Genomic DNA, 86,814 nt, shown 5'->3' on the forward strand with positions numbered 1-86,814 from the left:
AATATATTTATTATTACAATAACCAACGTATTAAAGGAAGATTGATCGGCATGAGCCCACTTCAATACCGACTTCATACCGATCTAATCGTTGCCTAATAAAACTCCAACTATTGGGGGTCACACCATTTCCGCGGGCGGCTGGAGAGCCTCCTTCGTGCTAACGCACTTCTAAGTCTCGCCTAGGCCTTTCCTCCCGCAGGAGTCTGCGCATATTTCCTCCGCTGGTTGAGTGCATTGTTCATCATGTTAAAGTCTATTGAGGTTTTTCGGTTCCAGAATGAGGCATTTTAGTAATTACAATTGGGTCATCTAAATTCACGTTTGGAATTTGTTGAGGTTCACTTTTACTTGGCATAGATTGAACATTTTCAGCCTCTGGAGGTAATGGTTCATCAACTGATTTTCTGTTCATACTGTTCTTTAACTGCAACGGATTTCCCTTCAGTTTGTTCTTTATCCTGTGATTCTTGTGCGTTGTTACAACCTAACAAAGCAACACTTAATGCTAAAGTTAAGAATATGATAGGTGATTTTTTCATTTATAACACCCCCTTAGCTTATTTTATAATATAAACGAATTGGTACCAACAATTGTTTCAATTATTGCCCTTCTTTTTCATGTTTATGAATTCATACTAACCATCTTAGTGGTTTTCATTCCCTACACTATCGGGTATAATAAAACTATAATCAGCGCGTAAAATAAAAGAGACCACTAGTGCGGTAACACTAGCGGCCATGTACAACAGCCCTTCAAGGGGGCGGCTCACAGAGTGGAAAAATAACTACCCAAACGCTTGCCAGCTTTTATGGGTGGTTATTTTTTATGACTTAATTGAATCGCAACCATCAATGTTCCAAAGGAAATCATCAGAACCAACGATTCAAATAGTGTCATTAGGCATCACCCCCTTCCGTCATGGAAGTCAGGGAGTGAGCCGCCACCCATGAAAGCCTTGCTGTACAGGATAATTATAGCAAAAAACACCGTTCAATAATAGAACATACCTTCTCTTCTCTTTTTTTCACTTACGCCTGCTTGTTTAGATGATCCCTCTTATCCATCATCGGTTTCACTTTCCATTTTTTATGTTCCGAAGGCTTTGAACGATTGCTTGCTCCATCCAAGGGATTTTTATTGCAAGAAACAATCAGGGCAAATGAAAAAAGCCGAATCCCCCGTGTTTCAGTGGTGGATTCGGCTTACAGGCCGTTTAGGAAAAGGCCTGAATGTTCATGGTGGTTTCTGCAGGTTTTGTTTCCACCATCACTTCCCCATTTCGGATGGAGTAGAGGACAGGTGCTTGAATGCGTACCGCTTCGTACTCGGACTCGGCATCAATGACAATCAGGTTTGCCTTATTTCCTTCTTTTACCCCATAGCCTTCCTTCATTCCCAAGGCCTTGGCTCCATTGGTTGTTATCAGATGGAGGGCATTCACGATATGATCATAATCGGTCATATGGCAGGCATGCAATCCAACGTCCACGACAGGCATCAAATTGCCGTCGCCAAGCGGGTACCAGGGGTCCACAATCGAATCCAGGCCGAAGCATACATTTATTTCCTCACTTAATAGCTGTTTCACTCGTGTCAGGCCGCGGCGGATTGGGTAATTGTCGAATCTTCCTTGGAGATGCAAATTGGCTTTTGGTAGGGCGACGAAATGGATGCCGGCTTTTTTCAGGGTTTGGAACAGCTTGTACGTATATGCATTGCTATACGACGCCATGGCGGTGGTGTGGCTTGCGGTGACACGATCACCCATCCCCAATTTCAATGATTCCGCTGCGAGCACTTCCAAATACCTTGATTGGTCATCATCTATTTCATCGCAATGGATATCGACGAGTTTATCATATTTGTTGGCGAGCTCAAGCGCCTTGTGTACCGAACGGACGCCATCCTCACGGGTGGGTTCATAATGCGGGATGCCGCCAACGACATCGGCTCCCATTTCCAGCGCTTTAATTAACAATTCTTCGCCATCCGGCTTCGTATACAGGCCTTCTTGTGGCAGGGCAACAAGCTGCAAGTCCATCCAAGGCTTGATTTCCTCTTTTACTTCCAGCAATGCCTCCAACCCTTTTAATGTCGGATCACTTACATCTACATGGGTGCGCACATGCTGGATGCCGTGTTTCAACTGCATCTGTATCGCCTGCAATGCGCGTTTTTTAATATCCTCTTTTGTTTCGTTCATCATCTGCTTGCGCTCCGACCAAATTTCAATGCCCTCAAAGACAGAACCCGATTGATTCCATCTAGGTGTTCCGGCGGTAAGCACATAGTCTAGATGGATATGCGGTTCCACATAAGGAGGAAGCACGATTTTTCCATTTAGATCGATGACATTCTCATCATTTTTCTCAGTTATGTCCTCGGCTGCTGGTGTGATCGTCTGTATTTGTCCTGCTTGGATGTCGATATTCCAGCTGCCTTCTTGGCCATAGAGCTTTGCATTTTTCAACATCATTTCTAACCAACTCCTTCATTTCAACGGTATATAAATTAAGCGGCCTGACAATTCCCATTCCAATTTTACCATATACTATTCGGCAAAATGGATGTAACGATTCACGTTTGTTCCGGTAGTGAAAAATCTGGATAATCAATGCAAAGGTCCCTTTATAATGGAACAAACCATTTACCTTTTTTCTTCTAAGTATTCTTTGTATGCTAATTCAGCCTTATCTTCTTCAGGTGTTACATTTGAAATTCTTTTATGTATATCATTCAATAAGTACAATCCTCTAAACATACAACCTACTACCACTCCAAACGCAGCAATACCACCAACAAGCGGTCCCATCATTAAAAAGAGGTATCCTAATACACCGCTTAAAATTATGGATAAAAGTAAATACATAGAGTCACCCCCTTCAATTTATTATGTTGACTTACTTTTTAGAGTGCCATTCGCATGGAAAATACGGGCTGCCACTTCGGCAACCCGTATTTATACTGCTCAAGCCCTTCTTCCACTACTGTTTATTGATGACAATCGATAGTTTATAATTGGCATGCTTGTTCAAGTCCATCAGGAATTCGTCCAGCCGTTCATTTGAAGGAAACATGCATTCAAGCAGATAACAGCCATCTCCACTGATTTTATAGTTTCTCCGTATTTGGTTCTCCTGGATTTTAATAAAAGAGAGAAATGGCTGGTGATTGGTGCTTTGGATCATGACGGTGATAAAAGCATGAATATGGCATCCCAGCTTGCTATGGTCCACCTTGATGCTGTACCCCTCGATCACTCCACGTTCCTCTAACTTTGCCACTCTGTCTGCAGCGGCTTGTCCGGTCAAATGTACCTTCTCCCCTAGTTTCTTCATGGTGATCCGGCTGTTTTTGGACAACTCATCCAATATGTGCATATCTGTTGTATCCAGCATCGTTATTAAATCCTTTCATATATCAAGTCAAAAGGCAGGAAGACTTGATTGTATCTATGTATTTCAAGATACCGACAGTATAAACTATATAGGTAGTCAAGAAAAGGAGTGAAGATGATATGGATATACAACAAATAAGAAATGCGACGTTGGTTGTTGAATATGCAGGCAAAAAGTTTTTGGTCGATCCCATGCTGGCAGAAAAAGGGACATATCCTCCTTTTCCGAATTCACCGAGACAAGATCAAAACAATCCTTTGGTTAGTCTGCCCACAAGCATCGACGATATTATGAAGGGGATAAATGCTGTTATCGTTACCCATCTGCATTACGATCATTGGGATGAAGCTGCCAAAGAGGCATTGCCGAAAGAGGTTAAAATCTTCTCCCAAAATGAAGAGGATGCAACGGAAATCCGGGGCGCCGGCTTTCAAGATGTAGAAGTTCTGCAAGAGGATACAGTCTTTGAAGGCATCCAGTTGATCAAAACAAAAGGCGAGCACGGAAGAGGGGAAATCCTAAAATTGGCTGGTGAGGTCTGTGGGGTTGTCTTCAAGCATGCTGAGGAGAAAACATTATATATAGCAGGAGATACAGTGTGGTATGATGCGGTGCAGGAAACAATCAATACCCACAAGCCGGAAGTCATCGTCGTCAACGCCGGAGATAATCAATTCTTTGAGGGCGGTTCTCTAGTTATGAATGAAGACGATGTCTATGAAGTGGTGAAGGCTGCCCCTGATGCAAAAGTTATTGCTGTCCATATGGAAGCCGTCAACCATTGGAATCTATCAAAAGGCGAATTGAAAAGCTTCCTTGATGAAAATGGGATTGCTGCTAATGTGCTGGTTCCAGAGGATGGGGAGTCCTACTCTATGTAAAATGGGGAATAGATTTTAACGCCTTACTTCAGGATGTAGAGCATCGCAGTGGTGTCCGCTATGGATATCCTGCGATGTTTTTATGGTTAAAGAAGATTTTGCTATTCGATTTGGGAATTGTGAATTTCTATGTGAATCTCTTGGGATTTAATATACACTTATATGTAGAGACAATGTATCTAAAGCGGAGGAAGATGCATCAACTATCAAGTGATTCGTATGTTAATCAGGGGGGAGCAAATGGAACAAAAGAGTGAAACAGTCGTGTCGGTTTCCATGCTTAAACTGAATGTCTGGGTATTAGCTGCATCGATCGTATTGCTAGTTGGTGTAGGATTGTTACATGTTCTCTTGTTTGGGGAAGCCTCATTGACGGTGACATTTTCTGGCCTATTACTGTTTTTTATTGCGATGATGGTGATCGTCTGCCTCCACGAAGTGATCCATTTGGTCGGTTTCCGTTATATTGGCGGGGTATCCCGGCAGGAACTGGCCTGGGGTTTCAATTGGAAAATGGGTGTCGTATATGCTCACGCCAAAAAGCCGATTACGGTGGAGCAAATGCAGAAAGTGCTGTTGCTCCCGCTTGTGCCAACGGGTCTTTTGCCAATGGTACTGGGAGTGGCGCTGGATCATTTTTCCCTGTCTATTCTGGGTGTGCTTCTGACGGCGGGCTGTTTTGGTGACTTTGTCCTATACCGGAAACTGTCAAAATTCCCAGGTCACGCCACGGTATTGGATCATCCTTCCAAGCCAGAGTTTACCGTGTATGAGTAAGATGGTGAGATGATTAACTATGAAAATATGTTTGGAAGCACCTTGTAGAGTGGGCGTGCAGAATGCCTGCCCTACAGGGTGCTTTTTTGTTGTTAGGAACTACAAGCTAAAGGGGATAAGGGACTATTTACCCGGGAATGGTCCTATCTGGACAGGAATAGGGGAGGACATGATTCGACAAGAACGGTCTTGAATAGGAAGGGAGGGCTATCCGACAAAATTCTACATAACAGGAACGCTGGGGGATACCATGGAGGCTGTTTTCGTAGCATAATAAGCATTGTAAGAGAGAAACAAAAGCAACAAAGGACAGGGAGGAAAGGCCTGGAACTTAGGAATAGTGGTAGAAGATGAACTGTCGTCCGTTGCATTTATTTAAATCATATTTATCATAAAACTACATTTCCAAGGAGGAAATTCATTTGAATAAATTTGTTAAGAAGTTTGCAGTTGGTACATTAGCGGTAGGTTTGGCAGCAGGGGCATTCGCTCCATCGGCATTGGCAGCAACTGATGATGTTGGATCAACCATCACTGGGGGAGACTTGAGCCTTACAGCTCCAGTCATCAATGACTTTAACGCAGTTACTTTGGATGGTAAGATCCAGAGTGCTACCGCCACTATTGATCCATTCAGTGTGGTAGATGCAAGGGGTTCAGGTGCTGGATGGAACGTCATGGTGTCAGCTGGACAGCTCTCCCAGGTGGATTCGACCGGGAACGTTATCTACTCATTACCTGGAAACAGTATGACTATTTCTAGCCCTACCGTAACAGCTCAAGCAGGCGCTTCTGCAGCCGAGGGTCTAATAAAAGGATCTGGAACGATCGATAATACTACCGGGGTAAAACTTATCTCTGCTGGTACGGATCAAGGAATGGGAACATATGATATTTCGAATTCCGCGCTTGATATCAATCTCCAACCGAAGGACGCCAAGGCAGGTACGTATACTTCCACCGTCACCGTCAATCTGACAACTGGACCTTAAGGATAAAAGATAAAGTAAATACGGAAAGGCCGATTCTCTATAGGGAGTCGGCCTTTTTGTTTGGAATAAATAGGAAAAGGGAATAGACGAGGTAGAGGAAAACAGGACTTGAACTGCGGAAAGGAATGAAATGGGATGCGATTTAGTTTGGCATTTTTTTGTGGAATGCTTCTTTTGTTATGGCCAATGACCACACAGGCAGATGAAAGCCCGCTAGAGATTCAACCGGTGCCTGCCGACAATCAGAATGATGAGGTGAGCGGGTACTTTGATCTATCCGTCGAGCCGGGACAGCAGCAAACCATCGAGCTGCAAGTCACCAATAATACGCAAGAGGGACTTATACTTAAAGGGGAAACAGTGAATGCCTATACACATCCATCCGGTGGTATGCTGTATGGCTCAAACATTGACTCAGAAAGGGCACTTCTCCTCGAGGATGCCGTCCGTTTAGCGGATTATATGGAAGTTGAAGAGGAGATTTCGGTTCCTCCCGAGTCTTCGGTGAATGTGCCGGTGGATATTACCGTTCCGGAAGTGGAACAAGGAACTCTTCTAGGCGCTGTCAACTTGACAACAGAGCCGACTACCCAGATGGAGGAAGCGGCTGAAGAGGATGCTGCTAATTTCATCCTGAATACAGAAACCACCTACAGTGTGGCAGTACAGCTAAACCTCCCGGGTGAAGTGCCCACTGATTTCTCCCTTGGCGAAGCGGGATTCATCAGTAATACAGCAGAGATTTATATAGAAATGACCAACCAGGCCCAGATGATCCAGGAAAACATCAAAGGTACTTATACGGTCAGTGATGAAACGGGAACTGAGTTGTTCAGCGGGGATATTCCAACATTTAAAATGGCACCGAATTCCGCCATCCAATATGGCATACCATGGGAGCATGAGAGCCTGGAGGATGGCGAGTACACCCTGACCGTCAGCGGAACGGCAGGGACAGAGCAGTTTGCTGCAACAGAAACCTTTACCATAGCAAACGATGATGTCCAGGCATATGCGGAAAGAAACATGCCTGAAGTCAACACCCCGAGCAGCCAAGGAATCCCTGTTTGGGCATGGGTTCTAGGCGCGGTTGTCTTTGGTGTATTGATGCTGTTTGCCGGCAGGAAGATGGCCGGAGGGAAGAGTGAGTAGGTTTTATCGATGATTTTTTAAACATCATCCTTTCCAGTTAGTGGGGAGGATGATGTTTTTTTGCAAAAGGTTGGTGGGCCGTCAGCTACCCTTGTTCACTTCTGTTGTGATACCCTATATCTCAGGAGGGATTCGGATGATCTATATCGGTCTGACAGGGTGGGGCGACCACTATTCCCTGTATCCAGCCCAGATAAAGCCCAAAGATAAATTATCTGAATACAGCAGCCACTTTCCGGTAGTGGAGGTGGATGCATCATTTTATGCGGTACAGCCGGAGCGGAACGCGGCCAAGTGGGCAGCGGACACGCCGGGGAATTTCCGGTTTGTGGTCAAGGCCTATCAAGGGATGACTGGACATGAGCGCAAGGAGATTCCGTTTGAGTCGAAGAAGGAGATGTTCGAGGCTTTCAAGCAATCACTGAGGCCCTATCAGCAAGCAGGGAAATTGGCGATGGTCCTGTTCCAGTTCCCGCCGTGGTTCGACTGTCGGAAGGAGAATGTGACCTACCTGAGATATTGCAAGCAGATGATGGGGGATATCCCGGTGGCCTTGGAGTTCCGGCATCAGTCCTGGTTCCATCGCAGGTATCGCGAAAGCACGCTCAGCTTTATGAAAGAAGAGGGCTGGATTCACGCCATCGCCGATGAACCGCAGAACGGCGACGGTTCGATTCCGATCGTGCCGGAAGTGACCCATCCTGACGTGACCCTGGTCCGGATGCACGGAAGGAATTATCATGGATGGGTCAAGCCGAACAGCAAGGACACCAATTGGCGTGAAGTCCGCTATCTATATAACTATAATGAACAAGAGCTGCTGGAATGGAAACATCGAATCGAGGAACTGTCCAAGTTCAGCAAGGATGTGGTCGTCCTGTTCAACAATAATTCCGGCGGGGATGCGGCAGACAATGCGAAACAGTTTCAGAAGCTGCTTGGTATTGAGTATGAGGGGTTGTCATCAAAGCAGCTGGGGTTGTTTTAATTGGTAAATAAAAACGAAGCCTAATTTCTTATTGGATCAACTGGGAAATTAGGCTTTCATCATTTCGAAATGGTACTGTTTGCTTAAGGCTCTTACGAGAGGGTGTGGCTCATACTTTATGAATCAAAAATGGTCGTTATCATGGTGTTTTTCAGATGCCATCGCTTCTGCCTTTGTCCGGTGAATGGTCCCGAATGGATGCTCTGGCGGGGCATAGATGGTATAAAGTTTGAGCGGCTTATTTCCGGTATTCGTCAGATTATGCCAAACACCGGCGGGCACCATGATCGCATAGTCATCATACACTCTTCTTTGGAATGTCAGGTTATCTTTTCTCTCACCCATCTGAACCATTCCCTGCCCCTCCTCAATACGCAGGAACTGGTCGACATCGGGGTGGATTTCTAAGCCGATGTCCTCTCCGACACCGATGCTCATCACGGTAACTTGCAAGTTCTTTCCAGTCCACAAGGCGGTCCGAAAGGTATTGTTCTGTTTTGCGGCGTCCTCAATATTTATAACATATGGCTGGGATCCATAATCCTTGAGGTCCATCGTTCCTTTGTATGGTCTGCCATCATGTTGTGTCGGGATATTCCAAGGTGCAGGCTGCCTTTCATAGTAGGGCATCGGAACGGGTACGTATTGCGGATATGGATACCTATAATAGTACATGTTGACTCATCTCCTTCACTGAGTTATAAACATCCTATGTTGTTCACCCAGAAAATGTAACTTCCTTCACGAATGGACAATCGTTCCGTTGAGACCCATGCAGCATTTCTTATCATCCTACCCACTGCCACAAGCAGCGGCATCTCTGCTTTTTTTGGGGCCGATCAGGGTGGCCACCATGCCAACCAGTCCATAAAGGATAAACGAAACAACATAGCCCCAGATTCCGATAAGCAATCCTGCGAATAATGAACCTATTACTTGTCCAACTGCCAACAGTAGAAAGGGGATGCCGATACCGAGGGATGCGTTCGTGATAAATACCCGGATACCCCATACAAGAAGGACGCCGGTTAAAAATATATAGGAACTGCCAAAAATTGCGGCCGATAGGTAAGACATGAACCAGTTCTCTGGTGCAACGGCCAGGATAATGGAAGATGAGGCAATCGCCAAACTCCCCAGCTTATAGGACAAAGACAGTCCTCTTTTCTCAACCAGAGAGCCCGAAAAACCACCCAGCACCCCAAACAGCCCGATGACGACCCAAAACCCGGAAAGCTGCCAATCACTGTAATTTCCAGTCACTTCAATAAAAGATCTGGAAAATGTCCAAAAGGCCGCGGTGGAGATTCCCAATGTGAGAGAGGCAACACTCAAAGGGATTGATCCTTTAACTCCTCGTATAGAGAGGGCCCCTTTTTCAAACCTCAACTCCGAACGCGAGCCCGTTCGGACTTTTGGTATCGCTCGGAAATTCCATATCAAGATTAGTAAAGTAAATGCGGCATAAATTAAATACGTCAGTCGCCATTCATCTGCTAAAAAGATCGCGCCTATTCCGGACAAGGCGATGCCAAAACTCGTTCCAGAATTGATCCAGGTGTTCGCTTTTCCTTGCCTACCCTCGGTGATCCACAGTGATATTGCAGCACCATATGGAGGAGATGCCAGGCCTGTGCTGCCACCGGCCAATATTACTCCGAGCGCCAGCACCCATACATTTGGAGTCGCTGCCATCAACAGCATTCCAATAAAGGCCAACAGTCCAGCTAAAAGGATCATTCTTCTTGGACCTTGCCTCGTCGTCATTACCGTTGAGTAGATGATCGTAAAGCAATAGGTTAGATAGAACAACGAAGAAATCAGCCCCGACACGAACTCGGATATGTCCAGCGATTCCTTTATTCCAGGGAGCAGCAATCCGAAACTGAATCTCGCCAATCCATAAGTGGCAGCAATCATGGTAACCCCGGGCAACACTAACCTTGAAAATTTCATGGTATCCTCCCTCACATTTTTATATAGAACGACCTTTCTATTTCAGGGGTAAAAAAATTACGATGTATGTTGGACAAGCGTCCTCGCCATCGCAATAGAATGTTCTGTTGCTTTCTCTGCACCAATCAATGTCGTCATCGAAGTAGTGCCTTCAAGCAGCAGTGTAAATTGATTAGCTAAATCTTTTTCGTTTTCCTTCTCTTTCCTCTGCGCCAATTGCTGGAAATACTTCAGCAATTTGGATTTGTGGCTTCTCGCAATATTTTCAATCTCATTATCGGTCCCCGCATAATCCTCAATCGCCCGTAAAAACATATCCCCTTTGTAGGAATGCTCTTTCAGCCAGCGCCCATGTGCCTCCACAGCAAGGATGAAAGGGGAATCTGAATCCATCTCCACATGGGAATCCAAATAAGACCAATAGCGCTCTTCCCGCTGCTTAAGCACTTCCTCCACCAATTTATCCTTGGAAGAAAAATGATTATACAGCGTCATTGTCGCAACATTCGCCTCGCTGATGATCTGCTTCAAACCAACGCCACGAAAGCCGTGCTCATAAAATAATCGCTCAGCTACTTCTAGTAATGTATCTCTTTTTACTGATTGACTCATATAGTTCACACTTTCTTTAGTTAGATAGAACGACCTTTATAGTTGCATGGTATCATTCCGGTGGTTTATGCGTCAATTGTTTGGATGGTGGGGAGGTGGGAGATGTGTGAGCTAGGAATGTGCGGCCCGAGTGGAGGAGTGCGTGGCCCGAGTGGGTGGTGCTGTCGCCCGAGTGTTCCAGCTCTTCCTCTAAATCCACACAAAACAACCGCTCTACCATCAGTAGAGCGGTTGTTTCCATCTGTATTAAACAGTTACATTATCTTTCTTTTCGGCTGGTGCTTGTCTGATTAGGTAATCAAACGCGCCGAGAGCGGCGGTTGCACCGGAGCCCATGGAGATGATGATTTGTTTGTAGGCACTGTCGGTGCAGTCACCAGCAGCATAGATGCCTGGTACGTTGGTTGCACCTTTCTTGTCTACAATGATCTCGCCTGTTTTGGTTTGTTCGATGTTGTTACCGAGCCATTCGGTATTTGGTACGAGACCGATTTGGACGAAGACACCTTGCAGTTCGATGTGCTTCATTTCATCTGTTTCACGGTCTTTGTAGTTGATACCTTTCACGGTGTCATCACCGATGATTTCCGTTGTTTGGGCGCTCGTGATGACTGTTGTGTTCGACAGGCTGTTCAGGCGTTCCTGCAGGATGGAATCAGCTTTCAACTCTGGTGCGAATTCGAGAACGGTCACATGTTTCACGACCCCTGCCAGATCAATGGCAGCTTCGATTCCTGAGTTTCCGCCGCCGATAACAGCTACGTGTTTGCCTTCAAACAATGGAGCATCACAATGCGGGCAGTACGCGACCCCTTTGTTTTTGAACTCTTCTTCGCCAGGGACGCCGATATTGCGCCAGCGGGCACCTGTAGAAAGGATGGCTGTTTTACTCTTGAGAACAGCACCATTCTCCAACTCAAGCTCCACGTAGTCATCTTTTCTTTCGATGTTCTTGGCACGCTGCAGATTCATTACATCTACATTGTACTCATTCACGTGTGCTTCCAGGCTGGCTCCAAGTTTAGGGCCTTCCGTTTCTTTGACACTGATAAAGTTCTCGATGGCTGATGTGTCCATGACCTGTCCGCCAATGCGTTCAGATACCATGCCTGTGCGGATGCCTTTACGTGCTGCATAAATCGCTGCACTGGCACCAGCAGGACCTCCGCCCACAACAAGCACATCATACGGATCTTTATCTTCAAATTCGGATGCATCCGGGCCGCTGCCGAGCTTGGCAAGAATTTCGCCAAGTTCCATACGCCCGCCGCCGAACTCTTCACCATTGAGATAAACAGTTGGTACGGCCATCACGTTTTTGCTTTCAACCTCGTCCTTGAATGCGCCGCCTTCGATCATGGTGTGCGTGATGTTAGGGTTCAGCACACTCATGATGTTCAGTGCCTGGACAACAACAGGGCAGTTGTGGCAGCTCAGGCTGACATAGGTTTCAAAGTGATATTCGCCATCAATTTTTGCGATTTGGTCAAGTAGTTTCTGATCCTCTTTAGGGGCACGCCCGCTCACTTGGAGCAGTGCCAATACTAGTGAGGTAAATTCATGACCTAATGGCACACCAGCAAAGGTGATTCCAGTATCCTCACCTGGGCGGTTCACACTGAAGCTTGGAGTTCTTTCCAAGTCAGCATGTTCCACTTTGATTCTGGAAGACATGGTTGCCAGTTCATCGACCAGCTCGGCCATCTCTTTGGATACATCACCAGAGCCTGTGCTGATTTTCAGCAAAACATCGCCTTCCAAGAGCTCAAGGTACTGCTCTAATTGTGATTTGATTTCTGCATCTAACATGAATTATCGCTCTCCTTAGATTTTGCCTACTAGATCAAGGCTAGGTTTAAGGGTTTCTTCCCCTTCTTTCCATTTAGCCGGGCAAACTTCACCTGGATTGTTGCGTACATATTGTGCTGCTTTGATTTTATCGATAAGAGTAGTTGCGTCACGGCCGATTCCTTCTGCATTGATTTCTACAGCCTGGATGACGCCGTCTGGATCGATGATGAATGTACCGCGGTCTGCACGGCCTTCTTCTTCAACCAGTACGTCGAAGTTGCGGGAAATCTGGTGGGAAGGATCTCCAATCATAGTATAAGTGATTTTGCTGATTGCATCGGAATGATCATGCCATGCTTTATGTGTGAAGTGAGTGTCAGTTGATACGGAATATACTTCCACACCCAGCTCCTGCAGTTTTGGATATTCGTTTTGAAGATCTTCTAGCTCAGTCGGGCAAACGAAAGTGAAGTCTGCAGGGTAGAAGCAAACAACGCTCCAGTGACCTTTGAAATCTTGCTCTGTTACCTCGATGAAATCTTCGCCTTCTTTGTATGCTTGTGCCTTAAACGGTTCTACTTCTTTTCCAATTAATGCCATTTTGACATCCTCCTATTTATAATTATTATAATCTTATTGTTGTACAAAATAACTAAAATGTCAACAAAAGCGACACCGATATTTTTAAATCATGTCATATCATCAGTATTTACGTCGAAAACTAGGTTATGAATGGAAAAATTGTTAATTTGCCGGGATGCATCTGGCATATCCATTCGGAAAAGAAAAACTGATAATAGAAGGAATATTCCTATGCTTCCCTATATATTGAAAGCCTAAACAAAAGAAAAAAACTAGTTTTCCCGGGGACAGGAAAACCAGTTTTAGATTTGCGTGGATAAGTTCGTATGTCCCTTACAAGGACTCTGCCCGTTCTTCGGCGGGAACGGCTTCCGCTTTTTTTGCTTTGTCCAATTTAAGCTTGGAAGAGAAGTGTTCATTCTCAATTAGCAAGGAAACAAGCAGCCCTCCGATAATCGCCCACAATGGCGCGCTGACATTGAAAAAGCTGATGCCGGACATTCCGATAATCAAGGCGAAGAATGCCCCCATCTGAAATTGTTCATCCGAAAAAGCGGTTCTCAAAGAATTAATGAGCACGCCCAGCATGGCAAGTCCGGCAATCACAGTGACAATCACACTTGGCATGGCAATCACGAAAGGCACAATGACGGAAGCGAATACGCCGTAGATTACGAAGATGACTCCGTTGGTGAATGCGGCTGCATATCGGGTTTCTTTTTCCCCCACTTCTTCCGCAGAGTTGATCGCCGTGGATGGGCCTGCGATATTAATGGAATGGCCGCCGAAGAATGCGGCAATGATGCCGACCGTCGACCCTGAAATGGCCATCGCATTATTTGGTGGCTTGTACCCCTGTGCCATCAGCACTCCCGTTGCCTGGGCATTTTCCGAGGAAATGATGAGCAATGCCAGCGGGATGCCGATCGAGACCATGGCTTCAATGCTGAATGACGGCATAATGATCTGCGGCAGTGTCAGTGACTCCGGCAGATTCTGGAACTGGAAGGCGTTGGTCATAAATGCCAAGCTAACTGCGGCGACCAAAGCCGTCAAAACAGGCGGCACTTTTTTGAGGAATCGGGATGACAACAGGAATGCCACGATGGCCGATCCTGCTAGTAAAGGTGAAACTGTAATAGAGGTGATCATATCGATGGCAAAATGGATCATCACCCCGACAATCATCCCCATGATGAGCGGGGTGGGCATCCACTTCATCACTTTATCAATGAAACCGGATGCTCCGAGAAGGATAACCAGGATATGGGCGATGATATAGGCACCAATCGCTTCGTTCAGCGAAAAATGTGTCAGCGACCCGGCAACAAGCACCGCCCCGGCGATGCTGTGCGCCCCAGTAATAGGCTGACGGTATTTTAGCACTAAGTATATACCCAGCAAACCGCTGAAAAAATAAACGGCGAACAGCCAGCTGATGGTTTCTGCATACGTCAGCCCGCCGCTTGTCGCTCCGCCGATAATGATCAAGGCAGGGCCTGTACATCCAAAAATACCTCCGACCGTGCCGGCACTCATTGTATTGATATTGAGTGTCCGGCGTAAATCCTTAAAGTTCTTGCCAAACTCAAAATGCTTTCCTTCCATAGCGGCAGCTGCCTCCTCACCTGATTCTGTTAATGAAGGGTGTCAAATCTAGGCGGTTTCGCATCTCTAACTTTATAAAATGATACAGTTTATTATACAGAAAACTGTTTACTATTCAATATTTTCCGAAATATCTAGGGGTAATTACCTAAATTAATGGTGATATAGTTGGAATGTGGAGGGTGGAAACTATTAAGGTAGGGGGAGGGGGCTGGAGATGATGAATGCTTTTATTCTTATTAGTCTAGTACTAACTATTCTTATCTTTATTATATTTGGTGTTCAGTTTGCGCTTTTTCTTGTAAAGAAGGATTCATATCCAAAAAAGAGCTTCCTTATGTTGACCACCGGCTTATTGATCAGTATAGGCCTGATTGGATATAAGAATTTTTTCTTTACCTTTGATGGTTTAAAGGGAGAATTTTTTCAAGGGCCGCTGCCTTCCCCGACTGAAAAATATACGGCCAACGCCTACTATGAAACATATGGGGGAGCGGCCGGCGGTGTCAATGTGTGGGTGGACATCAGCTTTGAGGAGAGGGATGGTGCCAGTCAGACAATTTACTTCAGTGACGCAAAAAGCGGCTTTTCTATGGAATGGAAAGATGAAGATACACTGGAAATAACCAACGAAGAACCCGGGTTTCCAAGTACCAATCGAAGTATGGAATTAGATGTAGAGAAAGAGATATACCATGACAGCGGTTTGGCGTGCGGGAGTTGGCTGATGATGGGGGAGTATGAGGCCTGTTATCAAAATTAATGGACGGCCTGCTTCGATTAACAGGCTATCTGAGATATCTCCTGTGAAAAAGATTTTTTGACTATGTGGCGGCAGCATACGGCTCTAAATTATTTAGGAGGTGAGTGTTCCTTGGAATGCGGAAAGCACCGCCATGAAATTTTTGCTGACATAGACTATTTGTCACGTGGAATAGAGAAACCATTTTGACAAAGGCCGACTTATGCTCCTCCTTTACATGGTGAAGCGTTGTAATAGAAATAATGCCTCAGATTGTATTCATAGGTGCAAACTACGGTTGAAACCGAGTGAGGAGTATTGAAAGGCGGCTACATAAACATAGGTGATTTTTATTAAACAAAACATTTAGTTAAAAGATCGACGAAAGAAAAAAGAACCCTTCATCTTAAGTTGGATAAAACCATATGATTGATATAGTCTAAGAGCTTATAATAGTCTTCGAGGGAAAGTTTGAGTTATTTTAAACTTCATGTACCTATTAAGTTGATTTTAAATATAAATATAGACAATAATGAGGGGGTTATTTTTATGTCAAAAATTGATTCTATGCAAACTATTGACAGAGCTATGCTAATATTGCAGTCATTTTCTACAGATGTTAAAGAGTTATCGTTAGCTGAATTGCATCGTCGATTAGGGGTTTCTAAATCAAGCCTTCAACGTATTTTAAATTCATTGGTTGGCTATGGGATTTTAGAGAAAGATGAAGTAAAGAAAACGTATAAACTAGGAATAGGGTTGTACTTTCTCGGACAGCTTGTGGAGAAAGATTCCCAACTCTTAACCATATCCAAACGGTATATGGAACAATTACGTGACAAATTGAGCGAAGCCGTTTCATTAAATATCATTTCCCAAAGTGAGAGAAAATGTATTGGGTATGTGGAGGGAAAACATGAACTGACCACTATCTCTTATGTAGGGCAAACCTCCCCTTTATATGCTGGAGCCTCAGCAAAATTATTGCTGGCTTATTTACCCTTAGAAGAAAGGAATAGATTATTAGATCAGATAGAGTTTAATCCGATATCAAAACGAACTATTCTCGACACAGAAAAGTTAAGGGGAGAGTTAGAAAAGATTATACAAGATGGCTATTCTATAAGTGAGGAGGAAAGAGTGGAGGGAGCAATAGCCATTAGTGCTCCTATATGCAATCCTTTCAATGAGGTGATTGCAGCAATCACTATTAGTGCGCCTACCGTTCGGTTAAATAGGGAAAAGGTTGATTACTATATTACTCATTTAAAGGAGACAGCAGCTACTATATCCCTTAACTTGACAAATGTTGAAAATCAATAGTCACCCCATCCAGACATTCGCCCTTACATTATTACTGCTCAATCATACTTAAATTGAGAATAAACTGTCTATATAAAATAATCAGAAAAGTTCCTTGATTTTTTTGCTACCGTCAGTTAAAATTTGAATTACGTACCGATAAATGGTACCTTATACCATTTATCGGTATAAGGTACTTGCTGAGCAGAAACTTAAAAAGGAGGAAAGTAGCATGAAGAGCTGGGGAATTATTGTGGGGTTGTTATTTTTGATTGGGGTATTGGTTGGGTGCAATGCAGCAAGTTCGGGAGGAAATGAAAGCGTTAACAATGGAGGGGAGGGAACATATAAACTGGTAGTAAACAATTGGCAGTCATCGGCTCATCATTATGCCTATAATGTTTGGGATCCCTGGAAAGAACTTGTTGAGGAAAAAACGGATGGGCGTGTAACTGTAGAAATACATCATGGGGGTTCCTTAGGGAAATCCTCTTCGGTATATCAAGATGTTAGTGGCGGTTTATATGATGTCAGCCTAGCTGTAGCAAATTACTTTTACGATACAGAGTTTTTCCCTTATACGATTGGTAATTTACCATTTGCGTTTGAAGGCTCAGCAGAAGCAGTTGATATTTTAACAGAGTTTGGAGAGAAGTATGCAAATGAAGAACTGGAAGAAAGCGTTATTGTTATGCCACCCACCGCAACAGACGGCTATGATCTCTTTTCGACTCAGCCAATCAAGGCAGTTGAAGATCTGAAAGGATTGAAAATACGAGTGAATGGCAAAAGTGAAAACGCTTTCGTAAAAGCTCTAGGCGGTGTTCCCGTTTCTTTATCTACCGAGGATGCCTACGAAGGGCTTGATAAAGGTATGATTGATACAACTTTTTATACACCTATTGGTGCAGTCGGGACTGGGTATTACGAGCCAGCGCCATATATTACGGAACTAGCAATATCTGTTACTCCCATGATACCTATAATGAATAAAGATTTCTACGAAGGGCTACCAGAGGATCTTCAGCAAATGTTTAGTGATGAATTAAATCCTGCTCTGGCTAGACTGTTTACGGAAAGTTACGAAACAGAACTAGAGGCTGCCCATAAGGAATTAAAGGAAGCCGTCTCTGGTCGAGGGGAATTTATTAACCTAGAGGATTCAGAGATTAATGAGTTTAGAGAATTAGGTCAACCTGCATGGGAAGTCTGGGTGGAAGATGCAAATAGTAAAGGTTACGACGGCGAGCAAATGATCAATGATTTATTTAATATGTTGGAAGATGCAGGTTATCCAGTACCGTTTTAGTAAATGAACTGGGAGCCTCTACCCAGAGTCACAGAGGTAGAAGCTTGTCCAAAATAAAGGGGTGAGTTGTCCAATGATTTTCTTAGCAAAGGTGATTAACACCTTGTCGAATTTACTCCGATCTATAGCACTGCTAACTATGGCTTTTATGATGTTTTTTATTACTGCAGCTGTTTTCAGCAGATTACTATTTACTCCTATTATAGGAGATGTGGAGGTAATCCAGCTAGGTATGGTGGTTCTTATTATGTGCGGATTGGCATACACTCATCAGGTGAATGGGCATATCAGCATAGAATTTATTGTAAAAAAATTCCCTAACAAAGCACAGTATTTAATTAACATTTTGGCACAACTATTAACTTTAATTGCAACTCTTGTTGTTACTTTTATTTATATAGAAGTAGCATTTAACCATAAAAATCATATGCATTTAAGTACAGGCCTACTTGAGATCCCTTATTACCCTTTCGATTTTATTATCGTGTTGGGTTTCTTGATGTGGGGATTAGAAGCGCTACTAAAACTTATTTATTCTATTATGGAGTTATTTACGTCAAAAACAATAGATGGATAGGAGAGGAGGTCGGATCTATTGCCTATTGAAATGATAGGGTTGCTTGGGGTCATCTTAATGTTCCTTTTGATGTTTTTAGGAATCCCAATTGCTATTTCTATGGTTGTTCCCGCCTTACTGGGAATTCTTTATCTGAAAGATTTTAATACACTGTCCACTGCAGTTGAAACGATTATTTGGGATCATAGCTTTAGCTATACTCTCAGTACGATTCCAATGTTCGTACTTATGGGTGAATTACTATATATCTGCGGTATAAGCACTGAGTTGTTCAACACGTTTCGTCTTTGGCTAAGCAAACTAAGAGGCGGACTAGGAATGGCTACTATTGGTTCATCTGCTATTTTTGCAGCGGCTTCCGGTTCAAGTCTAGCTAATACCGCAACAATGGGCGTGATTGCTTCCAAAGAAATGCTCAGTGCTGGCTACGATAAATCTCTTACGGGGGGATCCATCGCTGCTGGTGGGACATTAGGAGTATTAATTCCGCCAAGCACACTATTCATTGTGTATGGGATGATGACCGAACAATCTATAGGTCAATTGCTTGTCGCAGGAATTATTCCAGGCATTCTTCTTATGGTGCTTTATATGCTTACTGTGTATATAGTAGTTGTGATGAAACCAGGGATGGCCCCTTTTGAAAACACGAAGGTCACCTGGAAGGCTAGATTCTCTTCACTTAAATCTACGGTATGGATCATTCTGTTGTTTCTCGTTGTAATCGGCGGTATGTATCTAGGTTGGTTTAACCCAACGGAGGCGGCTGGCATAGGGGCTTTTGCGACTTTTACAATTGCTTTATTAAGAAGAAAATTAACCGTTCCCTCTTTCATCCACGCTATGTCATCTACTTTAAAAACAACAGGATTTTTATTCGCGATAATAATAATGGCGTTCATTCTTAATTACTTTTTGACAATTACGAGGGTGCCAATCATGTTGGCTAATTTTTTAAATGGGTTGACTTTACCGGACTTCGCCTTATTTGGAATTATCATATTAATGTATGTCCTGTTAGGAGCTGTTATGGATGGCTTAGCTATGGTTGTAGTCACACTACCTATTATACTCCCACTGATAAACATGATGCAATTGGACCTAATTTGGTTTGGAGTGATAATTGTATTAGTAATGGAAATGGGGATGATAACTCCTCCAGTAGGAATGAATTGTTTTGTTCTTAGAGGATCTGCTCCTAGCTTATCGTTGGGAAATATATTTAAAGGAACCTCGTTGTTTATTATTCCAATTATAATCGTTATCGGTATCCTTTATCTCTTTCCGGAAATAGCTTTATTTTTACCGGAAAATATGTATTAGATTGTTCGATATAAACTGAGGGGAATTATCTTATGATGAACGGATAGTGGAAAACGGAGTGTTATTTTATTGATATGGAATTTAATAAATAATGTTACGCTATGTCATCTGATTGCTATGAGGGCGGACAAAAGGAAAAATCTAAACTATGTTTACTAGAATATAAATAGTATTGGGGGATTGTTTACCTTGTTAACTAAAACGAATGATTTAAGTTCTATGCTTTCTCCAAAATCTATAGCGGTAATTGGAGCCTCCGGAGATAAAAGGAAGATTGGATATAAGCTCGTATCCAACCTAAAAGAAATAGGCTACGAAGGAAAAGTCTATCTAGTTAACCCAAGATATGAACAAATAGAAGAATATCCTTGTTACCAGAATATCACAGACCTGCCATTAAACATTGATTTAGTTTTAGTATCCGTAAGTTCAGCTAAAGTGATGGAAGTTTTAGAACAACTCAACGAAAGACAGGTTAGAAGTATAATTATTTTAAGTTCGGGATACGCAGAGACAGGAGAAGCTGGGGCTAAGCTGGAAAGTGAAATTTCCAAGTTTTCTTTAGAAAAAAGTATACCAATTTGCGGTCCTAATACAATAGGGGTGGCCAACTTTAAAGAAAGGTTTATTGCTTCCTTTTCAAGCCTAAAGCCGGCAGCAGATGACTCAATAGCATTTGTTACCCAGAGCGGTGCATTAGGTACCCTTTCTTATACCTTGTCTAAGGAGATAGGAATTGGATTCCATTATTTCGTATCATCTGGAAATGAAGCGGGTACTGACTTTTTTGACTATATTCATTATTTAGCAGGACGACAGGATGTTAAAGTAATTGGAGGTTATTTAGAGGGTGCTCGAGATTTTAATAAGATGGATCATGCGATAAAAGCATGTCATGAAAATAAAAAGCCATTAGTTTTGATGAAAGTGGGAAATTCTAAAAAAGGAGCGGAGGCAGCCACTTCTCATACTGCGTCTATTGCGGGAAATGCTGAGATATATGAAAACTATTTAGAACTTAATAATATAGTACGAGTTTCAGATGAGGAGGAACTGACGGATACATTAGCAGTTTTTACTAAAACTGTGAACCCTGAAAAACTAGGAGGAGTAGCATTAGTAACTCAGTCAGGAGGGGCAGGAATAATTATGACAGACCGGTGCGAAGAGAGAAAGATCGCTGTTTCTGAATTAGCAAATAGTACAAAAATGAAGCTGAATCAGGTTCTCCCAAGTTTTGCTTCGGTTAAAAATCCCGTTGATATGACTGCGCAGGTAGCTCAATCTCCGGAGATGATCATCGATACAGTGGAGATCACTCTTCAGGATGAAAATGTGGATTCGTTGGTCCTATATCTCCAAATGACAGATGAAAAGTTCCTGACAATACTACCCAGGTTATCTGATATTGCAAAAAGTTCAAATAAGAGGTTAATATTTTGCTGGTCAGGAATCTCTGAAGAAACTAAAGAAAAAGTCCTTAAGCACAGAGATATCTGTTGGATACCTAACCCAACCAGGGCGATTAATGCGCTTTCCAATGTGAGAAAATATTATAGGAATAATAGAGGTATAGAGTATGGAAAAAAGGAGAAAACAAGAATAACGGATGAAAAACACTTAAAAATAAATGGGACATTAAATGAATGGGAAAGTAAACAACTTTTAAAGGAATATGGGGTTACGGTTCCCAAAGGAAAAATGATCACTAGTATAAGAGATCTGGAAAATGAGCAATGGACCTTTCCCCTAGTGATGAAAGCTGTCTCTTCCAAAATTGAGCATAAAAGTGATTATGGGTTGGTAGAGCTTAATATTAATTCTCATGAAAAGGCTAGCCGTGCCTATAAGAGGATTATGGAAAATAAGAAAGCCTGTCATCCTACTAGAGAATTGGATGGCATTTTAGTTGAAGAAATGGCACCAGTAGGAACTGAGGTAATTGTAGGGGCATTAAATGACGAAACATTTGGCCCAAGCATTATGCTCGGAATGGGCGGGGTTTTTGTTGAATTGATGAAAGATGTAGTTATTCACCCGGCCCCTTTGAACCATTACCAGGCATTGAAAATGATTAAATCTCTTAAAAATTATCAAGTTTTAGAGGGAGTGAGAAACAAAAGCAGGGTTGATATAGAAGTATTGGCCGAGGTCATCGTTAGGATATCCGAAATGATTATCGATCTAGGTGATAGTATTACCGAGTTGGATATTAATCCAATAATTGTTCATGAAAAGGGGAAGGGAGTTACAGCAGTAGATGCTCTTATCATAGGTAAATAAAATATGGGAAAATTGAGGTCGGTTGATGAGGTATTCTTGATGTTGCATTTAAATTTGAATTTCAGAAACAACAGTGAATATTCATCGAATCACTGTTAACATTATGTAAATAACTAATGGCCTGCTGACAAAAACAGGCCATTAGTTAATTACCTTCTACTTAGGATGCTTTCCTCATGCCCTTCATGATCAGGCTGACGATGAAGATGAGGATGATCGCACCAATCAATGCCGGGATAATCGCAAACCCGCCGATAACTGGGCCAAAGTCACCCATCAGGGAAGACCCGATCCATGCGCCGATGAACCCGGCAATGATGTTGCCGATGATTCCGCCTGGTACATCCTTTCCAACAATGAGGCTAGCTAACCAACCCAGAATACCACCTACGATTAAACTCCAAATAAAACTCATAATATCTAAATACCTCCTATAAAAAGCTTTTTTCTTAACGGTGTATTAATTACATAGCCTAAATTGGAGATTTTTAAACAGGAAAGAGGAAGGGAGGCAATCGGGGGTAACGGGGAGTAGGGACTCAAGCGGCGGGATGCGCACTCGGGCGCCACCAGCTCCCATTCGGGCCGCGTACCTTCTCACTCGGGCGCCACCACCTTCCACTCGTGCCGCGCCCCCTCTGACTCGGGCGCCAGCACCTCCCAGTCGGGCCGCGCACCCTTTCACTCGGGCGCCAGCACCTCCCACTCGTGCCGCGCACCCTTTCACTCGGGCGCCAGCACCTCCCAGTCGGGCCTCATACCCCCACTCACAAAACACTACTATTCCCTCTCTTCCACCCATAAGGCCACCTGCAGAATCAGTGCGTCTTCAAAGCATCTTGGGTCATATCCTGTTTCTTCCATGATCTTATTGATGCGGTAGATCAGTGTATTTCTATGTACATATAGACTTTCGGCCGTCTTTTGGATGTTGAGGTTCTGTTCAAAGAAACTTTTCAGAGTGCTCCTCTTCGTCTGGTCAAGGTTTTGGAGGACGCGGCTGGAAAAGCGGTCGGCCATGACGGGTTCGAGCTGGTGGATCAGTGCTTTGACTTCCATCTGCGTGAAAGGGATGATCTCTTTGTCGGCATTGCTCAGCCTCAGTGCCAGGTCACAGTCGAGATAGGATTGGTGAAAGCCTTCGATTGCTGGAAAGGGCAGGCTGTAGGACAGCCGGAATGGCACGTTCAAGTCATGCATGGTCTCTTGAATGGATGTTATCATCTTTCCCGCCTGCTCGCTGGCAAAATCAGTGATTCCGATAAACAGGCGGTGGATGTTGGTAAAGCCGATCAGGCATTTGCGGGTGCCCAGGTTGTTTTCCAGCCGCTCGACCAGTACCCGGCTGGAAACCGTCCAGTCGGAAATCTCGATTAGGATGCCCAAGAACGGGGGTGTCAATTGGAAATCGAGTCTGCCGAGGCCGCGTTCGATGTCACTGTAGGACGGCTCCTTACTGAGAAGCTGTTCGATGACCATGTCTGTTGTCCGCTGCTTCCATTCCAGCTGGGAGGCGATGTCCTCCTGCCTGATCATCAATTCGGTCGTCATTTTGACCAATGCCCCGATGTCTTCCATTTCCGCCGGGTCACCGGTGATGCCGATGACGCCGATGATTTCATTTTTAAAAAGGATCGGCAAATTGATCCCGGGCTGGGCCCCTTCCCAGGTGCCGCTGTCATCCGGATGGATCAATAGCGGTTCGCCGCTCTCTAGGACGTGGAGTGCTCCTTCATGTAAGGAGTCCATCCGGGATTTGTCTTTGGTGGCGATGATTCTGCCGCCGACGTCCATAATATTGACGTTTCGATGGATCCGCCTGGAGGTTTCTCTCACGATTGCCCTCGCAATTTTCCTTGTTAACATGTCTTGAGCCAGCTCCTTTGTATGGTATGACTAAATTTCAATTGGTTTACCCTGATAATTTTATATGGTATAGCCATAGCCAAGTTTCGTCAACTTTCATATAATTGACACATCGACAAAATGAAAACGTTTACGGGAGGTGGATGATTTGAAAATTGTAATTGCGCCTGATTCCTTCAAGGGCAGTTTGTCGGCAGTAGAAGCGGCTGATGCGATAGCTAAGGGAATCCGCAAAGCGCTTCCGGATGCCGAGGCCATTTGCTTGCCAGTAGCGGATGGAGGCGAGGGAACGATGGAAACGCTCGTGACCGCAACCGGCGGTGAGGTGCGGAAGGTGCTTGCGACCGGACCGCTCGGCAATGGGGTCGAAGCGGAATACGGTGTGCTCGGGGATGGGAAGACATGTGTGATTGAGATGGCCACGGCTTCTGGACTCGCACGGATACCGGAGGGAAAACTCTCCCCATTAAAGGCGACGACTTATGGAACCGGGGAACTGATCAAGCATGCGCTTGATGCCGGCTACACCTCTTTCATCCTGGCCATCGGCGGATCTGCGACCAATGATGCCGGAGCGGGCATGCTTCAAGCCCTTGGAGCAAAACTCCTGGATAAAGAGGGGAAAGATATCGGCTTTGGCGGCGGCCAGCTGGATAGGGTGGCGAAAATTGATCTGGATCGATTTGACAAGCGCATTGCGAAAAGCAGCTTCCTGATTGCTTCGGATGTACAGAATCCACTGGTCGGACAGGAAGGGGCTTCCCATATATTTGGCCCGCAAAAAGGGGCGGGGGAAAGAGAGGTCCTCCTGCTGGACCGCAATCTCACCCATTGGGCAGATGTAGTGGAGAAGACGGTAGGCATCAGACTGCATGACCAGCCAGGGGCGGGTGCTGCCGGTGGAATCGGCGGTGCGTTCCAGGCATTTTTCCCTGGGGAAATGAAGCGGGGAATCGATGTGGTGCTGGAATACAGCGGGTTGAGAGATTATCTGGTAGATGCCGACTTGGTCATCACTGGCGAAGGGAAAGTCGATCATCAGACTTCATCTGGCAAGACGCCGCTCGGGGTAGCGCAGGCGGCATATGAACAGGATGTGCCAACGATCATCATCGCAGGTTCCATCGGGGATGGGGTGGAGGTCCTTTATGAATACGGGGTGCTGAGCATCCACAGCCTCATGAAGGAGCCGCTGCCACTGGAAGAAGTTATGGAAAAAGCTAGTGAACTGCTTGAGTTCAGTGCAGAACAGGTGGCACGTACACACTTCTATCATATCAAACAAGGGGGTCCTTCCTATGCGGATTAAAGATACGATTGAAAAAGTCCCGGGCGGGCTGATGGTCATCCCGCTCCTGTTGGGGGCAACATTGAATACGATTGACCAAATGCATATTCCGGCGGTGATGAAAGGGCTGGAATTCCTGGGGGCTCCCCAGACCGAAGAGGGGTATTACGAGTTTCTGAGAATTGGGGGATTCTCACAGGAACTTTTCAAAGATAGTGCCCTTGTACTTATTGCCCTATTTCTCTTCTGTGTGGGCAGCCAGATGAATTTGAAGGTAGGGGGAAAGGCGCTGAAAAAAGGCGCACTGATTACGACCTCGAAATACCTGACAGGGCTTGCCGTCGGGATGGCATTCGGATTTTTCTTTGATCCGATGAGCGGGCTGTTCGGACTGTCCACCCTGGCAATCATTGCCGGGATGACGAACAGCAACAGCGGCATGTACGCAGCACTCACAGGGCAGTATGGCAACCGTTCCGATGTCGGTGGGCTGTCCATTCTTGCGATCAACGACGGCCCGTTCCTGACACTCCTAGCTTTGGGGATTTTAGGAACCGCTTTCCCGGCGATTTCGTTTATCGCTGTCCTGCTGCCGCTGGGAATCGGCATGCTTTTAGGCAACCTGGATCCGAAAATCCGGGAATTCCTGAAGCCTGGTGAATCACTCACCATTCCATTCTTCGCATTCTCGCTAGGCGCGGGGATGAACCTGGCAAACTTCTTCAATCCAGACGTGCTTGCCGGTGGGTTGACACTTGCTGCCCTGACGTTCTTCCTGACAGGGATTGCTGGTGTCGTAGCATTCCGGCTGTTCCGTGAAAAAAGTGTCATTGCGCCCGTTGCCGAGGCTTCGACAGCAGGTAATGCCGCAGCTACACCGGCAGCCGTTGCCGCTGCAGCTGCGACTGCCGCAAGTTCTGGAGCGATGACGGCAGCGGAGTATGAAGCGATTCAGGCTATTGTGCCGATCGCGACGGCCCAGATTTCGATTTCCACCATCACCACAGCCCTGCTTTGTCCGGTGGGTGTCATTCTGATCGACCGCTATCAGCGCAAGCGGGGAATTGATGCAACCAAGGATGAAGTGGATGTAAAAGAAGTGCCGGGTCAAGGTGCGAAAGAAGCAGCGGCCAATTAATGTATCCGCTTACCCTTTGCTTTTAGCGTAGGGTAAGCTTCTTGTCATTCCATACAAAACAACGAGAGCGGAGGGTTTTACTATGCAAACCGAATTACTATATGGAAAAGAAAATCTGCCCCTGAACCTGCCGGATGACACACTTGTCATCGAGCCGAAGAATCTGCCGAAGATGGAGGATGAAAAAGAAGCCATCCGGAGGGCACTGAGAAATCCGATCGGGCATGTCGAGCCGCTGAAGGAAGCGGTGAAATCGACCGATACCGTCTCCATCGTCATCAGCGACATCACCAGGCCGACGCCGAACCATATCATGGTGCCATTATTGATTAAGGAGCTTGATCATGTACCGCTGGAGAACTTTGTCATCATCAACGGCACCGGCACACACCGCGACCAGACACGCGAGGAGTTTGTCCAAATGCTCGGGTCCTGGGTGGTGGACAATGTACGGATCATCAATAACCAATGCCATGATAAGGATTCCCTCGTCAATTTAGGCAAAAGCAGCTTCGGCTGTGATGTGTATTTGAACAAGGAGTATGTGGAATCCGATTTCCGCATCGTTACCGGCTTCATCGAGCCCCATTTCTTTGCCGGATTTTCCGGCGGGCCGAAGGGAATCATGCCAGGCATTGCCGGCATTGAAACAATCATGACCTTCCATAATGCCCGCATGATCGGCGACCCGCTCTCCACCTGGGGAAATATGGTCAATAACCCGGTTCAGGACATGACACGCGAGATCAATGGCATGTGCAAGCCTGACTTTATGCTGAATGTCAGCCTGAACCGCGAAAAGGAGATCACCAATGTGTTCGCCGGTGAGCTGTATGAGGCGCATGACAAGGGATGTGAATTTGTCCGAGAGCACGCGATGTTCCGCTGTGACGAGCGGTTCGATGTCGTGATCACCTCCAACTCCGGCTATCCGCTCGACCAGAATCTGTATCAAGCTGTGAAGGGCATGAGTGCGGCACATAAAATCGTCAAGGAAGGCGGTTCGATCATCGTCGCTTCCGAATGCTCGGACGGCCTGCCGAACCATGGGAACTATGCCAAGATATTCGAAATGGCCGAAACCCCGCAGGAGCTGCTGGACCTCATCAATGATCCGGAATTCAAGATGTTCGACCAGTGGCAGGTACAGAAGCAGGCGGTCATCCAGGTCTGGGCCGATGTCTATGTATATTCCAAGCTGAGCGAGGAACAGGTGCGCAACACCATGCTTAAGCCGAGCAGCAATATTGAAAAGACATTGGAAGAACTGAAGCAGAAATACGGGGAGGATATGCGTGTCGCTGTCATGCCGCTCGGCCCGCTGACTATTCCATTTGTGGAAGAGAGTGTCGGAGCGATTTAGAGTTTAGGGTTGATCCATTGCTTTATACGGAGTGGGGTATTATAATGGATGGATATATTTCAACCAAGCACAGGAGTGACTCCCATGAGCCAACCATCCGAAAAGAACCAGTTATACACTTGTTCCTCCTGCACCACCCAGCCAACTGAGGAGTCAGCAGGCGGCATTAGAAAGTGGCTGCCGAAAATTTGTATCGGCCATGTGGCGATGGCAGCCGGGATGATCTATATTTTGGCATCACAAATCATGATGATGTAGAACATCGATGTTTCTTATAAAAACAGCCTCTACCATGTACATCTTTTTCCTGATAATATGGTAGGGGCTGTTTTAGTTGTGCATAATGAAGGTTGATAGATACATATTCGGAGTTTAGAGCATGAATGGTGTTTTTATATAACATAAACATCGGCTACTACCGAAATTTCCATCTCCTTAAGCGCCGATACAAACTTTTACTAACTAAATTGTATGAAAAGTTCCTCCAATTTATAGCCAGTTTTGACAATTGATATCTCTGTTAGAGAAGATTAGTATTTATCTTAAGATATAAAGTTAAAATATGACTTTCTATCAGAAACGCAAGAGTAGGAAGAGAAAGGAAAAATCCGTGATGTTGAATAGTTTGCTAAGGGTATAAGATTTGATAATCCATACACATTCAAAATGGTTCAGGAATTTATGAATAATATAGTTCTTATTGCTGGAAATGAAATCGCTTACATTATGACGCGTATAATGGACAAACATAGAATTATTTTGGAAGGAGCCGCTGCAACAGGCATTGCAACATCTTTAGGAAAGAGAATCTCCAATCGAGAGGGTAAAATCGCTGTCATAATAAGCGGGCATAATGTTGGGCTTTCAATATTGTTAAAGTTAATTCGAAATTATTCTTTTACTAGTAAAGGGTGAGATTATGTCACGTGGCAACCGTATGGAGAATGTTAGAACTGAAAGGGATTTCTTAGGATCGAAGGAAGTGCCAAAGGAAGCATTGTATGGGATCCAAACATTACGTGCCGTTGAAAACTTCCCAATAACAGGTTATCGAATTCATGAAGGTTTAATTAGAGCATTTGCAATGGTTAAGAAGGCAGCAGCTTTAGCAAATATGGATGTGAAACGCTTATCCATTGGTTTGGGGGACCCAATCGTTAAGGCGGCGGATGAGATTATTGGCGGGAAATGGCATGAATTTTTTATGGTCGATCCGATTCAAGGTGGTGCTGGTACGTCCATTAACATGAATATGAACGAAGTTATTGCAAATCGAGCTTTAGAAATAATGGGCAAAGAAAAAGGGGACTATACACAGCTAAGTCCAAACACACATGTAAATATGTCACAATCAACCAATGATGTTTTTCCAACTGCTATCCATATTTCCGTCCTTCATCTATTAGAAAAACTATTACTGACAATGCAAGAAATGCATACAGTTTTTATAAAAAAAGCCCATCAATTTGACCATGTCATAAAAATGGGAAGAACCCATCTCCAAGATGCTGTCCCTATTCGGCTTGGTCAGGAATTTGAAGCATATAGCCGTGTTGTAGAACGTGACATTATACGCATTAGACAATCCAGGCAGCATTTATATGAAGTAAATATGGGGGCAACTGCAGTAGGGACGGGCTTAAATGCCGATCCCCTCTATATTAAACAAGTAGTCAAACACGTATCCCATATTAGTGGATTGCCGCTTAAAGGAGCTGAACACCTCGTTGATGCCACACAAAACACGGATGCATATACAGAAGTTTCAGCTGCTTTAAAAGTATGTATGATGAATATGTCCAAAATAGCGAATGACATTCGTTTCATGTCATCAGGTCCACGAGCTGGTTTAAGTGAGCTCATTTTGCCAGCCCGTCAACCAGGTTCTTCCATCATGCCAGGTAAAGTAAACCCTGTTATTCCTGAAATGATCAATCAGGTTGCATTTCAAGTAATAGGGAATGATCATACGATCTGTTTAGCTTCGGAAGCTGGGCAGCTGGAATTAAATGTAATGGAACCTGTATTAGTATTTAACTTACTTCAATCTATCAGTATTATGGACAATGCCTTCCGAGTTTTTACGACTTACTGTCTGGAAGGCATTGAGGCAAATGAAAATCGATTGAAGCACTATGTGGAACAAAGCGTGGGAATTATTACGGCAGTAAACCCGCATATCGGTTATGAAACGGCAGCCCAAATTGCAAGGGAAGCGATTATAAACGGTACATCCGTTCGAGAACTATGCTTGCTGTATGGTTTATTATCAACAGAAGAACTTGATCTTATATTAAATCCTTATGAAATGACAGAACCAGGCATATCTGGAGCGGCCTTTTTAATCGGGAATAACTAATTATATTGAACTCCCACTAATACCGGCAAAAAACATAAAGAATTGTATTAATAAATTATTTTTTCAGAAGAGTATAATTTCATTGTAGACGTTATTCATATAATATGTTTTTCTATTAGTAGAAGAGTTTTATGAGAGAGGAATTTTCTGTAATTATTCTGCTGTAGATGAGCGATGGCCATCAGCTTAAGGGGCCTTGTATTTTTGTTCTTTAGTCTTAGGCAGTCCGAGGGGGGGCAACATGAGTTTAACCATTCAAAATATATTAGATTACGAGATTATGCAAAACGCTAGAACGGTAGCTGGAAAAGACTTTGTTAACGAAAGGACTGTGCAATGGATTTCCGTAATGGAAAGGCCGGTTGAAAACTTCGTTCGACGAAATGAGGTAGTATTAACGACTGCAATTGGATGTAATAATGATTTGCAAACGTTCAAAGCCTTTGTACAAGATGTTATCAATTCTGAAGCATCGGCACTTATGATTGCGCTAGGAAGGTATATATTTGATATCCCTAATGAAATCATTGAATTAGCCGACAAGCATCAATTCGTGCTAATTGAACTCCCGTGGGAAATCCGATTTTCCAGTATTACTGAGAAGGTTATGAAAGAGCTAAACGATCTTCAACACAAAGAACGGGAAAAGTCTGAGAAGGTTCAACAGAAACTGTTACAATTAATTCTTAAAGAAACAGACCTCCATCGCATATCAAAATTTATTCAAAATCAGATTGACAGCCCTGTTATTATAACGGACCGTTCAGGTAACATCCTTGATGAGGTCGGTTACAAAGATGATTTTATAATGGATTGGAAGAACTCTGTTTTACAAGGAATTCTTCCAACCCAAGAAAAGGATTCACCTTTAACACGTGATCCCATGTTTCAAAAGTTTCAAGTGATAGAAGTTGAAGACCAGGTGATGCTGCAAATGCCGGTACTGCAAGTATTAGGTGATCCTCAAGGCTATATATTTGTACAGATGGCACCTAACACTTCTATAGAGAAATATTTAACACAGTTTCGTGTAAACGTTTTAGAACACGCTTCCACTACTATCGCTCTTTGGCTTTCGAGAAAAAATGCAATTGAAGAGACGAAAATGCGACTTCGCAGTGACTTTGTACAAGAGCTTGCTAAAGGAGAATTTGCTTCTTTTGACCAGGCGAATGCAAGAGCGAAATTACTTGGGTACGATATAAGGCTCCCATACGTTTGCATTGTTGGTTATCCTGAAAACTTGCAGGTGTTATTTCAAAAAACAAATAGTGTTGATTATTCTTTTAATCACTGGGTTGAAAATATGATTAGGTACATTGAAGAAGAAGTTTTCTATGCTGCACAATCCCTTACAAAAGAAGTTCTAATGACATATCATGAGGAATATTTGCTGATTTTCTTAGAGCATCCGAGTAAAACCGTGGTGGAAAACAACAATAATTTTTTAGATCTTGTGGAACGCCGATTAAGAAACTTGCTTCCAGAGGTTGTCATATCTTGGGGAATCGGGGATCACCGTGATGAATTGGAAGGGCTGTCTGAAAGTTATTACCATGCAAAAATTGCCTTACAGATTGGAAGACGAAAAAAGGGAATTGGATATCGGATGTTGTATGACAATACACGTGTTGACAGGGTACTTTTAAATTTGTCACAAAACGAGGACATGAAAGAAGTGATTATTTCTACTATCGATCCTCTTGTTCGATATGATAAGCAGCGGAATATGGATTTAATCGGAACTTTTATTGCATACAACCAAAATCACGGAAATGTAAGTAAAACAGCAAGATCCTTGGTTTTGCACCGACAATCTTTGTTGTATCGGCTTAGAAAGATTGAATCTTTAACAGGACTTTCCCTCATTGATCCTGATGATTTGTTTTTATTGGATTTAAGCATAAAAATTTGGAAATTAATGTAAGTTGAATTTGTGTGATATAAGCTAACCATTTTGGAGAGAGAAGTAATGAAGCAGGCGTAGTTTTAACATCAAATGTTGCAGGAGCACCTGGCCAATTGACGATAAACGAAATGGAAAATAGACCTTACAATGATCAAGGATTATTGTAAGGTCTATTTAAATTTTTAGAAGGATTTTTTTCTTGTGTGAGGTTAATGAAAGACTCTCTCTCTCGTCAACCCATTGAGTAGTTGGGCTGATAGGAGAGATTTTGCAAAACGGCATCAGATATCCCCCGAGTAGGGTACTTGATACGCAACGTTAAGTTTGTCTACTCCCCCCATCCTTTTACTCACTTATACACTTTTATATTTTTAATTATTTTGACTACAAGTTTATTAGAATCTTCATACATTTTTGCAGATGATACTTTTATCGCTCCACTCTATAATGAAAGCATAGATTAACCATTTTAGAAAACAGCCAGGAGGGATTATCCATGACATTTGGTACAGCAGAGTATAAAGAGAGAATTCGTAAAACAAAAGAAAGAATGGCAATAAAAGGGATCGACGTATTGCTTATTACAGATCCGGCTAATATGAACTATCTTTCTGGTTATGATGGCTGGTCATTTTATGTCCATCAAATGTTAGTGATTATTATTGACGAAGATCAACCAATTTGGATTGGAAGGCTTATGGATGCAAACGGAGTAAAAGCAACTTCCTGGCTTTATCATGAAAACATTATACCTTATCCAGAGGATTATATTCATTCAGATACAAAACATCCAATGGACTTTGTTGCTGATATTCTAAAACAAATAGGTCAGGATAAACGTTCAATCGGTGTTGAAATGGAAAACTATTACTTTACGGCAAAATGCTACCAACAATTGGAAAAGGGATTGCCTAACGCAAAATTTCAGGATGCAACTTTATTAGTAAACTGGGTTCGACTCATCAAATCAAATATGGAAATTGAATATATGAAACATGCAGCTTTGTTTGTTGAGAAAGCTATGATGTCTGGGATTGAATTAATTGATGCAGGTGTTCGTGAATGTGATGCAGCAGCAAAAATATTGCATACACAAGTTGCAGGAACAGCAGAATACGGTGGTGATTATCCTGCCATTATGCCGTTGCTTCCATCTGGCGAGAAAACATCAACACCACATTTAACCTGGACAGATGGGCGTTATAAAAATGGAGATACCGTCATATTAGAATTGGCGGGATGTTATAAACGCTACCATTCACCACTCGCTAGAACACTTAATATAGGTAAACCATCCGACAAAATTAAAGCGCTTTCAAATATCGTGGTTGAAGGTTTGAACGCTTGTCTGGAAATGATTAGGCCAGGTATTGCCTGTGAAGAAATTGAAGAAACGTGGAGAAAGACAATCTCAAAAAGCGGTATCGTTAAAGAATCCCGAATTGGATATGCGATGGGTCTTAACTACCCACCTGACTGGGGTGAGCATACAGTAAGTATACGCAAAGGGGAGAAAACCATTCTTCAACCAAATATGACATTCCATCTCATTCCAGGTATTTGGTTGGATAACTATGGATTTGAAGCAAGTGAATCGTTAAGAGTGACCGAAACTGGCTGCGAAACGTTCGCTAAACTTCCAAGAGAATTATTTATCAAGGATACAGTTCCAACCACAAATCTATTAATCAATACGATTAAAGGAGGTGAAGAAGACTGTTTATCTTTACCGAGCTAGAGCTTAAATCCTATATAAAGGTAAATCGTGAAGCAATTGCGGTTGTCGAAGAAGGATTTACGAAACTAGCAAACGATGAAGTGGAAATGCCGCCAATCATGCGTGTCGATGTCCATGATCAAAATGGTGAGGTAGATGTAAAAACAGCCTATATTACAGGTGCAGACATGTTTGCACTCAAGGTTTCTTCCGGATTTTTTAATAATTTTAAACTCGGATTGCCTAGCGGAAACGGGTTAATGATCCTGATCAGTACAAAAACAGGAACACCGGAGGCGCTTCTTCTGGATCATGGTTATTTAACGGAAGTTAGAACTGCTGCAGCTGGAGCGATTGCTTCGAAGTACTTGTCACGAGAAACCATTAGAACGGTCGGTGTAATTGGAGCAGGCAGTCAAGCAAGATTCCAGGTAAGAGCTTTAAAATTAGTTCGCAATTTTAAAAAAATCTTCGTGTATGCTCGTTCACCGGAACAGGCTCAAAAATATGCTGAAGACATGCATGCAGAACTCGGAGTTGACGTTCACGTGGCGGAAAGTGCGGAACAAGCTGTGCGATCCAGTGACTTAATTATTACGACAACACCTGCAAAAGAGCCGATTATTAAAGCGGAATGGCTGCATCCAGGCCTTCATATTACCGCAATGGGGTCTGACGCAGAAGATAAACAAGAACTAGAGGTGGATGTGCTTGCACGGGCAGATAGGCTTGTATGCGATACGACAGCACAGTGTGCCCGGCTTGGAGAATTGCACCATGCTCTAGAGCAAGGATTGCTAAATGAATCTCAAGTTGTTGAGCTAGGCCAATTAACATCTAAACGATTGATAGGCAGAGAGCATGATCAACAAATTACCATTGCTGATTTAACAGGAACAGGAGTTCAAGATACGGCTATTGCGCTTTTTGCTTTCAACGAAATGACCAAACGGGGTTTAGGATTAAAAATTGAAAATAATACAGAATTAAAAATCTAAGAGGAGTGATTATATGACAAACGAAAACATTCAAGCAGGTACGAAAGCAGTATGGGCAGGGGAAAAAGAATATTTGGTTCATGGGGCAACTCAAGTACCTGTTGTTCTTAGCGTAGCATACAACTACGATGATATGGATGAATGGTATGATGTAGCAACTGGAAAGAAAAAAGGGCATATTTACGGGAGAAACACAAATCCAACTGTTCAGTCATTTGAAGATAAAGTGAAGATTCTTGAAGATGCAGAAGCAGCAACGAGTTTTTCCACAGGAATGGCTGCAATCAGCAATACATTAGCAACATTTTTATTGCCTGGTGATCGAATTGTTTCTATTAAAGATACGTACGGAGGAACGAACAAAATTTTTACAGAGTTTCTTCCACGTCAGCAAATTGAAGTCGTACTTTGTGAGACAGGCAATCACGAGGCAATCGAAGCTGAAGTTGCAAAAGGCTGTAAAATCCTTTACTTGGAAACACCGACAAATCCAACAGTAAAAATTACGGACATTGAGCGCATGGCAAAGGCCGGCCATGATGCGGGAGCCCTTGTAATTGTTGATAATACATTCGGTACCCCAATCAATCAAAATCCGCTTTCATTTGGAGTAGACCTGGTTATCCATAGTGCAACAAAATTCTTAGGTGGCCACGCAGATGCTTTGGGTGGGGTTGTGTGTGGTGCCCATGAGCTTGTCGAGAAAATCTATCATTACCGTGAAATTAATGGGGCAACAATGGACCCAATGGCGGCATACTTGACTTTACGCGGCATGAAAACCCTTCACCTTCGTGTACGCCAGCAGTGTTCAAATGCCATGACACTGGCCAAATACTTACAAACGAAGGATATGGTAGAAGCCGTTTACTATCCTGGCCTTGAAGAACATCCTAATCATGATATTGCCAAAAAGCAAATGAAAGACTTTGGCGGGATGCTAAGCTTCGCGGTAAAAGGCGGAGTAGATACAGTTAGAAATTTGCTTCCAAAATTACAATTGGCCAACAGAGCAGCCAATCTGGGTGCAGTTGAAACAACTGTAGGACCTGCCCGTACGACAAGCCATGTGGAATGTACACCAGAGGAACGTGCAGCAATGGGAATTCCTGAAGGACTAATTCGAGTGTCTTGTGGAATTGAAGATATTGACGATTTAATTGCTGATTTTGAACAAGCATTTAACCATGTAATGAGTGCGTTAAAAGTTTAATAGTACGAGTTTTTTAATGAGGTGAGTGTGGTATGTCGAATGACCATCCGATCGTTGAGCAGGCAAACAGTCTGCTTAACGAACTGATCAAATGGCGTCGTACGTTTCATCAACATCCCGAGCTCAGTTTTCGGGAGTTCGGGACCTCTCAATTTGTTGTTGAAACGCTGCAAAAGATGGAAGGAATGAACATTGAAAGAGGAATTGGCGTTGAAACAAGTGTAGTAGGTACACTAACTTCCGGTGAAGGTCCGACAATCGCTATTAGAGCTGATATGGATGCACTGCCAATTACAGAAGAAAATACGGCAAGTTATTCTTCCAAAAACAATGGTGTCATGCATGCATGTGGGCATGATGCACATACAGCGGTTTTACTCGGTACTGCTTCGATACTAGCAAATCTATTTAAAAAGAATGAAGTTAAAGGAACAGTTAAATTTATTTTTCAACCGGCCGAGGAAAGTACCGATCAACATGGACTTTCCGGCTCTCCTTACATGTTGCAGGCTGGCGCTTACGACAATGCAGATGCAGCAATTGCATTGCATGTTTGTCCGTGGCTTCCTGTTGGCCATTTTCAAATGAATGATGGATATAGTATGGCAAATGTCGATGTGTTTGAAGCGAAGATTTTTGGGACAGGTGGCCATGGAGCCTATCCGGAACTTGGAACAGATCCAATCTGGATGCTTGGACCTGTAATGCAAGCACTGCATGGGATTATTGCCAGAAAAGTGTCTGCTCTAGATGCTGGAGTGATAAGTATTGGTCAAATCCATGCAGGAACAGCTAGTAATATTATTCCAACAGAGGTTTCATTACAGGGCACGATTCGCAGTTATACATCTGAAACTCGGGACTTATTAGCATTAGAATTAATGAAAGCGTTTTCGATTGCAGAAAATTTAGGTGGGAACTTCTCATTGAATGTCCAGAAGGGAGAACCAGCATTAAATAATAGTGCCATCATTAATGATTTGATTACCGGGGCTATTTCTGACACTTATCCTGAACTTCAGATAATAAATCGCCCATTTGGGTTAGGCGGAGAAGATTTCGGCTATGTCACCCAAAAGCTTCCAGGTTCTATGTTTTTTCTGGGATGTGCACAAATAGACGGAGTACAAAGAGATTTACACACCCCGAACTTTGATATGGACGAGAGCTCATTGCCGATTGGGACAGCAATACTTGTCCAGACAGCTATTAAGTTTCTAAACGGTGAGGTAATCTTACCTCATAACTAAAATTGGGAGGTGCTAATATATGGCACATAAATTGGCATTTATTGGATTTGGCGTGGTCGGTCAAGGATTAGCTGAAATTTTAAGAGATAAAAAAGAAGAGTTGCTGCAGGGCGAGGGATTTGAAGCGGAAATTGTGGCCATTTCTGATTTAATGAAGGGTTCCATCTATCATCCGAATGGCCTTGATATCGATACGGCTTTAAAAGTATTAAAAGAAACTGGCAATCTAGAAAATTATCCGTATACTGCAGGGCTTGTCACGGGATGGGATAGCCTCCAAACAATTCGTGAAACAAATGCAGATACAATTATTGAAGTTTCTTACACTGATGTGAAAACAGGTCAACCAGCTATTGATCATTGTAAAGCTGCATTTGAGAATGGAAAAAATGTTGTCATGACAAATAAAGGTCCTGTAGCGCTGGCATATAAAGAATTGGCTGAACTGGCTGATAAGCACGGAGTTCATTGGGGATTTGAAGGCACAGTGATGAGCGGGACTCCTGCATTAAGGATGCCAATCGCAACATTGGCAGGAAATGACATAACAGAAATACGCGGAATTTTAAACGGCACAACGAACTACATCCTTACAAAAATGGAGATAGAGGGTGTGTCTTACACGGAAGCATTAAAAGAAGCACAAGAGCTTGGCTATGCTGAAGCAGACCCTGCAAGTGATGTGGAAGGATATGATGCAAGATATAAAATTGTCATTTTATCCAACTATATTATGAACGCTCCACTTTTAGTAGATGAGGTATCATGCCAGGGAATTACGAAGATAACCCTAGAAGATATTGAAGAAGCAAAAGCAGAAGGAAAGCGTTGGAAGCTATTAGCAAAAGCATCTAAAAATGGCGATAAGGTAATTGCATCGATTGCTCCGGAAAAAGTCGATCTGACGGATCCTCTTGCTTCAATAAGTGGGGCTACAAACGCGATTACGTATGAATGTGATCTTTTAGGAACAGTAACTTTAAGTGGAGCAGGTGCTGGGAAGGTTGAAACAGGCTTCTCACTTCTAATCGATTTAATAAACATTAATCGTCAAAAACAATTAGTAAAAAAATGAGCGAAAGGTGGTAATGGTATGCCAACTCAACTAACTGGCCAAAAGATGTTTCTTGCAGGGAAATGGGTGAAATCTGATCGAACAATTGAGGTTCGTGATCCTCAAGATAACAGTATTATCGATATAGTACCTGCTGCTTCAGCAGAAGATATGATGAATTGCATTGAAGAAGCGAAGGATGGAGCAAAAATTGCAGCATCAATGCCTGTTCATGAACGGATGCGAATTGTTCATGCGGCTGCTGATTATATCGAAAATCATGCGGAAAAGTATGCTCGGACAATTGCTAGAGAAGGCAGCAAAACCATTCGCGAAGCCACAATAGAAGTGGCCAGATGTATCCAAACACTCCGGATAAGTGCAGAAGAAGCAAGACGAATTCACGGTGAGACGATTCCATTTGACCAAATGCCAGGAAGTGAAAATCGGGTTGGATATTTTTATCGCTTTCCCATTGGGATTATTGGAGCAATAACACCTTTTAATGACCCATTAAACCTTGTAGCACACAAGGTAGGGCCGGCAATTGCATCTGGAAATGCAATTATCGTAAAACCTGCAACGGTTACGCCGCTTAGTGCACTTTTGCTTGCCGAAGCCTTCGCTGAAGCTGGACTTCCATCGAAAGTGTTATCCGTAATCACTGGCTATGGAAGCGAGATTGGAGATGTCCTTGTCACACATCCCGCCATTCGAATGATTTCGTTTACAGGAGGCCTTGAGGCAGGAGAAGAAATTTCGCGAAAAGCTGGCTTGAAAAAGATCAGTATGGAGCTTGGTTCCAATTCACCTGTAATCGTCTTGGAAGATGCCGATATAGAAGCTGCAGTTGAATCGACAGTCTCCGGATCTTTTTGGGCAGCTGGCCAAAACTGTCTAGGTGTTCAGCGTATTTATGTTCAAGAAAGCATTTTGGAAGCATTTCAAGAGAAATTCGTTAAAACCACAAAGGAATACAACATTGGCGATAAACAATCAGAGCTAACAGATATGGGACCACTTATTACTGAAAAAGAAGCAGTGCGTGTTGAAAGAATGGTCAATGAAGCAATCGAAAAAGGTGCTGTTCTATTAACAGGTGGCAAACGTAATGGAGCATTTTATTCTCCAACCGTTTTAACCGATGTTCCTGAAAACTGTACGATTGCAAAAGAGGAAATCTTTGGTCCAGTTGTCCTTCTTTATTCAGTTTCTGATCTTGATACAGCGATTCGGAAATCAAATGATGTGGATTATGGCTTACAAGCAGGAGTCTTTACGAATGATTTAGGAAAAGCTCACAAAGCAATTGCTAAGATGGACGTGGGTGGGATTATGATTAACGATAGTAGCGATTACCGTATTGATGCAATGCCATTCGGAGGCACGAAAAATTCCGGACTAGGACGTGAAGGTATCAAATTTGCAATTGAAGAAATGACAGAACAGAAAGTCGTTTGTTTTAAATTATCTAATTGATAATCTACTTTGAGAAATAGTTGAAAGGGAAAATGCTGCGAATGCATGCTTCCCTTTCAACTATTTAACACCAGAAAATTCACTTATTAATTATCACACCCTGTATGTGGCAACTACAGGAATTGAAATAGATCCTTTTTAGGAAAAAAGTGATAAAGGATGGTTTATTTGAGAAAAAAAGATTATCCTAATACGGTTTTTAAAGTTTCGGCCATAATTGTTGCTCTTTTTGCGATTTGGGGTGTCATTTCACCCGAGAGTATGACAAGAAATGCTTCTGCTGTTGCAGGCTTTATTAATCATTCATTCGGCTGGTTTTACTTGGCGTCTGTTGCATGTTTTGTAGTCTTTTGTTTATACCTTGCATTCAGTAAATACGGAAACATTAAACTCGGACAGGAAGATGAGAAACCGGAATTTTCTTTTTTTGCTTGGATCAGTATGTTATTTGCAGCTGGATTTGGAGCAGGTGTAGTCTTTTGGGGGGTTGCAGAGCCACTTACCCATTTTGCTAATCCGCCAATTGATAGTATTGAACCTAAATCCGCAGAAGCTGCACGAGTTGCAATGAATTACTCCTTTTTCAACTGGGGATTGCATCAATGGTCTGTTTTTACAATTGTTGGCTTAGCGTTAGCTTATTTTCAATTTCGCAAAAAAAGCAAGTTGCTTGTAAGTGAGACACTCGACGGAGTTTTAAAGAAAAAGGGACGCAGTAAGATTAAGACATTAGTTAACATTCTTGCTGTCATTGCTACAGTTACAGGGGTTGCTACGTCATTGGGTATGGGAGTTTTACAAATAAATGGTGGACTAAATCATGTTTTCTCCTTACCTGACAATGTATGGATGCATGTAGGAATCGTCGGCGTTATGTTTATGCTTTATACGTTATCGGCGATTACCGGGGTAAAAAAGGGAATTAAAATTTTAAGCAATATAAACTTAGTTTTAGTTATTGGATTTATGATATTCTTCCTATTTAAGGGACCGACTGTTTTTATTTTAGAAAGTTTTGTACTTGCAATAGGGGATTATTTAAATAATTTTGTAGAAATGAGTTTTTATCTTACACCATATACTGGTGATCCATGGGTACATGATTGGACTGTATTTTATTGGGCGTGGGTTATTTCCTGGTCCCCTTTTGTTGGCTCATTTGTTGCTCGCATATCAAAAGGAAGAACAATTCGAGAATTTATTATTGGAGTTTTAATCATTCCTCCTGTCATTGCATTTATGTGGATGGCTATTCTCGGAGGAACTGGATTATATCTGGATTTATTCCAAAATACAGCTCTTTCGGATGCAGTTTCCCAAGATGTAGCAAGAGCTATATTTGTATTATTGCAAGAATCTCCGTTTTATGGATTATTGTCTGTGCTAATGCTTGTTTTAATTATGATATTTTTAGTTACATCCGCCGATTCCACAATTTATGTACTTGGAATTATGTCATCGGATGGAAATGAAAATCCTTCAAACGGTTTGAAAATCATCTGGGGAGTACTAATCGCTGCGATTACCGCTGTATTAATTGTGAGCAGTGGATTAGGAGGATTGCAATCGGTCGCATTAATTACTGCGCTTCCATTTACAGTAATTATGATCTTGATTAGTATATCGCTATTTAAAAATTTACACCGTGAGAAAAAAGCTAGTAAAACAGAAGAGAATCTTCCTCCATTGCAAAAAAAGGCGCAATAGTACCAAAACAACTAATTGGCATTTTGAAAAAGAATACTGTAAACAAAGACAACAGTTACTACTTTGTTTACAGTATTCTTTTGTTATTAAATGAAGAGGAAATGTTCTCATCATGAAATAGAAAAAACATGAGGAGATCTAAACGAGCAGTATTTCCACCTGTTCACTTACTATTTCATGTCATAGGGATCTCATCCATCCCACTGATCAGACCAACAACGTATCCATCCCTAAATAATTCAAGGCCTCAATTAACATCATAAACATTGAATTTCCGGATAAGCTGTTTGTGGAAGTGGAAAGCGCCCTGACTATCTAGCAACTAAAAAGACGAAGCGTCCGCAGGGTAGTTGCGGATGCTTCGTCTTTATTGTTGAGAATCATCGTCTTCGTCATCTGTTTCTTTTTCCCCGGGACTGATCACTTCGATTTGCATATTGTTTCCATCCGTTTCAGGCGGCGTTTCTTCCACTTTATCAGCTTCTGGGCTGTCTGAAAGGAAGAAAGCCAATGCCACTGTAAGTGCAAACAGTGAAACCACCATGAGTCTTCGCAGTTTTCCCATATCTCACAACTTCCCTTTTTTTCCATGTAATATAATTGTAACAATCAAAAGGAGTAGTGTAAATATTATAAACGTCACGAATTTTGCGGCTTACTCTATAATACCCGATAGGCCCGGCGAAATGTTTGATTGGTTCATCTAAGCCCAGGTCCATACCGTTGAAGGGGACAGACGGCCCATTAATAAGCTGTAGCACACACGATCATTCTATCAGGATAAAAATAATCTGTACTTCCTTGCGATCAAGGGTGTACAGATTTTTTATTACTGCGTAAAATTTGAAGTGTTGTTTGATTCGAATAAAGCATCGCCATGAGGAGGTTGCGTATGAAAAAATGGTCTATATTCTTAGTATTCATCCTAGTAATCCTCTTGATTTCAATCAAGGCCTATCTGGATACCACTGAGTTTAAAGTGAACAGGGTACAGTTTCACAGTGATAAACTTCCAGAGAACGTGGAATTTACCGTTTTGCAGATCAGTGATCTACATAATAAGGTGTTTGGCCATGATAATCAAGAATTGATCGAAACGGTGAACCAGTCGAATGCCGACATAGTTGTTATGACAGGGGACATCATCGATAGGAAGACAGATGATTTCCAAGATGTTTTCACGTTGGTCGAGGGAATTACGGACAGTGGACAGGATGTGTTCTTTGTGACCGGCAATCATGAACAGGATCATGACAATATGGAGGAATTCTTAGACGGCCTGCGGGAGCGGAATGTCACGGTGCTGGACAACCGAAACACACAGGTCAGGGTGGAAGGTGTGACAGTCAATCTGGCTGGTGTCGCCGATTCTTCCACAGACCATGAAGATATCGAGCGGGCTTTTGCCGGCCTCCAGCCAGAATCATATACCATCCTGCTATCACATTCACCAGGGATAATGGGAAAATATCGGAATATCCCCGCCGACCTCATTTTGAGCGGGCATACACATGGCGGCCAGGTGAGATTGCCGTTTATTGGTCCAATAGTTGCGCCGGAGCAGGGGCTCTTCCCGGAGTTCGATCAAGGGGTGTTTGAAACGGGCCGCAACCAATACCTGTATATTGACAGCGGGCTCGGGACGAGTGTAGCTCCCATCCGATTTCTGAATAAAAGCCAATTGAGTTTAATTACGATAACCGGCAGTGATTAATTCAACGTGGACTTTTTCGGAAGAACATCTTGTTAGAGAAAGTGAAATAGAAACGGTAGACTGGGTGTGGAGAGTGACAAAGGAACTTCGCTTAAAAATAGAAAACAGGTGAGAAAATGGCACAAAATCAAGCAATGAATGGAAAAATTAAGCAGGATAATTATAAGATATTCGCTCTATTAAGCAATTATTTGAACAATGCACCGGACTTTATCGACGAAGAAGAAGTGGAGGATATCGCAGAGAGCGGTGTGTCTAAGGAATATGCTTTTTCTGTGATATTGGCTGCCGCTTTCGGTTTGGATGTGGTGGACAATAAAGCGGACAGGGACCTGTTCAACAACTATTTCCAGCAGATGATCCACCAGCTGGATGCAGATGAATATTCCAGCAATCCATACTACAGGAATATTAATATACCGACATGGAAAACCGGCAATAGCGAACTACGGTATGAGAAATACAAGCCGTACGAAGGGTTTGTCTGCGATGATATCATCCAGACGAAAGAGGGGCGGCAGATTCCGCAGGTTGGGTTTTTTGACAGGGAATTCAGCTTTCCCGCCATCCTGGAGAATGGGCGGATCTGGATGACGATCACACCGAATGAGATAGAAACGATGAAGGAGCCCGTCGACCAAGCGTTTGGCCATGTGCTTACCTATGGACTCGGGCTCGGGTATTATGCCTATATGGTTTCCGAGAAAGATAAGGTGGAAAGTGTGACGGTGGTGGAAAGCAACCAGCATGTCATTGATTTATTCAAAAAGCATATTCTGCCGCAATTTGCTTATAGAGAAAAGGTGGAGATCATCCAAGCCGACGCCTTCGACTATGCAGAGAAACAGATGGCGGAGGGCAGCTATGATTTTGTCTTCACTGATTTGTGGCATGATGTCTCGGATGGGATCGATATGTATTTGAGGATGAAAGAATATGAAAAGTTGAACCCTGATATGGCGTTCTCTTATTGGATCGAGAAGTCTATATTATGTTATTTGTGATGGGTGTTTAGAAAGGGGCTTCCGGACTCTTGTTTAGTGGAATTGCAAGTTTTGCACAGCATCATGGAGCTTGGGGGAGAAACAATAGACAAGTTATGAGGGATTACCAGCTTACCATGTAAATAAAAGAGTCTGTGTCTATAATATTAAACTTCATAGCGGAAAGAGCGGACGAAGCACTAAACCAGCGGAGGAAATATACGTAGACTCCTGCGGGAGGAAAGGCCTAGGCGAGACAACGCAGTGCGTAGCACAAGGTGGCTCACCAGCCGCCCGCGGAAAGCGAAGTATATTTCCGCAGCGATTTTTTCCGCTCCATGAGGTTTCCGGTTTTCCGAAGTTTAAGGTTCTTTTCATGTACGATCCTTGTCTTCTATATCAGATTTGTTTGCGAAATACTCGCCGATACGTGATTCATTGATCCCTTTCATTACTGCCGCTGCCACCACCAGATATAGAATATATAAAGTGAATACATAAAAAATGAGTGATACTAAAGCTCCCATGTTGTTCCCTCCCAACTTATATAAGTTTCTGATTTCCAATTTACCATAAACTTCCACATCTATTAAAAAGGGGCACAAATCAAGTAGATGATTTGTACCCCTCTCTTCTTTTCTATTACTACTAGCTTCCTGCAGGTACAGCCTCTTCAGATAGTACGCTGTTCAGCTTGCGGTAATTGGTGGATACCGAGCTGAGCGAGACGTTGTATTCCTCGGCAATCTGCTTCTGGGAAGCGGGCTGCTTGAGGTATTTTTTCTGGACGAGGTAGTCCATGGCGGCTGCATAGGACTCCAGCTTTTTGAGCGTCGGAGCCTCTATTCGGCAATACTCATGCCATAGGCTGATCCCTTTTAGAATCACTTCGTCGTCCATGTCCTTTTCGACCATCTGGTCTGTAAACTGCTGGGCCACTTCCTCATGGGTAGGCTTGGACCATTCAAAACGGTTGATGCCAACATCGAGCGCCTCCGCTAGGAAGTCAGGGAAGTGATCCATCAGGCCGCCGGTTTTGCTGGAATAATCGGTCAGGAGCTGTTCCAGTGCATCGCGGTCCGGGCGGTACAGCTTGATGATCGTATGAAGGAAGTTATAATAGCTTCCCAACGGAACAAGTGTCCCGACCAGTAGAGTACCTTCGACATATTCATCCGGACTGATCGGTGCCTGGTATGTCTGTCCATCCCGGATATCCCGGATGGTGGCCCATGAGCCGTCCTGCAGGTTTGTCTCCAGCACTTCGTAGACCGATGGTGCGATCTCTGGCCAGACGTCCAACTTATCCTTGGCTGCCGGCGAGGTGCCAGCTGCATGCTGTCGGTAGAATTCCTGGTAGATTGTTTGGTTGTTTTTCAGTAGAGGAGCATGAAGGATGACCCACTGAACAAGCCCGGCATCATAGAGATCTGCAGTCCCTTCATCCATGTTGTCCGGTTTATATTGGTCGATCTCATGTTGGATGGCCTTCTGATGCTTATTCGTGGAAATAGATAGAAGTTCCTCGTGGATTCGATTCAATTCAGCATCCAGTTTCTTCAGTCTGTCGGCCTCTTTTGCCTGTGGGGACCCACAGCATTTTTTGTGTTTTTTACCGCTCCCGCATGGGCAGGGCTTATTTCTTTCAATCTTGCTCATTGTACAGGCACCCCTTGCTTATGTAATTGCCCTTTTAATTATGAAGGAAATTAGTAGATTACTCAAGTGAAGACTTTTTTCATGGGGGATGGAGCGGAATTAGAGTTTAGGATGTCCTATTATATATTGGTATTTTTATAGAGGAGTTGTCGCTCGTCGCCCGGGTTGAAGAGTTGAGGCCCGAGTGGGAGGCGGTGGCGCCCGAGTAGGAGGTGCTGGGGCCTGAGTAGAGTGGTTGAGGCCCGAGTAGGAGTGGTTGGAGCCCGAGTGTATATCATCTAGTATTTTATGACATTTTTTACCAAAAGTCACTAATATTATGACCATCACTGTAGTACGATAGGATCGCGTCCTTTTAGACTTAGAGTGCGGACTTATTTTTTATTCTTAAACTTACGAATGGATAGGCGGTTATACTATGAAAGTGATTTATTTAAGCAAGGTGCCGGTGCTGAGGAATGTCATGGACATGCTCGAGGAGCAGAGGGATGTGAATGTGCTGGTTGCCTTGGAATATACGGGCGATGCTGTCGAGGAGCTTCTCCAGGAGGCGCCAGATGTGGTGGTATGGGATACGAAAGATATTCCCCGTGTGGAAGTGCTGGTGATGATCAATGGTTTAAAGGAGCGGAATTCTGGTATTTCTGTGATCTTGCTGACTTCACCGCTTAGCGAAGATGAATTTCTTTATCATTTGACGATCAAAGCTGATGGGCTGATTTCGCGGGAGGAGAATCCGGCGGAGGAGGCGGTCAAGGCGCTTAAGGCCGTCCGGGAAGGTGGATTCGTCATGCCTAAACGGAATCTGAAAGAATTCGTTCAGCAGCTGAAGGAGCTGGAGAACGCCGAGCAACGGTGAATTCAGGGCGGGGAGGAGCAGCACGGGTAGTTTCTAAAAGTCATATTCTGTCCGTGCGCCTTTTCTGGTTCTTGTTAATCTTCCGCTCATGGAAGATAACATCCTCAAGTTCCCAGAGGAGTAATTACCGCCTAAAATGCCATACCACTTCAAATTAGGATTTTTTTCCTCTGTTTCCAATCCCCTTCGCTCCAACTCTAGCTTTTACTTTCCCCTACTTTATGTAAATTTATGCACCATTTCTCTCCGTAAGAGCGCCTATTTTACAATTACTTTCTTGCCTTCTCTGAGGGAGGTTCTTTGGAATATGGCAGTTGAAGAATTGTATTTCCTGGAGAATAGGCAGGAGGTTATTTTCTCATAGCTACGGATGGGCAGGATTTTGTCGAAGTTTTTTCCTGTTTTATACCTTGCACTTTGTTCAAAAATAACTATACAAATGTTATAATCTACGGAGGGACTGTAATAATAAGGTACAGTTCTTATTAAATAAAGGATGTAATCATATGCAAAATAGGACCATGGAATCCGTGATAGCAAGTTCTACGGGGAAGCTTTTGCGTGACCATTTCGGTAAGGGCCCGGAAGCACTTTATGTGACGGTGGCCAAGCCGTTCATTACTATTTATTTGCGCAATTTCCTTGCCCCTATGGAAAAAGTGCTGCTGGATATAGAAAATGAAGTGAAAGTTCAGGACACACGTGATGTATTGATGGAAAAAATAATTCCGGAAATGAATACGATTCTTTCTGCGGAAACCGGGGAGAAGATGGCCCATATTTATTATGACTGGTCTTTCCCCAATCAAAGCGGATTGATTTTTGCAGAGATGGAGACAGAGGAACCGGTGACTGAGGAGGATTATGACTATCCAGCCAGGTCCATGGTTCATCAGGAAATCGACCGGATTACCAGGGAAGCACAAAAGCCGCCACATGCATTAAGATCGTATATGCTGAATTCCCGTACATTATTCACCAAACGTGAGGATATTCTTGTCATGATCGAGCAGGAGCTGATCAATTCCGGATTCGAGGAGGAACTTCGCCTGACTAAGCGTAGGCTGGAAAAGAGGCTCCTAAATATCGGTTTTCTGGAAGCCGAGCTCGGACAGAAAATCGAGGATGTATTTGTGGATTGGAATTTTGAAGAGGATACAGGCTATATGATATTCATACTCAAATAAAAATAGACAGCCTTTGGCAGGAATAACCGGACAATAGTGCCGGCTTATAAGCCGAAAAGAGTGACACTCTTTTCGGCTTTTTTATTTGATAGGAAAAAAGTACCAGGAACGTACAACAGGGGATTAGATACGAGCGAGGTGATTATTTGTATAAAATCATCGCACAAGCAGGAAATCAGGCAGAGATCTACCTGGCCATTGAAGGAGAGATGCTCCGTTTCGAAACATATGAAGAGGCAGAACAGTTTCTGGAGCAGGCACAGGATGAAATGTCTCTCCCGAAAAGCTATCAATTGACGATTGTAAAGGAGTAGGGCTGAGGTGGGAAATCCCAGCCCGGCCTCCCAACACAATGGAGATGCCATTTTTTGCGAAAAGGCGGATGGTTGTCAGCAAGTAGAGCCATGACCTCAGGCAGCGCCTAGACGGAGGGAGAGCATGATGGCTGCTTTATGCAACAGTAGCATCAGGGTGCCCGCAAACAGCTGGTCCCAGCGGGTGTTGAAAGGCGGTGGGAGCAGATTCAATGTTCCGACTGATTCCGGCAGGCACAGGTAGGCAGTCAGCTCGGACAGGTATGGGTTGGATGTTTCGTCGATCACCGCAAGGAAGATGAACATCAGGCATGCCGGCATTAAGACGATGCTGCTTAGCCATGCATATTTTTTCAAGTGCTCCTTGCTGAAGCGCTGTGCGGGGGTAGGAGATACGATCGGCAGCCACATGCTGATGGCTAACACCAGAAGCAGGACCGAATAAGCATGCTGCAGGCCGGTGTGCTGGGTGATTGCCGACAACACTGGCGGCATATGATACAACAGGAAAAATAAGGAAAATAGTAATAAGGCAGGCTTTGGCGGCAGGATGAGTCTCTTTAGCACCGGAGTGGATAAAATTTTTTCAAACAGGGATGCCGGGGTCCCAGCCAGCATCAATGGCAGTATGATGAAATAGAGGAGGCTCATCTGAATCATATGCAGGCTGAAGGGTAGGTGGTTGGTGGCTGCCTGTCAACACATAGAAAAGACAGAGTGAGGAATAGAACAAAAGCGGCTACTTGTTGGATGGTTGGTGAGAGGGAAGATTCCTTTGAAAATAATAATAAGCGAAAGCAATTACGACGGTTACGGCCAACAGCGGGGTATTCCAAACCACCAGTTCGGGAAGAAAGAGTTCGAACAGCATGTTATCCTCCTTCTTTCTTGGTGTGTTTCTGAAACAGTCCGATTCTGAAGTTTATACAGGTAAGTTGAAGGGTAGAATAAGAATGTAAAATGGTATCGGTAAGAGGCTCGCCCCAAATAAAGGTATACGACTGCGTGACACAATCCCTAAGCTTGCTTTTTCCCTCATTCGACAATAATCCACAAATTGCTCACATCTTATCCACAACTATCCACAGACATATCCACAAAAAACCGGGCCTGAGCCCGGTTTTCCACATTTCTTTCCTTTATCCAGTTAAGTTATAAACAACCCTAGAATCAATGCAACTCCTAGGCCGACGAGCCCGATGAGCGTTTCCATGACGGTCCAGGTTTTCAAGGTGTCTTTTACGTCGAGCCCGAAGAATCGGTTGACGAGCCAGAAGCCGGAGTCATTCACGTGTGACAGTACGGTGGCACCGGCTGCGATGGAGATGACGATGAGTCCCAGTGCCGGGCCTTCCATTCCGGTAATTTCGATGACCGGAGAGATGAGGCCGGCTGCAGTCACCATCGATACCGTGGCGGATCCTTGTGCCACGCGGACGACGGCTGCTATCAGGAATGCCAGCAGAATCGGCGGCAGCGGTGAGCCTGCCATCATTTCACCGAGGACGTCACCGACGCCGGAGTCGATCAGCACCTGCTTGAACACCCCACCGGCACCGGTTATAAGAATGATGATACCGGCCGGTTCCAGTGCTTTGGTGGCGATATCCTGAACTTCCTGCCTGCTGTATCCCCGTTTTGTTCCGAGGAATGTGAATGTCAGCAGGGTGGCAATGGTCAGCGCGACAATCGGGTTACCAATGAAGGTGGTGATTTCCCGGACTGTGTGACCTTCAGCGAACACTACTGTGGATAAGGTGTTGATAAGAATCAGCACAAGCGGAACTAGAATGATGGTGGCGATCATGCCGAAGCCCGGCAGATCTTTTTCATATTCTTTGTCCTCAAAATTCATGTAGTCCGGTACGGTCGCATGGATGCGCTTGGCAATGTAGCGGCCGAACAGCGGTCCAGCGATGATCATGGACGGAATACCTGCAATTATACCGAAGAGAATGACCCATCCGAGTTCGGCGCCAATCAGGTTGGCAACGGCAATCGGCCCCGGGGTCGGCGGTATGTAGCTGTGTGTGACGGCAAGTCCGGCAAGGAGCGGAATTCCGAAGTACAGCAGGGATTTCCCGGTTTTCTTGGCAAGTCCATACACAATCGGCACAAGGATAATGAAACCGACATCAAAAAATACCGGAATGGCGACTAGGAAACCAGCAATACCCAGTGCCCACTGGGAGCGGTCCTCGCCGAATTTCTGCAGCAGGGTTTGTGCCAAGCGTTCGACCCCGCCGGAGACTTCCAGCATTTTCCCGAACATGGCGCCAAGTCCGACGACGATGGCGACGAAGCCAAGTGTGCCTCCCATTCCGTTTTCTACGGTTTCTATTACTTCATCCAGCGGCATGCCCGCGGCGATACCGACTAGTAGACTGACAATCATTAGTGATACAAACGCGTGCAGCTTGGTACGGATTACTAGATATAATAGCCCAAAAATCCCAGCTACAGCGATAAGAATTAGCATAGTAGATGACATGTAGCCCTTCCCCCTCTGTTATTGTCTAAATCTGTCAGATGTTGATAAAATTTCTGCAAAACTTATAATACATGAAAATTATTTCCTTTGCAATCGGTTTCAAGAAAAATATTTTTCTTTACATAGCTTTATAAAAAATATTTTCCTTTTATCCGTTTTCATATTATGATAGAAAAGCAGAAAAAACGGAAGGGGAGAGCACATGGACATCAAGGAAAACAAGCATTGTCTGATCCGTATCCGCTCCAATTATCCATCGTTCACCCAAACGGAACGTCGGGTGGCCGATTATATCATGGAGCACCCGCAGCGGGTTGTAAATGGAAGCATTAATGAAGTGGCGGACGACATCGGCATCGCGGTTTCCACGGTGTTCCGCTTTTGCAAGACCATCGGCTTCAAAGGCTACCAGGCCATGAAAATTGTCCTCGCCACTGAAATTAACGGCCCGGAAAACGGCCGGCAGGAATCCATTGCGGAAACGGACAATGAAGCAAAAGTGACAGAAAAAATTTTCCGTGAAAATATGAAAACATTGGAAGAGACACTCGGGGTCCTGGATATGGAAGCGGTTCGCGCGGCAGTGGAATTGCTGACCGGCGCGAGAAAGGTGGAGTTCTTCGGGTTCGGCGGCTCCAATTTAATTGCAATGGAAGCCTATCTCAAATTGATCCGTACCGGCATCCCGGTCTATGCCCAGTCCGACTCCCATATGCAGGTAGTCTCTGCCTCTCAGATGACCGACTCGGATGTCGCCGTGCTTATCTCACACTCCGGCGCCACCCGCGATATCCTCGATGTCCTGGATACATTGAAAGACCAGCAGGTGAAAACCATCGCCATCACCAACTTCTCCAAATCCCCGCTCAGCGGGCGCGCGGATGTCGTGCTCACCACCGTCGCCCGGGAGACTGACTACCGGCCGGAAGCCATGTCCTCTCGCCTCGCCCAGCTCAGTATCCTCGACGCCCTGTACGTGAACGTGCTCGTCGCACAAAAGGAGAAAGGGAAGACTGCCCTCGGCAAGGTGCGGAAAGCGATCGCCGGCAAGCGGATATAGGATGGACATATGATGGCGTAGTGGCAGGGCGCGGCACCAGCAACTCGCGCTGCGCCCCGCCGTACTCGGGCCGCAACACTCTCAACTCGGTCGCCATCCCGCCGCACTCGGGCCATGCCACCCCCAACTCGGGCCCCAGCCTCCAAACCTAAACTCGAATCAGACATTGTGGACATGCTGAGGCTGGCGGGAAGCTGTCCACATGGCCTGGGGAGCTGGGGCTTGATGCGACACAGGATCCTGAGCTAGTCCAGGAATTTGCGAGATTGCTGCCAAGGAATGGCGGGCTACCGGCATGCACAAGATTTACGGCTATATGGCTGATGTGTTGACCGAGCCGCGCTGGACCCGTACGGACGGGACATTTAGTGAGAAGGCAGAGCTTGCAGCCGACATGACCCGCTCGATTGTGGAAGGGTTCCAGGGGGAAGAGCTGGATGAAAATAGCGTGTCCCTGACCATTAAGCACTTTGCGGCGGCCCGCGTCTGAATGGTACCGATCCGCATCATGACTGGGGAAAAACGAATGTCTATCCGACCGGGGCAGCCTATATGACTATCATCCGTCGCCATTTGAAGCCGTCATAGAGGCTGGTACGACATCGATCATGCCGTACTATGGTAATGCCGGTGAATGACGGAAGTGCCACGCAGCTGCCTAAGCGTGCTCCAAGCGGAACTGGACGAATTAACGGAAGTTTGGAAGTAAATAGGATGAAGGAAGCGGAGATGCTGCTACGGCGGTGTCTCCGCTTTTTTGCCCAGGGAAATGATAGGGTTGCCGTGATAGCTGGTGGATAGTCACGGCCAATCTAAAGTGCTTAAGCGAACTCATAACTACCGAAAACCACAGAAGCCGTGCTTCCATGGGAGGGGGGCCTCATGAAAAGCACGGCTTCTATGGCTAATATGGATTCTAAGCTATCCTGCTTTATGTCTGGTGGAGCTGACGACCCGGTATTTCCCATGGGCGACGACGGTATTGGGATAGCTACTGACTTTTTCCCAGTTATGCATGACGGAAGACAGGTCCACAATCACGCTGTTTTTGCATTTGGACGGCAGCACCTTCCCCCGCAAAAGTATTCCTTCCCTAATGAACTCTACCATATCTCCGGGTGTTGCCTTTTTCTCATCTGGGTGAAACATAAGTCATCCTCCTTTAGGAAATTGGAAAAAGATGTGTTTTCTCGCTGTTATTCTGAAATAGCTTCGCAAATGCCTCTTTCTTCAGGTAGTAATCCCTTCCGGCTACTATATCTTCCTTCATTGTCTCCAGCTCCTGTACCAGCTGGTTCATTTTTTCCGCCTGCTCCTTCTGCTGCTGCTCCAATCTTTCCAGCAGCTTTTCTTGGCTCGCGACATTGGAGACGGTGATGCCGAGCGTCTGCATCACGGTCAGCATGCTCCCTTTATAGTTTCCCTGATCTAAATGCGATTTTATTTTATTGATGGATGTATCGGTTGTGACAGGAAAACATTTATTATCCAGCATTTCTGTGATCTGGTCATTTGAATAATTCTGCTCCTTGCATGCCTTGATGAAGTTCAGGATATCAATCGCCTCCAATTGGTAGTAGGTGGCATCAGACTGTTTCGATGTCGGTACATATTGCTTGAATTCCATGATCCAGCGCACTCCCGTATCCAAGGGAATGCCAACGATATGGCATAGGCCATTGATACTCAGCAATTCCAATGCATTTCACCGTCTTTCTATCTGGTATTTGCTTCATTGGATTTCCCTCAGTTTTAATCATATAAGCCGACCGTGGTATAAATTCGTGAAAAGTGTGGTAAAAGTAAGGGATTTCTATTAAGGAATGTTTACAGGTGGGGGTGGTTGAGGCTTGGGTGAGCGGTGGCTGCCGCCCGAGTGAGAGGTGGTGGGGCCCGAGTGGGAGTGGCTGCCGCCCGAGTGAGCAGTTGCGACGCCCGAGTAGGAGCCCAATAGTCCGGAATGGCAGTGCCGGGGCTTGTGGATCACTATCGGGCCATCCACAAGCCGGCATGGTCGCTGAAGTATTTTGTCATAGACTATCGTATTGTGCTTATAGAATATGGTAAAATGGGTTTTATTATTTAAAAGTTAGGGAATAGAAGGAGTTTATCATGGAACCAAGAGCGAGAAGAAGGAAGTCGAGAAAACTGTGGCTTAAAATCCCTTTGGCCATCCTATTACTAGTTGGACTGGGAATCGGCGGGTATGCCTATTCTGTTTATACCAATGCGAAGAAAACGGTGGATGAGGAGATGAATGCTCCGGTCGAGTCGATTGACCGGACAATAACCGAAAAGAAAATGGAAAGTACCGAACCGCTGAATATTCTGCTGCTTGGTGTGGATGAACGGGAGGGAGACAGCGGCCGATCGGATGCGGTGATGGTGCTTTCGCTTGATCCCAAAAATGATGCCATGCAGCTGGTCAGCATCCCGCGCGACACGCTCACTATGATCAGCGGGGAAGGGTTTGAGGATAAGATCAACCATGCCTATGCGTACGGTGGAGCGGATATGTCCGTTGCTACGGTGGAGGAATTCCTCGATATTGAACTCGATTATTATGTCGAAATGAATATGATCGGGCTGATCGAGCTGGTGGATGAACTTGGCACTATAACGGTCGACAATGAGGTCGCCTGGAATGATGGCCGCTACCAGTTTGAAGAGGGACCGACTGAAATGGACGGAGATAAAACGATGGCTTATGTCCAAATGAGGAAGCAGGATCCAAATGGGGACTTTGGCCGGCAGGAACGGCAACGCAAAGTAATAGAAGGCATTATCGATGAAGGGGTAACCGCCGCTTCGGTGACGAAGATCAACAGCACCATCGATATCCTTGGTGATAACATGACGACCAATCTGGAATTTGATGATATGAAAAAACTGATGAATGACTACATGGATACACGGAAGAACTTCTCCAGCTATCAGATGGCAGGCGACGGAACCATGATTGATGGCATCTACTACTTGATTGTACCGGAGGAGGAAATCCAGAAGGTTCATAACCTGGTCGATAAAAAGGAAATATAACAGGAAAAGCTGCCGGATGGCAGCTTTTTGTCATGTATGGAGCAATGGCAAGCGCAAATGGCTCCATCCGGCACAGATCGTACTTCACCGGCTAGGCGCTTGTGCTTTCTATTGGTTAGTAATAGTAGTAATACCCGCCGAGCGCTGCACCGAGAAGCATTCCGAAAATAGCCGCCGCGACCCCGGCAATCATCATAATCGTCCCATGCTGTTCATTCGTTTTCTTCGTCAAATATCCCATAATTACGGTAATCGCGCCGAATATGATAGGAATGAAAATCAAGGAAACCACACAGCAAATCCAGCCGATGATCATATACGTATTGGCACTGCCTGTGTCCGTCTCCGTTGGCTCTTGTTTCAACGCCGACGCGGTACTGTCAGACTCAGCCGTTGACAACTCCGTGCCACATTTGGAACAGAACCTGCTCTGTTCATGCACATCCGCCCCGCATTGCGGACAAAATCTCATATTGATGCCCCCTCCTGATGTAATTTCATCCTTTATCACTATATGCGGTGGCTGAGGGGAAAATTGTTTTTTATTTATGGAGAAAGGGTTAATAATGAGTTTTGGCTCCAGGGCGGGAAGGAGTGCTGGCTCAGGTGGAGTAGGCTGGGGCCCGAGTGCGGTAGGTCGAGGCCTGAGTGGAGGAGGTTGCGGTCCGAGCGGAAGAGGCTGAGGCCCGAGTGGAAGAGGCTGAGGCCCGAGTGAAGGAGGTCGAGGCCCGAGTGAAGGAGGTCGAGGCCCGAGTGGAGGAGGCTGCCGCCCGAGTACAGCAGTCCCGAGCCCGAGTGAAGCAAGCTGCATCCCAAGCCTTCCAGATTTAGGCTAAAAAATAACAATCCTAAAAATAGTGAAAAAATGGTAGAATAGGTACAGCCTTTTGATATCGGTGTTACAAAAGGCATACATAAACTAAATGGATATGGAAATGGGGGATTATAGATGAGCGAAGCGTTACATGGGCTTTGGAAGGACTGGCGGCTGCATTTGCTGGTGCTTGTCACGGTGCTCGTTACGGAAACAGTTGGCACGTTCAGCTTTTCCATCGGCCCGGGGGTAGTCATGCTCCTGCCGATGCTGTACGCCCTGATCATCGGGCTGATACTATATTTTACACCACTGGTGAAGGAGCGGCAGTCGCGGAATGCGGAGCCGATTATTGTGCTGGGGGTGTCATTGCTGCTGGCGAAGATCGGTGTCACGATCGGACCGTCACTTCCGGAGATAATTGCCGCCGGCCCGGCACTTCTCTTGCAGGAGCTGGGGAATTTGGGAACGATCTTCTTGGCATTGCCGCTGGCCGTCTGGCTTGGGCTGAAGCGGGAATCGATCGGAATGACGCACTCCGTTGCCAGGGAGCCGAATGTCGGGCTGATCATGGATAAATTCGGCATCAACTCGCCGGAAGGACGCGGTGTGATGGCGGTGTATATTTTCGGGACGGTGTTCGGTGCGGTATTCATGGGAATTCTCGCGGGACTGCTCGGTACGGTTACACCGATCCATCCGTACTCGTTTGCGATGGCTTCGGGGATCGGCAGTGGAAGCATGATGGCAGCGGCAAGCGGATCGCTGATTGCCGCTTATCCGGACATGGAGACGCAAATTGCTGCTTTTGCCGGTGCGAGCAACTTGCTGTCATTATCAACCGGGCTGTATGTCAGCATCTTTATTGCCCTGCCGCTCACGGAAAAGCTGTACCGGGCGATGAGCGCAAAAAATGACAAGAAAGCAGCAGGAGGAAAGTAAGATGCTATTAAAAAACATACAGGAATGGACATTGCTCTTAATTATATTTGGTTTCACTTCCCTGTTTGCCAATTGGGCGGGGTATGACATCATGCCATGGACGGCGCTGCCCGGTATGGCCGTCCTGGTTTTGATCTGCCTGGCGGGATTCATCCTGCATGACATTATTCCCATCAATTTTCCAAGCGTGGCCTATATCGCCATCATCGGGGTGATCGTGTCCATGCCTTGGATGCCGGGAGCAGACTATGTCGTCGCATGGACTAACCAGGTGGAGCTGCTGGCACTGACGACGCCAATCCTTGCCTATGCCGGTATTGCCATCGGCCGCTCCTGGGCGGATTTCCGCAGGCTGGGATGGAGGACATTGATCGTAGCAAGCCTGGTGCTGCTGGGATCTTTCCTCGGGTCAGCCCTGATTGCCGAGATTGTGTTGCGCTGGCAGGGAATCATTTAATAGAAACAGGGCTCCTAAGTGTAACGGGTTCTGTTATAGGAAAGAAAACAACAAAAACGGGAGTACAATTCGCCTAGCGTTTCGTACTCCTATTTTTTATGCCGACACTTATAGGTTTTTAATACATAAATTTATTTATAGCTTGAAATTATGGTATTAAAACGAGTGTTAAAGTATTTAGAGAGAAGCAAAACAGGAATATTCAACTAACACGGCAGTTATTTTCAATAAGAAACAATCTAACAGGAAGGGATGATAGTGAATTCTAAGCCATTAAATAGAGTTTGGTTACCATCTGCATTGATCGGAATTTTCTTATATATAATAGTACAGACTTCAAATACCACGTCTTTGCTCTTAATTCTTTTACCAATTGGCATTGTATTATCTCTTATAGGGATTGCAACATCGATTCTTGTAATACAAGGAATTCTGATAATTAACCTTTAAACTTTGCTCAACTTTCTAGTGCTTAACAGGAAAAAGGGTAGCGTCCTATCTTGGTGAAAAGTGGCATATACGAAAGAAAGGGGGAGGTATGGTTGCCTAAAGCTAAAATTAGCCCGTTGATACTTGTAGCGTTATTTATGAGTTCAATTGCCATGGTTTTATATGCTTATAGAAGCTATTCCAACCAAGAAATAAGCCACGGGATTATATTTACATTGTTATTTATTTTTTTCTTTGGATTAGTAATTTGGGGCATTATTAGAAACAAAAGGCTTAACCATAAATAGAAATTAATGTAGTCTTACTTGTTTAATAAACAGGGGCTATAATGTAAAAGAAAAGCCTAGAGCCATAAAAATTGCTCTAAGCTTTGTGCTTATTATTCTCTACGGGCTGTGAATTATTTATCTCTACATTATCGAAATAGTACATCTATAAGAGAAGGCTTTACATCTTTATGAGACTTCCATACCCTTGGCAAACCGAGCAAGCGGGTTTGTAACTTTCCCAAATTCGGAAGCATGGGGGCGGTCATCTCCATCTTCATAACCATAATCAACCATACGGTTGCGGTTTAAAGTAAGTTTGGTTAGTTCTGGTTTGAAAAAATCAAACAGTTCAAAACGATCTTTCAAATGAGGGCGACTTTCCTGATATTGTTGGATGGCACCCGCAAGATACTTCCAAAATTTATATTCAGTTACTATTTCATTTCGGTCAAGGATGTTAGCCAGATATCTGAGATGACATACAAACAGCCCCGTGAAGATAAATTGAGTGAGTCCTTCAGGCGGCTCACTCCTCAGTACATCTTTCAATTCTTGGGAAAGAGCGGATAACTCTTCAAAAGGCTGATCACTGATATTTACGTCATCAACAAAATCTTTGACTGCCAACCGGTGCGGCTTGAAGTCCTTCATAACCAATATTGTATTTTGTCCGTGGGGAGAAAATACCGTGCCATATTGATATAAATAGTGTAGCAGTGGGTCCATAACTACACGGAAAAAATCGTTCAGCCAATCCTCTGGAGCTATCCCAGAAGCTTCAATTAAGCTTAAGACAAATGGCTTGCCATCGTTATCTTCATGTAATAATGCAGCGAGGCTGATTGCTCTTTCCCCATTATCTAGATACGTGTAGATACTCTCCCTCCAAATGACACCAAGCATCTCCAGGTACTGATATGGAGAATTGCCAAGCTTGGGGTAGATGGTGTGGTCTACATTAATACTTGCTATTTCTCCCGGGAGGATTACCCGGCAATTTTCTTTTAAAAAGGCATCTTTTTCATAAATTCCTTTGATGAACTCCGTGATTTTTGGGGCAATCAGCGTACGCTCCGCCGGCAAGCCGCGATAGACGAGGGTATTCAATATACTCATCGGAACCTTCACATGATGTTTTCCCTTATGGCTTTGGTTGACAAAGGTCCGGATCGACTGTTGCGGGAGGTAGCTGTCTTCCCCCTCTCCTAATGGAATGATCATCTGTTTGGATAAATCATCAGCGAATTGCTGGATAATCACATTGTTCCACTGCCACTCGTGGACAGGAAGGTAGAAATATTCCTGTTCATTCACATCCCGTTCTTGCAGCACTTTTTCAAACTGTTTCTTTTCACCAATTGAAAGCTCTTCTTGGATAAGCTTTTGATAAGTGGTATCTTCCGTTGATTGGAAGGAAGCACGATCCTTATGAATGGCGATCCAGAATAACTTGGTTTCCTTTTGCATTTCTGGTGCGTAATTAATATAATCATCATAACCGAAGCCGATTCTTCCTTTATTATAAGTGATCCATGGGTGCCCGCTCATGTGTCCCTCTAATAATGCATAATCTTCTTTAACTAGCTCATCGGAAGATTTCGCAGCTTTCCCAAGCAGATGCATATCAGCCACAAGTGTATTATTCAATTCTTTAATTAAATGACCGGCTGTCTCAGAAGTCATCCTGATGAACTGCTGAATATCCAGTAAAAACTGAATAGCATTGTCAACACTTTTCTTCACGCCATCCTCTTGGACATAAATGGAATCCTTCTTTACTTTCAACCCTTCAAAGAAATCCCTTTTTGCGAAGAACTTGTACTGTTTACGAGTAGTAATTAATAGCTGATATTCATCCCAATGCTCATAATTTTCAGTAACTTCCGGTTCAATCATATCTTCATACGTATATTCTTCCAGCATTTTTGCAATCAATTGCTGATTCGCTTTTTCCCAATTATCCCTATTGAAGTATTTCTCAATATGATATGAAATCAAATAAGATCCCTTCTTTCCTTTATGATTGATGTACCGATGACCTTACAGGTTGCTTTTGCCCATCAAACGATTGAAATATATTGATGGGTTTGACAGGATATATTTCTCTGCCAGCCAAGGCATTAATGATTACAGCATTCCGATGGGCACCAAGCCCAAGGTCGGGAGCCCCGACTCCGTGTGTATGAATTTCACCGTTTTGAATGTAAATACTATTGTTTTTGCTGCCATTCATTTTAAGTCGGTAATCCTCCAGTACCTCGAAGCGCCCTTGCCTATCCCAGGCAATACGGCCATAGAGTGGTGAGAGGAAGTCCGGTATCTTTGGTTTATAGCCTGTACCTAAAACAATTAAGTCCGTATCATCCGTAAAATTCTCTTCGCTAACTTGCTGTACTCCATGCAGTCTCCATCTGTTGCCGATGGGCTCGATGGACTCGATCGCTGACATGGCCTGTAAATGGATATCGGGTTCCTCGCTACCTATACTTCTTTGATAGAGAAGCTCATATATGTCAGAGATGGTGTCTGAACTGATTCCTTTATACAACAAATCCTGCTCACGTAAGAGCTTATCTTTTTTCTCTTGGGGCAGGTGATAGAAAAAGGAAGTATAATCCGGTGAGAAATGCTCTAATCCCAGCTTCGAATACTCCATCGGGAAAAATCCTTTGGACCGGGTATACCACTTTAACGAATAACCATAACTGTGCTGCTCTTCCAATAAATCCAGGAACACCTCAGCAGCACTTTGTCCGGAGCCAATGACTGCTATACTCTCAACCTCCTTGCACTTTCCTTTCTTATACAAATAGTCGGCTGTATGAAAAATGTTTTCACCTAAAGCACTCTGAAGCTGGGCCGGTATTGCGGGAACTGTTCCTATTCCCATTACGATATGTTCAGCGAGATAAACGCTTTGCTTGCGGGTTTGGACATCTTCCACTACCACCTCATACAAACTCTGTCCATCTATATCCCGTAAATCCACTTGTTTCACATTCTTATGGAATTGGCAATTGGTCAATTGTTCTGTTACCCATTGACAATAATGGTTGAATTCTTTTCTCGGAATATGGAAATCTTCTCTGAAGTAAAAGCGATAGAGTCTATTTTGATTCTGCAAGTAATTCAAGAAACTGTATTTACTCGTAACATCGGCCATACTTACAAGATCGGCTAAGAAAGGGACCTGAAGGGTAGTGCCTTCAATCATCATCCCAGGATGCCAGTCAAATTGCGGTTTCTTTTCAAAGAACATAGCGTCTATTTCCGTTACCCCTTCGGCAAGTGCTGCAAAGCCAAGGTTAAATGGACCGAGTCCGATTCCAATCACATTATAAACGTTAGGCTTCTTCATAGAATCCGGCATGAGACCACCTCTTTTCAAAAGTCTCCCGGTGGCAAAACATCAATAGTGCTGTTTTATCTGGGAGTTCTATAGGTTTTATCGCTTCAAATCCACATCTTTTAAAGATATGGATCATCTTTTCATTTCGTATATCCGGTTCCGCAATCACTTTTTTCGTATCGGGCTGAATGAATTGAAATCTTACCATGGCCCTTAACAGTGGAAGGGAATAGCCTTTACCTAGGTATTGCGGGTCCCCGATCAACAGATGGATACCTTGATCAAAGGAATCAGCATCATACCTTTTTTCTACAATATCTCCCTTCACCCAATAAGCTTCCCAATAGCTCATGGGATGACCGTCAATCTCTCCGATATATAATGTTTGGTGTTGATCAGCCAGTGCGTCTTCCAAATGTTTGCTGAACTTTAGGAACGGCAGGTCCAGCTGCCAATAAGGGATCACGTGCGGTTGATGCATCCAGTGAAATACATTCCTCAAATCCTTATCGTAGTCCAATGTACGGAAGGAAATATCTTTTTCAATCTCATTGTCAAAGGTGACGAAATCATGGTTCATAAGAAACTCCCACCTTTTTTGCTATAGGATTTGCCACTGTCGTATAAACAGATTGTGTTTCTAGTGAGCCGACAAGCTCGTCCATATCATGGAATCGAGTGAGCAAGTTTGCCTTACAAGGCAGTTTTTCATTTTCTAATAGACTGTCTAGTAATGGCTTAGAATCGGTGGCTTGTTTTTGATGTTCCTCTAACCGTTCGCGCAGCAGCTGGATCAAATATTCTTCGGAAACTAACCCGCTGGTTCCAAATCCATTGATAACACCGAACAAATGGTTAAAGACGAAATAATAACGAAGCCTTTCCTCTGCAACACTCTCTGAACAGATGGTATCGCTCTTTTCATTAAGGCCGGGGATCAGATTCTTCAGGTAATCAGCTTTCTTTTCCCTAAAGTAATACCCTTGGTTATCCCGGTAGTAGAAACGCTCAGGATATCCATCTTTCAATTGAACAATTGAATTTTGCTGGTGTGCCTCCAGGGCAATGCCATAATTGTCATAAAGCCATAGAATCGGATCAAGCGTGATGGAAAGATAGCGTTCGAACCACGCTTTGCTCACCTGCTGAACCGATTTTCCTTCTTGTTCAGCCAGGCCGTCAATAATACTATAAAGTCGTGACTGCTCCCCATAAGGGTGGTCTTGTCCCAGTCCGGCTGCTAATATTACATTGGTATCATCGTGATAAAACGGATTCTCCCGCAGGATGCAATCGAGTCGAACGTCTTCTTCCCCTGGAATCTCTACACTAATATAAGCGGGGTCTGATATGACATGGAATTTAGGAAACTGTTGTTTCAAATCATCACCCAAAGGGGTCTGCAGTAGTCGTGAAACCTCCACGCCCCTGTCCAGCTCCTTCTGCTGGTTCATTCGAAGGGAGTTCGTAATTTTTATCGGGACAGAAAATTTGTACATATATTTGGACTGTGGAATATATACCGTTCGAAAAGAGGAGGTAGCAGTAAACATAGGTCCCATCGGTCCATAATATTTTAATGTCTCCTCGTCCAGCATGCGCTGTACGGATGCTTTTTTTAGAAGTTCTCTTGCCTGCAAGGGATGGGCAGGAATCCAGGCTCCTTCACCGTCATTCTTCATTACCTCTTCGTCCACGTGTTCTTTGATTATTTCTTGAGTGGATGTCGTCAGGGAAGAGTCTTGCTTTACATAAGCATCTGCAGCCCAGAAATAATGTAATTGGAACTCTCCCTTCATTTCAGGTGCAAACCAATCATCTTCCTCTTGGGTGATGCCTTGTTTGCTTTTAGGTGTAGGGTGAAGTAAATGGCCGAAAATCAAGGATTGCTCTGTTTCAATAAAATTGAATTCACGGCTGCTCAAGTGGTCCGACTCACTTAATCTATGTTCTAGGTATCTCTTTATGTTTTTACTGCTCAGAATCACCCGCATGATTAGTTCATCCTCAGCACCTTCCTGCTTATTTTCCAGTGCTAATTCTTTGGTGATCAGGGAAGCTAAGGTGACATAATCGATAGGCGTTGTTTCATTTCCTGTGTGATAATAAATAGGAAAAGCGAATAAATGCCTTCCCGTTTCAGACCAGTACTTTACATCGATGATCAGATCGATTCCCTGATTAGATAACGGACAGGAAATGGTCCTTGCTGAACCTTCAGCAGTTTCTTCCTTGAAATTCCCTGTCTCTCTCAAATAGCAATTCAAAAAGCTCTGCATTGTAGCATTCTCAGCAATTTCTTTTAAATTCTTCACACGGTAGACCTCCAATTCTCCAGTTCCGATTCTCCAAACTCTTGGATATCAGCTAAAACTTCCTTCAAATCCTCAAGCTTCGTCCGCGGATTTAGAAGGGTAAACTTTAGACAAACTTCACCTTTTACTGTGGTTTTAGCGAGAACAGCTTTGCCTGTATACAGTAAATGCTTCTGGATATTCCAGTTCAGCTGGTTCAAATCTATAGTTGCCGGTACAGTCGGCTCAAAACGGAAAACAATAGTATTCAACTCAGGATCGTTATTGATAATCTTCATGTTCTCCATCGCGTCGATATGGCAGGCAGCAGAACTTGCCAAAGAAAGCGTATGATCGATCATGTCGCCATATTGTTTCGTACCTGTCATTCTCAGGGAGAAAAACAACTTCAAGGCATCAAATCGTCTCGTTGTTTGTGTAGACTTATTGACTAGGTTAACAATGCCTTTTTCCTCATCATCTACAGGGTTTAAATAGTCGGCATGATGTTGCAGATAACGAAATTCCGTTTTGTTTTTTAGGAGGAACGCACCACAGCTAATTGGCTGATAGAATAATTTGTGGAAATCGACGGTAATGGAATTTGCTTTCTCGATCCCTCTCAATTTACCTTTATGCTGGTGGCTCAGGATTAAAGCACCTCCGAAGGCTGCATCGACATGAAGCCATAGACCATGCTTTTTTGCTATCGCTGCCATTTCAGGAAGAGGGTCGATACTACCGAAGTCAGTCGTGCCGCATGTCGCCACCAGGGCAAATGGCAACAATTGCTCCTCTTCCAATTCCTCCAGTTTCCTGTTTAAATCATCGATGCAAAGTTGATGGTTCTTATCTGTACGGATGGGTAATACACATTCTTCTCCCAGTCCTAGTTGGGAAGCGGATTGTTTGATAGTGAAATGTGCATCTTCGGAACATAGTATCCTCAGACGCTGAAAGTCCTCGGGAAGACCATGTTTCTGTACATCGACTCCCAATCTCTTTTCACAAAAAGAATCACGTGCAATTAGTAAGCCGGTGTAATTGGACTGCGTTCCTCCGCTGGTAAAAACTCCATCCGCTTCAGAATCAAAGCCGAAGCCATGAATCAGCCACTCTATGACTTCTTGTTCCAGATAAGTTGCCGCCGGGCTCTGATCCCAAGAGTCCATGGATGGATTGAAAGCATTGATGACCATTTCAGCCGCCATTGCAGCCACAAGCGGCGGACAGTGCAGGTGAGCGACAGATTTTTGATGAGCAATATGGATATTGCTTTGCAAAAGGGGTTCGTCTATATCTTCCAGTAAGCTTTCAATCGGCTCTCCTCCGTAACTGAGAACAGGTATTTTGTTCAACTTCTGGTGTAAGGTAGCAGGTGTGCTTCCTGAATAGGGATGTTCCAGCTTGTGCATTACTTCCACAAGCTTTCCTGTTACTTGCTGTACAATATGTTGATAACTTCTGGTACTCTCTCCATGAAGAAAAAGGTGGTCAAACTCTCTGCTTGGTTGATTTAATGCTGTATTCTCAATTGACTCTGCCCTATAGGTGAAATTCAAATCTATCCTTCCTTTCCAAACTCATGATTATTATCGGTTTGTTCCTCTGCCGTACACCTCCTTAAATGAAAATCATTATCAATTAAGTGCATACACACATACTATTTGAGAATGATAATCATTGTCAATGGTAATTGAGAACTATTATCAATTACACCTATTTCATTCTCAAGGTAGGTATTTTTCAGGGGGAATTACCCAATAATTAGCAAGTTAACGAAAAAAAGGCATCTCTGTGGGGGCAAGAATTCAGGGGGATGGGAAGAAAGTAAGGGTACCGATAAGATGGTGCTAATAATAATTCTTGCTTCCTTTACTATAATCATTGGAGGGAAGATTGCTTTAAGCAAGAACTGTTCAACTATCGAGTGCAGAGTTGAATAAGGGAATCAGAATCTGATTGTCTTTTTTTTCTAATAATGTTAGGAATATTATGTTAATGTTAAATAAAAGACTGTTGAGCTAATATCGGGCTCTTATCGTAAATAGGAAACAATTTAACAGGGAGGGATGATAGTGAATTTTAAACCATTGAATATGATTTGATTACCATCTACATTTATCGAAATTTTCTTATGTATAATAATACCAGCACTTCAAATACCTACGTCTCTGCTTTTAATTCTTTTACCAATTGGTATTGTATTATCTCTTATAGGGATTGCAATCTTTAAACTTCTCAACTTTCTGAGTACTTATCTTAATATGGATATTCAACTTTATGGTTAGCCATAAATAAAGGCAAGTATTCTAAAACAGGGATGGGATGATAAGAACAAAAGATTCAAATTATCTTAATAATACGAGAGGTTTGGAAGATGTTAATGGGAGGTACCGATAGAACACGGAAGAAGTCGGGTCATCTGTTTCCTAGTAAAGTTCTAGCTTCTTTATTTTAGCGCATACTAAACACAACACAAATACAGCAGGAGGAAATACATTATGCAATTAAATACAACACCAAGCTGCTTCAGCGAATACGATGTGCTAAAGAGGGTTATTTTGTGCCAGCCTCAGTATATGACTATCCGGCAGGTAATTAATGAAACCCAAAAGAAATTCGTTAAAGAGGGATTGCATATTGAACGTGCATTAGAAGAGCATCGTGAGTTTGTTCAGAAACTAAATGAGTATGGTGTTGAAACCATATTGCTCCCTTACCATAAGAAGTATCCAGAACAAGTTTTTACCCGGGATATCGGCTTTACCCTTGGCGAAACCATCTTTGTTGCTCAAATGGCACATGATGTCCGAATTGGCGAAGAAAATGTTTTGAAAGTTTGGCTGGAAGATGAGGAAATTTCCTATTACAACTTAATTGGCAATAAGATCGAAGGTGGCGACGTCATCATTGATAGAGATACAATCTATATTGGGTTAAGTAATCGGACAAATGAAGCAGCGGTTGATCATTTAAGAAAGTTATTGGGTTATCAATTTGATGTGAAGGCCATTTCTTTTACGGAAAAATATTTACACTTGGATTGTGTGTTTAATGTTTTATCCCCAGAGGTAGCTCTTATTTATCCAGATGCCCTTACAAAAGAAGATCTCGAGCTTCTTTCCTCACGATATGATCTTATTGAAGTTACCGAAGAAGAACAATTTACTTTAGGCACCAATGTATTAAATATCGGTAATAAAACAATATTTAGCCTCCCGGTTAATGAAAAGGTAAATCAAAAGATGCGGGATAAGGGATTTGAAGTTATTGAAATAGATTATTCCGAAATCATAAAATCTGGGGGATCTTTCCGGTGCAGTACATTGCCTGTATTACGGGAAGAAGAATCAGGAAGGTGATTTTCTTTCAGGCAATAGTGTATAGCTGACAACAATCAAGGTTCACAAACTCCATAATCATTAACATTCCTTCCAAAATATCCTCTTTTATTGAGGGAGGGGAATTTTCGATGAGCAATTCAAAGTATAGATTAATTTTTAATATAGTGTTTATACTTATTTTTTTGGTTTTGTTTATAATCACCTATTCTGCTACCTACTCTTTCTATTTCATAATCATCTCTCTTATCGGTGTTTTTCATACTATTGCCCTGTTGGTAAAAAAGAAAAGTGAAAAAACTAGGTGGTCTATATTTGCAATTTTATTCGTAGCCTTCTTTTTGACTGTTTTGTTAATAGGCCTCTGGTCTAAATAAGATGCCTTGCCACTAGGCGCGAGTTAATATGTATTAGATTAAAAAGATAGCCCGGCTTGTTCATTTTAAGTTGAAAATCTACTATTCTATTGTTGAAACTTTTAGATGTTTAGTTCGTAACAAGGCTATAGCATTAAAAATATATATTAGATAGGAGTGTTAGAACTGAAATTATTTAATACATTGGCAGAAGCGGTACAGCTCGAACTCTTTGATAACGTAGAAGATGCAAATAAGTGGCTTAAATCCAACCCTAAGAAACAAGTGATGGATATCAAATTAAGTTCATCTAGTGACAAAATTCTAGTGATTTATAAAGACGTCTAAAATCGCTGTTAAAAGGAGTGTTGGTGCATTGGAAGAGAATAAAGGATATAGAAGTTTCACATTAATATTCCACTCATTCATACTCGTTTTTTCCATAGGTTTAATTCTCGCTTCTGGTGCAGGTTGGAATGAGATGGATCGATCATTGCTTTACTTAATGTTAGGGATTGTTTTTGCAGCCCAAAGCATATTTGGATTATATAAAAATTTCCGGTATAGATTGTCACAGGACAAGCATTGAGCATACTTTCCAAGATTAGGTAACCATATAGTTTATTATTAGCATTTTTCTCTCCCGAAACTGAACCCGTTATGCCAAGTGGGCGTTATTCCTTCTTTGCGGTAAAAGGATTTACTTCTATCATAATAGTTGGGGCTCATTCACATGCAAAACAAAAAGGAGCGGATGAAATGGCATCCAGAAGGAGAGATTCCATGTCCAATACGGAAAAGTACCTCCGTGAGATAACGATCGGGGAGCGTGAAACCCATGATGCGACCATCACTCTTTTGGAATATATCCAAACTGGCCTGTACAGTTCGAACGGGAAGCGGAGCGGATACGTGCGGCGCTCGGCAGTATGGCCAGGCAGATCGAACATGTCGGGTCCACCTCTGTTCCGGGGTTGTGTGCCAAGCCGATCATCGATATCCTGCTGATGGTCACGGATGCCGCCGATGAATCGACCTATGTGGGGGCCTTGGAAAAAGCAGGGTACGCGTTAAGAATTCGGGAACCCGATTGGTTTGAACATCGAATGTTTCAGGAATCTAAACCGGATGTCCATTTGCATGTATTCAGTCAAGGGACATCAGAGGCCGGCCGGATGCTGTGCTTCCGTGATTGGCTAAGGAGTAATCAGGCGGATCGGGAAAAGTATGCACATGAAAAGCGGGAGCTGGCGCGCCGTAAATGGCGGCATATACAGGACTATGCCGATGCCAAAAGCTCGGTCGTACAGGAAATAATGAACCGGGCAGGAGCGGATGAGCAGTGATCCAGGGAGGAACAGCCATGCGGAACGTCAGCTTGATCTGTTAAAAGGGGCCGGCTATCCTGTTTACTCCGGTCTGCAAAAAAACAGTCTGATTTTCGCATCTTTACGAAAACCAGACTTATCCAGCTCTTATTCGTGCTGCAATTTTACTTCTTTAGCCTCGGGTGTTGCACGATATACTACAAATGATAAGATGACCGCGATGATGGAAATAGCGAACGCGATGAAATAGACCAGCTCTACTCCGGCTACCATTGCATCATTCATGGTTGCGGGATTGCCAGGATTACTTGATTGACTCAAATAATGTTTTTCTCTGGCATTCATGATGCTGATGAATACCGAGACACCAATGGCACCGGAAACCGGCTGTAATGTCGCCATTACCGACGTCCCGTGGGGGTACAGCTGTTTTGGCAGCTGATTCAACCCGTTGGTTTCTGCGGGCATCATGATCGCGGAAACCGTGAGCATCAACAGAATATACCCCGCGATGATCATCCATGGCTCTGTGTTCTCATTGAGCCGGCTCATCATAAACATCGTTGCACTTAACACGATCGAAGCAGGGATCATCAGCACTCTCGGGCCGAATTTGTCAAAAAGATGCCCCATCACCGGTGACATGATTCCATTCAAAATACTTCCCGGGAGAAGGAGAAGGCCGGCCGTTGCGGCAGATAATGCCAATGGGCCCTGCATGAAAACAGGCAAAATGATTTCAGAAGAAAACATCGTCATCATGATGATCAGGAACATCAGTATTCCATGCGTATACATGGGATATTTAAAAACCCTCAGGTCGATGACAGGGTCCTCTAGCTTGAACTGCCTCCATGAAAATAAAGCAATCCCGACTACCCCAACAATAATAAAACTGTACACGTCAGGGCTCAGGAATCCGGCTTCCCCTTCCCCTGCTGAACTGAACCCATAAACGAGTGAACCGAAACCGATCGTGGAATAAACCAGCGATATGACATCGACTTTCGGCTTGGTTACTTCCGAGACATTTAGTAGATATTTATACGCAAAGGCCAATGAAAACAGCGCGAATGGTATAACGAAAATAAACAGGAAGCGCCAGCCAAAGTATTCTACAATAATTCCTGACAGGGTAGGGCCGATAGCGGGAGCAAACATAATGACCAGTCCAACCAGCCCCATCACCTTTCCTCGCCTATGCGGCGGAAATACAAGCAGAAAAACGTTGAAGATGATCGGCATCAATAATCCGGTCCCAACCGCCTGGATAATCCTCCCGGTCAACAGAACCGGAAAAGTTGGTGCTGCCGCGCAGATGGCGGTTCCAATGGTAAATGTAATCATCGTTCCTAGAAATAACTGCCTCGTCGTAAACCATTGCAGCAACAAAGCAGAGGCAGGAATGACAATCCCCATGACCAGCATGAACCCGGTCGCCATCCATTGGACCGTCGTAATGGAAACATTAAATTCTTGCATCAAGGTAGTCAATGCAATATTAAGCAATGTCTCATTCAAGATGGCAAAGAACGCACCGATAATCAATGACATCATGACTGGCATCACTTTAAAGGCAGGGTCGTCTGCCAAATACTCGTATGTCGTACCATTTTCCTTCATATTCAAGGCTCCTTCATGTATGTGGTTTGCACGTTTCGGACCTGCCTCGACCAGGAAGGCATCTGCTGAGGAAGCTCAGCAAAGGGGAGGTGCATTTTCGCGCCTCTTTATTATATAACGGGAAGGAGGCGGCGGGTAGCCGGAATTTGTTGAAAATTAATTTTCTTTTCGTCGTGCGTGTGGAGCCGGACCTACCTATATCTGTTGGTCACAAAGAGCGACTTTCCCCTGCATCCCGGCATGTCCAAGGCATAAAAAAGATGCGGAACGCCCAACGTTCCGCATCTGATATGTTCAGCTACAAGTTTTCAAAAGGCTGCGCTTATCCGCTGGGGAATTTCTGCTTCCGCAGCATGTCGGCAATTCCTTCATAATACGTTTTGCTGAAGAAGGAGGCCACAAACTCTGTCCAGTTTCCGGCCCGGCTGTTGCTTGACCTTTCCTCCAGATAACGGGAATATACTTTATTATATTCCTCCAAGAGTGGGCCGAGTTCCTGATTGTAGCCTTCTTCATGGTACACGGCTTTCTTCGGGAGACGCGGTTTCTGTCCGGGATCTTCCCCGGGATGGCCTATGCACAGGCCGGAGATTGGCACCACATATTCCGGCAGCTCCAGCATGTCGATGACCTGCAGGGCATTTCTGCGGATGCCGCCGATGGCCACGGTGCCGAGGCCGTACGATTCAGCCGCAGCCACAGCTGTGCCGAGGGCGATGCCGACATCAGTCGCCCCAACGATCAGCGAATCGATTTCTTCGGTTGTTTTCAATGATTTCCCTTCTATTTCACTAGCCAGATGTGTCCGATAAAAATCCGCACAGAAGACCAGGAATACAGGAGCTTCTTCGATATGTTTCTGGTTTCCGCAAAGCTCTGCCAATTTCTGTTTACGCTCTGGATCTTTCACAGCAATAATGGAATACTGCTGCCCATTGATCCAGTTGGGTGCCGCCTGCACCGACTCGATAATCTGATCAAGCTGTTCCTCATCCACCGGCTTATCCTGATACGAACGGAATGAGCGGTGGGATTGCAGTGATTTCGTTACTTCATTGACCATAATTCATATTCCTCCTATGTACGAAACAGTATATCAGAATTTTTTAAGCTATGAAAAGAAGGATGTCCATATGCAGAAGCGGCAGGGGTGAAACTGCAACATCCGGCACTCCATTGTATAAAATGGCAGTAGAGCTGGCAACAGATTCAGCTACCACCGGAAGACTTTCCACTTTTTTGCATTCGACAGAAACAACAAAACTTCAACAAGCTTTTAAATAACTGGAAATTGTCGTATAATAGTAAATAATTAACTTTATTACTAATTAAAATACACGACGATATGTTTTGGAATGAGACAGGGAAGATGAGTGACCGGGCGCCCCTCTGCTTGGTGTGACGCCTGCATTTTTTCTGTAAAAATCTTAGGGGGAAAAGGTTGGTTATTATGAGCAACAGACAAACTGAGACAGACGTGATTTTAATCGGCGCCGGGATCATGAGTGCTACATTGGGGACCATTTTGAAAGAGTTGGCACCGGAATATAATATTAGGGTGTTCGAGAAACTTGCAAAACCGGGAGAAGAAAGCTCCAATGTGTGGAATAATGCCGGGACAGGGCATGCGGCATTATGCGAGCTCAATTACACGACGGAGAAGCCGGATGGGTCGATGGACATCAGCAAAGCAGTCAAAATCAATGAACAGTTCCAATTGTCGGCACAATTCTGGTCTTATCTAGTAAACCGTAATCTATTGGATAACCCACAAGACTTCATCATGCCGCTGCCTCATATGAGTATGGTGCAGGGCGAAGAAAACATCAAATTTTTAAAGAAGCGGTATGAAGCAATGGCTGAAAATCCTTTATTCCAGGGAATGGAATTCTCCGATGATCCGGAGAAGCTAAAGGAATGGATGCCGCTGATTATGAAAGATCGGGGACAGGATGAACCGATTGCTGCAACTAAAATCAATAGTGGAACCGATGTCAATTTCGGTGCGCTGACACATAAGATGTTCAATAATCTGGGAGATATGGGACTGGATATCAACTACAAGCACCGGGTGGAAGACATCCAACGCACCGAAGACGGCACATGGGAAGTGAAGGTCCATGACATCGAGAATGAAAAACTAGAATACCATACTGCTAAATTCGTCTTTATCGGTGCAGGCGGCGGAAGCCTGCATCTGCTGCAGAAGACCGGCATTCCAGAGGCGAAAAATATCGGAGGCTTCCCGGTAAGCGGAGTGTTTATGGTCTGCAACAATCCGGAGGTCATCGAGCAGCATCATGCCAAAGTGTATGGAAAAGCGAAGGTCGGCGCTCCGCCGATGTCAGTGCCGCATCTGGATACAAGGTTCATTGCAGGAGAGAAGTCCCTGCTGTTCGGGCCATTTGCAGGATTTTCACCGAAGTTCTTAAAGACCGGATCCATGCTCGACCTGGTGACATCCGTCAAATCGGATAACCTGTTGACCATGATCGGGGCAGGTGTGAAAAACGCTTCCCTTACGAAGTACTTGATTGAACAGGTCATCGCTTCCAAAGAAAAGCGGATGGAAGAGCTGCGTGAATTCATTCCGTACGCCAAAAGCGAGGACTGGGACATCGTGACGGCCGGCCAGCGGGTCCAAGTCATCAAGGACACGGAAGAAGGCGGCAAGGGTACCCTGCAATTCGGTACCGAAGTGGTCAGCTCTGCCGACGGCTCAGTAGCGGCCCTATTGGGTGCTTCACCGGGCGCTTCCACGGCCGTTTCCGTCATGCTTGAAGTGCTCGCTAAATGCTACCCGCAGCATATGGAAGAGTGGGAGCCGAAAATCAAAGAAATGATTCCTTCCTACGGCAAGTCACTAGTGGAGAATCCAGAGCTTCACCAGGAAATCCATGCCGTCACAGCAGAGACCTTGGGACTGAGCAATGTCGATAGCGAAAGGGAGAAAGTTTCCAGTTAACTCTGGCTGCTTTTGCCATCAAGGAGAAAATTATAGAACTTGCGAATAAGAGGTGCCAATCATATCAGGATTGGTACCTCTTTTCGTTTGGAATCCAGGTTGTGACAGTCAGCCGATTTAAGGAAAAACAGCCAGAATGAGAGTGGGCAACAATAAGTAATTAAATAAAAACAATAACTTATTATTGTAAAACAATAAAAAGTATAATAGAATCAAAGGGAAAATAAATTAGTGAGGTGCTTTTTATGAAACGAGGTTCCACCCTCTTTTTGAAGATGGCTGTGATTCTAATGGGGATTCCAGTTCTTGCCATAGGTGTATATGGGTTGCTTTTTCTAGCCAATAATCCAGTGAACCCAACCTATGCCTATATCCTATATCCTATTATCATAGGCATATATGTAACGATCATTCCATTCTATTTTGGTTTGTATCAGGCTTTCAAACTATTGACTTATATTGACAAAAATGAAGCTTTCTCCGAATTATCGGTTCATGCTTTAAAGAAAATTAAATATTGTGCTGTGGCAATCAGTGCGGTGTATGTTGCGGTTCTGCCTTTTGTTTACATCGTGGCAGAACTGGATGATGCACCAGGACTAATCTTTATGGGAATGATCCCTATTCTTGCTTCGATGGTTATAGCTGTCTTTGCTGCTGTTCTGGAGAAGTTGGTAATTAATGCGATTGATATAAAATCAGAAAATGAATTAACGGTCTGAGGTGAACAACATGGCGATTATCATCAATGTTGATGTCATGCTGGCTAAACGGAAAATGAGTGTGACGGAATTGTCGGAGCGGGTTGGCATTACCATGGCGAATCTTTCCATATTGAAAAATAGAAAGGCAAAAGCAGTTCGATTTTCAACTTTGGAGGCGATTTGCAAGGCTTTAGATTGCCAGCCGGGAGACATTTTGGAATATAGAAGTGATGAAGAAACTCAAGAATAGAAATGATGTTTAGTGGAGGGAGTCGCTGCGAAATTATGCTTAGCTTTTCCACGGCCGGATGGTGAGCCATCTTGCGCTTACGCACTGCGCTGTCTCGTCTAGGCCTTTCCTGCCATAGGAGTCTGCGTATGTTTCTCCGGCTGGTTTAGGGCATTATTTGCTTTTTAATTTTATGAGTTAGCAATGTCCAGCTCTTAATTCTGCTATTTTTGTGGACAAGGGATGTACCAGCATCCCTTTTATCTTATCGAGGAAAATTTTGAATTTTTATGAAGATGTCTTGTAGTACGAGGTAGGGACTTTTATAATAGAACTATCTTCTTAAGGAACGCGGATGGAATGGCCCTCTGATGAGTTGATCAACAGAGTATTTTAGGGCGGGCTTTATAAGCCATAAGCTGGATAATTACATAAAACGATTTTCGGCCAAACCGACTGCAGCAAATCGGAGCGGGAAGAGCTATACGGATAAATGAGATGGTCCATGTCTATTTTCCATGAGCAGGAAAGCGGACCAGTCGAATGAATTGGGATGATACCGCTTCGATCTGATGGGAGAAGGGGAGGAAGAACCTATTACGAATCGAATAATTGATGTTCTGGGGGAGTCGGGATGATGAGAAGAATCTTTGTTATAAGTATCGTTTCACTGACTGCAGTACTGGCTGTCACGTACATTTTCATACAAGAAGAGCCTGTTACCTTAGCTGAAGAAAAATCAGCATATAAGCAAAACGGAGAATTTATTTTGCGTATAAAAGTGGAAGGGGCGGAACCAGACATCATTGTCCATCAATCTCTGCAATATATCGGGGAAGAACCAGTTGAAATCAAACATCGTACCCCACTTGTTTCTGTTTCACTTTTTCATAGAAATCATGATTATACTGGAAGTTTCATGTCGAGGAAAATGGAGAAAGGGGATATCCATCACCAAGATGCAGTAGCCATCACAGTGGATGAAAAAGGAAAACAAAACTTATACATTCAAGCAAGATTCCGCGCAGACGGGGATGAGATGGAAATCGATCATGTGGAGGAATTGATGTTTAACTGATATCATAGGGAACACATATCAGGCTAGGCAGAAGGTGGGAAAAATAATGGAGAAATATCGAATCGATAAAAGCAAGGGGCTGGAGTTCGGCATATATACCCTCGGTGACCACTTGCCAAATCCGGCAACAGGTGAACGGATTTCTGCGGGGGAGCGGATCCGTGAAATCATCGAATATGCGAAGCTGGCCGATCAGGCAGGCATCGATTTTTTCAGTGTAGGTGAGAGCCATCAGGAATACTTCGCCACACAGGCACACTCGGTAGTGCTGTCCGCCATTGCCCAGGTGACGGAGAACATCAAAATTGCCAGCTCCTCAACCATCATCAGTACCTCTGATCCTGTCCGTGTCTATGAGGATTTTGCGACACTCGATTTAATCTCCGATGGCCGGGCGGAAATTGTTGCCGGCCGGGCATCAAGAGTCGGACTATTTGAACTCTTGGGCTATGACCTTCGTAATTATGAGGAGTTATATGAGGAGAAATTTGAATTGTTGCGGCAGATCAATGAAGAGGAAGTGGTCAACTGGAGCGGTGAATTTCGCGCTCCATTACGAAATGCCAAGGTCCTTCCACGGCCGAAGAATGGCAGCCTCCCAATATGGCGTGCAGTGGGCGGAACACCGGCAAGTGCGATCAAAGCGGGATATGCCGGTGTGCCGATGTTCATGGCGCATTTAGGCGGGCCGGCTTCCGTATTCAAGCGGACCGTTGATGCCTACCGGGAAGCTGCCGAACGTGGAGGTCATGATCCAGAAGAACTGCCGATTTCGACTGCCGGATTTTTCTATACGGCCGATACCTCCCAGCAGGCACTGAGAGAGATGTACCCTCATATTAATGAAGGGATGAAGAAAACAAATGGCCAAGGCTTTGCGAAGCAGCTATTTGCCCAAGGTGCAGATCCGCATAGCATCATCAATGTAGGCAGCCCGCAGGAAATTATTGAAAAGATCCTCTATCAGCATGAAATGTTTGGGCACCAACGCTATATCGGCCAAATCGATTTCGGCGGTATGCCATTTGAGCAGCTACAGAAAAATATTGAACTGATCGGCACAGAAATTTTACCGGCAATCAGAAAATATACAGCTGAGAAATAGGTTGGCGGTAGCGGAGACATTTGCCTGTAATATAGTACGAAAGGAAAAATCCTTCCCATGTTTGGGGAGGATTTTTTGAATGGGTATAATCGGCGGCACTGATGGTAAATCAGCAGGAGCGTGAATTAATCGCCAGCACACGCGGGAAATCAGCGGGAGCACGAATTAATCGGCAGCACACGCAGGAAATCAGCGGGAGCACGAATTAATCGCAGCACACGCGGGAAATCGGCGGGAACACGAATTAATCAGCAGTGCAAACGAGAAATCGTCCACAGCAGGAATAACCAAGTGTAAATTTTTTTACATTTATCCTCTGGAATACCCGCTTATTACCTCTACTCCATCCATCATCCTATTCACAAACCTTTTACATATCTTAAAACTGGATTAATACTGCTCTCATGCTCCTTTTTTATAATGGAAGAGAACCAAGAGAAAGGGAGGAGAGGCCGTGGATTTGCATATACATTCGATCTACTCCGACGGGCAGTGGACACCGGAACAAATCATCCAAACGGCGAAGGAAGAACAAGTGACGGTTATTTCCATCACAGACCATGATGCAATTGAGGGTTACAAGCGAGGCAAACCATTGGCTGCAAAGGAAGGGATCCATCTTATTCCGGGGATTGAACTAAATACAGATGGTGAGCTGGGTGAATTACATATTCTTGGCTACTTGTTTGACCCGGATCGTCCAAAGCTGACCGCACATGTCGCCTGGAGACAGGAAGAAAGAGTGAAGTGGGGACGAGAAATCATCGAAAACCTCTGTAAACTCGACTATCCGATCACATTGGAAGCCTGCTTGGACCGCGCTGGAGAAGGGGTGCTGGTTCGGACACATATTGCAGAGGAATTGGCGGCGGCCGGCTATTTCGAGACGGCTGGCGAAGCCTATGACACCTTATTGAAAAAAGGGAAACCGGCTTATGCCGAACGAGCTGCATTTTCAGCGGCAGATGCCATTCAACTCATACATGATGCAGGAGGGCTTGCCTTCCTGGCACATCCTGGGGCATATGAGTTTGAGGTGCCATTGGAAGAGTTGGTTGCACATGGCTTAGACGGCATAGAGGTCTACCATTCCAAACATACCGAGCAGGATATTCGAAAGTGGAAGGAATCCGCGGAAAGCTGCCAGCTGCTTATTTCCGGAGGCAGCGACTTCCATGGCCCTACTTCACGGAATCCGTACCCGATTGGAAGTGTCGGAATTGGCAGAGAAGTGACCGTAGCAGATTGGGGAAGGAGGATGTTGACACTATGAGCCTGCTGTTTGCTTCTACATTAGCATGGTCTTACCCACTTGGGACGGTGCTGGAGATCGCTGCAGAAGAACAGATGGATGGAGTGGAGATTTGGGCAGAACATGTATGGAGATTCAATGAAACGCCAGCGGAGATTCATCAAAAGCTGGAACAACTTGATTTGACGGCCACACTGCATGCTGCTAGCTGGGATCTCAACCTTTGTGCGCTGAATGAAGGGATCCGCAGGCAGTCGATTCAAGAAGTGAAGAACTCTATTGACTTGGCCGAACAGCTGGGTGCAGACAATGTAACCTTCCATCCGGGGAGGCTATCACTGCCTGGGATCGCTTATTCCCTGCATGAAGATCTATTGGCCTTGTCCTTGGAAGCGATCACGGATTATGCCTTGGAAAGGGACATCGTTGTTTCGCTGGAAATCATGGAAGAGAAGCCAAAGGAATTTGTCACAGAAGCCCACCTCATGAACAGGATTATCGAAGGTTTTCCGCCTTATCTGCAGACGACATTTGATGTGGCCCATGTGCCGATCCATCTGGACAGCCGGGAAGTGTTCGAGGAAATGAACCAGGTGGGAAAAATCCATATCAGTGATGCAACGAAACAAACCCTTCACCTGCCATTGGGAGAAGGTACCATCGGCAAAGATACATTGACCTATTTTTTGCAGAACAAATATGTTCCAGTCGTTTTGGAAGGGCTGGACCGCAGCAAGGATTTGATCTGGCTGCGGAAAAATTTACAGTATATCCGTGAAAATATCCCATTTTTTCAAAGGAGGACAAAGATTGAACATCTTAGTTACGAATGATGACGGAATATTTGCCCCGGGTGTCTCGCTGTTGGTGGAAGTGCTGCAGCATTTTGGGGATGTCTATATTGTCTGTCCGGATAAGGAGCAGAGTGCCGTCAGCCATTCCATTACATTAAGAAGACCATTGAAAGCTAGGGCTGTGCATATATTCCCAGGTGCCAAAGGGGCATGGGCAGTGAATGGCACCCCTGCCGATTGCGTGAAGCTGGGCATGGATGTCCTGTTGGATGAACAGCCGGATATCGTGTTTTCCGGTTTGAATGCCGGTCCTAATGTCGGGAGAGATTTTTACTATTCCGGGACACTGGCAGCTGCTGCGGAAGCATCCCTTTATGGGGTGCATGCCGTTGCGATGTCATTGAATGCTTTTCAGGAAAGTGAAATAAAAGAATCGCACGTCCGGCCGCTTATTTATGATGTAGTGCGTACCATCATCCAGCATAAACTCCCGAAAGGAATGTTTCTTAATATCAACTTTCCCAATCTGCCGAAACATCGGTGCCGGGGCATTGCGGTTCTCCCACTCGAGATGGGTATAACCAGGTACCGGTATGCTGGCTTCCATGACCCGCATGGCAATGCTTTCCACTGGTTGAAGGATAATTGGGCGAGTATGGAGGACGGAATGGAAGACAGTGATTTTTCCAAATTGAAGCAAGGCTATATTACGGTATCGCCGGTGGAATTCCGCCAGGTGCAGACAAGAAAGAGGGAACTGGTGGAAAAAATGTTCCAAGAAGCACCAATCATACAGGAGGAGGAAACGACCCATGCGTAAATCGCTTATTGGCATCATGGTTCTGTTAGTAGGATTGATCCTTGCCGCATGCGGCAGCAATGAAGAGGAGGCAAGTGCAGGGGAAGAGGTAGATGGAGTGGAAGGGACAGTCCATTTCTATACGTCCCAGCCTGATGAAGATGCTCAGGCATTAGTGAGTGCCTTCCAGGAGAAATATCCGGACGTGGACATAGAAATTTTTCGCTCAGGTACGGAGGAAGTAGTATCTAAGATTCAAGCGGAGAAAGAAGCAGGCGATATTCAGGCAGATGTTCTGTTGGTAGCGGATGCTGTCACCTTTGAAAATTTCAAGGAAGAGGATATGCTTCTGTCCTATGAATCTCCGGAAGCAAAGGCAATTGATGATTCCTTTGTCGACCCGGATGGTACATATACAGGAACCAAGGTAATGGCTACCGGCCTCATCGTCAATACCAATGAAGTGGACGAGCTTCCTGACAGCTGGGATATATTGACGGATGAAGCTGCCAAGGGCAATGCCATCATGCCAAGCCCGCTCTATTCTGGGGCAGCGGCTTACAATCTCGGTGTGATTACTAGACAGAATGACATGGGCTGGGAATTCTATGAAAACTTGAAGGCCAATGAAATTATGATCACCCAGGGAAATGGCGCGGTGCTGGAGGGTGTGGCCATGGGCGAACGGAGCTATGGCATGATCGTCGACTATCTTGCGGCCCGTGCGAAAAGTGAAGGCTCACCTGTTGAACTCGTCTACCCTTCGGAAGGGGTGCCGGTCATCACCGAACCGGTGGGCATTATGAAAAATACGGACAATGAAGAAGCATCCAAGGCATTTGTCGATTTCATCTTGTCGGAGGAAGGGCAGGAGCTTGCATCCGAACTTGGCTATACGCCGATACGTGAAGGAATCGACGCACCGAAAGGCCTGAAGACATTGGAAGAGATTGACGTATTGGAAGCTGATACAGCTGAATTGCTGGAGGGAAGAGAGACCGACAAAAATCAATTCGGAGAGATTTTTGGACAGGAATAGAGGATTGATCATGAATGATGGCAAGGGAGAGACAATTAAATGATAACGAATCAACCGTTACCAAGGAGGAGAGGGAGGACATTGCCTCCTGTCTCCCTTCCTTTCCATAAAAATAATGTATATGCCTGGCTTGGCCTCCTGATCGTCTTCCTTCTGTTCATGCTGCCGGTGGTGCGGCTTGTATGGCTGAGTTTTGTGGAGGAAGGAGCATTTACCTTCGCACATTATACCGAGGTGCTCAAAGAGAGGGCAACATGGCGGACGATCCAAAATACCGTGCTGATCGTGTTCGGTTCCACATCGCTTGCCCTGGTGCTCGGAACCATGATGGCGTGGATCATCGCTTATGTCCATGTCAGTGGGAAGAAGATCATGCAGCTATTCATTTTTCTTCCGTTTATTATCCCATCTTACATAACTACCTTGGCATGGACACAGTTTTTCAGCGGATCGGGCCCGGTATCAGCTATCTTTCAACAGCTTCCCGGTCAGTTGGAAGCGCCGAATCTATATAGTATGGGCGGCATCATTTTCATGTTGGGATTGTCGCATTATCCATTGGTCTATTTGTTCACGGTGAATGTGTTCCGTAAAATCCCCCGTGACCTGGAAGATGCTGCGGCGACCTCGGGAGCTTCAAAGAAGCAGGTATGGAGGAAGCTGGTGCTGCCTTTGGCCCTTCCCGGCATTGCCAGCGGCGGGCTGCTCGCATTTTTATCCAATTTGGACAACTTTGGCATTCCTGCCTTTTTAGGCACTCCGGCAAATATCCGGGTTCTCAGCACCTATATTTATGAACAGGCAATTAGGTTCGGCCCCACCGCTTTTGCAAAAGCCGCAGTGCTGTCCGTCATCCTGGGTGTCATTGCACTTGCCGGGACCCTGGTTCAATGGCTGCTTCTGCGGAAAAGTAAAGTGACAGATACAGTCATCAGTGATGCGGAACCGCGTTTCTTCCTGACTCCGTTCCGTAAAAAGTTGCTCGAGATATCCATTTGGACATTTTTGCTGCTGATAAGTCTCGTGCCATTTATAACGATGGCCGCCCTATCCTTTATCCAAGCATATGGCGTTCCATTTACGCTCGAGAATTTATCGCTCAAAAACTATGAATATGTATTTTTCACCGATTCGAAAGCAATGTCAGCCCTATCCAACAGTCTACAGCTGGCTTTCGTCACCATGGTGATCTGTTTGATTGCGGGTACGGCGTTTGCTTATCTGCGCTATAAAAATACAGGCTGGATGGCAAAAGCGGCAGAGTTGTTCATCACGATTCCTTATGCTCTCCCTGGAACGGTCTTTGCTCTATCGATGATTTTCATGTGGATGCAGCCGATCCCGGGCTGGAATCCGGGCATCTACGGATCGATTTGGATTTTGTTCATCGCCTATGTGACAAGGTTCTTGATTCTTCAAGTACGGGGAAGCTACACGGCATTCATGCAGGTGGACCCTTCGATGGAGGAAGCGGCCAGGACGTCCGGGGCAAAAGGCTGGGCCAAATGGCGAAGCATTCTGCTGCCGCTGTTATTTCCCGGGCTGGTCGGCGGGGCGCTGCTTGTGTTCTTGATGGTGCTGACAGAGCTGACCGTTTCCAGCCTGTTATGGTCTTCCGGGACAGAAACCGTCGGGGTGGTCATTTTTAATTATGAACAAGCCGGTTATTCCACCTATTCCACGGCATTCTCAAGTGCCCTGGTGCTGGGCATTTTGCTTGGTGGATTATTATTCCTGCTGTTCAGCAAAGTCTGGGAAAGAAAGGTGCTGAAAGACAAATGATCAATATTCAACAGGTGACAAAGAAATATGGAGATTTTACGGCACTTGAGGGAATTGATGTCGCCATTGACAGTGGAGAATTCGTCGCCATTCTCGGCCCGTCCGGCTGTGGGAAAACCACCCTGCTGAAATTGCTGGCCGGGTTCATGAAGCCGACAGCTGGACAGATAGAGATGGACGGTTCTGTGGTCGGGTCCCGTCACCAGCTGATCCCGCCGGAAAAGAGGAATATCGGCATGGTGTTCCAATCTTTCGCCCTCTGGCCCCATATGACAGTCGCAGAACATGTCGAATTCTCCCTGCGCTATCACACGAACAGCAAAAGGCTGGCGAAAAAGAACCGGATTGCCAGGATTAACGATGTACTAACGATGGTGGGGCTGGAGCAATTGGCACAGCGTTATCCTTCCGAGCTGTCGGGAGGCCAGAAGCAGAGGGTATCCCTGGCCCGGGCAATCGCCGCTCTGCCGAACGTACTCTTGATGGATGAACCGCTCAGTGCCTTGGATGTTGAATTGCGGATGGAGATGCGGAAGGAAATCCAATCCATTCACCGCCGGACAAATGCCTCCGTTGTATTTGTCACCCATGACCAAGGAGAGGCACTGGCAATGGCTGACAAAATCATCGTGATGAATAAAGGGAAGGTCGAGCAAATCGCCTCCCCGGAAATCATCTATACCAAGCCGGAAACCGAGTTTGTCGCCCAATTCGTCGGCAAATGTGATCTGGTTAAAGGCTCCTGGAAAGGAAACCATTTTATCCCGGAGGAATATCTATGGGTCCGCTGGCAGGATACAGGAGTCAGTGAATCTTTGAAAAAGAAAGGAGTATATCCAGTCCGGCCGGAGCAGTGGCTGTTAAGCAGGGATAAGAGCGAAGGATTGCGGGGCGAGGTGCTCTTCGCCCAATATCAAGGCAAGGAAATCCACTATACCGTCCAAGCAGACAATGGAATATGGACGGTACACACTTCTGTTTACGAATCCAGATTTCAGCCGGGAGATACAGTCACGCTAACCCTAAAGACAGACAATGAGCATGAACAGCTGCAGCCGGCCATCAGCGGGTGACTACTGACGGCACATCCGATCTGGAAAGCGGAGTGGCCGAACTCCATGATGGAACCCAAGAATTAGCCGGCTCCACCAGTGATTTGCCGGAAGAGCTTGAAAGGGAAATAGACGAAATGGTCAGCGAATACGACAAGTCCGACTTTGATCCCGTATCATTTGTTTCCTCTAAGAACGAGAACGTAGAGACAGTGCAATTCGTCATTAAAACGGAAAGCATCAAACAAGAGGAGGCAGAAGAGGAGGAAAGCTTCTGGGACCGCCTGTTGGACTTGTTTATGAAACAGTCTTCCCTCTATATGTTGGAGGGAGGCTGTTTTTGTTTTGGCTTCGTTTCAGGCGCATCATTTTGGTGCCGTTTTTGGTTTATAATTATGATAATAAGAAATTCGGGGGTTGTTGGATGAGTACGAGAGAAGAAGTTATAAGAGTTATAGACCTGCCTAATAATGTAACTTTGGACGATATTATTAAAGAACTTTCGGTGCATGCAAAGATTGAAAAAGGCTTGAAAGTACTTAATGATGGAGAATATTATTCACATGACGAGGTAAAAGAGAAGTTGGCTAAATGGCTTAATTAAGATGGTGCTAGAGAATTTCCGCACCTCAACTAATAACACCACACTATAAATAATGGCTTGGTTTTATTTTTCCAATAAAGCTGAAGGTGAATGTTACAATAGTCCCGTGTCAATAAAGTGCAGCTGTTGCCAGTACATATTGCTTAAGAACTTCCTATTGGATAAAATGGCTGCAGACGAAGTCGGAAAGTAAAGGTGTAGAGTTATGAAGCATATCATCATTGGAGCGGGAATTCTTGGTGCATCCACTGCCTACCATTTAGCAAAAAAGGGCGAGGATATCGTAATCATCGACCGCCAGGAGCCCGGCCAGGCCACACGGAATGCGGCAGGCATCGTCTGTCCGTGGCTGACAAATCGGAGCAATAAGGCATGGTATCAGCTCGTGATCAGGGGTGCCAAATATTATCCCACGCTTATTGACGAGCTGAAACGTGAGGGGGAAAGCGAGACAGGGTACGAACAAGTCGGTGCGGTGAATATTTTTGATACCGAGGAAAAATTGGACCGGAAGATGGAACTCGCCTATAAACGGAAGGAGTCGTCTCCGGAAATGGGGGAGATCACGCGATTGTCCCCCGAACAGACAAAAAGGCTGTTTCCCCCTGTTTCAGATATCTACCGGGCCTTGCATATTGGAGGTGCAGCTCGTGTGGATGGAGCGGCTTTGAGTGGTTCCCTGCTTCGGGCGGCACAGAAAAAAGGGGCTGAATTAGTCCATGGGGATGCCTCATTCCTCGTTCACAATCAGGAAGTGCAAGGCGTAAACGTGGATGGGGTACACTACTACGGAGACCAAGTGATTGTCACAAATGGTGCGTGGACAAACGCTTTATTCGAACCACTAGGAATGAAATCGCACGTCACGTTTGAAAAAGCGCAGATTATCCACTTGCAAATGCCTGGAGTTGATACGAGCGATTGGCCTGTCATGCTGCCGCCATTCAATCATTATATGCTTACGTTCGGAGGCGGCAGGATTGTTGTCGGGGCAACCAGGGAGACAGCCGATTCCTTCGACTCCCGTGTCACTGCGGGCTCGGTCCACCAGTTGATGGACAAGGCGTTAAGAGTGGCTCCTGGTTTGGCCGACGCTTCTTATATAGGTACGAAGGTAGGTTTCCGCCCCTTCACACCTGGTTCCCTCCCAGTCATCGGCCGGGTCTCGGGCCATGATCATATTCTGATTGCGAATGGGCTGGGGGCATCCGGATTGACGAGCGGGCCGTATATTGGTGCCCAACTGGCAAAGCTGGCAATTGGGGGAAAACCGGAAATCAGCATGGAAGCCTTCAGCCCGAATGGGTTGTTTGCCTGAAGAGTCTCCATCGGCAGTAATTTATGGAACGGTTTGGTGTAGGTGGTAAAGCCTCTTTCTCAGAAAAAAGTGCCCCATGTTAAAATTAATGTTACAGTTAGGATGGTTATTCTAAAAGTGAGTAGGTGAACAACATGATCGAAATAAAAACATCTTCACTCAGCGATGGAGAGTTCAATCGAGGGGTATTTGCTTCCCGTGACATCAAAGAAGGGACGCTTTTCCATGAAGCGCCTGTCCTTTCTTATCCCAATGACGAGCATGAGCACATTGAGAAAACATTGCTCGCCGATTACGCCTTTGAGTATGGAATCAATCACTCCGCTATCCTCCTGGGATATGGAATGCTATTCAACCATTCCTATGAACCCAATGCAAGGTATGAAATCAATTTTGACAACGACACCTTTGACTTCTACGCCTATACAGATATAAAAGCAGGAGATGAAATTCTGATCAATTATAACGGCGAGGTCGATAACAATGACCCATTATGGTTTAATGAGGAATAGATATGCTGAGAGTTTAGGGAACTGTCGATAACATTGTGCTTCTGCTGATATCGAGTTTGAGCGGCGGATAAATCAGCGCACCTGCTGATGTTGCGCGTGTGCTGCTGATAAAATTGCGCGTGTGCTGGCGATAAATTTGCGCACCAGCTGATATCACGTTTGAGCGGCGGATAAATTTGCTCATCTCCTGATATCACATTCGTGCAGGGGAAAAAATCTGCGCAGACTCCTCTGCGAGAACACAAGCCTAGGCGAGACCCGCAGTCCGATAAGCACAGAGAGGCTGGGATAGCCGCACACGGAAAAGCGAAACATATTTCCGCAGCGGCTATCCCAGCCTCTTTCATTGTATTGGTATATATCGGGTGATTAAGAGGAAGAAACTAGCTTGAGGCCGATAGCCGCTCCCAAAATCATAGCAATGAACACAATCCTCTTCCAATCCTTGGATTCCCCGTAAAACAGCATCCCCAAGATGGCGCCACCTGACGCACCAATCCCCGTCCAAACTGCATAAGCGGTCCCCATAGGGATGGTTTCCATTGCATAAGACAGCAATACGAAGCTTGCTCCGAACCCAATCACCAACAGGGCCAGGGATTGCCAGTTACGTTTCTCATGGAGTCTGCTTATCATAGCCACCCCAAACATCTCAAATAACCCTGCCAAGACCAGTGAAATCCATGCCATCAGGAATCAGCTCCCTTCTGTCCAGTATCGTTGTCCCCTGTATCGTCGGTAACTAATTTTAAGCCGATAACGCCTGCCAGTAACAGGAGAATCAGAAGAATTTTACTCCATTTGAATGGTTCTCCAAACAGAATAATCTCTGACAGGACGGTGCCTGTTGTTCCCAATCCCACAAAAACTGCATAGACCGTTCCTACGGGGAGCTTCCGTCCCGCCGCAATCAGTAAATAGAAGCTGACGATAATGGATATGACTGTCCCTGTCCAACTCCAGAAATCGCCTGCATGTTTCAATCCAATGACCCAAAACACTTCAAATAGGGCTGCAACAATTACCATGATCCAGTTTGCATTCATCTGAACAACACCTCCGAAAATTATTCTTTCCAAAGCAAAAAGCCCGGGAGAAATTGGTGAACAATAATCTCCCGGGCTTTTATCCCTCCGTGCCGCAGCAAAGCTGCGAGTTTTCTCTCGGACCAGTCCAACAACAGTTGCGGAACCCTAGAAAACATGTAAGCTATGCAATTATCTTTTAGTATAAATAGAAGGGAGATCTATTTCAAGGCAAAAATACTGGGAATTGGAGAAGCGGAAGTGGGGAGGTTGGATTCTATTGACACTCCCACGGCTAAAGCCGCAAGCTCAGATCCTTCGGATTTTGAGTGGGATTCTAAAGTACCTTAGCGCCCGCAGTCCATTTCTGTTTTGGACAGGTCTTTAGATGGGGGTGTGCCATCACC

82 protein-coding genes, 1 pseudogene and 1 riboswitch are annotated in these 86,814 nt (G+C 44.6%); of the genes and pseudogenes, 52 read left to right on the forward strand and 31 right to left on the reverse strand.

The features are described 5' to 3' along the window. The first annotated feature begins 5 nt into the window (after positions 1-5). Positions 6-98 (forward strand): IS3 family transposase, encoded by a 93-nt coding sequence (locus ACFODW_RS13740; RefSeq protein ID WP_390305222.1) that lies wholly within the window; start codon positions 6-8, stop codon positions 96-98. Positions 99-394: 296 nt separating this feature from the next. On the opposite strand, the gene ACFODW_RS13745 is transcribed toward ACFODW_RS13740, so the two are convergent. From ACFODW_RS13745 to ACFODW_RS13765, 5 genes are all read right to left on the reverse strand, one after another. Further along, entirely contained in the window at positions 395-541 is a 147-nt protein-coding gene (locus tag ACFODW_RS13745) for a hypothetical protein (protein ID WP_390307354.1), read from the reverse strand. A gap of 278 nt (positions 542-819) precedes the next feature. Next, positions 820-900: a putative holin-like toxin gene (locus ACFODW_RS13750; RefSeq protein WP_390307431.1), complete on the reverse strand. Its 81-nt coding sequence runs from the start codon at positions 898-900 to the stop codon at positions 820-822. A gap of 316 nt (positions 901-1,216) precedes the next feature. Then, a complete protein-coding gene (codA, locus tag ACFODW_RS13755; protein ID WP_390307355.1) occupies positions 1,217-2,479 on the reverse strand; it encodes a cytosine deaminase in 1,263 nt (420 codons plus the stop codon). Positions 2,480-2,650: 171 nt separating this feature from the next. Next, on the reverse strand, positions 2,651-2,872 hold the full coding sequence (locus ACFODW_RS13760) for a hypothetical protein (RefSeq protein WP_390307356.1): 222 nt from the start codon (positions 2,870-2,872) through the stop codon (positions 2,651-2,653). Between the two features lie 115 nt (positions 2,873-2,987). Then, the gene (locus ACFODW_RS13765) at positions 2,988-3,401 is read right to left on the reverse strand and encodes an Lrp/AsnC family transcriptional regulator (RefSeq protein WP_390307357.1); all 414 of its coding nucleotides are present in this window, start codon (positions 3,399-3,401) and stop codon (positions 2,988-2,990) included. A 119-nt stretch (positions 3,402-3,520) separates the two neighbouring features. On the opposite strand from ACFODW_RS13765, the gene ACFODW_RS13770 reads away from it, so the two are divergent. The 5 genes from ACFODW_RS13770 to ACFODW_RS13790 all read left to right on the forward strand — a co-directional run bounded on the left by ACFODW_RS13770 (position 3,521) and on the right by ACFODW_RS13790 (position 8,191). Continuing rightward, on the forward strand, positions 3,521-4,282 hold the full coding sequence (locus ACFODW_RS13770) for an MBL fold metallo-hydrolase (protein WP_390307358.1): 762 nt from the start codon (positions 3,521-3,523) through the stop codon (positions 4,280-4,282). A 240-nt stretch (positions 4,283-4,522) separates the two neighbouring features. Beyond that, entirely contained in the window at positions 4,523-5,059 is a 537-nt protein-coding gene (locus tag ACFODW_RS13775; protein WP_390307359.1) for a DUF3267 domain-containing protein, read from the forward strand. 422 nt (positions 5,060-5,481) lie between these two features. After that, the gene (locus ACFODW_RS13780) at positions 5,482-6,051 is read left to right on the forward strand and encodes a WxL domain-containing protein (RefSeq protein ID WP_390307360.1); all 570 of its coding nucleotides are present in this window, start codon (positions 5,482-5,484) and stop codon (positions 6,049-6,051) included. A 147-nt stretch (positions 6,052-6,198) separates the two neighbouring features. Continuing rightward, complete coding sequence (locus ACFODW_RS13785) at positions 6,199-7,203, forward strand: DUF916 domain-containing protein (RefSeq protein WP_390307361.1); 1,005 nt, start codon at positions 6,199-6,201, stop codon at positions 7,201-7,203. Between the two features lie 136 nt (positions 7,204-7,339). Then, positions 7,340-8,191 (forward strand): DUF72 domain-containing protein, encoded by an 852-nt coding sequence (locus tag ACFODW_RS13790; RefSeq protein ID WP_390307362.1) that lies wholly within the window; start codon positions 7,340-7,342, stop codon positions 8,189-8,191. 123 nt (positions 8,192-8,314) lie between these two features. Here ACFODW_RS13790 and ACFODW_RS13795 read toward each other — a convergent pair whose 3' ends face one another. The 6 genes from ACFODW_RS13795 to ACFODW_RS13820 form a co-directional block, all read right to left on the reverse strand. After that, positions 8,315-8,866: a cupin domain-containing protein gene (locus ACFODW_RS13795; RefSeq protein WP_390307363.1), complete on the reverse strand. Its 552-nt coding sequence runs from the start codon at positions 8,864-8,866 to the stop codon at positions 8,315-8,317. Positions 8,867-8,983: 117 nt separating this feature from the next. After that, positions 8,984-10,147 (reverse strand): MFS transporter, encoded by a 1,164-nt coding sequence (locus tag ACFODW_RS13800; RefSeq protein WP_390307364.1) that lies wholly within the window; start codon positions 10,145-10,147, stop codon positions 8,984-8,986. A gap of 57 nt (positions 10,148-10,204) precedes the next feature. Then, positions 10,205-10,759 carry a TetR/AcrR family transcriptional regulator gene (locus tag ACFODW_RS13805; RefSeq protein ID WP_390307365.1) on the reverse strand — a complete coding sequence of 185 codons (555 nt, stop codon included), beginning with the start codon at positions 10,757-10,759 and terminating at the stop codon, positions 10,205-10,207. A gap of 246 nt (positions 10,760-11,005) precedes the next feature. Further along, a complete protein-coding gene (gene ahpF / locus ACFODW_RS13810; protein ID WP_390307366.1) occupies positions 11,006-12,568 on the reverse strand; it encodes an alkyl hydroperoxide reductase subunit F in 1,563 nt (520 codons plus the stop codon). A gap of 15 nt (positions 12,569-12,583) precedes the next feature. Beyond that, positions 12,584-13,150 carry an alkyl hydroperoxide reductase subunit C gene (ahpC, locus tag ACFODW_RS13815; RefSeq protein ID WP_390307367.1) on the reverse strand — a complete coding sequence of 189 codons (567 nt, stop codon included), beginning with the start codon at positions 13,148-13,150 and terminating at the stop codon, positions 12,584-12,586. 315 nt (positions 13,151-13,465) lie between these two features. Next, positions 13,466-14,740 carry a benzoate/H(+) symporter BenE family transporter gene (locus tag ACFODW_RS13820; RefSeq protein ID WP_390307368.1) on the reverse strand — a complete coding sequence of 425 codons (1,275 nt, stop codon included), beginning with the start codon at positions 14,738-14,740 and terminating at the stop codon, positions 13,466-13,468. Positions 14,741-14,957: 217 nt separating this feature from the next. On the opposite strand from ACFODW_RS13820, the gene ACFODW_RS13825 reads away from it, so the two are divergent. The 6 genes from ACFODW_RS13825 (at position 14,958) to ACFODW_RS13850 (ending at position 22,276) form a co-directional block, all read left to right on the forward strand. Next, on the forward strand, positions 14,958-15,503 hold the full coding sequence (locus tag ACFODW_RS13825; RefSeq protein WP_390307369.1) for a DUF5412 family protein: 546 nt from the start codon (positions 14,958-14,960) through the stop codon (positions 15,501-15,503). 528 nt (positions 15,504-16,031) lie between these two features. After that, positions 16,032-16,805, forward strand: a complete 774-nt coding sequence (locus ACFODW_RS13830; RefSeq protein ID WP_390307370.1) for an IclR family transcriptional regulator — start codon at positions 16,032-16,034, stop codon at positions 16,803-16,805. 211 nt (positions 16,806-17,016) lie between these two features. Continuing rightward, a complete protein-coding gene (locus tag ACFODW_RS13835; RefSeq protein WP_390307371.1) occupies positions 17,017-18,093 on the forward strand; it encodes a TRAP transporter substrate-binding protein in 1,077 nt (358 codons plus the stop codon). Positions 18,094-18,166: 73 nt separating this feature from the next. Then, positions 18,167-18,670 carry a TRAP transporter small permease gene (locus tag ACFODW_RS13840; RefSeq protein WP_390307372.1) on the forward strand — a complete coding sequence of 168 codons (504 nt, stop codon included), beginning with the start codon at positions 18,167-18,169 and terminating at the stop codon, positions 18,668-18,670. Positions 18,671-18,688: 18 nt separating this feature from the next. Further along, positions 18,689-19,993, forward strand: coding sequence for a TRAP transporter large permease (locus tag ACFODW_RS13845; protein ID WP_390307373.1), 1,305 nt, complete (start codon positions 18,689-18,691; stop codon positions 19,991-19,993). Between the two features lie 189 nt (positions 19,994-20,182). Further along, positions 20,183-22,276 carry an acetate--CoA ligase family protein gene (locus tag ACFODW_RS13850; protein ID WP_390307374.1) on the forward strand — a complete coding sequence of 698 codons (2,094 nt, stop codon included), beginning with the start codon at positions 20,183-20,185 and terminating at the stop codon, positions 22,274-22,276. Between the two features lie 160 nt (positions 22,277-22,436). On the opposite strand, the gene ACFODW_RS13855 is transcribed toward ACFODW_RS13850, so the two are convergent. After that, positions 22,437-22,691 (reverse strand): GlsB/YeaQ/YmgE family stress response membrane protein, encoded by a 255-nt coding sequence (locus ACFODW_RS13855; protein WP_390307375.1) that lies wholly within the window; start codon positions 22,689-22,691, stop codon positions 22,437-22,439. A gap of 365 nt (positions 22,692-23,056) precedes the next feature. Next, positions 23,057-24,142 carry a CdaR family transcriptional regulator gene (locus ACFODW_RS13860; protein ID WP_390307376.1) on the reverse strand — a complete coding sequence of 362 codons (1,086 nt, stop codon included), beginning with the start codon at positions 24,140-24,142 and terminating at the stop codon, positions 23,057-23,059. 148 nt (positions 24,143-24,290) lie between these two features. Between ACFODW_RS13860 and ACFODW_RS13865 the strand changes: the two genes are divergently transcribed. The 13 genes from ACFODW_RS13865 (at position 24,291) to ACFODW_RS13925 (ending at position 41,617) form a co-directional block, all read left to right on the forward strand. Beyond that, positions 24,291-25,451 (forward strand): glycerate kinase, encoded by a 1,161-nt coding sequence (locus ACFODW_RS13865; RefSeq protein ID WP_390307377.1) that lies wholly within the window; start codon positions 24,291-24,293, stop codon positions 25,449-25,451. Then, the gene (locus ACFODW_RS13870; RefSeq protein WP_390307378.1) at positions 25,441-26,568 is read left to right on the forward strand and encodes a 2-keto-3-deoxygluconate permease; all 1,128 of its coding nucleotides are present in this window, start codon (positions 25,441-25,443) and stop codon (positions 26,566-26,568) included. The genes ACFODW_RS13865 and ACFODW_RS13870 overlap by 11 nt, the downstream gene beginning before the upstream one ends. 82 nt (positions 26,569-26,650) lie before the next feature. Continuing rightward, the gene (larA, locus tag ACFODW_RS13875; protein WP_390307379.1) at positions 26,651-27,931 is read left to right on the forward strand and encodes a nickel-dependent lactate racemase; all 1,281 of its coding nucleotides are present in this window, start codon (positions 26,651-26,653) and stop codon (positions 27,929-27,931) included. 84 nt (positions 27,932-28,015) lie between these two features. After that, a complete protein-coding gene (locus tag ACFODW_RS13880) occupies positions 28,016-28,189 on the forward strand; it encodes a hypothetical protein (protein ID WP_390307380.1) in 174 nt (57 codons plus the stop codon). A gap of 679 nt (positions 28,190-28,868) precedes the next feature. After that, positions 28,869-30,290 (forward strand): aspartate ammonia-lyase, encoded by a 1,422-nt coding sequence (gene aspA, locus ACFODW_RS13885; RefSeq protein WP_390307432.1) that lies wholly within the window; start codon positions 28,869-28,871, stop codon positions 30,288-30,290. Between the two features lie 241 nt (positions 30,291-30,531). Next, positions 30,532-32,217 carry a PucR family transcriptional regulator gene (locus ACFODW_RS13890; protein ID WP_390307381.1) on the forward strand — a complete coding sequence of 562 codons (1,686 nt, stop codon included), beginning with the start codon at positions 30,532-30,534 and terminating at the stop codon, positions 32,215-32,217. Positions 32,218-32,695: 478 nt separating this feature from the next. Beyond that, the gene (locus tag ACFODW_RS13895) at positions 32,696-33,937 is read left to right on the forward strand and encodes a M24 family metallopeptidase (RefSeq protein ID WP_390307382.1); all 1,242 of its coding nucleotides are present in this window, start codon (positions 32,696-32,698) and stop codon (positions 33,935-33,937) included. Further along, positions 33,916-34,914 carry a cyclodeaminase gene (locus ACFODW_RS13900; RefSeq protein ID WP_390307433.1) on the forward strand — a complete coding sequence of 333 codons (999 nt, stop codon included), beginning with the start codon at positions 33,916-33,918 and terminating at the stop codon, positions 34,912-34,914. The genes ACFODW_RS13895 and ACFODW_RS13900 overlap by 22 nt, the downstream gene beginning before the upstream one ends. 13 nt (positions 34,915-34,927) lie before the next feature. After that, entirely contained in the window at positions 34,928-36,127 is a 1,200-nt protein-coding gene (locus ACFODW_RS13905) for a cystathionine gamma-synthase family protein (protein ID WP_390307383.1), read from the forward strand. A 32-nt stretch (positions 36,128-36,159) separates the two neighbouring features. Beyond that, a complete protein-coding gene (locus ACFODW_RS13910; RefSeq protein ID WP_390307384.1) occupies positions 36,160-37,377 on the forward strand; it encodes a M20 metallopeptidase family protein in 1,218 nt (405 codons plus the stop codon). A 19-nt stretch (positions 37,378-37,396) separates the two neighbouring features. Then, a complete protein-coding gene (locus ACFODW_RS13915) occupies positions 37,397-38,452 on the forward strand; it encodes a homoserine dehydrogenase (protein ID WP_390307385.1) in 1,056 nt (351 codons plus the stop codon). Positions 38,453-38,470: 18 nt separating this feature from the next. Next, positions 38,471-39,910 (forward strand): aldehyde dehydrogenase family protein, encoded by a 1,440-nt coding sequence (locus ACFODW_RS13920; protein ID WP_390307386.1) that lies wholly within the window; start codon positions 38,471-38,473, stop codon positions 39,908-39,910. 159 nt (positions 39,911-40,069) lie between these two features. Continuing rightward, complete coding sequence (locus ACFODW_RS13925; protein ID WP_390307387.1) at positions 40,070-41,617, forward strand: BCCT family transporter; 1,548 nt, start codon at positions 40,070-40,072, stop codon at positions 41,615-41,617. 367 nt (positions 41,618-41,984) lie between these two features. On the opposite strand, the gene ACFODW_RS13930 is transcribed toward ACFODW_RS13925, so the two are convergent. Continuing rightward, a complete protein-coding gene (locus ACFODW_RS13930; protein ID WP_390307388.1) occupies positions 41,985-42,182 on the reverse strand; it encodes a hypothetical protein in 198 nt (65 codons plus the stop codon). A gap of 327 nt (positions 42,183-42,509) precedes the next feature. Here ACFODW_RS13930 and ACFODW_RS13935 point away from each other — a divergent pair, with 327 nt between their 5' ends. Both ACFODW_RS13935 and ACFODW_RS13940 read left to right on the forward strand, forming a co-directional pair. After that, positions 42,510-43,331, forward strand: a complete 822-nt coding sequence (locus tag ACFODW_RS13935; protein WP_390307389.1) for a metallophosphoesterase — start codon at positions 42,510-42,512, stop codon at positions 43,329-43,331. Between the two features lie 116 nt (positions 43,332-43,447). Further along, entirely contained in the window at positions 43,448-44,335 is an 888-nt protein-coding gene (locus ACFODW_RS13940) for a spermine/spermidine synthase domain-containing protein (protein WP_390307390.1), read from the forward strand. A gap of 353 nt (positions 44,336-44,688) precedes the next feature. Here the strand turns inward: ACFODW_RS13940 and ACFODW_RS13945 are convergent, their stop codons facing one another. Both ACFODW_RS13945 and ACFODW_RS13950 read right to left on the reverse strand, forming a co-directional pair. Then, positions 44,689-44,841 carry a hypothetical protein gene (locus ACFODW_RS13945; protein ID WP_390307391.1) on the reverse strand — a complete coding sequence of 51 codons (153 nt, stop codon included), beginning with the start codon at positions 44,839-44,841 and terminating at the stop codon, positions 44,689-44,691. A gap of 121 nt (positions 44,842-44,962) precedes the next feature. After that, positions 44,963-45,973: a YecA family protein gene (locus tag ACFODW_RS13950; RefSeq protein WP_390307392.1), complete on the reverse strand. Its 1,011-nt coding sequence runs from the start codon at positions 45,971-45,973 to the stop codon at positions 44,963-44,965. A 418-nt stretch (positions 45,974-46,391) separates the two neighbouring features. Here ACFODW_RS13950 and ACFODW_RS13955 point away from each other — a divergent pair, with 418 nt between their 5' ends. From ACFODW_RS13955 to ACFODW_RS13965, 3 genes are all read left to right on the forward strand, one after another. After that, positions 46,392-46,832, forward strand: a complete 441-nt coding sequence (locus tag ACFODW_RS13955) for a hypothetical protein (RefSeq protein WP_390307393.1) — start codon at positions 46,392-46,394, stop codon at positions 46,830-46,832. A gap of 506 nt (positions 46,833-47,338) precedes the next feature. Beyond that, positions 47,339-48,019, forward strand: coding sequence for a Na-translocating system protein MpsC family protein (locus tag ACFODW_RS13960; protein WP_390307394.1), 681 nt, complete (start codon positions 47,339-47,341; stop codon positions 48,017-48,019). Between the two features lie 146 nt (positions 48,020-48,165). Further along, positions 48,166-48,333 carry a hypothetical protein gene (locus ACFODW_RS13965; protein WP_390307395.1) on the forward strand — a complete coding sequence of 56 codons (168 nt, stop codon included), beginning with the start codon at positions 48,166-48,168 and terminating at the stop codon, positions 48,331-48,333. Between the two features lie 96 nt (positions 48,334-48,429). Here the strand turns inward: ACFODW_RS13965 and ACFODW_RS13970 are convergent. The 3 genes and pseudogenes from ACFODW_RS13970 to ACFODW_RS13980 form a co-directional block, all read right to left on the reverse strand. Further along, a pseudogene (locus ACFODW_RS13970) lies at positions 48,430-49,008 on the reverse strand (cytochrome c oxidase assembly protein); the annotation flags it as partial. A 64-nt stretch (positions 49,009-49,072) separates the two neighbouring features. Further along, entirely contained in the window at positions 49,073-49,204 is a 132-nt protein-coding gene (locus ACFODW_RS13975) for a hypothetical protein (RefSeq protein WP_390307396.1), read from the reverse strand. 276 nt (positions 49,205-49,480) lie between these two features. Next, positions 49,481-50,824 carry a GntP family permease gene (locus tag ACFODW_RS13980; protein ID WP_390307397.1) on the reverse strand — a complete coding sequence of 448 codons (1,344 nt, stop codon included), beginning with the start codon at positions 50,822-50,824 and terminating at the stop codon, positions 49,481-49,483. 202 nt (positions 50,825-51,026) lie between these two features. Between ACFODW_RS13980 and ACFODW_RS13985 the strand changes: the two genes are divergently transcribed. Beyond that, a complete protein-coding gene (locus ACFODW_RS13985; RefSeq protein ID WP_390307398.1) occupies positions 51,027-51,884 on the forward strand; it encodes a MurR/RpiR family transcriptional regulator in 858 nt (285 codons plus the stop codon). Between the two features lie 265 nt (positions 51,885-52,149). Next, positions 52,150-52,374 carry a glycoside hydrolase family 3 N-terminal domain-containing protein gene (locus ACFODW_RS13990; RefSeq protein WP_390307434.1) on the forward strand — a complete coding sequence of 75 codons (225 nt, stop codon included), beginning with the start codon at positions 52,150-52,152 and terminating at the stop codon, positions 52,372-52,374. Between the two features lie 431 nt (positions 52,375-52,805). Here ACFODW_RS13990 and ACFODW_RS13995 read toward each other — a convergent pair whose 3' ends face one another. Both ACFODW_RS13995 and ACFODW_RS14000 read right to left on the reverse strand, forming a co-directional pair. Continuing rightward, positions 52,806-53,033, reverse strand: a complete 228-nt coding sequence (locus ACFODW_RS13995) for a DUF2187 family protein (protein WP_390307399.1) — start codon at positions 53,031-53,033, stop codon at positions 52,806-52,808. Positions 53,034-53,046: 13 nt separating this feature from the next. Next, positions 53,047-53,583, reverse strand: coding sequence for a MerR family transcriptional regulator (locus tag ACFODW_RS14000; RefSeq protein WP_390307400.1), 537 nt, complete (start codon positions 53,581-53,583; stop codon positions 53,047-53,049). A 413-nt stretch (positions 53,584-53,996) separates the two neighbouring features. Here ACFODW_RS14000 and ACFODW_RS14005 point away from each other — a divergent pair, with 413 nt between their 5' ends. Further along, positions 53,997-54,923 carry an LCP family glycopolymer transferase gene (locus ACFODW_RS14005; protein WP_390307401.1) on the forward strand — a complete coding sequence of 309 codons (927 nt, stop codon included), beginning with the start codon at positions 53,997-53,999 and terminating at the stop codon, positions 54,921-54,923. Between the two features lie 115 nt (positions 54,924-55,038). Here the strand turns inward: ACFODW_RS14005 and ACFODW_RS14010 are convergent, their stop codons facing one another. Next, positions 55,039-55,395 (reverse strand): zinc-ribbon domain-containing protein, encoded by a 357-nt coding sequence (locus ACFODW_RS14010; protein ID WP_390307402.1) that lies wholly within the window; start codon positions 55,393-55,395, stop codon positions 55,039-55,041. Positions 55,396-55,872: 477 nt separating this feature from the next. Here ACFODW_RS14010 and ACFODW_RS14015 point away from each other — a divergent pair, with 477 nt between their 5' ends. Both ACFODW_RS14015 and ACFODW_RS14020 read left to right on the forward strand, forming a co-directional pair. Further along, positions 55,873-56,679 carry a DUF3100 domain-containing protein gene (locus tag ACFODW_RS14015; RefSeq protein ID WP_390307403.1) on the forward strand — a complete coding sequence of 269 codons (807 nt, stop codon included), beginning with the start codon at positions 55,873-55,875 and terminating at the stop codon, positions 56,677-56,679. Between the two features lies 1 nt (position 56,680). After that, positions 56,681-57,136, forward strand: a complete 456-nt coding sequence (locus ACFODW_RS14020) for a hypothetical protein (protein WP_390307404.1) — start codon at positions 56,681-56,683, stop codon at positions 57,134-57,136. A 905-nt stretch (positions 57,137-58,041) separates the two neighbouring features. Here the strand turns inward: ACFODW_RS14020 and ACFODW_RS14025 are convergent. From ACFODW_RS14025 to ACFODW_RS14045, 5 genes are read right to left on the reverse strand one after another with little or no spacing between them, the layout of a single operon-like run. Next, positions 58,042-59,853: an IucA/IucC family protein gene (locus tag ACFODW_RS14025; protein ID WP_390307405.1), complete on the reverse strand. Its 1,812-nt coding sequence runs from the start codon at positions 59,851-59,853 to the stop codon at positions 58,042-58,044. Between the two features lie 19 nt (positions 59,854-59,872). Next, positions 59,873-61,225, reverse strand: a complete 1,353-nt coding sequence (locus ACFODW_RS14030; protein WP_390307406.1) for a lysine N(6)-hydroxylase/L-ornithine N(5)-oxygenase family protein — start codon at positions 61,223-61,225, stop codon at positions 59,873-59,875. Next, entirely contained in the window at positions 61,200-61,784 is a 585-nt protein-coding gene (locus ACFODW_RS14035; RefSeq protein ID WP_390307407.1) for a GNAT family N-acetyltransferase, read from the reverse strand. Before ACFODW_RS14035 ends, ACFODW_RS14030 begins: the two co-directional genes overlap by 26 nt. Then, complete coding sequence (locus ACFODW_RS14040; protein WP_390307408.1) at positions 61,774-63,519, reverse strand: IucA/IucC family protein; 1,746 nt, start codon at positions 63,517-63,519, stop codon at positions 61,774-61,776. The genes ACFODW_RS14035 and ACFODW_RS14040 overlap by 11 nt, the downstream gene beginning before the upstream one ends. Beyond that, positions 63,516-65,060 (reverse strand): pyridoxal phosphate-dependent decarboxylase family protein, encoded by a 1,545-nt coding sequence (locus ACFODW_RS14045; protein WP_390307409.1) that lies wholly within the window; start codon positions 65,058-65,060, stop codon positions 63,516-63,518. The genes ACFODW_RS14040 and ACFODW_RS14045 overlap by 4 nt, the downstream gene beginning before the upstream one ends. Before the next feature lie 942 nt (positions 65,061-66,002). Between ACFODW_RS14045 and ACFODW_RS14050 the strand changes: the two genes are divergently transcribed. Together ACFODW_RS14050 and ACFODW_RS14055 are read left to right on the forward strand one after the other, a co-directional pair. Then, positions 66,003-66,863 carry a dimethylarginine dimethylaminohydrolase family protein gene (locus tag ACFODW_RS14050; RefSeq protein ID WP_390307410.1) on the forward strand — a complete coding sequence of 287 codons (861 nt, stop codon included), beginning with the start codon at positions 66,003-66,005 and terminating at the stop codon, positions 66,861-66,863. A 1,264-nt stretch (positions 66,864-68,127) separates the two neighbouring features. After that, positions 68,128-68,544: a GrpB family protein gene (locus tag ACFODW_RS14055; protein WP_390307411.1), complete on the forward strand. Its 417-nt coding sequence runs from the start codon at positions 68,128-68,130 to the stop codon at positions 68,542-68,544. Positions 68,545-68,673: 129 nt separating this feature from the next. Here the strand turns inward: ACFODW_RS14055 and ACFODW_RS14060 are convergent, their stop codons facing one another. Together ACFODW_RS14060 and ACFODW_RS14065 are read right to left on the reverse strand one after the other, a co-directional pair. After that, a complete protein-coding gene (locus tag ACFODW_RS14060) occupies positions 68,674-70,149 on the reverse strand; it encodes an MDR family MFS transporter (RefSeq protein ID WP_390307412.1) in 1,476 nt (491 codons plus the stop codon). 322 nt (positions 70,150-70,471) lie between these two features. Further along, positions 70,472-71,212, reverse strand: a complete 741-nt coding sequence (locus ACFODW_RS14065; RefSeq protein WP_390307413.1) for an NADPH-dependent oxidoreductase — start codon at positions 71,210-71,212, stop codon at positions 70,472-70,474. A gap of 387 nt (positions 71,213-71,599) precedes the next feature. Here ACFODW_RS14065 and ACFODW_RS14070 point away from each other — a divergent pair, with 387 nt between their 5' ends. The 15 genes from ACFODW_RS14070 (at position 71,600) to ACFODW_RS14140 (ending at position 85,382) form a co-directional block, all read left to right on the forward strand. After that, the gene (locus ACFODW_RS14070) at positions 71,600-73,114 is read left to right on the forward strand and encodes a malate:quinone oxidoreductase (protein ID WP_390307414.1); all 1,515 of its coding nucleotides are present in this window, start codon (positions 71,600-71,602) and stop codon (positions 73,112-73,114) included. Positions 73,115-73,359: 245 nt separating this feature from the next. Next, positions 73,360-73,836 (forward strand): DUF2975 domain-containing protein, encoded by a 477-nt coding sequence (locus tag ACFODW_RS14075; protein ID WP_390307415.1) that lies wholly within the window; start codon positions 73,360-73,362, stop codon positions 73,834-73,836. A gap of 10 nt (positions 73,837-73,846) precedes the next feature. After that, on the forward strand, positions 73,847-74,068 hold the full coding sequence (locus ACFODW_RS14080) for a helix-turn-helix domain-containing protein (RefSeq protein ID WP_390307416.1): 222 nt from the start codon (positions 73,847-73,849) through the stop codon (positions 74,066-74,068). Positions 74,069-74,681: 613 nt separating this feature from the next. Next, positions 74,682-75,125, forward strand: a complete 444-nt coding sequence (locus ACFODW_RS14085; protein ID WP_390307417.1) for a hypothetical protein — start codon at positions 74,682-74,684, stop codon at positions 75,123-75,125. A 46-nt stretch (positions 75,126-75,171) separates the two neighbouring features. Then, positions 75,172-76,230: an LLM class flavin-dependent oxidoreductase gene (locus ACFODW_RS14090; protein WP_390307418.1), complete on the forward strand. Its 1,059-nt coding sequence runs from the start codon at positions 75,172-75,174 to the stop codon at positions 76,228-76,230. Between the two features lie 454 nt (positions 76,231-76,684). Then, the gene (locus tag ACFODW_RS14095; protein WP_390307419.1) at positions 76,685-77,503 is read left to right on the forward strand and encodes a PHP domain-containing protein; all 819 of its coding nucleotides are present in this window, start codon (positions 76,685-76,687) and stop codon (positions 77,501-77,503) included. Further along, entirely contained in the window at positions 77,500-78,315 is an 816-nt protein-coding gene (locus tag ACFODW_RS14100; RefSeq protein WP_390307420.1) for a sugar phosphate isomerase/epimerase family protein, read from the forward strand. The genes ACFODW_RS14095 and ACFODW_RS14100 overlap by 4 nt, the downstream gene beginning before the upstream one ends. After that, the gene (gene surE / locus ACFODW_RS14105; protein ID WP_390307421.1) at positions 78,293-79,096 is read left to right on the forward strand and encodes a 5'/3'-nucleotidase SurE; all 804 of its coding nucleotides are present in this window, start codon (positions 78,293-78,295) and stop codon (positions 79,094-79,096) included. Before ACFODW_RS14100 ends, surE begins: the two co-directional genes overlap by 23 nt. Then, positions 79,089-80,114: an extracellular solute-binding protein gene (locus tag ACFODW_RS14110; RefSeq protein WP_390307422.1), complete on the forward strand. Its 1,026-nt coding sequence runs from the start codon at positions 79,089-79,091 to the stop codon at positions 80,112-80,114. The genes surE and ACFODW_RS14110 overlap by 8 nt, the downstream gene beginning before the upstream one ends. A 39-nt stretch (positions 80,115-80,153) precedes the next feature. Next, positions 80,154-81,896, forward strand: a complete 1,743-nt coding sequence (locus ACFODW_RS14115) for an ABC transporter permease (protein ID WP_390307423.1) — start codon at positions 80,154-80,156, stop codon at positions 81,894-81,896. Next, positions 81,893-82,969 (forward strand): ABC transporter ATP-binding protein, encoded by a 1,077-nt coding sequence (locus tag ACFODW_RS14120; RefSeq protein ID WP_390307424.1) that lies wholly within the window; start codon positions 81,893-81,895, stop codon positions 82,967-82,969. Before ACFODW_RS14115 ends, ACFODW_RS14120 begins: the two co-directional genes overlap by 4 nt. Beyond that, positions 82,966-83,376 carry a hypothetical protein gene (locus ACFODW_RS14125; RefSeq protein WP_390307425.1) on the forward strand — a complete coding sequence of 137 codons (411 nt, stop codon included), beginning with the start codon at positions 82,966-82,968 and terminating at the stop codon, positions 83,374-83,376. Before ACFODW_RS14120 ends, ACFODW_RS14125 begins: the two co-directional genes overlap by 4 nt. Next, complete coding sequence (locus ACFODW_RS14130; protein ID WP_390307426.1) at positions 83,373-83,552, forward strand: hypothetical protein; 180 nt, start codon at positions 83,373-83,375, stop codon at positions 83,550-83,552. Before ACFODW_RS14125 ends, ACFODW_RS14130 begins: the two co-directional genes overlap by 4 nt. Positions 83,553-83,757: 205 nt before the next feature. After that, complete coding sequence (locus tag ACFODW_RS14135; RefSeq protein WP_390307427.1) at positions 83,758-84,870, forward strand: NAD(P)/FAD-dependent oxidoreductase; 1,113 nt, start codon at positions 83,758-83,760, stop codon at positions 84,868-84,870. Between the two features lie 134 nt (positions 84,871-85,004). Beyond that, positions 85,005-85,382, forward strand: coding sequence for an SET domain-containing protein (locus tag ACFODW_RS14140; protein ID WP_390307428.1), 378 nt, complete (start codon positions 85,005-85,007; stop codon positions 85,380-85,382). 369 nt (positions 85,383-85,751) lie between these two features. On the opposite strand, the gene ACFODW_RS14145 is transcribed toward ACFODW_RS14140, so the two are convergent. Further along, the gene (locus ACFODW_RS14145) at positions 85,752-86,072 is read right to left on the reverse strand and encodes a DMT family transporter (protein ID WP_390307429.1); all 321 of its coding nucleotides are present in this window, start codon (positions 86,070-86,072) and stop codon (positions 85,752-85,754) included. Beyond that, entirely contained in the window at positions 86,072-86,428 is a 357-nt protein-coding gene (locus tag ACFODW_RS14150; RefSeq protein WP_390307430.1) for a DMT family transporter, read from the reverse strand. Before ACFODW_RS14150 ends, ACFODW_RS14145 begins: the two co-directional genes overlap by 1 nt. A 66-nt stretch (positions 86,429-86,494) precedes the next feature. After that, positions 86,495-86,590: riboswitch (guanidine-I (ykkC/yxkD leader) on the reverse strand. Between the last annotated feature and the right edge of the window lie 224 nt (positions 86,591-86,814).

It is taken from the genome of Virgibacillus sediminis (assembly GCF_042643265.1).
Taxonomy (GTDB): domain Bacteria; phylum Bacillota; class Bacilli; order Bacillales; family Amphibacillaceae; genus Virgibacillus_O; species Virgibacillus_O sediminis.

Bases quoted from the DNA above. Each gene is read 5' to 3' on its own strand.
- ACFODW_RS14145 (WP_390307429.1), bottom strand. From the start codon at position 86,072: ATGGCATGGATTTCACTGGTCTTGGCAGGGTTATTTGAGATGTTTGGG.
- ACFODW_RS14090 (WP_390307418.1), top strand. From the start codon at position 75,172: ATGGAGAAATATCGAATCGATAAAAGCAAGGGGCTGGAGTTCGGCATA.
- ACFODW_RS13930 (WP_390307388.1), bottom strand. From the start codon at position 42,182: ATGGGAAAACTGCGAAGACTCATGGTGGTTTCACTGTTTGCACTTACA.
- ACFODW_RS14035 (WP_390307407.1), bottom strand. From the start codon at position 61,784: ATGAACCATGATTTCGTCACCTTTGACAATGAGATTGAAAAAGATATT.
- ACFODW_RS13950 (WP_390307392.1), bottom strand. From the start codon at position 45,973: ATGAGCAAGATTGAAAGAAATAAGCCCTGCCCATGCGGGAGCGGTAAA.
- ACFODW_RS13980 (WP_390307397.1), bottom strand. From the start codon at position 50,824: ATGTCATCTACTATGCTAATTCTTATCGCTGTAGCTGGGATTTTTGGG.
- ACFODW_RS13910 (WP_390307384.1), top strand. From the start codon at position 36,160: ATGTCGAATGACCATCCGATCGTTGAGCAGGCAAACAGTCTGCTTAAC.
- ACFODW_RS14070 (WP_390307414.1), top strand. From the start codon at position 71,600: ATGAGCAACAGACAAACTGAGACAGACGTGATTTTAATCGGCGCCGGG.
- ACFODW_RS14130 (WP_390307426.1), top strand. From the start codon at position 83,373: ATGAGTACGAGAGAAGAAGTTATAAGAGTTATAGACCTGCCTAATAAT.
- ACFODW_RS13825 (WP_390307369.1), top strand. From the start codon at position 14,958: ATGATGAATGCTTTTATTCTTATTAGTCTAGTACTAACTATTCTTATC.
- ACFODW_RS13745 (WP_390307354.1), bottom strand. From the start codon at position 541: ATGAAAAAATCACCTATCATATTCTTAACTTTAGCATTAAGTGTTGCT.
- codA (WP_390307355.1), bottom strand. From the start codon at position 2,479: ATGATGTTGAAAAATGCAAAGCTCTATGGCCAAGAAGGCAGCTGGAAT.
- ahpF (WP_390307366.1), bottom strand. From the start codon at position 12,568: ATGTTAGATGCAGAAATCAAATCACAATTAGAGCAGTACCTTGAGCTC.
- ACFODW_RS14110 (WP_390307422.1), top strand. From the start codon at position 79,089: ATGCGTAAATCGCTTATTGGCATCATGGTTCTGTTAGTAGGATTGATC.
- ACFODW_RS13820 (WP_390307368.1), bottom strand. From the start codon at position 14,740: ATGGAAGGAAAGCATTTTGAGTTTGGCAAGAACTTTAAGGATTTACGC.
- ACFODW_RS13770 (WP_390307358.1), top strand. From the start codon at position 3,521: ATGGATATACAACAAATAAGAAATGCGACGTTGGTTGTTGAATATGCA.
- ACFODW_RS14015 (WP_390307403.1), top strand. From the start codon at position 55,873: ATGAGCGAAGCGTTACATGGGCTTTGGAAGGACTGGCGGCTGCATTTG.
- ACFODW_RS14115 (WP_390307423.1), top strand. From the start codon at position 80,154: ATGATAACGAATCAACCGTTACCAAGGAGGAGAGGGAGGACATTGCCT.
- ACFODW_RS13985 (WP_390307398.1), top strand. From the start codon at position 51,027: ATGGACATCAAGGAAAACAAGCATTGTCTGATCCGTATCCGCTCCAAT.
- ACFODW_RS13790 (WP_390307362.1), top strand. From the start codon at position 7,340: ATGATCTATATCGGTCTGACAGGGTGGGGCGACCACTATTCCCTGTAT.
- ACFODW_RS13915 (WP_390307385.1), top strand. From the start codon at position 37,397: ATGGCACATAAATTGGCATTTATTGGATTTGGCGTGGTCGGTCAAGGA.
- ACFODW_RS13765 (WP_390307357.1), bottom strand. From the start codon at position 3,401: ATGCTGGATACAACAGATATGCACATATTGGATGAGTTGTCCAAAAAC.
- ACFODW_RS14080 (WP_390307416.1), top strand. From the start codon at position 73,847: ATGGCGATTATCATCAATGTTGATGTCATGCTGGCTAAACGGAAAATG.
- aspA (WP_390307432.1), top strand. From the start codon at position 28,869: ATGGAGAATGTTAGAACTGAAAGGGATTTCTTAGGATCGAAGGAAGTG.
- ACFODW_RS13880 (WP_390307380.1), top strand. From the start codon at position 28,016: ATGAGCCAACCATCCGAAAAGAACCAGTTATACACTTGTTCCTCCTGC.
- ACFODW_RS14050 (WP_390307410.1), top strand. From the start codon at position 66,003: ATGCAATTAAATACAACACCAAGCTGCTTCAGCGAATACGATGTGCTA.
- ACFODW_RS13835 (WP_390307371.1), top strand. From the start codon at position 17,017: ATGAAGAGCTGGGGAATTATTGTGGGGTTGTTATTTTTGATTGGGGTA.
- ACFODW_RS13995 (WP_390307399.1), bottom strand. From the start codon at position 53,033: ATGTTTCACCCAGATGAGAAAAAGGCAACACCCGGAGATATGGTAGAG.
- ACFODW_RS14055 (WP_390307411.1), top strand. From the start codon at position 68,128: ATGGCCAGGCAGATCGAACATGTCGGGTCCACCTCTGTTCCGGGGTTG.
- ACFODW_RS14135 (WP_390307427.1), top strand. From the start codon at position 83,758: ATGAAGCATATCATCATTGGAGCGGGAATTCTTGGTGCATCCACTGCC.
- ACFODW_RS14020 (WP_390307404.1), top strand. From the start codon at position 56,681: ATGCTATTAAAAAACATACAGGAATGGACATTGCTCTTAATTATATTT.
- ACFODW_RS14060 (WP_390307412.1), bottom strand. From the start codon at position 70,149: ATGAAGGAAAATGGTACGACATACGAGTATTTGGCAGACGACCCTGCC.
- larA (WP_390307379.1), top strand. From the start codon at position 26,651: ATGCAAACCGAATTACTATATGGAAAAGAAAATCTGCCCCTGAACCTG.
- ACFODW_RS13905 (WP_390307383.1), top strand. From the start codon at position 34,928: ATGACAAACGAAAACATTCAAGCAGGTACGAAAGCAGTATGGGCAGGG.
- ahpC (WP_390307367.1), bottom strand. From the start codon at position 13,150: ATGGCATTAATTGGAAAAGAAGTAGAACCGTTTAAGGCACAAGCATAC.
- ACFODW_RS13760 (WP_390307356.1), bottom strand. From the start codon at position 2,872: ATGTATTTACTTTTATCCATAATTTTAAGCGGTGTATTAGGATACCTC.
- ACFODW_RS14150 (WP_390307430.1), bottom strand. From the start codon at position 86,428: ATGAATGCAAACTGGATCATGGTAATTGTTGCAGCCCTATTTGAAGTG.
- ACFODW_RS13920 (WP_390307386.1), top strand. From the start codon at position 38,471: ATGCCAACTCAACTAACTGGCCAAAAGATGTTTCTTGCAGGGAAATGG.
- ACFODW_RS14005 (WP_390307401.1), top strand. From the start codon at position 53,997: ATGGAACCAAGAGCGAGAAGAAGGAAGTCGAGAAAACTGTGGCTTAAA.
- ACFODW_RS13775 (WP_390307359.1), top strand. From the start codon at position 4,523: ATGGAACAAAAGAGTGAAACAGTCGTGTCGGTTTCCATGCTTAAACTG.
- ACFODW_RS13945 (WP_390307391.1), bottom strand. From the start codon at position 44,841: ATGGGAGCTTTAGTATCACTCATTTTTTATGTATTCACTTTATATATT.
- ACFODW_RS13895 (WP_390307382.1), top strand. From the start codon at position 32,696: ATGACATTTGGTACAGCAGAGTATAAAGAGAGAATTCGTAAAACAAAA.
- ACFODW_RS13925 (WP_390307387.1), top strand. From the start codon at position 40,070: ATGGTTTATTTGAGAAAAAAAGATTATCCTAATACGGTTTTTAAAGTT.
- ACFODW_RS13860 (WP_390307376.1), bottom strand. From the start codon at position 24,142: ATGTTAACAAGGAAAATTGCGAGGGCAATCGTGAGAGAAACCTCCAGG.
- ACFODW_RS13955 (WP_390307393.1), top strand. From the start codon at position 46,392: ATGAAAGTGATTTATTTAAGCAAGGTGCCGGTGCTGAGGAATGTCATG.
- ACFODW_RS13975 (WP_390307396.1), bottom strand. From the start codon at position 49,204: ATGCTGTTCGAACTCTTTCTTCCCGAACTGGTGGTTTGGAATACCCCG.
- ACFODW_RS14030 (WP_390307406.1), bottom strand. From the start codon at position 61,225: ATGCCGGATTCTATGAAGAAGCCTAACGTTTATAATGTGATTGGAATC.
- ACFODW_RS14065 (WP_390307413.1), bottom strand. From the start codon at position 71,212: ATGGTCAATGAAGTAACGAAATCACTGCAATCCCACCGCTCATTCCGT.
- ACFODW_RS13800 (WP_390307364.1), bottom strand. From the start codon at position 10,147: ATGAAATTTTCAAGGTTAGTGTTGCCCGGGGTTACCATGATTGCTGCC.
- ACFODW_RS13935 (WP_390307389.1), top strand. From the start codon at position 42,510: ATGAAAAAATGGTCTATATTCTTAGTATTCATCCTAGTAATCCTCTTG.
- ACFODW_RS13870 (WP_390307378.1), top strand. From the start codon at position 25,441: ATGCGGATTAAAGATACGATTGAAAAAGTCCCGGGCGGGCTGATGGTC.
- ACFODW_RS14010 (WP_390307402.1), bottom strand. From the start codon at position 55,395: ATGAGATTTTGTCCGCAATGCGGGGCGGATGTGCATGAACAGAGCAGG.
- ACFODW_RS13960 (WP_390307394.1), top strand. From the start codon at position 47,339: ATGCAAAATAGGACCATGGAATCCGTGATAGCAAGTTCTACGGGGAAG.
- ACFODW_RS14100 (WP_390307420.1), top strand. From the start codon at position 77,500: ATGAGCCTGCTGTTTGCTTCTACATTAGCATGGTCTTACCCACTTGGG.
- ACFODW_RS13805 (WP_390307365.1), bottom strand. From the start codon at position 10,759: ATGAGTCAATCAGTAAAAAGAGATACATTACTAGAAGTAGCTGAGCGA.
- ACFODW_RS14085 (WP_390307417.1), top strand. From the start codon at position 74,682: ATGATGAGAAGAATCTTTGTTATAAGTATCGTTTCACTGACTGCAGTA.
- ACFODW_RS13750 (WP_390307431.1), bottom strand. From the start codon at position 900: ATGACACTATTTGAATCGTTGGTTCTGATGATTTCCTTTGGAACATTG.
- ACFODW_RS13890 (WP_390307381.1), top strand. From the start codon at position 30,532: ATGAGTTTAACCATTCAAAATATATTAGATTACGAGATTATGCAAAAC.
- ACFODW_RS13855 (WP_390307375.1), bottom strand. From the start codon at position 22,691: ATGAGTTTTATTTGGAGTTTAATCGTAGGTGGTATTCTGGGTTGGTTA.
- ACFODW_RS13940 (WP_390307390.1), top strand. From the start codon at position 43,448: ATGGCACAAAATCAAGCAATGAATGGAAAAATTAAGCAGGATAATTAT.
- ACFODW_RS14075 (WP_390307415.1), top strand. From the start codon at position 73,360: ATGAAACGAGGTTCCACCCTCTTTTTGAAGATGGCTGTGATTCTAATG.
- ACFODW_RS14120 (WP_390307424.1), top strand. From the start codon at position 81,893: ATGATCAATATTCAACAGGTGACAAAGAAATATGGAGATTTTACGGCA.
- ACFODW_RS14140 (WP_390307428.1), top strand. From the start codon at position 85,005: ATGATCGAAATAAAAACATCTTCACTCAGCGATGGAGAGTTCAATCGA.
- ACFODW_RS13795 (WP_390307363.1), bottom strand. From the start codon at position 8,866: ATGTACTATTATAGGTATCCATATCCGCAATACGTACCCGTTCCGATG.
- ACFODW_RS13830 (WP_390307370.1), top strand. From the start codon at position 16,032: ATGTCAAAAATTGATTCTATGCAAACTATTGACAGAGCTATGCTAATA.
- ACFODW_RS13840 (WP_390307372.1), top strand. From the start codon at position 18,167: ATGATTTTCTTAGCAAAGGTGATTAACACCTTGTCGAATTTACTCCGA.